The organism is Anoxybacillus ayderensis (genome assembly GCF_000833605.1).
Taxonomy (GTDB): Bacteria; Bacillota; Bacilli; order Bacillales; family Anoxybacillaceae; genus Anoxybacillus; species Anoxybacillus ayderensis.
Map to the genome: position 1 here is coordinate 56,081 of NZ_JXTG01000003.1, position 115,343 is coordinate 171,423.

Here is a 115,343-nt window from a genome sequence, read left to right on the forward strand (position 1 = left end):
CGATATCCGGCTTCGGCAAGCAAATAGCCGAAATGAAGATTATGTTCTTTTGCGCTTGTAAATCCATGAATAAAAATGACAAGTGGTCGCATATGATGTTTATCATCTTCTTTCACTACATGCAAGCACGGAACGTTTGCGATTGACTCACGAATAATGGATACCATGTTCTCATCTCCCATTTTATGTTTTAACATTATATTACCATATAGACAAATATTTTGGAAAAACGATACACTAATAATGAATCATTTTAACGAAAAGGGGAACAAACGATGGACCAACATTTAATTGCGATTGATTTAGACGGCACGTTATTAAAAGATAATAAAACGATTTCTGATCGTACATATGACGTCATTCAAAAAGCAAAACAAGCGGGACATATCGTCGTCATTGCGACAGGACGGCCGTATCGCGCAAGCAAAATGTATTATGAACAATTACAATTAACGACGCCAATCGTCAATTTTAACGGGGCGTTCGTTCATCATCCGAAAGACGACAGCTGGGGCATGTACCATACGCCGCTTCAGTTAGGGACGGTGAAAGAAATTGTTGAAGTAAGCCGAAAATACAACGTGCGCAACATTTTAGCCGAAGTGATGGACGATGTGTATTTTCACGAACATGACGAACAGTTGCTTGATTTGTTTAATTTAGGAAACCCAAATGTATATATCGGAAACTTGCGTGACATTTTACGCAAAGATCCGACGTGCATTTTAATTTTATCTGATGAACAAAACGTTGGACGCATTCGCACATATTTATCAGACGTGCATGCGAACGTCATCGACCATCGCAGTTGGACAGCCCCATGGCACGTCATTGAAATCGTCCGAACCGGCATTCATAAAGCAGTCGGTCTTGAAAAAATTGCTTCTTTTTACGGCATTCCACGCGAGCGCGTCATCGCTTTCGGCGATGAAGATAACGATATTGAGATGTTAAAATGGGCTGGGGTAGGCATCGCGATGGGCAATGCGATTGAACCGTTAAAAGCAATCGCAGACGATGTAACAAAAACAAATGAAGAAGATGGCATCGCCGTTTATTTGCAATCGTTATTAAAGTTATAAAAAATTCCCTCACGTATTGTGGCGCAAACATGAACAAACTATCATCGACGCCATATGCGTCACAAGCGGCGAACAAGGGGGAATGTCGTGTGGGCAAACGAAATAAATCAAAACGTTTCATTCAGCAAGGTGCCGATGCTGTTTATAAACATGATGAGCGCATTCCGTATCATATGACGTATGAAGAAGCGGAACGACGCAAAGCAGAGAAAGCAGACCATACGAACCTCGGGGGATTTTAATATGGGCAATCCGTTATTTCAACAAGCGAAAAAAGCAGTCGCCAGAGCGAAAGAAGAAAAAACAGAACGCGCCATCGCTGTGGCAAAAAATACGCTCTCATCCGCTTTCGCCAACGCCAACGATGCCGAACGAAAACAGTTGCACGACTTGCGAGACGAACTCGATGCATTGTAAAAAGCTGCGCCTCGTGCGCAGCTTCTACTCTTTTCGGAAAAAGCCGACCACTTCTGTCGTTTGCATAATGTTCGTAAACGCCTTTGGATCGACTTCTTTAATAATTCGTTTTAAATCAAACAATTCATAGCGCGTAATAACGATCATTAACATATCTTTATCTTCATTTAAAAATGCACCTTTGGCTGGAATGACGGTAATGCCGCGAACCATTTGCGATTTAATCGCCTGCTTCATCTCTTCCCCTTTTGTCGTAATAATGAGCGCCGTAAGCTTTTGATGGCGCGTATGAATGGCGTCAATGACGCGCGTCGTGACATACAACGTCACAAGCGTATAGAGCGCCTTTTCCCAACCGTACATATATCCAGCCGTTAAAATAATAATCGAGTTAAGCGCAAAAATGTACGTCCCAACGGAACGATCGTTCACGCGCGACAACACGAGCGCAATAATATCTAAACCGCCGGTTGACGCCCCCCACTTTAACGTCCAGCCCGTTCCGATGGCCGCAATCACCCCACCAAATACCGCATTTAATAAAATATCTTCCGAAAGCGAACGAATCGGAATGAGCTCGAGAAATAACGACATGAACACAACGCTTAAAAAGCTGTAAAACGTAAATGACTTCCCTACTTTTTTCCACCCTAAAATAGCTACCGGAATGTTAAATAAAAAAAGCAACAAACCGGTTGAAATCGCATAAGGTGTATAGTCCCCAACGACTTTTGAAATGAGCTGAGCTGCTCCAGCAAATCCGCTCGTATATACGTTTGCTGGAATTAAAAATAAATTCATGCCGATCGCATTTAATAATCCGCCAATCACGACGACAAACAATTTTTTTACATCCACAGAACATCCTCCTACAAAACGATAAGATTGTTTTTTTTTATAAGAATCGCTACACTTAAAATAAGTACATACATAGGGGTGATTGAAATGAATATTAAAATTATAGCGGATAGCGGGTGCGATTTGCCACTTTCTTTTATACAAGAAAAACAAATTGCCTTTTTGCCGTTAGTTGTTCATATTAACGACCACGATTACGATGACCAACTGACGATTCAACCAAAACAAGTATACGAAGCGATGCGTAAAGGCGATGTGCCGAAAACGTCGCAAGCGAAACCTTCCGAAATGAAAGAGCTATTTACGACACTTGCGCAAGAAAACATCCCTGCCATTTACATTGCTTTTTCTTCTGCTTTGTCAGGTACATATCAAACAGCCGTCATGATGAAAAACGAAGTGCTTGAACAATATCCTCATGCAAAATTGACGGTCATCGACTCGAAATGCGCATCGCTCGGCCTTGGACTTGTCGTAAAAAAAGCGGTTGAGCTAGCTGAAAGCGGCATGCCGTATGAACATGTCGTCACGACAATCGAAACGTATTGTCGCCATATGGAACATATTTTCACCGTCGATGACTTGCAATATTTAGCGCGCGGCGGACGCGTCAGCAAAACCGCTGCGTTCGTCGGTGGAGTGTTAAACATTAAACCGCTTCTTCACGTCGAGGACGGAAAGTTAATTCCGATTGAAAAAGTGCGCGGACGGAAAAAAGTGTTGAAGCGCATGATTGAGCTGATGCAACAGCGCGGAGCAAACGTTGAACACCAACTCATCGGCATTAGTCACGGCGACGATGAACAAACGGCGCTCGAACTAAAAGCGATGATTGAAGAAACGTTCGGATGCAAACAATTTTTCATTTCTGAAATCGGCGGCGCCATCGGAGCGCATGCCGGACCGGGAACGATTGCCCTCTTTTTCTTGAATAAACAGGTTGAGCAATGATTACACTACCGATAAAGGAGGGCGAGATGATGACAAGCGATAACGACAAAAAAGCAAAAGACAATAATGCCAAACGACATGAAAAAAATATGGAGCGCGAAAAAAACCGCCAAGCTGGCAAACGCGCCTATTCAAAAGAAACGAATCATTTGTAAAAACAAGAGGATCGCAGTATCTCTTTTCATTGTTCCCTTTTCGCGTTATAATGAAAGGTGAAAATGAATTGACATAAGAAAAGCGCAAAGCGCCCGCCTATCGGCGAAGAGCGCACAAGCCCCACCGAGGAGAGCTCGAACCAAGCGGTCGCTTGGTTCTGCGTGGGCAACAACACCGAAGTATCTCAATGTGTCGCCGCCGCAGTGTGGGGCGGAGCGACTCGAGCCGATGGCGCTTGGAGCTAGACATCAATTCGAACTTTTATACTTTCTTATCTTTTAAAAATAGGGCATTGGCTGCCACCAATGCCCTACGATACACGGCTTACTGCAAGACGTGCAGTGGCCCGAGACATGTTAGGAAGTAACCTACCCTCACTTGGGCCTAGCAGGGTGGGTTACTTTTTATCTTTAGCAACCGCAATTACTGCGACAATTAAAGATGCAAAGGCAATCATTAACGTTAGTGCATCTTCAACTGCAATCATCAGTAGCCCCCCTTTCTATAAGGGAGTAGCCACTGCCCACCCTGCATATCACCGTGCCATTCACATTATATCACTGCAACATACGACTGAAAACGAAAAAGTTGAACAATACTTAGTAAAAAAGATGCTCGCGCGGAGCATCTTTTTTACTTCATTTGAAACTTTGCCATCGTTTGTTGTAAGTCGTCTGTTAGTTGACGCAACGTCGTCACTTTTTCGCTCATTTTTTTGAACGCTTCTAACTGTTCGACCATGGAAGCGGCAATTTGTTCGCTTCCTGCGGCTGACTGTTCGACAACCGCACTAATGCTTTCAACGTTTTGTAAAACGTTTTTGCCGAGCTCTTTTGATTCGTTCATGCCGACGACAAGCGCTTGAATATCTGTCGTAATATGATGCACTTTATTTTCAATTTGTGCAAACGCCTCCGTCGTCGTTTCAATCGCTTTCGCCTGCGCTTCGGCAATGTCAACCCCACGACGAACCGCTTCTGTCACATTCGTCAACCCCGATTGGATAAGCTGTACCATTTCGAAAATTTGGCTTGTCGCTTTTGACGATTCTTCCGCAAGCTTGCGCACTTCTTCGGCAACGACGGCAAATCCTTTGCCCGCTTCCCCTGCTCGCGCCGCTTCAATGGCCGCATTTAACGCAAGCAAGTTCGTCTGCGTTGCAATATCAGCAACCGCTTTTGCCATATCTTGAATTTTGCTTGCATACGTCGCAAACTGCGCAGTCGATTGTTCAATCGAAGCGGTCGCCTTCGTATTTTCATCAATAAATCCTTTTTGTTCTGCTAACGCGGCTTGACCATGCGTAATCGCTTCAACGGCTTCATCGCTATAACGGGCCGTTTGCTCCGTCCGACCGACGTTTTGCTGCACAGTTCCTTCCATTCGCTCAATGAGCTGTACGGCGCTTTGTAAGTCTTCAGAAATGCTTTGCGCCCCTGCAGATAATTCGTTCGTCGATACAGCGACTTGGTTATTAATTTCTGTTAACGTCTTCGTTTCTTCATCAATTTCTTTCGCAAACGCTTCGACTTGCTTGCTGACTGTATCAACTGACTGAAGCAACACATTCAATTGATCAGCCATCGCCGTAAACGCCGCATTTAAATCGGCCAATTCGTCTTTTCCACTATACTTCACAGGCTCAATGCGCAAATTGCCGTTCGCAATTTGTTTTGCGTTTTCAGCAATTTTTCGCAACGGCGTCGACATTTTTTGTGTTAAACGCACGCCGCTAAATCCTGCAAACAATAGCACAACCGCAATCGCAACAAGCGAAACGGTAATGACGCGATCAATTTGTTTTTGTAACGTGTTTTGCATGTGCGCATAATATTCGCTCACATACGTGTTGATGACGTACACATCGTTCAATACCCCTTCGGCACGCATCGACTGGCGGCGCACTTCCGCTACATCGTTTGCATCAAGCGCATCATTCGATTGTTTCGCAAGCTCAGCGAATTTTTTATTCGCTTGCTCAAGCGCAGAACGAAAATACGGCTCAGTTAATCCTTTATTTAATGCTTGAAGCAGCTTTTCCGATTCCGCTAAACGAACGATCACTTCTTGTTTATTTCCTTCTGTCGGACTGTAAGCATAGTTGCTTAAACTTTGTTTCGTCGCTTTTAGCTCCGCCTGCAAATGTTGCGCTTTCATCATGAGCGGCACAAAATCTTGATTCGACGATTGAATCGAAAGCATATTTATAATAATAAACACAATAATAGCCCCTGCAATGATGGGTGTAGCTAATGAGTGAAATAACAATCGTTGTTTAATCGTCATCATATTCCTCCTTTATTTTGCGATGCCGTTTGTCGCTTTTTCTTTCCATTTTTCAAGCGTCGCTTGTTGCTCTGGAGTGAACGTCACGACGCGAATCGGCGCCAAATCGACGCCGTTTTCTTTTAAGCCAAGTTGAACCGTCCCTTTTGGCACTTCTTTCGTTTCAACGTATTGTTTAATGACTGTATATAATGCGACATCGACATTTTTTAACATCGATGTGACAACCGCTTTTTCCGCATAAAAATATTGGTCGCTATCGACACCGATCGCATATTTTTTATTCATTTCCGCCTCGCGCAGCACGCCGACACCGGTAAATCCAGCCGCGGCATACAAGACGTCTGCCCCATTTGCGATCATTTGTTTTGCAATTTGTGCCCCAAGCTTATCATCACCGAAATTGCCGGCATACACTTCCTGCACGTTCGCTTCCGGTTTAACCGCTTTTACCCCTTGAATAAAACCGTTCGCAAATTTACGAATGAGCGGCACATCCGCTCCGCCAACAAAACCGACGTTGTTCGTTTTCGTCAACATGCCAGCCACTACGCCCGCTAAAAAGCTTCCTTCATCTTCTTTAAACGTAATCGATGTAATGTTCGGCAGATCAGATACCGCATCAATTAATACGAATTGCTGTTTCGGATATTTTTTCGCGACTTTTTCTAAATCTTGTTGCACCATAAATCCTAATCCGATGACGAGATCGTTCCCTGCTTCAACGAGCTCTGTTAACCCTTTTTCATACGTCTCGGTTTCTTTTAACTCACGGTAGTCAAAAAAGATGCCGAGCTCATCGCGCGCCTTCATTAATCCTTTAAACGCCGAATCGCTAAATGACTGATCACCGAGTCCGACGTCTGACAACATAATGCCCACTTTTATTCGCTCTTTCGGTTGAAAAGAACTCGTTTGCGAACATCCCGCGGCAAGCAACAAAACGAATGCCATCAAGAGTGAAATCATTTTTTTCATAAAATTTCCTCATCTCCTTATCTCGTGCTTCATTTATTATATCGACACATTCCGACATTTTATTTACTTTTTATAATATAAAGATTTTGTAAAGTTGTTCGTATGACAACAATCGACTATAATGGAAGCACAACGAATTTATGCTGAGGTGGTTCATATGTCAAAAGAAAGTTCATTTGATATTGTGTCAAAAGTCGATTTGTCGGAAGTGACGAACGCAGTCAACATCGCGTTAAAAGAAATTCAAAACCGCTACGACTTTAAAGGAAGCAAAAGCGACATTTCGCTTGAAAAAGATGAGCTCATTCTCATTTCTGACGATGAGTTTAAACTGGAGCAACTCAAAGATGTGCTCATCGGCAAACTCATTAAACGCGGCGTGCCGACAAAAAACATTCAATACGGAAAAGTGGAAGCAGCATCTGGCGGAACGGTGCGTCAACGTGCGAAACTCGTCCAAGGCATCGACAAAGACAATGCGAAAAAAATTAACACAATCATTAAAAATACAGGCTTAAAAGTAAAAAGTCAAATTCAAGAAGACCAAATTCGCGTCAGCGGCAAAAGTAAAGACGACCTGCAAAAAGTGATCGCCGCCATTCGCGAGGCAGATTTACCGATTGACGTTCAATTCGTCAACTACCGTTAAGAAGGCGCTTTGCCTTCTTTTTCTTTTTTGAAATAAAATAGTTGAATATTTCTAAAAAATCAGTTACATTTATGAATAACTTCATACAACATCTTATCGAGAGAAGGGGAGGGACTGGCCCGATGAACCTTCAGCAACCTGACGATCGTCAAGGTGCTAAGTCCAGACAAGCGATTCGCTTGGAAGATAAGAAGGAGCGCGTCAAGTCTTCTTCTTATGGGGAAGACTTTTTTACTTTAAACGAAGAAACGGAGGAATGGACGTGGGATTGTTAGATGATTTAAAAGAACGCATCGTCATCGCTGATGGAGCGATGGGGACATTATTATATGCGCACGGCATCGATCGTTGTTTTGAAGAATTAAACGTCACAAAACCTGAAGAAATTGTCCATATTCATGAAGCGTATATTGAATCAGGCGCAGAAATCATTCAAACGAACACATACGGCGCCAACTACGTGAAACTAGCACGTTACGGGCTGCAAGATGACGTAAAAAAAATAAACGAAGCCGCGGTCGAACTTGCCAAAAAAGCGGCAAAAGGGCGCGCCTACGTGCTCGGTACGATCGGAGGACTGCGTAGCACGAATAAAAGCACGATTTCTCTTGAAGAAGTGAAACGAACGTTTCGTGAACAGCTGTACGTGTTGTTAAACGAAGGTGTCGACGGACTTTTGCTTGAAACGTATTACGATTTCGAAGAATTGCAAACGGTGCTTTCCATCGCTCGCAAAGAAACGACGTTGCCGATCATCGCCCACGTCACGTTGCACGATATCGGCGTTCTGCAACACGGAATGCCGCTTGCCGAAGCGCTGACCGAGTTAGAACAACTCGGTGCCGATGTCGTCGGCTTAAATTGCCATCTCGGTCCATATCATATGTTGCGCTCGCTTGAAGAAGTGCCGATTCCAACACGCGCTTTTTTATCGGTATATCCGAACGCAAGCTTGCCGCAATATCGCGACGGTCGCTTTATTTACGAAACGAGCGAACAATATTTTGAAGAAACGGCGCGCGCCTTTCGTGAACAAGGGGTTCGGCTTATCGGCGGCTGTTGCGGTACGACGCCAAAACATATTGCCGCCATTGCTCGCGCCCTTTCCGATCGCACACCTGTATATAAAAAAGAAGTAAAACAGCGCCATCCGATCGTCGTCCAAGAAGAAAAACAAACGACAGCCCCTTCTCTTGCTGACATCGCTCGCACGCGCCGATCGATTATCGTCGAGCTCGATCCGCCGAAAAAACTCGGCTTAACGACATTTTTAGAAGGAGCAAAGGCGTTAAAAGAAGCGAACATTGATGCCTTAACGCTTGCCGACAATTCGCTTGCGACACCGCGCATTAGCAACGTCGCTGTCGGCACGATCGTCAAACAACAGCTCGGCATGCGCCCGCTCATTCATATTACATGTCGCGATCGAAACTTAATCGGCTTGCAGTCGCACTTAATGGGGCTTCATACGCTCGGCATGACCGACGTGCTCGCTTTAACAGGCGATCCATCAAAAGTAGGCGATTTTCCGGGCGCAACGTCCGTCTACGATTTATCATCGTTTGACCTCATTTCGTTAATTCGCCAATTTAACGAAGGGCTTTCGTACTCAGGCAAACCGCTCGGACAAAAAACGAACTTTTCGATCGCTGCCGCCTTTAACCCGAACGTACGCCATTTAGATAAAGCGGTGAAGCGGCTCGAGAAAAAAATTGAATGCGGGGCGCACTACTTTTTAACACAGCCGCTTTATAGCGAAAAACAAATCGAAGACGTGTATGAGGCGACGAAACATTTACCGACGCCCATTTACATCGGCATTATGCCGCTCACAAGCGCACGCAACGCTGACTTTTTACATCACGAAGTGCCGGGCATTACATTGTCTGACGACATTCGCAACCGCATGGCCATGTGCGCAAACGACCGTGTTCAATCAACGAAAGAAGGATTAGCGATCGCCAAAGCGCTCATCGATGCCGCGTTCGATTTATTCCAAGGCATTTATTTAATTACACCATTTTTACGTTACGATATGACGGTCGAACTCGTTCGCTACATTCATGAAAAAGAGCGGCTCGCAAAAGAAAGGACGGTTTATTATGGCTAGTTTATTTGAACAGCTTGAAAAGAAAATTTTAATTATTGATGGAGCGATGGGGACGATGATCCAAGCCGCCAACTTAACCGCAGACGATTTTGGTGGTGAAGCATATGAAGGATGCAACGAATATTTAACGATCACTGCCCCACACGTCATTTCTCACATTCATGAAGCGTATTTTGCCGCAGGAGCTGACATTGTCGAAACGAATACGTTCGGGGCAACGCGCATCGTACTAGATGAATATGACCTCGGTCATTTAGCGCTTGAGTTAAATATCGAAGCAGCTAAACTTGCGAAACGAGCAGCAGAAAAATATACGACAACCGATTGGCCGCGCTTCGTTGCCGGCTCGATGGGCCCGACGACAAAAACGCTTTCTGTCACAGGCGGAGCGACGTTTGCGGAGCTCGTTTCCGCATACGAAGAACAAGCGCGCGGGCTATTACTTGGCGGCGTCGATTTATTGTTGTTAGAAACGTGCCAAGATACATTAAACGTCAAAGCCGCCTTTCTCGGTATTACTGAAGCGTTTCAAGCGGTCGGAAAACGAGTGCCGCTGATGATTTCTGGAACGATTGAACCGATGGGAACGACGCTTGCCGGGCAAACGATCGAATCGTTTTTTATTTCCATTCAACATATGAAACCTTTTGCCGTCGGTTTAAACTGCGCCACAGGTCCGGAATTTATGACCGACCATTTGCGCTCGCTCGCTTCATTAGCGAACACGGCCGTCAGCTGTTATCCGAACGCTGGGCTTCCTGACGAAGAAGGACATTACCACGAAACGCCAGACATGCTTGCGAAAAAAATTCGCCAATTTGCTGAAAAAGGATGGTTAAACATTGTCGGCGGCTGTTGCGGCACGACGCCTCAACATATTCGCGCCATCGCGGAAGCTGTTCGCGACATTCCACCGCGCGTGATCCCAAAACAGTTTGCCATGCATGCTGTGTCTGGCATTGATGCGTTGATATATGATGAAACGATGCGTCCGCTTTTTGTCGGGGAACGAACGAACGTCATTGGCTCACGTAAATTTAAACGGCTCATCGCGGAAGGAAAATATGAAGAAGCGGCAGAAATTGCGCGCGCACAAGTGAAAAATGGAGCGCACGTCATCGACATTTGTTTAGCCGACCCTGACCGCGATGAAAAAGAAGATATGGAGCAATTTATTCAACAAGTCGTGAAAAAAGTGAAAGTGCCGCTCGTCATCGACTCGACCGATGAAGACGTCATCGCCTGTGCGTTATCGTATTCCCAAGGAAAAGCGATTATTAACTCCATTAACTTAGAAGACGGGGAAGAACGGTTTGAAAAAATTATTCCGCTTCTTCATCAATACGGTGCAGCAGTCGTCGTCGGCACAATTGACGAACAAGGAATGGCGATTGAAGCAAAACGAAAGCTTGACATCGCCCTTCGTTCATACGATTTACTCGTCAATAAATATGGCGTTTCACCGCACGACATTATTTTCGATCCGCTCGTCTTCCCGATTGGCACTGGAGATGAGCAATATATTGGCGCAGCAAAAGAAACGATCGAAGGCATTCGCCTCATTAAAAAACATTTGCCAAACTGCTTAACGATGCTCGGCATTAGCAACGTCTCATTTGGTTTGCCACCTGTCGGACGCGAAGTGTTAAACTCCGTCTTTTTATACCATTGCACGCAAGCAGGGCTCGATTACGCGATCGTCAATACGGAAAAATTAGAGCGCTTTGCGTCCATTCCTGAAGAAGAAGTGCGCTTAGCAGAGGCGTTGTTATTTCACACAAACGATGAAACGTTAAACGCATTTATTCAATTTTATCGCGATAAAACGAAACAACCGAAACAAACAAACGTCCATATGACGTTAGAAGAGCGGCTTGCCACATACGTCATTGAAGGAACGAAAGACGGGCTCATCGAAGACTTGACGCTCGCCTTACAAACGTACAGCCCGCTTGATATTATTAACGGTCCGCTGATGAACGGAATGGACGAAGTCGGTCGCCTATTTAACGATAATCAGCTCATCGTCGCGGAAGTGTTACAAAGCGCAGAAGTGATGAAAGCGGCCGTCGCCTTTTTAGAGCCGTATATGGAAAAAAACGAAACGAGCGTCAAAGGAAAAGTGCTGCTCGCAACAGTCAAAGGCGATGTGCACGACATCGGAAAAAATTTAGTCGATATTATTTTAAGTAACAACGGGTTTCACGTCGTCGATTTAGGCATTAAAGTCACGCCGCAACAGCTCATCGAAGCGGTGCGAAACGAACAGCCAGACATGATCGGCTTATCTGGGCTGCTTGTGAAATCAGCTCAACAAATGGTGCTCACCGCCCAAGACTTAAAACAAGCGGGCATCTCCTTGCCAATTTTAGTTGGCGGTGCCGCTCTTTCACGGAAATTTACCGATACGAAAATCGCGCCAGAATACGACGGCATTGTTTTATACGCGAAAGATGCGATGGAAGGATTGACGCTTGCCAACCGTATCGTCCAACAAGACATTTCTTATGAGAAAAAAGAAAAAACGAAACAAACAATCGAACAGCAAAGCGCAGTCGCTGTCATGACAAAATCAAATGTGAAGCGAGCACCGATTTACGTGCCGACCGATACAGAAAAACATATATTAAAAGACATTCCGCTTTCACATATTGAACCGTACGTCAATTGGCAAATGCTTCTCGGGCACCATCTCGGTTTAAAAGGAAATGTAAAAAAGCTGTTGGCGGAAAGAAACGAAAAAGCGATCATGTTAAAAGAGTTAATCGATGAGCTGCTCACTGAAGCAAAACAAACAAAGTCGCTTTCACCGAAAGCGGTATATCAATTTTTCCCAGCCAGAAGCGATGGCGATACGATCATTATTTATGACCCGCATGATCAACAAACGGTCATTGAAACGTTTACGTTTCCAAGACAAACGAAAGCACCATATTTATGCTTAGCAGATTATCTTTCGAATGAACAAATCGACTATGTCGGGCTATTTGCTGTGACAGCCGGGGCAGGTGTGCGCGATATGGCACAACGTCTAAAAGAAGAAGGACAATTTTTAAAAAGTCACGCCATTCAAGCGTTAGCGCTTGAACTAGCGGAAGGATTAGCAGAACGCGTCCATCAAATTATGCGCGACCGTTGGGGCTTTCCGGATTCTCCTGATTTTACGATGGAACAACGATTTGCGGCAAAATATCAAGGACAGCGTTTTTCTTTCGGCTACCCTGCTTGTCCGAATCTCGAAGACCAAGAAAAACTATTCCGCCTTTTACGCCCAGAAGAAATCGGCATTCATTTAACGGAAGGCTATATGATGGAACCAGAAGCGTCCGTTTCTGCCATCGTCTTCGCCCATCCGGAAGCAAGATATTTTAACGTGTTGTGAAAAAGCTGACTTTCATCAGCTTTTTCACACAATACGATCAGGCAAATAATATTCACATGCTAGTTTTTTAAAGTCCTTTTCATTCCATGTGATGACCGCTTGTACAGTATGGGAATGTTTCATAAGTGAACTAAGATAAGCATCCGCAAAGTCAACCCGATGCTTTCCGTAACTCGCTATCGCTTGCAGCACAATTTCTTTATCGATCGTTTTTATACAAGGAGCCTCAACGAGCTGTGTTAAGCGTTCAGCTATTTCTTCTTTCCGATAACCGTAACGTTTTGACTCGAGAACCCAACAACATTCTGCAATCACTAACGGATGTAGTACAAACGACAGTTCTCCGTTTACCGCCTTTTCGAATAATCGATAAGCAATTGGTGATTGGATTTTATCATCGTTAGTTAAAAAGCGAACAATTACATTTGCATCTAAAATGTACATCGTTCATCTTCTTTCTTCTGCTTGCTAGCAAGCCATTGTTCTCTAGCTTCTTTTCGAATGTCCTCCCAATTCATCTCTTCTTGTTCCCGCTTTGGTGGCATGCTTCCAAATAACGATAGTAACGAATCTTTCTTTCTTACTTTCAACGTTACTTCTTGATTTTCGCCATAAACAAACACAACTTGATCGCCCGGTTCTGCCCCGAGCAATTCTCTCACCTTCGTCGGAATCGTCACTTGATGTTTCGAAGAAAGCGTCGACGCATAAACATATGTGTTATTTTTCATCGTATCCCCCCACATATTCTTTACTTTTATTTTATCTTTACATTATTCAATGGTAAAGATGAAATAACGAATCATCTACAAATCAATTCCTTTGATCGCATGAACGCCTTTATGGTAATAATGTTTCACTTCTTTCATTTCCGTCACTAAATCGGCAAGTTGAATGATTTCTTCTTTTGCCCCTCTTCCTGTCACGACAACATGCGTATGCGCCGGCTTATTCGCCAACGTATGCACAACATCTTGAAGCGGTAAAACATCATCAATCGGAAACGACGAAATGGCTAAAGCAACATTTAATTCGTCTAAAACGACGACATCGTATAAACCAGATAACACATGCTGTTGTGCAAACGCCCACCCTTTTTGTAGCGCTTGGCGATGTTCTTCTGGCGTTTTCGTCCACGTGAAGCCAACCCCTGTTTGATGCACGTCAATACCAAGTTGCTGCAATATTTTCGCCTCGCCATATGGACGGTAGGGCGATTTAATAAATTGAATGACGATCACTTTTTTTCCATGTCCCGCAGCGCGAACGGCAAGGCCGACCGCTGCGGTTGTTTTTCCTTTTCCATCCCCCGTATAAACAATCACCATTTTTCTTCCACCCACTTTAATTGATCGTGTAAGCGGACGACATCTCCGACAACGATAATGGCAGGGGAAGAAAGTTGTTTTTCATGAACGATGTCAACGATTGTTTGTAACGTACCAACAACGGTTCGTTGCTCTGTCGTTGTTGCCCATTCGATGACTGCCACAGGCGTCTCGCCATCTTTACCATGACGTTGTAGTTGTTCACAAATATAAGCGATGTTTGCCATCCCCATATAAAATACGATCGTATCTGTTGCCTCGCTTAATGCGTCCCAGCGAATGCGATCACGTTCCCCGCTCTGATGTCCTGCAATAAACGTCACCCCTCCAGCATAATTGCGATGCGTCACAGGAATGCCAGCATATGCCGGAGCAGCGACGCCAGCTGTCACACCTGGGACGATTTCATACGGAATGCCGTATGCGCGTAAATGCTCCGCCTCTTCCCCGCCGCGACCGAACATAAACGGATCGCCGCCTTTTAAACGGACGACCGTCTTTCCTTGCAACGCATGTTCAACAAGCCATTGATGAATTTGTTGCTGAATGTTCCCATGCTTTCTCGGCTCTTTGCCGCAATATAAAAGCGTTGTTCCTTCTTTTGCGTAAGTCAACAGCTGTGAACTCACGAGCCGATCGTAAATAATGACATCCGCCTTTTCAATACATTCACGTCCGTATACAGTAATGAGCTTCGGATCCCCTGGACCTGCCCCAACAATATATACTTTTCCTTTATTCATCATGATCGCTCCCTGTCGCTACGTTTGCTGATGAAAATGTCGCCATATGAAGCATCGCCAGCGCCATATTGACAATCGGAAAGGCCACCGTCGCTCCACTTCCTTCTCCAAGACGCATACGTAAATCAAGAAGCGGCTCTTTATGTAACAACTCAAGAGCGATGCGATGACCCGGTTCTTGCGACCGATGCCCCGCAATCATATAATGAACGACCCGCTCATCCAGTCGTTCGGCGATTAACGCCGCGACGGTACAAATAAAGCCATCAAGCAAAATCGGAATGCGTCGCTCTGCGGCTGCGATCATCGCTCCTGCCATCGCCGCAATTTCAAACCCTCCGATTTTTGTCAATAAATCGATGGCATCAGACGCACTCGGCTTATGTTTTGCAAGGGCACGTTCAATCACGTCTCGCTTACGTTTCAATGCTTCATCACGAACACCGGTTCCTTTGCCGACAAGTTCAGCCACGTTGCGGCCGCTTATCGCTGCTAACAGAGCGCTAGCTGTCGTCGTATTGCCGATCCCCATTTCCCCAACGATCAAACAGCGGATGCCGTAATCAATCATAGCATTTGCTTGGCGATATCCTGCTTGCACTGCTCGCTCCGCCTCTTCTTTCGTCATCGCTTCCTCATCGGCAAAATTGTTCGTTCCATATGCTACCTTTTCGTCGATGACACGTTCTTCATGAATATCAGTTGCCACGCCAACATCGACAACTGAAAATATGGCGCCAATTTGTTTGCTAAATACGTTAATGGCAGCTCCGCCACGCACAAAATTGAGCACCATTTGTGCGGTAACTTCTTGCGGATACGCAGACACCCCTTCTTTCGCAATACCATGATCGGCCGCAAACACGAGCACGCCCGGCGGCGTCACGTTCGGAAAACGCTCCCCTGTCATTTTCGCAATGTCAATTGCTAGCTCTTCAAGTCGTCCAAGGCTTCCACGCGGTTTCGTTAGTTGATCAATATAGTTGCGTACTTCTTCCCCAATTTGTTCATAAAGCATGATTGTCTCCCCCTTGAAATTCCATCATTTTTCGTTCAATTGTTGTCACATTGACGCTCGCTTCGACGCAATTAGCTAGTTCATCAAATGCCTGCATGCGCAATTGTCGATAAAGAGCTCGTGTAGGAAGTGACGGAAGTTGTTTTTTTCTCCGCACGTCGTTTAATAAATGATGGCGAAACGCATCGTTATGAAATAGATCGTGCATATATGTTCCAATAATGCGTTCATCTTTCGTTTTACAGCCGTCTGTTTTTCCATTGAGCGAAATAAGCGGCGCACCGCTTTTTACGATCGAACGTCCCATATGAATTTCATACCCACTCACATGAAACGTTTCGCGTTGAAACGTCAATATCCCTTCACATAACACCGTCGTTTTTTCACAAGCGAGCGTCGTTTCAATCGGCAGCAAATTTAATCCCTCTATCTCATCGAGTGACGTTTCGACATGAAACGGATCTTTTATACGTTCTCCAAGCATTTGATAGCCACCGCAAATACCGATCATGATCGTATCGCTTCGTTCATATAAACGGCGGATCGCTACAAATAATCCTGTTTCTTTTAAAAACTGCACATCTTCAATCGTATTTTTACTGCCCGGCAAAATAAGTATATCTGGCTCACCTAACAACGACGCGTCCGTCACAAACCGCACCGAACAGTCCGGCTCGGCAAAAAACGGATCGATATCAGTAAAGTTAGACATGCGCGGATATTGAATGACCGCTACATCGATCGCTTTCGTATCATCTTTTTTTGTCGCATAACGAGAAAGTGTCACAGAATCTTCCGCATCGATGCGCAAATGCACATATGGAACGACGCCAAGCACCGGCACGCCTGTATATTGCTCGAACCAACGCAATCCCGGCTGAAGAAGCGCAACATCGCCACGAAATTTATTAATGATCACCCCGATGACACGTTTCCGATCACACTCATCTAACAACTGCAATGTGCCAACTAAACTCGCAAACACTCCTCCGCGCTCAATATCACCAATTAAGACAACGGGAGCATTCGCCATGCGTGCCACGCGCATATTTACAAGCTCACGATCGTTCAAATTTACTTCCGCAGGGCTTCCCGCTCCTTCAATGACTAGTCGATCGTATTGTTTCATTAATACATCGAGCGACTGTTGAATAATGTTCAGTCCCGTATGAAAAAACTCGGTTCGATAAGCACCCGCTTGCATGTTTTTGTACGGTTTTCCATGTACAACAATTTGCGCTTCTTGATCGCGGCTCGGCTTAATTAAAATTGGATTCATATACGTCGTCGCTAACACGCCTGCCGCTTCCGCCTGCACTCCTTGCGCGCGTCCGATTTCTTTTCCGTCAATCGTTACGTATGAATTAAGTGACATATTTTGCGACTTAAACGGTGCCGTTTTCCAACCTTTGCGGGCAAATATGCGACAAAAAGCTGTCGCGATCACACTTTTCCCCGCATCTGAATGCGTTCCTTGAAACATAATCGGCAGCGCTTTACGCATCGCCTTTCACCTCGCAGCACGCCTTCAACCACCGCTCAACAAGCAAAGGGTTCGACGGAAAATAAAAATGAATGTAACCAGCGACTAACCGCTGATCCATATATCCGTCTCGTTTACATCCGCGCAGCCCTTTCGCTTCATATGAAAATTTTTCTTCTTCGCGTCGAATAAACGTTGAATAATGAAATTCATGTCCTTTCGCTTCATCTTGTTCAAACAAAAAGTTTCCTTCCATTCCTGTCACTTCGCGATATCCGAGCGCCACAAGCTTTCGATGCATACACACGTGCCCCGGAATGACGCCGACCATCTCGTAATATTGCCCGTCAGTCGTTTCGATGCCTTCTGTTAAATACATAAATCCACCGCACTCGGCAAGCGTCGGTAAACCGCGCTGAATGGCTTCGGCAACCGATCGTTTCACTTTTTCGTGACGCGCAAGCTCCGCGGCAAATTCCTCTGGAAAACCTCCGCCAATGTACAATCCGTGCACATCGTTCGGCACACATTCACCGGCAAGCGGAGAAAAATAAACGAGCGTTGCCCCATACGCCTGAAGCATTTCTAAATTTTCTTCGTAATAAAAATGAAACGCTGCATCTTTTGCGACAGCCACGCGCACATCGTACGTTTGTTTTGGTGTAAAAAACGGCTCGCTATGAAGGACGGTCGTTTCCGCTAGTTTCCATATAGCATCTAAATCGACCGTTTGATCGATGCGCTCACCAAGCCGTTCAAAAAACGGTTGAAGCTCTCCACGTTCCACAGATGGAACAAGCCCTAAATGACGCTCTGGAATCGTCAAATCGCTTTCTTTTAACAAATAGCCAACGACAGGAATACCGCATTGTTGTTCAATCGCTTCTTTGACGAGGCGAAAATGCCCTTCGCTCCCAACGCGATTCGCAATAACTCCAACAATGCGAACTCGTTTATCAAACAGTTGAAATCCGCGCACAACTGCCGCAGCGCTACGCGCCATGCCTGAACAGTCGACAACTAACAAGACAGGGCTTTCGGTGATCATGCTAATTTCTGCAGTGGATCCTTCATTTGTCGTTGCTCGCTTCCCGTCAAATAACCCCATCACCCCTTCAATAATCGACAAATGCGCTCCTTCGCTCCCATGGCTACATACGTGGCGCACAATTTGTTCATTCCCCATCCAACTATCTAAGTTGCGCGAACGTCTTCCTGTTACCGCGGTATGATACGTCGGATCAATATAATCTGGCCCACATTTAAACCCTTGAACAACATATCCTTTTTGTTTAAACGCACTCATTAAACCGAGTGTGATCGTCGTCTTTCCAACACCGCTCCCCGTTCCTGCAACGACAATTCTCCTCATTTCCGTTCCTCCCAAAGTGCAACAGAAATCGTTACATTTCCGCTCTTTTTTTTCGTTAACACAAGCTTATTTTGTCCGCTATATCGCTTCGCTGCAGGTTCGCTCACCCCATATGCTCCCGTGTAGCGGAATACCGTTTCCGAAGGCTCATCGATCGGAACAGTGTTTAACTGCTCAGGCGTGTAAAAAATAAGCGGCCATTGATATTTATTTGCGACAGCTAACAACCCTTCTTCATCTTTTTTTAAATCGATCGTGCATAACGCTTTGACACTTTTCATTGAAAAACGAAGCTGTTGTAGCGTTTCATCAATGACGTGTTCAATTTCTTCTGCGCTCGTCCCACGATTACAGCCGATACCAATGACAATCACTTTTGGACGATATAACACCCCGTTTTGTAAAATCGCTTCTTCCTCTTTTTCGAGCAAGCGATGCGTGACAATAAGCGCCGCATCCGGCTTCGCTTCAAGCGCCTCAGCAATCGAATCATATTGCCGAATGTTTGATGGAATCGGCGTATCATACGTCCACCAATTTCGCTCTCCCGATTCTTGTACAATCGCGACATGTTGCTCATTGACAACCGCAGCGCTCACAGGCGTCAAATTGTTTTCATTTTCCCATTCCCATCCGAACGAGCGACCGAATAAGTCAACCGCAATCGTTTGCTGCACATCGGATGCTGTCGTAATGACCGGACGAGCGTCAAGCAAATTCGCCACTTTTTTTGTCAGCTCATTGGCTCCTCCTAAATGACCAGATAATACACTAATGACATGTTCTGCTTTATCATCAATCACAACAACAGCAGGATCTGTTTTTTTGTCTTTTAGCAACGGAGCAATCATTCGTACGACGGCACCGAGTGAAATGATGAGAATCAGCCCGCGATACGTTGAAAACAATTGCGGCAACAACAATCGAACATTTCCTGAAAATAAATGAATTCCTTTCTCGTGTTCGTCCCCTTTCGCAAATTTATCCGTATAATAAATGTGCGCATGCGGAAGTTGATCGTATAGCTTTCTCGCAATATGTACCCCGTGTTTTGTAATGGCGACAACAGCATACATCTCACTTCCCTCCCTTGCGATAGCCGTGAGTAAATGTTTCATCGTACAATTTCGAGCGATACGATTCATCTAGTTCATTCGAAAGCGCCCATCCCGCTAAAATAAGAGCGTGTTGGCGAATGCCGTGACGCTGCATATCTTCATGAAGCATACCAACCGTTGTGCGTACAATTTTTTCGTCTGGCCACGTCGCCTTATACACAACAACGACAGGCGTTCGATCGCTCCATCCCGCTTCAAGAAGAGCAGCAGTTATTTTTTTCGTTAACGTCGCGCTTAAAAATAGGGCAATCGTACAATGATGTTTAGCAAGAGAAGCGAGCTGTTCTTTTTCTGGTACAGGCGTTCTTCCTTCTGCACGCGTAAAAATAACCGTTTGCGTTAAGTTCGGCACCGTCAACTCCACTTGCGCCGCAGCGGCAGCAGCAAATGCTGAACTGACTCCTGGTACAATTTCTACGTCGATTCCCTCTTTTTTCAAAAGAGCAATTTGTTCCAACGTCGCTCCATAAATCGACGGATCGCCTGTATGAAGCCGCACGACAACGTGTCCTTTCTTTACTTCTTCACACATAAGCGAAACGATTTGTTGTAAATGCATGCCAGACGTACGAAAAATACGCGCTTCTCTTTTCGCATATGTAAGCAGCTCTTCATTGACGAGTGAATCAGTATAAAAAATCGCATCCGCTCGCTGCAACAACTTCATTCCTCTGACTGTAATTAAATCGCTCGCTCCCGGACCAGCTCCAACAATATATATTTTCACTTTCTCACCACCATCAACGTTAAATATGGCAACGACACATGTTCTAATTGCCCGATGTCCCATAGCACTTCTTCATGTGACGTCACTTTCGTCACAACTGCCGCTTTTTTTGTTAAGTTCATCTCTTTTAAAATCGATAAAAGAAGCGGCATCACTTTCGCGACTTTTAAAAAAATGACACAATCATGCGCTTCGATCGCTTTTTTCATTGCGTCGTAATCATCTCGTGCGGGAACGATCGCAATCGTCTCATCCCCATCAGCTAGCGGTAATTGCAACCGTGCTGCCGCCCCATTGATAGAAGAAACACCGGGAACGATTTCGATCGATACATCTGGATATTTCATTTGCATCGTGCGCATAAAATGAATACACGTGCTATACAAAAGCGGATCTCCTTCCGTCACGAATGCAACATGTTTTCCTTGGCGCAAATGTTCCCATACATCATTTACCGTTTCATCCCATTTTTCGCGCAGCACGTTTTCATCTTTTGTCATCGGAAAAACGAGGCCAAGCATATGCTTTTCGGATGGGGAAAAGTATGCCTCTACAATTTGTTGCGCATAACTTTTACTGCCGTTTGTCTTTTTCGGATAGGCAATGACATCTGCTTCTTTTAAACGCCGAAACGCTTTTACCGTCAATAGTTCAGGATCGCCCGGACCAACGCCTATGCCATATAACTTACCGATCATTTTTTTCATCCTTTCGTGCTGAAATAATATAAATTGGATTTAACGCATCAAAACGTGTCAATTGTAAAATCGGTTTGCTTCGTGAAAATTGGGCAAGCAAAATATCGGCATGATACCCATATTGCCGAAACGCTTCCATCGCTTCATATAGCGTTTCAATCGTCACCGCATTCACGACGATGCGTCCCCCTTGTTTTAACCGTGCGCAACAAACCGCAACAATATCCCGTAAACTTCCTGATGTCCCTCCAATAAAGACGGCATCTGGATCAGGAAACTGTTCTAAATGTTCTGGCGCTCGACCGTGAACAAGTGTAAAATCCGCACGAAACTTTTTCATATTTTTCTGACATATTTCTATGTCATGAGCGTTTTTCTCAATCGCAAATATGGCTCCTTCACGAGCCATTTTTGCTGCTTCAATCGCTACCGATCCTGTACACGTCCCGATATCCCACACGACGCTTTTTTCATGAAGGCAAAGCGCTTGCAAGCTTAAGACGCGAACTTCTTTTTTCGTAATAAGCCCTTTTTCTGGTTTCCGCTGAAAAAACTCTTCATCCTCTATACCAAACGTCCAACTCGGTCCTTTATGGACACGTCGTAAAACAACAATATTTAAGGAAGCGAACATACCATCTTTCATCTCTTCTAACGTCATAAATCGACAACGTTCGTTTTCTCCCCCAAGGTTCTCCCCAACAAACGCCTCATATTCTGTCATCCCATATTCTAAAAGATATGAAGCAATCGCACGTGGATCGTTCGTTTCATCTGTTAAAATGGCTACTTTTTCTTTTCCATCTATACGCTGAGCAAGCCCTTTCATCGAACGTCCATGCAAACTAACGACATATGCATCGTGCCAGCTTTCCCCCATTTTCGCAAACGCCCATTGGAGCGAACTAACAGAGGGGTATACTTCAATCGGAACTTTTTTCGCTAAATAGCTACCGATCCCGTAAAATAGCGGATCACCGGATGCTAAAATGACCGTTTTTTTCGGCTCGTTTACAAGTGTGGCTAAAAGCGATGATAAGTTGCTTCGAATGACGATTTTTTCCCCTTTGTAGTGCGGAAAAAAAGATAGGTGCCTTTCTCCGCCAACGAGCCGCTCGCTTTCATGAATCCATTGTTCATACAGCGAAGGAAGAGAATCTGTTCCATCAGCTCCAATTCCGATTAATTTCATTCGCTCCATCGTTTCGCACCGCCCTTCCTAACCGTTGTCCTTTTAATGTATAAAGTGTCGTTTCAACGATCATTCCTCCATTCACTTCCCGCAACGCATGTTGACAACAATAATCACATAACAAATCGAAAAACGATAAATATCCTGCTTCGTACATCATATCTCCAACTTGTGACGCGGTATTCGCTTGTTTCACCGCTTCAACGAGGGGTATCGGAGCACCTGCTTGCTTCGCAACATCTGCTAAAAACTGAAAGTCAACAGGCGCACTTTTGGAATGAACCATCATGATGCCTTGGGCGACTTTTGAAAATTTCCCCATCATCCCAACGAGCGACACCGTTTGAATCCCAAGCCTTTTGCATTGTTTCAACGTAAATCCAACAAAATCGCCCATTTCAATAAATGCTTCTTCTTTCAAATGAGGATATTGTTTCATCGCATACGTTTCGCTTCTTCCACCTGTCGTGACAACAACGTGATCACAGCCGCAAGCCACCGCCACTTCGAGCGCGCGTACAATACTTGCTCGATACGCGGACGTGGAAAACGGAACGACGATGCCACGAGTTCCTAAAATAGAAATGCCACCAACGATCCCAAGGCGCGCGTTTAACGTTTTTTTCGCTATTTCCTCTCCATTTGGAACAGAAATGATAATGCGTACTCCACATGTTAAACGATGCTCGGTCAGTAAATGACGGGCGACGTCCGTCATCATTTGACGCGGTACGGGATTGATCGCTGCTTCGCCAACTGGAATAGGCAATCCCGGTTTCGTTGCTCTTCCGACTCCTTCTCCTCCGTCAATATGAATTCCTTCTTCCGTCCAGCAAACCGTCGCAACAATAGAAGCACCGTGCGTCACATCAGGATCGTCTCCCCCGTCTTTCACCACGGTCGCGCTCGCTCGATCTTTCTCAATTTCACAAGAAACGATCGGAAAAGTGACTTCTCGCCCGATCGGCAACATAATTGTCGCTTCTGTTTGTTTCCTTCCAGTAATAAGCGCACATAACGCCGCTTTTGTCGCGGCCGTTGCACATGCGCCAGTTGTATATCCTTCGCGCAATTTTTCTTTCTCCATACTTATTCCCGCTCCGCTAAAATAGACAAGGCATTTAAAGCGGCAACCGTAACCGTGCTCCCCCCTTTTCGTCCAACGTTCGTAATAAACGGCACGTCAAGCTTTGCTAATTCCTCTTTCGATTCCGCTGCCGAAACAAAGCCGACCGGTAAACCGATAATGAGCCCTGGGCGCGCTTCACCTTCTTTCACAAGGCGAATAAGCTCAAGAAGCGCTGTCGGCGCATTCCCGATCGCAAATATCCCTCCATCCGCCTCCTTTACTGCTTTGCGCATCGCAACAATCGCGCGCGTCGTGTTTAATCGCTTCGCCTCTTTCATGACATCATCATCAGAAATATACACGTGCACACTCCCACCATATTTTTCAAGACGCGCTTTATTAATTCCAACTTGCACCATTTGTACATCAGCGACGACTTTTTTTCCTGCGCGAATCGCTGAAATGCCCGCTTCAATCGCACGTGGATGAAACAATAAACTTTTCCCTAATTCAAAATCGGCGCTCGCATGAATGACGCGCTGAACAACCGCATATTGTTCGTTTGAAAACGAGTGTTCTCCTATTTCTTCATCAATGATTTGGAAGCTCTTTTGTTCAATTTGTTCTGGTTGCACAGTTACCGGGCGAAACGTTGTTCGAAAATCCATTTATTTTTCTCCTTTCATTTTTATTTCCCCCAACGCGCGAATGACGTCAGAAAACTCATGATAAACGACAGGATAAGAAAGTTTCGGACGGCGAATAACGACCGTTTCAATGCCAAGTTCTTGGGCTGCAGCAATTTTTTCATCGACAAATCCCACTCGTCCACTTTCTTTCGTCACAAGAAGCGTCACACCGAAATGTTGCATCAAAGCGATATCTAATTGTTTCGTAAATGGACCTTGCATCGCGATAATGTTTTCTTGCGGAAAGCGCAATCGTTCACACAATTCCATGTTGTCTTTTCGCGGCAACATGCGGGCAATTAAACGAACATCAGGAAGCGGAAGCAACATATCAGCAAAAATCGGCAACGTTTTACTGCCCGTCGTCAACATCACTACCCCTTTTTTATTTGCAGCATACTGTGCTGCTGCTTCATAACTATCAACAAATGTGACGCGATCGTACGTAATGACGCTTTCTTTTCGTTCATACCGAATATACGGGACATTTGCTTCTTCTGCTGCTTTCATCGCTTGACGCGACGCTTCTTCTGCAAACGGATGGCTCGCATCAACAATCGCTGTCACTCTATGTTGCTGGATAAGCTGAACCATTTCACACGCTGTTAAACGCCCGACATGCGCATGCAATCCAACATGTGCCATTTGTTCTGCTGCATGCTCTGTCACAACTGTTGCAAACACATCGTATCCAGCATCGCGAATCGCTAAAGCCAATTGACGTGCATCACTCGTTCCAGATAACATCATAATCATTCGTTTCACCTCAATGGTCGTGATGATGGTGGTGATGATGATGTTCAGCGACATGAATGCGATATTGACACGTATCGCAATTCATTTGCACGGAATCACTCATTGCTTCTTGTAACCGATCGAGCACAATCGTCTGTAGCGACGGATGAAAACCGAAATAATGCCCAAGTATAAACGAAATGTGCGGATACGCGCTTTGAAACTCGGAAACTTTCTTTTCTAATCGCTTAATGAGCACGCCTGTAAATAAAAAGTAAGGTAAAACAACGATTTTTTTTGCACCGAGCTTGACACATCTTACGACTGCCTCATCTAATGACGGATTTGTGACGCCCATAAACGCAGGTTCAACGATCGCCTGTTTATTTCGCTCCCAAAATAAACGGGCAATTTTATATAAATCGCTATTGGCATCTGGATCGCTCCCGCCGCGCCCAAGCAAAATGATCGCTGTATGCTCATCTAAAACAACCTCTGCTTCTTTTAAACGATCTTGTAAAATCGTAAACGTTGCATCGTGAATGCCAAGCGGTCGTCCATACGTAAACGAAACATGCGGATAGCGTTGTTTCGCTTCGTCAATGGCTGCTGGAATATGTAATTTCGAATGACCAGCTGGTAACAAAATAATTGGAATGATGATGACATCTTTCGCTCCCTGTTCCACACAATGGGCAATGCCGTCAATGACCGATGGAACACCAAACTCTAAAAAACATGTATGCACATAAAACGTTTCATCGATTTGCGGACGGATCGTTTGTACAAACTGGCGAACTTGTTCGTTCCCTTCTTCATCACGGCTTCCGTGTCCAACAAATAAAACAGCTTTCATCTTTTTCACTCCCCACATGCAGCCGACTCTACTTTCATTGTTTGTCCGTAAACAAAGCCACCGACTTCCCTTTTTCGTTCAAAAAATTTATGAAAACGTTCGTTTGCATATCCTTCTTCTTTGTATTGCTCAATAATACGTGCAATCGTGGCAACAATGTCATCAGGGTGAATTCCTTCAGCAACAAGCTGACCCGGATGAGCGTTTCTTCCCACTGTTTTTCCTCCTAAAAATAAATCAAATGCCCCTTTTCGATAAACGACGCCAATATCTTCATTTACTGCACCGTAACACGCCATACCGCACCCATTAAATCCGAGACGTAACTCTTTCGGCAAAGACGTCCCACCAAATTGCTTGTACAACTGTTCAGCATAAGGAATAGCATCTTTTTTCTCCCCGTCGCAAAAATCGCACGCTTTCATCACAAGCACATCTCCCACTGGCGCAACCGTTAATCCTGCTGCTAAAAAAGATGCAATGACTTCATCCGGCCTCTCTGTTTCCATTGTCACCTTCAAATAATGATCAGGAGTATACACAATCGTCCCTCGTTCCCCAACGATGCGTGCAATGTTCGTCATTTGTTGTGGTGTCAACGTTTTGTTTGCCACTCCCGGACTAACCGCTACTTCTAACCGTTCCATCTTTTTTGGAGACGTCACTTTTTCATATGCTTCTTCCGCTAATGTGCGCACGTTCGCGAGCGCCCACGGTTCCGCTTCTGGCCGTAACCGTTCATGCGGCTTTAACGGTTGGACAGCGCTTGATAGCGTATATTTTCGCTCGTAACCGCGCGGGGTAATCATCAAACCATCATGAACGAATGTAGAAGAGTTTCCGATAATAACAGTCGTTAGCATACCAATCTCATGTTGTAACATATCTCCTAAATTTGTAATGACGACATGTTGCCGCTCGCGATACGCGCTTTTAACAAGTCCAACTGGCGTATTTGGCGAGCGATACGTTAATAAAATGCGCTGCGCCTCAACGATTTGTTGCGTACGGCGGCCACTTTTTGGATTGTATAGCGCAATGACAAAATCCGCTGCGGCAGCCGCTTCAATTCTTTTCGCAATCATATGCCACGGAGTTAAATGGTCGCTTAAGCTAATCGTACATGCATCGTGCATAATCGGCGCCCCTAACAAAGCAGCGCAAGAATGAATCGCTGAAATACCTGGAATAATTTCCACCCCTACTCCTGTTTCTTTTTTCCATCCTTTTTCAATTAACACTTCATAAACGAGTCCCGCCATCCCATAAAGTCCAGCATCTCCGCTTGAAATGACAGCTACCTTTTTGCCGCGCTCCGCTTGCTTGATCGCCTCTTGGGCTCTTCCTACTTCTTCCGTCATTCCGGTACAAATGACTTCTTTTCCATGAATGAGATCCTTCACTAAATCAACATACGTTTTGTAGCCGACAATGACATCGCTTTCCTCTATCGCTTCACGCGCCCGTTTTGTCATATGATCCACACTTCCCGGTCCAAAGCCAACAACAAACAATTTTCCCGCCATACATTTTCACCCCTTTTTCCATCGTTCAATCCATTGTGCGAATTGTTGTTCAGTATACGTTTTCTTTTCATGCTCCCATATGCGTAAAAGAAGCGGCAATGGGAAATGAAGTTCACGAAATATATTCGTTTGCGTAAATACAAAGGCGGGTGTTCCGTGCAAAACGATGCGCCCATCATGCATGACAAACACTTCGTCCGCCCACTGCCAAACAAAATCGAGATCATGTGTAATAACGACAAGCGTCGTACCTGCTTCGTGCAACTCATTTAATTTACTGATTAAGCGCTCGCTTTGCAAACCGTCTAAATAAGCAGAAGGCTCATCGACAATAAGTAAGCGAGGTTGCGGAGCCATAGCTACCGCAAGCGATAACCATTTTTTTTGTCCAAGACTTAAGTGGTGAATCGGTATATCTCTCCATCGATGAAGTGAAAACTGCTCCATCACTTCATCCATCCGCTCACGATTTGATTCCAAACTAATCGCCAGTTCTTCTTCAATGGTCGGAGCTAAAAATTGGTGTTCTGGGTTTTGAAAAACGACGCCGACATGTTGTCGTAACTCGCGCCTTAACCGCCGATCTTCTACCTTTTTTCCTTCCCAATACACGTCTCCTCTCGTCGGACGGTAAATGCCGTTTGCATGAAGGAGCCATGTCGTTTTTCCACAACCATTTTTCCCAATTAACGCATATTTTTTCCCACGCTCAATCGTAAGCGATACACCTTTTAGCACATATGCGCCGTTTTGGTACGTATAATGAACATCATGAAACGTTAACATATAAGCCCTCCATCATAAGTAAAACAACGAGCCACACACATGTTTCGATCACATATTTTCGCGGCAATTGTTCGTCCGCACAAATCGGAAAAACAAATGATGCGTTCCTCGCCTCTTGTGCAATGATCGTTGCTTCATAGTCGCGCATCGTTTGGCGAAACAGTTGTGCAACGGCAAGTGAGGCGAGGCGCCAACTTCGTTCGCCATTTTTTATTCGCACCGTCATAAACAAATGCATCGCTGCTTTTTCTAACACAAAAATGAAGCGATACGTCAACAACAATAGCTCAATAAATGCTTTCGGGACGTGCCATTTGCTTAATGCATGAGCAATGCGAAAAAACGGCGTTGTGATCGCGAGAAAAAAGAGAGTAAACGAACTTGCCAATGCCCTCAAGCAAATCGTCGCCACTTCCGCCATATTTTCACCGACAAAGTGAATCGTTCGATCAACGGTAAAAAGAAGTGGAACACAGCTTCCGATCATGATAAGAACTATAACAATAAAAAAGTGAACACAAACACGCCAAGGTAAGCGCGCATGATAAAGAAGCCAGACGAATAGCCAAACGATAATGATACAGCGAACGACATTCGTTCCACATAACGCCCATATGAGCAACATACACGTAAGCATCAATTTAAATGTGACATTTAATTTAGCAAGCTTGTTTCGATAAGCCCATTCGTCAAGCCAACTAACCATTTCGCTTTCGCCCTTTATATAGCCCGATAATATATCCAATCACTCCAGCACCGAGCGCTGCTTGTACCGAAAATAGCAACGTCTCTACCTCACCGCCTGGCGGCTCAAATAAAACATGAAACCACGGTTCATAATGCGGAGCGGTTTGTTGAATCATTTCTTCCGCAAGCGTATCAGTCCCAGCGAACTCCGTATTTTTCACAATAAATAGCGGCAACACGATCAACAATGCAGCAATGAACACCAATATACGATTGCTCATTTAAAAAACACTCCCCTTTCCTCTAACACGTCTAACTCTCGCTTCGAGTACGTATGCAAAAAGTTCCATATGACGACGGTAATAAGCCCCTCCGTGATCGCAAGCGGTACTTGTGTCACCGCAAAAATGGAAGCGAATTTTAAAAATGCGCCCCATACGCCGCTTGTCACATCTGGAAATGCTAGGGCGAGTTGAAACGACGTCATGACGTATGTCGCCAAATCAGTCATCATCGCCGCTAAAAAGACGGAAATGCGCAGCGATATTCCACACTTTTTACATAGAACGAACAAGCCATACGCAACAAGCGGACCAACGACAGCCATGGAAAAAGCATTCGCCCCAAGCGTCGTCAACCCCCCATGCGCAAGCAAAAGCGCTTGAAACAATAACACTGCTGTACCAATGACCGTCATAATAAACGGTCCAAATAAAAGCGCTCCAAATCCTGTCCCGGTCGGATGCGAGCTACTTCCCGTCACCGATGGAATTTTTAATGCCGAGAGAACAAATGTAAACGCCGTCGCAAGCGCAAGAAGTAGTTTCACCTCTGGCTTTTGTTTCATTAAATGTGAAACATGGCGTATGCCGACAAAGAAAAATGGCAAGAAGAGCAACCACCAAACGAGCGCCCAACGCCAAGGTAAAAATCCTTCCATAATATGCATCGCATATGCAGATGGAGAAAGGGCAAAAAGAATGTATATCGCGATACAAACCGTCATCCACCATGTTTTTTTTCTCACTTTTCTTTCCCCCTCGTCGCCTGACTATATTTCGGCATTTTAAAACTTTCATCATATGTGTACGTCACATAATCACATAACATGTCGCCATCACGTACGTGTTTTCGGACAATGTCCCGCGCAACGCGCTCATCGATCGTACGATACCAAACACCTTCTGGATACACGATGACAACACACGCATCTTCGCAGCGACCGTTGCACCTCGTCCTCGTCGTATGTACGTAAGCATGTATTTGAAGTTGATCAATTTCATCGCGAATCGCTTGCGTCACCTCCTCTCCCCCCTTTCGCATGCAGCTTGCTCCATTGCAAATAAGTATATGATGTTTCGTTCCTTGCAAATTCCAAGTCGCCATATATGTCGCTCCTTTTTTCAAAATAAAAAAAGCACCTCTAGGCAGAGGTGCAGAAAAAACGAAAGATTCAAAAAATAAGATATAATCTATCTAAGCATACATCATCGCTATAACATCCATCGTTCCCGCACGTCTACCTATATTCCCGTAGGCAGCCGACGTATCGCAAGCAGGCAGGTCTCCTGGCTTAGGTTCATCATTTCGTTGCGCCTTCCCAAAAAATCAGTGGCACGTTGCAACGAAACTCCCCATCACAGTGGCGGGTACCGCGACGGCTTTGCACCGTTCTTCCCTTTTCAGCATACGTTTGTATGCACCGTACTTGCTCATCGTATATACGTTTTCAAAGAACATGATGTTAATCATATGATACACCATTTTTTTCTTCCCGCCTAGCCTGTTTACAAAAAAACACCTTCTTATTCAGAAGGCGCTTTGTAGTAATCGCACGAAAATCGTTTTACGAGCGTATGTGGAATGATAATTCGTTTAATTGGCTCGTTCGGATTTTCGATTTGTTGTATTAAATTTCTTGCCGCTTCAAAGCCAAGTTGGAAAATGTTAATGTCTACTGACGTTAGCGGCGGACGAGAAATTTCCGATAAAAGCACGTTGTTAAAGCTGACGATCGATAAATCTGTTGGCACGCTTAAGCCCATTTCTGCAAGCGTATTTAATACACCGAGCGCCATTAAATCGTCGGCGACAACGAGCGCAGTTGGCGGCTCAGCAAGTGAAAGGAGCTCTTTCATCGCCTCTTGCCCGCCTTCTTTTAAAAATTCTTCATGTACAATGTAATCTTTTCGATACGTCAGCCCTGCCGATTTCAACGCTTTTTCATATCCGCGCAAACGATCCATCGTCACAATGAGATTGACGTTTCCGCCGACAAAAGCGATGCGCTCATGGCCAAGTTCAATTAAATATTCTGTCGCCTCGCGTGCCGCGCGCACGTTATCGTTATCGACATGTGTAATTTCCTCCGCTTTTTTATGCGGTTTCCCGATGACGACAAACGGCACGTCTTCTTTTTGCAAATACGCCATAATTTTATCGTTCGCACGCGAATACAGCAAAATGACCCCATCGACGCGCTTTCCTTGCACCATATGCACAACGCCATCGTAAATTTCCGCTTCCGTTTCCCCCGTCGATAACTGTAACGCATATTGACGATCGTGCACCGCTTTACTGATGCCGCGAATCACTTCTGGGAAAAACGGGTTTTGAAACGCCTTATCCGCTGAACTTGGCATAATTAAACCGATCACTTGCGTCGACTTATTCGCTAAGCTGCGCGCGATAAAATTCGGATGATAGCCAAGCTCTTTCATCGCCTCGCGCACTTTTTTCTTCGTTTTCTCGCTAATGCGCGGGCTATCTGCGATGACGCGCGAAACAGTCGATGGTGCGACATTCGCTCGCTTCGCTACATCTTTAATCGTTACTGTCATAAAAATCCCCCATCTCTTACAAAACAATTGACGCTTCCTCTATCGCCCGTTGTTCACCGTTGACAACGACCGTTGACGGTACGTCTCCAACGAACACGACACGCAACTGCCAAGTTGGTTCGTACGCCCCTTCTGTTTCTACTTCGAAATAAACGGTATCATCCAAAAACGTCGCACGAATATGCATGTGTACATACTCTCCTTTTTCATATGCAAACGTCGTACCGTCATCATCATAAAGCGTATATGTCGATGTCCCTTCCTTCATTGTATACACATATAATGTCAACTGTTCATCCTTAATGAACGTCGATAGCTTCGCTTTAGCGTGAGCAATCATTGCCCCTTCCTTCACATATATCGGTAAACGATCAAGCGGCGCTTCAACGATATACCTTCTTCCACCTTCAAATCGCTCTTTCGTCCAATAATCGATCCAGCGTCCTTCTGGAAAATAAACGATGCGATGTTTCGTATATGGGCGAACGATCGGTGCGACCATCACTTGTTCGCCGATCATAAACTGATCCGATATATTCCATGTTTCTTCATCGTTCGGATATTCCATCATGAGCGGACGCATCATCGGCACACCTGTTTGATTTGCTTCAAAACATAACGTATACAAATGAGGAAGCCATTCATAACGCAATTCAATATATCGTTTAATGATTTGTTCGTATGTTTCCCCAAATGCCCACGGTTCTTGCCGCGCAAAACCGATCGCACAATGGTTGCGAAAATATGGGAAAAAAGCGCCGACTTGCGTCCAGCGAACGAGCAGCTCCCCATTCGTATCATGCGCAAAGCCACCGACATCCGCCCCGCAAAACGCAACAGCGGACACGCCTAAGTTTAAACACATCGGCAACGAAAGCTCAACATGTTCCCAAAAACTGCGGTTATCGCCCGTCCATACCGCCGCATAGCGATGAATGCCGGAAAATCCCGCGCGCGTCAATACAAACGGACGTTTTCCTTTCAATTGCTTTTTCAATCCGTAATATGTCGCCTCTGTCATCATCATGCCATATACGTTATGCACTTGGCGATGCGTTTTCCAGCCATCATGAACAACTTGTTCATCGATCGTTTTCGTCTCGTTAAACACAGACGGCTCATTCATATCGTTCCAAATTCCTTCTATGCCGATGTTTGTATAAAACGAGTGTTGTTCACCCCACCACTTTCGCACTTTTTTCTTTAAAAAGTCTGGGAACACGCTCGTCCCTGGCCAAACGTCTCCTTTGTATAACGTTCCATCTGCATATTTACAAAAATAATCTTTTTGCACTCCATTGCGATACGTTTCGTATTCTGCATCGACTTTCACGCCCGGATCGACAATCGGAACGATATGAACCCCCTGTTCTTTTGCATATTGAACGAGCGATTGCGGATGTGGAAATCGTTTTTGATCAAATGTAAATACGCGATACTCATCCATATAATGAATATCTAAATATACCGCATCAAGTGGAATTTGTTTCGTGCGAAACGTATGAATTAATTCGCGCACTTCTTGTTCTGTTTCATAACTATAACGCGATTGATGATACCCAAGCGCCCATTTCGGCGGGAGCGGCATGCGACCAATGAGGTGCGTATATTGCATTAACACATCTTTCGGATGCGGTCCAGCAAACACATAATAATCGAGCGCTCCCCCATCTGATGTAAACGTATAAAACGATTCATGACGTAAATCAAACGTCGTTTTATACGTATGGTCAAAAAAGATGCCGTGCGCATGTCCGTTTTTTAACACCATCATGTACGGATGTGATTGATATAGCGGATCTGTTTCTAAATTGTGCGGCGCATATACGTCTGTATTCCACATCGTCCATACTGCCCCGCGCTTATTTAATACACCCGTTTTCTCCCCTAAACCGTATACGACATCTGTCGGAGCGAGCGCATGTGTACAACGCATGCGCCCTTTCGCTTCAAAACATACAGGTTGTACGTCGCGAACAAGAAGCGTCCCTTCCTGATCGTATATCGCTAAACGAAACGGACTTCGCTCGATGATGACCGTCAGCTGTTTCGTCTGTAGTGTCCAACCGTTTTCTTCTTCCCGAACGTGCACATCCACTTTTTCTGGCGTTGCGACGACCGCAGGACTGACAGAGACGTACTTTTGATCGAACGGATCGATCGTCACTCGAACGATATCATCACGATAAAAATGTATTTTACCCGATGCTCGCTCGCACGTAAATGCAAATATTTGCTTTTTTCCTTCAATTTTTTGTACATGTCCAATCGGTTGCCATCTTTCCGCTTCATCTGTCTGATCAATCGGCCGAATCGCAAAACTTGTATCTTCTAACATGCTCTCTCCCCCATCATCATTATGCTTTTCGTTTACGTGCGAAGTATAAAAACAGACCAAATGCCGTATATACCGCAAGAAGCGCCGCAATAAACGGAATGTTTAAGCCCGTTTTTGGCGCAAGCACGTAAATTTCCGCCGTTTCGCGATCTAAAATGATGTCGTACTTGCCGTCTTTGCTGCGCACTAAATCTCCCGCCAGCAACCCGCGCAATTCTTTTCCTTGTTCTAGCTCATCGTCGAGCGTCACTTTTTGCGTTTTTGATGTATTGTTAATCGCAATTACCGTCGTTTCCTTTTCATACGTCCGTTTAAACAGAGCCATGCCGTCTTTTTCATAAAGCAATTCAAAATCACCGCGACGAAGCGACGGAAGTTTTTCACGCAATTCCCCGAGCTTTGTCACATAGTCAACGAGCTCTTTATCGGTACGGAAATTCATTAAACGACGGTTATCTGGATCTTCCCCGCCATCAAGCGCAATTTCTGTTCCATAGTACATGATTGGCATGCCCGGCGCTGCAAACAAATACGTCAATCCGAGCTTTAAACGCGTCACCGGATTGATGCGATTTTGCAACGCTAAACGCGTAAACCGAACGGTATCGTGATTATCTAAAAACGTTCCGAGCAAATACGGTCGATCATAAAACGCCGCATTTCGCTTCCATACGTTGTAAAGCGGCTCGATCGATTGATCGACGTTTGAAAAAATGGTTGACGCCTCTTTGTAAAACGGAAAGTCAATTAACGCATCGATGCCATGCTTCCCATATTCCGCGACATAGCGCGGATCGTCATGCCATACTTCTCCAAGAAGGAAAAAGTCTTGTTTCACCGACTTCACTTCTTTTGAAAACTCGTCCCAAAACGATTTTGGTACATGCTTCACCGTATCTAAACGATATCCGTCAACGTCTGTTTCTTTAATCCACCATTTCGCGACATCGAATAAATACGCTTTCACTTCCGGATTTTCTTGCGCTAAATCTGGGAGACCGAACAACCAACCGTTCTCTACTTCTTGTTGATTCGCCCAATTAAAAATGTCTTTTTTCTCATGAAACCAATCTTTTTTCGCCGGATCATTTAGCCACGGATGATTGTAACCTGTATGGTTGACGACGAAATCTAAAATGACTTTCATATCGCGCTTATGCGCCTCTTTCACAAGCCGTTTGAAGTCATCAAGCGTTCCAAAATGCTCTTCTACTTTATAAAAGTCTTCAATCCAATAGCCGTGATATCCGCCTTTTTCGTTCGCAAAAATCGGCGTCAGCCAAATCGCTGTAAAACCCATTCCTTTTATGTAGTCGAGCTTGTCAATAATTCCTTGTAAATCGCCGCCATGGTATGCTTTCGGATCATGCACATTTACATCGTAATCGTTTTTCGGATTCCCGTTATTAAAACGGTCGACCATAATAAAATAAATGCGTTCATCTTGCCACGTTCGCTCCGTTTTCGCACTCGCTGGCGTCGTCACAGACAACAACAAAACAAAAATAAGTAGCGCACGAAATACACGTTTCATTTCATTTCACTCCCCATTCATTCCAAAGCTTCTTATGTTCTTATGTTAATATATCTCTAAATAGTAAGAAAGGAAAGAACCAAAACGATTCTTTCCTTTCGTTTCTCATCCTTTTGTTCCACCTGCCGTTAAGCCAGAGACGAAATACTTTTGGAATGAAAGGAAGAGAATAGCGATCGGCACAGCAATTAATACCGAACCTGCCGCAAACGTTGTAAATTCGCTACCGAACTGCTTCGCCACTAAATCGTACAATCCGACCGCTAGCGTATATTTTTCTTTGCTGCGCAGCAAAACGCTCGCTAAAATGAAATCGCCAAACGGTGCAATAAACGTAAAGAGCGCCACGACCGCAATAATTGGCTTCGCAAGCGGTAAAACGATTTGGAAGAAAATGCGCAAATGCCCGGCTCCGTCAATTTTCGCCGATTCATCAAGCTCTTTCGGAATCGTATCTAAATACCCTTTCATCAGCCACGTATTCATCGGAATGGCACCACCGACGTATACGAGAATTAACCCTAAATGCGTATCAACTAATCCCGTTAAAAGCGCTAAAATGAAAATCGCAATGAGCGCCGCAAAGTTTGGAATCATTTGCAAAATTAAAAACGTCATCAACCCATTTTGGCGTCCAATAAACCGATAACGCGAAAACGAATACGCTGTTAAACTGACTAAAATAACCGAAAAAATCATCGTCAACGTTGAAATTTTTAACGAGTTCCAATACCAAATGAGATAATCGCTTTGTGACGTATCAAATAACTTTTTATAATGAGCGAGCGTGGCGTTGTCTGGAATCATTTTCGAACCGGACAAACTTTGTCCCGGGTTAAACGACGAGCCAACGACCCAAAGAAGCGGATAGACGATAACGATCGTCATCGCCAAAATGACTGCATACGACAACGTCAGCCGAATGAGTTTTTGTCTTTTCATATCCATATTACATCATATCCTCTTCTTTAAATGATTTTGTTCTTCTAAATTGCCATAATGCAACGGATACGACAACGAGTGAAAGCAATAACGTAATTGCCGCTGCTTTCGAATATTGCGCAGATGTCATCGTTAAACGATAAATCCATGAAATTAAAATGTCAGTCGCACCAGCATTTTGCCCGGATACCGCAGGGCCGCCACCATTAAATAAGTAAATGATGTTAAAGTTGTTGAAGTTAAACGTATATTGCGTAATTAAAATTGGCGCTGTCGCATACAACACGAGCGGAAGGGTAATTTTCGTAAACTTTTGCCAGCTTGAAGCGCCATCGACTGTTGCCGCCTCGTACAATTCGTTCGGAATGGCTTGCAATACCCCTGTTGTCATCGCAAAGACGAATGGGAACCCGAGCCACGTTTGAATCAAAATGAGCGCAACTTTCGTCCAAAACGGATCCGTCATCCACTCGATCGGTCCGATGCCTAACGATGCTAAAATCGTTTTATTAATGACCCCGAACGATTCGTTAAACATGCCTGAAAAGACGAGAATTGTCACGAACGCCGGAACAGCCCAAGGTAAAATGAAAATCGTCCGAATGATCGCTTTTCCTTTTAAATCTTTTTGGTTTACGATAATCGCTAAGAAAATACCGAGCGCAATTTGTAACGTCGTTGCCCCAAACGTCCAAACGATCGTCCAAGCGAGGACGTTAATAAACGTTTTTCGCCAAAGATCGAGCTTCACTAAATCAATGAAGTTTTGAAACCCTACCCAGTCAACGAGTTTAGCTGGTGGGGAATGATATAAGTCATAGTTTGTAAACGCCAATAAGACGACGAAAATAATCGGGAAAATGACAACGAATACGAGCAAAATAAAACCTGGCGAAATCATTAAATATGGAAAGCCGTTGTCAACGAGCGCGCGATATTGCTCGCGCAACGAGCTAATTTTCAACCCTAAATCACGCTTTTGCCCATTTTTATAAGCATCGCGCAAGTTAAACGCATAAAAACCGAGCCCAAACACGGAAATAATAACGGCTAAAATTCCTTCAACAAGCAAGAAAATGGAATGGTCACGTCCGACGACTTCACCGAGCGTAAAGATGCCCCACCATCCCATATTTAATAAATCTTTAAAAACGATCAAAAACGAAGCAGCTAAAATGAAAAACGAAATGCCTTTGACGTATTGACGATTATATAGTTGTCCAAATCCCGGAATGAGCGATAAACCGAGGGCAATTTTCCGATGATTTGATTGATACATTGGTGTTTCCATTGATTTTGTCTCCTTTCTAAAACGATGGCGAGGAGCGCACTTGAATGTGAATAAGTAAACAAAAAAAAGAAAGTTGAAGCAGTACCTCTACAAGAGAGGTACCGCTCGTTACTTACTTGCTTGGATGGTTCGTTTCAATGTTCGTTTTAATTGTTTTTACAGCTTCATCAAGCGCTTGTTTTGGCTCTGCTTTTTGGTTTGCAACAAGTTGAAGCGCTGTCGCCATTGGTCCCCATACTTCTGCCATTTCAGGAATGTTTGGCATCGGAATCGCATATTGAGATTGGATCGCAACAGCTTTTGCTCCTTCATCTTCTGCGATTAACGGATCGTTAATGAGCGACTTCACTGGCGGAATTTCGCGCGTTAACTCAAAGCGTTTTTTCGCATTCTCTTCATTTGTAATAAATTCAATAAGTTTTGTTGCCCACTCCGGATGTTTCGAGAAGGCAGATACGTGCCAACCTTTTACACCCATAAACGTTTTTACAGGCTCACCGTTTGGCAATTTTGGCATTGGCGCTACACCGATATCGATGCCTGCATCACGCATACCTTGGAACGCCCACGGACCGTTCATGACAGACGCTGCTTTTCCTTCGTTAAATAAACCGTCCATCGCTGAACCGCCGTTTTCACCGATAATACCTTTCGGGAACAACTCTTTATACCATTTTTGGATATACTCTGTTCCTTTTACTGCCCCTTCGTTATTTAAGCCAATATCGTTGCGATCTAACGCACCGTTATTGTTTTTAAATACGTAACCGCCCATACCCGCGATAACGCCATGTGCGAAATAGAAGTTATCCCAAAGCGCTAAGAAACCGTATTGATCGCCTTTTGTGAACTCTTTTGAGAACTGATACAATTCGTCCATCGTTTCAGGCGCTTTGTCCATTAATTTTTTGTTGTAAATGAATACAGGAGTTTCTACTGCTTTTGGAAGTCCGTATAACTTTCCATCATACATTTGCGCCGCAATTGAAGATTCTGTAAACGTATCTAATACCGCTTGATCGACGTTAATTTCGCGAATTAATCCTTCCGTCACGAGCTGACCGATTTGGTCATGTGGAACAGTGATGACGTCAGGACCTGTGCCTGCTGGACCATCTAAACGAAGTTGATCGCGTTGTTTTGTCGCCATTTCAACTTCTTTGTACTCCACTTTAATGCCGTACTTTTCTTCGAACGCTTTAATCGCTGGCTCTAACGCCACCCCACGCTTGACGTCTTCCCAAACGACAAGCTTTTCTGGTTTTGGCGGCATGCCGTCTTCGGATACTTCTGTTTTTCCTTCATTTTCATTTTCTTTTGGCTTTGCCTCATCTTGTGGACCACAACCTGCCATCACACCTGCAAGCAACGCAAGCGATGAAAAAATGGATACCGTCTTTTTCATTTCGACCCCTCCTGTGTTTTAAGCAATACGTACAAACGCTTTCATTTTTTTGCGAAAACGATTGCACAACCTTTATCTTCATTATACAATCATTTTTCGTTTTGACAACTATTTTTTTCATCTTTTTTTGAATGAATGTTGACTTTTTACTGTCTTTCATTTTACGCTTGACATAGGCATTGTATGCGCTTCCTTAAACGGTCGCATCAAGAGCACCTCAATATGTGATAAAAAGCGCAATCGATTGCGCGTGAAATAGAGAGGAGAGAGTGAAACATGTTGAAAGAAGCGATTTACCATCGTCCAAAAGATGCGTTTGCTTATGCATACGATGAGCGAACGTTACATATTCGTTTACGGACAAAAAAAGATGATGTCGATGCCGTCTTTCTTCTTTTCGGCGACCCGTACGTATGGGAAGATGGCGCGTGGCAATTTGATAAGCAACCGATGCAAAAAAGCGGTTGTGACGCCCTATTTGATTATTGGTTTATCGCCATGCAACCACCGTATCGCCGCTTGCGCTACGGATTTGAATTGCACGATGAGGAAAACGTGCTCGTCTATACGGAAAAAGGCTTTTATGACAAAGCGCCAACAGACGATACCGCATACTATTTTTGTTTTCCATTTTTAAACCGCATCGACGTTTTTGACGCACCTAGCTGGGTGAAGGATACAGTATGGTATCAAATTTTCCCTGAACGGTTCGCCAACGGCAATCCGAAATTAAATCCGCCACATACGCTCCCGTGGGGAAGCGTCGATCCGACGACAACGAGCTTTTTTGGCGGCGATTTTGAAGGGATTATCGAACGGTTAGACTATCTTGTCGAGCTCGGCATTAACGGCATTTATTTTACGCCGATTTTTAAAGCCCCGTCGAACCATAAATACGATACGATCGACTATTTTGAAATCGACCCGCAATTTGGCGATAAACAAACGTTTAAACGGCTCGTTGAGGCGTGCCATGAAAAAGGCATTCGCGTCATGCTCGATGCGGTATTTAATCATAGCGGCTATTATTTCGCTCCGTTTCAAGATGTATTAAAAAACGGGGAGTCATCTCGCTATAAAGATTGGTTCCATATTCGTCACTTTCCGCTTCAAACCGAACCAATTCCAAATTACGATACGTTTGCGTTCGTGCCGGAAATGCCGAAGCTAAATACAGAAAACCCGGAAGTGAAGCAATATTTATTAGACGTCGCAACATATTGGATTCGCGAATTTGACATTGACGGATGGCGGTTAGATGTGGCGAATGAAGTCGATCATCAATTTTGGCGCGAGTTTCGCCAAGCGGTAAAAGCGATCAAACCGGACGTGTACATTCTCGGTGAAATTTGGCACGATGCGATGCCGTGGTTACGAGGAGATCAATTTGATGCGGTCATGAACTATCCGTTTACAAACGGGGCGCTGAACTATTTCGCGAAAGGACATGTGTGCGCGAGCGAATTTGCGAACACGATCGTTCACGTATGGCATAACTATCCGCAAAACGTAAACGAAGTTGCCTTTCATTTGCTCGGCAGCCACGACACGCCGCGCATTCTCACGCAATGCGACGAACAAAAAGAAAAAGTGAAACTTATGTTTACGTTCCAACTTTCTTTCAGCGGATCACCATGCATATATTACGGAGACGAAATCGGTCTAACTGGCGGTCAAGACCCGCTTTGCCGAAAATGTATGGTATGGGAAAAGGAAAAGCAAGACCGCGATTTATTTGCGCACGTGCAAACGCTCATTTCATTGCGCAAACAATATCGTGCCTTGCGCTTCGGAGAGTTTCATGTGTTAGAAACAAACGATGAAACGAATCATATCGCTTACGTGAAAACATATGACGACGAAACGATTGTTTGCGTATTAAACAACGGGGAAGCCCCATTGGAATGGACCGTTCCGTTTTCACTTGCTGACAAAACGGTCACAAACCTTTGGACAAACGAGCAAATGACGGAGCAAACGATGACAATCGAGCCGTACGGCTTTCGAATGCTGCTCGTACAAGCTACGTCCGCTGAATAAAGCGACGATATTCGCTTGGTGTCATCCCTTCCATTTTTTTAAATACGCGCGAAAAATACGCGCCATCTTCAAATCCGACTTGTTTTGCGATCGCCGCGACCGTCTCATTCGTCGCGGCTAATTTTTTCTTTGCCATCTTTAGCCGATAATCGTTTACATATTGCAACGCGCTCATGCCGATCGTTTTTTGCATGCAACGCGAAATGTAGTCTGGATGAAGGCGAAGCGCATGAGCGAGATGCCCCATGTCAAACGGCTCTCCGTAATGACGATGAATATACTCCATCGCCGCGGCACATACATGCTCGGCAGCAGACGGAATATGAAGCATTTGTTTTTGCAGTTGAACGATCCATTGAGCGAATAACAACTGTTGCGTTAACGAATGATCCGGCGTTTGTTGCTCGCGGACAATGTGTTGAAGCATCGCCTCCATCCCCGCTTGTTTCAACTTTCCATATTGGGGGATAAACAAGCGATATTGCGCATAATCGACATATGTAGCCTCTCTCTCAATAATATCACCCCATCCGTACGGCTGTTTTTCGACACGATCGTATTTTGGTATTGAAAAATGAATCCAAATAAAATGCGTATCTTCATCGCACGGCTCATGCCCATAATGTTCAAAGCCCGGGCATAAAATGACGTATTCCCCTTCACGGACAACGAACGTTTCATCTTGTTCGGTCATATATAGCGTCCCTTTTTGCACATACAAAAAATCGAATACAGAAAACGTGCGGCGAAAATGTTTCATTCCTTTTCGAAACATCGCCTCGCCCCCTTTAATAAAAACAGGAAACGGCGGAACGGAAAACGATATATACACAAGCCCCCTCCTTTCAGTCGGAAATGTACAAAAGTAATCGTCTTTTTCCCTTTTTTCCATTATAACAATCCATTAAACTAAAAACAGTTTGCAAGTCGGAAATCGTAAAGGAGTTGTCTTCTTTGGCAAAAAAGCTTTCTTTATTTGCGCTCACTTGGCCGATTTTTATTGAATTGACGCTTCATATGTTAACGGGCAACGCCGATACGTTTATGCTTAGCCAATATGCAGATGAAGCGGTTGCTGCGGTCGGGGTAGCGAATCAACTGTTGTTTATGGTCGTTGTCATGTTTGGCTTTATCGCAACAGGAACATCGATTTTAATTGCACAATATGCTGGGGCAAATGATGAAAAAACAGCTTCCTACATCGGAGCTGTTTCCATTTGGGCAAATATGCTATTTGGCGTCGTATTAAGTGTTGCCCTTTGGGCAGGAAGCGACACTCTTCTTCACCTTATGAACGTCCCGAATGAACTTATTGCTGATGCGCGCGCTTATTTGTGGATTGTCGGCGGCTTTTCGTTTGTGCAAGCGCTCATTATGACGCTCGGGGCGATATTGCGCAGCTACGGGTTTACGCGCGACATGATGAACATTACGATCGGGGTTAATATATTAAACATCATTGGAAACTATTTCGTTTTGTTTGGGCCGTTTGGCTTACCTGTATTAGGTGTCGAAGGGGTCGCTTGGTCAACGACGATCAGCCGTATCATCGGTCTTGTCATTGGATTTTTTCTCATCATGAAGCGTCTCCCACATCCGCTTCCGCTTTTGTCAAAAGAGGCGCTTTCATTTGCTTACGTGAAACAACTATTAAAAATCGGCATTCCATCTGCAGGTGAACATGTCGCTTACAATACGTCGCAGCTTGTCATCACCTATTTCATTACGATGCTTGGCACAGAGGCGTTAACGACAAGAGTATATACGCAAAACATCATGATGTTTATTTTTTTATTTAGCGTCGCTATCGGGCAAGGGACGCAAATTATCGTCGGGCATCTCGTTGGGGCGGAACGGTTTCATGAGGCGTATACCCGTTGCTTGCGGAGCTTACGGCTCGCTGTCATCATTTCGTTTGCTGTTGCGGCGTTGTTTTCCGTCTTTTCCGATCAACTGTTTTCCATTTTCACAAGCAACAAACGGATGATTGAAACAGGCGGGACGCTCATTTTGCTTACGATGCTTCTTGAGCCCGGGCGTTCTTTTAATCTCGTCATTATTAACTCTTTACGCGCGGCCGGCGATGTAAAATTTCCTGTCTACATCGGTATCGCATCGATGTGGGGAGTAAGCGTCCCGCTCGCCTATATTCTTGGCATTTCGTTCGATCTCGGTTTAGTCGGCGTCTGGCTTGCCTTTACAGCAGACGAATGGCTGCGCGGTTTGCTCGTCTATTGGCGCTGGAAATCAAACGTATGGCGCACAAAATCGTTCGTCAAAAAGGAAGCGACAGCTTAACGCCAAGCAAATGGTTAGCGACGTTTTGCCCGCTAATGACAACCATTGGCGATCCACCTCTCACGTGGATTGCCCCCAAATATAATGCTGAAATTTCCTTACATTCTTTCGACAGACGTAAATTGAACAAAAAAATACAGAAAAAAAGACAGCCGTTTTTTTAGCTGTCTGTTAACCGAATGTTATAATGCTCAAACCATTCGTGAAATTGAATGAAATACGCTAACAGCTGCGGACCAGACATGAGTTGACCGAACCATGGAATGCGAAACGATTGCCCTTTCGTTTCCACTAATTTCTTTAACTTCTTTCGATCAAACAATTCATATAAAACGGACGAGCGATTCGTTAAAATCGTCTCTAGCCGTTCAGCCACGATGTCCGTATAACGTGGATGATGTGTTTTCGGATACGGACTTTTTTTCCGATACAACACGTCATTTGGTAAAATGCCTTCAAACGCTTTGCGTAAAATTCCTTTTTCACGATTGTTGTACATTTTCATCTCCCACGGAATGTTCCATACATACTCAACGAGGCGATGGTCAGCAAACGGCACGCGCACTTCTAAACTTGCCGCCATACTCATTCGGTCTTTCCGGTCTAACAACGTCGTCATAAACCAAATCATATTTAAATAAAACAGTTCGCGACGGCGCGCTTCTTCCGCACTTTCTCCGTCTGCGTGAGGAACTTCACGAAGCGTTTCTTTATAACGCATATCGGCATACTCATGAAGCGGCAGTTTTTCGCGCCACGTTTCATTGAGAAGATCGAACCGCTCATCTAACGACCGCATCCACGGAAATCCATCTCGCTCAAAATCTTCTTTTCTATGGAACCACGGATACCCCCCAAAAATTTCGTCTGCACATTCACCTGACAAACTAACGACAAATTGTTGCTTGATTTGACGGCAAAACCAAAGAAGCGATGAATCAATATCCGCCATCCCCGGCAAATCACGGGCAACGACTGCCGCTTTTAAATCATCGGCTAATTGTTGTTGAGAAATGACGCACGTATGATGGACGGTTTGAAACGCATCCGACATTTGTTTAATCCATGGTCCGTCACTGTTCGGTTGAAATGCGTTCGCTGTAAAATATTGTTCGTTTTCTTCGTAATCAATGGAATACGTATGAAGTGATCCTTTTCCTTCACGTTCAAACGCCTTCGCAGCAATCGCGGTAATCGCACTCGAATCCACCCCACCCGATAAAAACGTACAAACAGGTACATCGGAAACGAGTTGTCGCGTAATCGCATCGATTAGCAACGTCCGAATATGTTCTACCGTTTCATCAAATGAATGCTCATGCGGTGCGCTTTTTACGTTCCAATATCGCCATTGACGCACGCCGCTTTGTTGAACGATCATCGCATGAGCCGGGCGCAATTCATAAATGGTTCGAAACACGCCATGCCCCGGTGTGCGCGACGGACCGAGCGCTAAAATTTCACATAAACTTTCGCGATCAATTTCAGTGCGAACGTTTGGATGAGCCAAAATCGCTTTTATTTCTGAAGCGAATAAAAACTCCCCTTGTTCATAGCGGTAAAATAACGGTTTGACTCCTAAACGATCGCGCGCTAAAAACAATTGCTTTCGCTCATCGTCCCATACCGCAAACGCAAAAATGCCGTTCAGATGATCGACACATTGTTCACGCCACTCCATGTAAGCAGTAAGCAACACTTCCGTATCCGAATGCCCTTGAAACGTATATCCTTTTTTCAATAACTCTGTTCGAATATCTTCTGTATTATATAGCTCCCCATTATAACAAATCGTATAACGATAGCCGTTTTTCATTCGCGTCATCGGCTGCACGCCACCTGCTGGATCAACAACAACAAGCCGCTTATGTCCGAATGCGACATGATCGTCAAGCCATACGTTCGTATCATCAGGTCCCCGCAGCGAAAGCGTATTGACCATCGCCAGCACCGTTTCTTTTTCTTGGCGTAAATGACGCCCAAAATGAACCCATCCGGTAATTCCGCACACGTCAATCATTCCCTTCTGTTGTGAACAAGTATGAAGCATGCTTTTATTTTATGCACCGTTTATATAAATGATGAGTTGTCTATAATGGCGTACGGAAGGAATTGACACGAAGGAGGAAATAATGATGGATCGTCTCTCATCATTGCGTACACAAAAACGGGCTTACGTGTACGGTGTTGTTGAACAAGTGAACGGCGAATGGGTGTTTTTTGACGAAGACGATGAAGCACATGAGTTTACAAGTTTGCCTGAGGAGGTTGAACTTTTTCGCTTCGGTCAATGGGTAAAAGGATGGCTTAGTGAAGATGGGGACATTTATGTGACAGAACGGTATACATTAAAAAACGGTGATCGTCTTCGCTACATCAAACCGTTGTCGCACGCATACGAACAATGGCTTTCCCAGCTACCCGACCACGCGTTTTTCCATTTTATTCATTTAATGAACGAATGGAACTTTTCCGTATACGATTGTTTGTATTGTTATAACTATATGTTATTTGCTGAAAAAGGGGTGAATTTTTTAATGTTTGATAATTCACTGGATATGTGCAACGTGCAACATTATTTTGACGACAAACAACATCGATTCGAGCTGACGTTGCAAACGGGAAAAAAAATCATTGGTGTCCAACTCGATCATTAAATGATAGATTTACTTCCTTGCAACACTTGTTTTTCAAATTGTTCCGCAGGAAGAGGTTTAAAAATGCCGTACCCTTGCGCATAATGACATTTTAATCGTTTCAACAATTTCATTTGTTCAGCCGTTTCCACACCTTCTGCGACAACATTTAAACGCAAACCATGACCCATCGTAATAATCGATTTGACGATCGCAATGTCCGAACGATCTTTATGAAGTTGATAAATGAACGATCGGTCAATTTTCAACGTACGAATCGGCAAATGCTTTAAATAGCTAAGCGATGAATAGCCTGTGCCAAAATCATCAATCGACACATGTACGCCAAGCTGTTGAAGCTGCTTCATGACGTGAATGCTGTAATACATGTTGCGCAGCATCGAACTTTCCGTTAATTCCAAATGCAAACAATGTGCAGGAAGTTTTGACTCGTTGAGCGCTTGTTGCACATCTTCAAAAAACGTCGGATGTTGAAATTGCGTCGCTGAAACATTGACAGAAACGATGAATGAATCGAAGCCGAGATCGTGCCATGTTTTCGTTTGCATGCATGCTTCAGTAAGCACCCATCGCCCAAGATCGTGGATGAAGCCAATTTCTTCTGCAATCGGAATGAACTCAAGCGGAGAAACAAGGCCGATTTTCGGATGTTTCCAGCGCAACAACGCTTCACTACCAATAACTTTTCCTGTCATTAAGTCCATAATCGGTTGATAGACGAGAAAACATTCGTTTTTTTCAAGTGCCTTTCGCAAATATCGCTCCAGCTCGACGCGATACATCACTTGCTCGTTCATTTTTGTGGCGTACAATTTTACGCCGTTGCCGCCTGTTTGTTTCGCGCGATTCACCGCTGTATCCGCATTTTTTAATAGCGATTGGGCATCCACACCGTCCGCTGGATAAAAACTAATCCCAACGCTTGCGGTTAAAAAAAACTCTTTTTCTTCATATACAATCGGCGCCGCAATATGTTGAAGCAGCTTTTTTGTCCATTCAACGACCGTGTCTACATTCGCTTGCTCAGTAAACAACAGGCTAAACTTATCCCCACCGAAGCGACCTAAATGAGCCCCTCGGGGCAATACGTTTTTTATTCGTTCGGCTATTTGTTTTAATATTTCATCCCCACCGTAATGCCCAATCGTATCGTTCACGATTTTAAAACGATCCATATCCACAAACAATACAGCAAGCGTATTACCTGTTTCTTTCGCTTGATCGATCGCTTGTTTTACGATGTTTGTAAATTTCAATCGGTTCGGTAGCCCCGTATCGACATCGTGATAGGCGATATATTTCATATGCTCTTCCGCGCGCTTTTGTTCAGTAATGTCGCGACCGATGCCATAAATGCCAACCTTTTTTCCGTCAACGATAATCGGAACGTTTTTAATTTGGAATAAATATACTTCTCCTGATTTCGATGGAATTTCTAAATTGTATTGTTGCACTTTCCCTTTTAACGCGCGATAAAAATAGCGGCGCACGCGCGGAATATCTTCTTTTTTAATGTAATGAAGCGAGTTTGTATGCAAAATTTCTTCTGCCCTATACCCGAACACTCGTTCAAACGCCGGATTGACGCTTGTAAAATTACCTTCTAAATCGGTGGAATATACAATATCTGGATTATGCTCGAATAAAGAGCGGTAATATTGTTCCGATAGCTTCATTTTTTGACGCATCTCGTCCATATCCGCTCGACAATCGTCAACAACGAGGGCACAAATGACTGCTTGTTCCGATGCATCCCCAATCATCGGAAAAAGCTGCGCTTGGGGCAAATGATGATGCACGTACTGTTCGACTTGCATCCGAAACGAAGGGGAAAGCGAAGAAACAAAAATCGTTAGCTGGTCGTACTCATATAAACGATAGTCGCTCACCCATCGTTCCCAATCCGCAAACGTGTGGCAAACCGTTTGAAATAATTTCATCCCCTTTTCCCACTCTTTCTTTCTCTTTATATTTTTAGAATTATCAATTAATTTCATTATAGCACATTTCCATATGGTAGAAAAAGATAAAAGTTGGCGAATATGCCAACTTTACGAAAAGAAAGAAAAGCCAAATGGTAGTTTAAATCCGAGATATAGCACGATCACAAACGCAACAATGAACTGAAGCCAAAGGACGTTCGTGTTTTTTCCTTTTGCCGTCCGAACGAGAATCATTTCCATCATTCCAATGACCCATAAACCGACAATCACTTTCACGATATAAAGGAACGGAAATGAAGACATGCTATGTAAAATCCATGCCCCTGTCGCGATGATCAAAATGTAAAATAAGCGCAACAACATGTGTACCATTTTTGTTTTTTCATGTCCTTTTGCTTGAAACGCAATCGCAACGACAAATAAAATAAGCGCGACAACCCACGTCGTAATATGTGCATGTGTCATACAGATGCTCCTTTCTTTTGATTTCATATATGCCCATCATAACACGTCCATATGACATTTGAAAAAGAAAACGCTCACCTTTTCTATTTACTTTCTATATTCACTTCAAGTATGTTATATATGTGACGATCGAAATAGGAGGGATTGACGTGAAAACAGCACAAATCATTGAACTAACAGAAAAATACGGCGCAAATAACTATCATCCACTTCCAGTCGTTTTATCAAAAGGCGAAGGTGTATGGGTAGAAGATCCAGAAGGGAATCGTTATATGGATATGTTAAGCGCTTACTCTGCGGTCAACCAAGGACATCGCCATCCGCGCATCGTACAAGCGCTCATTGAACAAGCAAATAAAATTACATTAACATCCCGAGCATTCCATAACGATCAGCTCGGTCCATGGTATGAAAAAGTCGCGAAATTAACAAAAAAAGAAATGGTTTTACCGATGAACACAGGAGCGGAAGCGGTAGAAACAGCCGTCAAAGCGGCGCGCCGCTGGGCGTATGACGTGAAAGGCGTTCCTGCCGATCAAGCGGAAATTATCGTTTGTGAAGATAACTTCCACGGTCGGACGATGACAGCTGTATCGATGTCATCAAACCCAGAGTACAAACGTGGATTCGGTCCAATGCTCCCAGGCATTAAAGTTATTCCGTTCGGCGATGTCGAAGCGCTCAAGCAAGCCATTACACCAAATACAGCAGCGTTTATTTTTGAACCGATTCAAGGGGAAGCGGGCATTAACATTCCGCCAGAAGGGTTTTTAAAAGCCGCATATGACGTATGTAAACAACATAACGTGTTATATATTGCTGACGAAATTCAATCCGGTCTTGGCCGTTCTGGTAAAATGTTTGCGTGCGATTGGGAAGAAGTAGAGCCAGATATGTACATTCTCGGTAAAGCGCTCGGTGGCGGCGTATTCCCAATTTCATGCGTTGCCGCAAACAAAGATATTCTCGGCGTATTTAATCCGGGATCGCACGGATCGACGTTCGGGGGCAACCCGCTTGCTTGTGCTGTTTCGATCGCTGCGCTTGATGTAATCGTTGAAGAAAAATTGCCAGAGCGCTCATTTGAGCTCGGTCAATATTTCCAAGAAAAATTGCGCGAAATTAATCATCCGCACATTAAAGAAGTGCGCGGCAGAGGACTATTTATCGGCGTTGAACTGCATGTTGCGGCACGCCCATATTGTGAAAAACTACAACAAGAAGGGCTATTATGTAAAGAGACGCATGATACAGTCATCCGCTTCGCTCCACCGCTCGTCATTACAAAAGAAGAGCTCGACTGGGCCATTGAAAAAGTGAAAAAAGTATTTGAACAGTAAAAAGCTGGGGCACCCCAGCTTTTTATTTGACTACATTCCGTAACGTCCCGATTTGATCAATCGTAATTTCAATCACATCCCCCGACTGTAAAAAGCGCGGCGGATTCATTCCTTTTCCAACACCGGCTGGCGTTCCTGTCGCAATGACATCCCCTGGCTCTAACGTCATCCCTTTCGACAACGTCGCAATGATCGTCGGAATGTCGAAAATAAATTGCGCTGTCGTTGCCGATTGTCTCACTTCGCCATTTACTTTCGTTTCAATATGTAACGCATGCGGATGAGCGATCGCTGACCGATGAACGATCCACGGTCCCATCGGACATGACGTATCTAAACTTTTGCCAAGCAAATATTGTTTATGTCTTTCTTGTAAATCGCGCGCAGTCACATCGTTTATAATCGTATAACCAAACACGTAATCGAGCGCCTGTTCTTTCGGAATCGCTTTTCCTTTTTTTCCAATCACAATCGCAAGCTCTCCTTCATAATCTAGCTGATCCGTCACATCCGCATGGCGTAAAATCGGTGCCTCATGTCCGATCACTGTCGTTGGCGCTTTCGAAAATACAATCATATTTTCGCGATCCGCTATACTTCCCATTTCTTGCGCATGATCGGCATAATTTTTTCCGATGCAAAAAATGTTTTTGGTCGGACGTGGAATCGGCGCAAGCAACTGCACATCGTGAAGTTCATACGTCCACTCTGGCTGTACGCGCTCAAGCACACGTTGCACTTTTTCAATGAACAATTCCCCAAGTTCGACGCATTCAATCATCGTATTCGGTATCGTTTCATCCGCTTTCGATAAATGAACGACCTTTTGCTCGTGTACAACCCCGACAAACACATCCGATCCCGCATATGCTGTCACAAATTTCATTTTCCATCCCCTCTTTCGTATGATCGAACATCACTATTTTCTCTTTTTCACGTGTAGACTCCTTTGTAAAAAAATTATTTTTCAGCATATTATACTATTTCCTTTTTCTTCAGAATATGTATAATAGTTTATACGTACAGTCATTTACAGACTGTTAACGAAAATGAAAAATGTTGGTGAATCTTATGTCTCTTTCCCTCATCGAAAAGAAAAGACGACAATTAATTGAATTGGCACAAACGTACGGTTTTTCTGCGAAAGAAACGATCCAATGCAGTCAAGAGCTCGATGAATTGTTAAACAAACATTTAAAAGAAGCCGTGCTTTTCCATAAAGAAAAAGAGGACAAGCCTTGTACGACATGATCTGTTCATGTCGTTTTCTTTTTTCCGTACGTCATCCATCGCCATACTCGCTCCATCGGTCCGATGCGATATGTTTTCAACCACCAATGGCTCCATACGACTTGAATGACATATACGATACATGCGACAGCGAGCGCTTGTTTCGGTGTTACTTTTCCATACCATCCGAAGCCATATGAATAAAACAACGTCGTACAAATGATCGATTGCGTCAAATAATTTGTTAACGCCATTTTGCCAACAGGAGCAAAAACATGAACGACTTGCGATGCCATAAGCGAAAACGCAGTAAAATAAAACAAAGCAAGCGCAGGTCCTCCAATCATATCTTGCGCATACGTTGTCACAATATTTTTTTCGACACAAGGCAACATTTTAAAAATGACGCCGACAACGAACGAACCGATGCACCACTTGTTTATCGTTGCGCGATTTATGTTCATGTCATGAAACCATTTTTCTTTTGCGATATATGCCCCAAATAAAAAAAACGGCAAAATCGTTAAAATAAAAATGAACGCTTGTGTAAACGAGTTGACGTACAACCAATCATACGCTCGCTGCATAAAAATTTGTTCCCATGTCCCTTGTTGGTAGTTCGCGACAGCTTGCTTCGCTAACGTCGGCTCTGAAAAATCGACATCGCCATATTGTTTCCACATCACCCACATCAAAATCGTTGAAACGCCAGCCCAACCGCCCCAAAGCGAAAGCGCAAAGCGCCGCAACGTCTTTGCCCTTGCCCGAAAAAACGGAAAAAGAAACAACCCAACGATCGCATAACCAATTAAAATATCGCCATGCCAAATGAAAAACGCATGAAACATCCCAAATAACAACAACGCAAACAAGCGGCGTAAAAAAGTGATCCGGAATTTCTCGCCCCCTTTGTCAAGCATGATCCATGCTCCCCAGCCGAACAACATCGAAAAAAGCGGATAAAAGCTCGCTTGCGCAAATATATCAACAAATGCGAGCAGGAAGCGATCAAGCCCATCTTTCGCAAACACCGTGGCATCGACATACAGCGTCGGAAGTGAAAAATCAAGAACGTTCACAAGCAAAATGCCAAACAACGCAAAACCACGCACCGCATCAATCATTGAAATACGCATAATCTCCCTCCTTTTCCATTTCAGCGTAAAGAAAAAAAAGACCGCTGTCAATCGACAACGGCTCTTCCTTATTAATTCACATATCTTCCTGTCTTTCCTATCGATTGCCAATATTCGTTACGCAAATGTACTTTTTGTATTTTTCCTGATGCGGTTTTTGGCAATTCTTGAACGAATGTGACGCCGGTGATGGCTTTAAAATGGGCAAGTTTTTCGCGTGAAAAGGCGATCAACTCTTGTTCGGTCACTTCTTTTCCTGGACGGACGACGACGAACGCATGCGGCGTTTCGCCCCATTTTTCATGCGGAACAGCAATGACTGCCGCCTCTAACACCGCTGGATGCTCGTACAACACCCCTTCAACTTCAATCGATGAAATGTTTTCCCCACCGCTAATAATAATATCTTTTTTCCGATCAACGATGTCGATGTTGCCATATGCATCGACAGTCGCCATATCTCCTGTATGAAGCCAGCCGTTACGAATCGTTTCCATTGTCGCTTCTGGATTTTTCCAATATCCTGCCATTACGCCGTTGCTGCGCACAATGACTTCTCCGATCGACTTTCCGTCGCGCGGCACTTCTTCCCCATGCTCATTGACGACTTTCACTTCACAGCCAATCATCGCATAACCTGCTTTCGCTTTCATGCGATATTGATCGCTAAGCGGCAAATGTTGCAAATGCGAACGGACGGTAGAAACCGTGCTTAATGGCGATGATTCCGTCATACCGTACACTTGATTGAACCTCTCATGGCTGAAGCCACGAGATTCCTGCGCTGTCCCTTCTACCGAAGGGAGAATGAGCAGGCTAGCCCCGCAGTTCCTGCGGTTAGAAGCCGTATGGCTTCGTTTTTCAAATTAATACTTGCGTTCACATCCCGATCGTGATGTGTGCCACATGAAGGGCATTCCCATTCACGAAGGTGAAGATGCTTCACGTCTTTGTTTTTGTATCCGCAATGAGAACACAATTGGCTAGATGGAAAGTTTTTCGCCACCACAACTACTTGTTTGCCGTACCATGTCGCTTTGTACATGAGCATGTCTGTAAATGTTGACCACGATACGTCGGCAATGGCTTTGGCTAAGTTGTGGTTTTTCATCATGTTTGACACTTGCAAATCCTCGATCCCGATGATGTCGTGGTTTTTGACAATCTCGGTGGAGAGTTTATGCAAGTAGTCGTTTCGGGAATTTGTCATTTTCTCGTGTAGGCGTGCGACCTTGATTCGCTGCTTATGCCAATTTGAACTCCCGATTTGTCGCCTAGAAAGAATACGTTGGGCTTTAGCTAATTTTTCTTCAAGTTTGCGAAGATATTTTGGATTGGCATACGTCGTACCGTCTGAAAGAATGGCAAAGTCCTTTATCCCCAAGTCAATCCCGACGGCACGATTCGTTTTAGGAAGTGGTTGCACCTCTGTTTCTACAAGAATAGACACAAAGTATTTTCCGCTTGCGTTTCGGCGAATGGTCGCAGACAAGATGCGTCCTTCGACTTCCCGACTTTTCGCAAAACGAACAAGACCAAGTTTCGGGAGTTTGATTCGATTACCGACAACGGCAATATTTCCGTTCGTGTACTTTGTTGTGTACGATTGCACCTTGTTCTTTTTTGACTTAAAACGTGGTTTATTGTTTTGTTTTTGAAAAAATCGGGTGTACGCATCAGATAAATGTTTCAGCGAAGTTTGGAGCGCAATGCTGTCCACTTCTTTTAGCCATACCAATTGTTTCTTTAGGCTTGTTAATTGAGAAGAACAAAGCTTGTATGTCAACCCTTTTCCTGTTGTTCGGTACGCACGTTCCCATTCGGCAAGGAAATGATTGAACACAAAACGAGCGCAACCGAATGTTTTGGCAATGAGGATTTCCTGTTCTCTGGTTGGGTAAATACGGAATTTGTATGCTTTATGGACGAACATCGCTTTCACCTCGCTTTCTGATTTTGGATATACTGTCGTATTTGCATTTCTGTGTGTTGGCTTACGGTTGCGACAAAGTAAGAAGGATTCCACAGATTCCCTCCCCACAACTTCTCTTTTAGTTGGGGGAACTCTTTAAACAGCAACCTTGCACTCACGCCTTTTAACGCTTTGATGATATTTGGAATAGAGTGCTGTGGAGTGCAATCAACACTCGTTTGCTGGGCGCTCCTAAGGCTTGACTTCCCCACTAACGTATGGGTACATGGTCGTGTCACAGGATATATTCGGCATATTGTTTCAAGTTGATGTTTGCATTCAAATCGCGATCGATTTCTATCCCACACACTTCACAAAGCAATTCAAGTTTCTTGATATTTTCCGTTCTCCTGTAGCGGTATTCACCTCCTTCAATTTGAATTTTGTTCATTTCATACTTTCGCTACAGCTTTCTTTGCAGTCGCTTCATTTGTTTTTCAAGCTTTTTCACTTTAGGCATATGATGGATGTTAGGAAACGTTATGCCATTGCTGATCGTTGCGAGAGATTTGATTCCTACATCCACCCCAATGCTTTCGTTTGTTTCAACTTCGTTAGCCTTTTTCTGGCTTCACCGTCTTTCAAAAACTTTCCGCCTTGTTTGTTATGCTTTTGTTGTTGTGCTAATGCAAAATTGTACGCCCATCTGGCAACACCCGCGCATTGAAAAAGCTTCATCTTTTGCTTATTGCTAGGCAGAGGCATGACTTTGTATGTTCGAATCATCTTCGCCCCATTCCTTTGTACTTTCATAAAATAATCATAAGATTTTTTCATACATATTTATAGGTTTATCACGAACAGTCAACCCCCTCCTTTTATCCGAAAATTATCATTTTTCAGAAATATTATAACATATCTTTCTTTTTGTGGAGCACATTTCTTTCGTTGTTTTCATATGATTGGATAAGGGAAAGAATGAGAGAAAGGACGATGGCCATGCCTTCCTATATCGCAGGTCCGATTAAAATTACGAACGTCAGTAGCGACGCGACCGTCAATTTCGGCGATACGTTACAAATCGCACCAAAAAGTTCATCTAAATCGCTCGCAGGTGCCGGCGGCGGAAATACAGGAGATTTTTTACAAACGAACACGTTCATCAGCTTTACAAATACAATCGATCCAGACATCGCCGATAGCAACGTAAAAAGCAAGGGATAGCCGATGCCTGCCATTGTTGGAGCAGTCCAAATTAACAGCATCGGAAGCGGCGGCGTGTTTCATATCGGCGATGTATTTGCCATCTCTCCATACAGCGTAGCGAAAACGTTTGCTGGCGCTGGTTCATTTAATACAGGAGACGGCTTGCATATTTATAACCAATATAGCAACACGAATACGAACGACCGTGATATTGCCGATAGCAATATTACCGGAAACGCCTAGCGAGGTGGGAACATGAACTTTTATATTCAACAAACGATTTCCATTCATCAATTAAAAATCGGCTCGCTCACGAACTCATCCGTCCTTCAAATCGGAACGACCGGAAAGGTACAACCGCTCGCCACATTAAGCAATACCGGACAATTTACCGAACCCGCTCCGGAAGCAAAAATCAATATTCAAGGGGAAGAAGGACCGTTCGTCCCGCTTCAATCCCCTGTATAAAACAGTGCTACTTCTTTTGGCTCGGCCATAAACTAGAAAATAAACGGGCCGAAAAAGAAGGAGGCAGCGCGCATGTGGCACGATTACTTTAAACAGCTCGAGGCATATTTAAAATGGCAACAACAAAAAATGCAATCGCTTGAACAAGCGATACATGATTTACAACAACAATATGAACAGTTAAAAAAAAAGCCGCGCACAACGATTGAAAAAATTGAATATCATTTTGATCAACTAAAAGTGGAAACGTTAGAAGGAACGTTAAATATCGGTCTAAATCCTGCAACGTTCGGGGAAGATACGATTGAAAATTTTGCGGTTCCAAAAACACAAACAATTATTCCACAACCGACACCGCAACCGACACCGCTCTTTCGCAACATTCAAACAGCCGTTCATTCATATTTAAAAGAAGAAGGAGAACACATCATCGCCCGCATCGAGCAAACGTATGAGCGGTCGCTTGATCCAACATATCGCCAATTTATATTGCAAGATATTGCTCGACAAATTGATGATCGCATTCATTTTTATTTGCGACAATATGGGGAAAGCGAAACAGAAAACGAACAATTACAACAAAACATTATCGCTTATTTAAAACGAGACATTGAACATTCGATCGAGACATTTTTAAAACATTTACCACGAGAGGAGACGAACGAATGAATATGACAGTTGTGAATCATCATTTATCGGTTGGTCATATCGCCATCGGGGGGGTGGCGAGCGCCTCGCTCGTTTTAATCGGCGATAGCGAAACGATCCAATTAGCTTCCGCATTCGACACACCGCCAGAATCGTTAATTATCGGTCCGTTTCCACAAAAACAAAACAATAAAAAAAATGAGGAAAAGCGATGAGCCGCCTTTCCGTCGTTCATTTACTAAAAGCAAATGCCGTCTCCTTTAGCTCTGTCGTGCAAGTTGGAGACAGCCAACACATTCGTCTTTCTGGGCGGGCGCTTGCCGTTCAAAGACAATTTGAATATGTCGACAGCAACGAATTTCCGCTCGCCTTTCCGATCTTTACAAAACTGATTCCGCTTCCACCTGTTGATCATGAACACGTTTGTCGTTATACGTTGCACGATTGCCCGCTCATCGCTGTTCATTCCATTCGCATCATCGGGGTTTCTTCTACATCTGTCGTGCATATCGGTTCCACGAAAAATGTAGAAGCGGAATCACGAGTCAAACATATTCGTCAGCTGACAGAAAGGAGAGAACGACATGCCCGCTCTCGTCGGTCCGATTAAAATTAACCTCGTCGCTAGCGGCGCCGTCATGCAAGTAGGGGATACGTTATATGTCTCACCGAAAATATCATCGAAAACATTCGCTGGCGCAGGCGCGTTTAATACAGGCAATTTTATTATCGCCAACAACGGCATTAGCTTAACAAATACGCTCGATTGCGACGCATTCGATCAAAACGTTGCCGACAATGCTTAACGCTTTTGCCGCTTCGCCTTTTTTATTTTCGGCAACCGATCAGCTGGTTGTTTTCGAATCCACCGAATAAATGACGCGATGCGTTCATCATGTTGTAACCGCTCGATCGTATATAGCCGACTCGCTAATTCCTCGTTCGTATATAACGCGTGAATTTGCTTATGGCAAGGAAAGCATAGTTTGGCCGTTTCTGTTCCGCCATACTCTTTCGGCGTTAAATGATGAGCGGTGAACACAACATCGTCTCTCCCGCACAGTTCACATATTCCTTTCATCGCCCGTCTCCTTTACATCACTTCAAGTTGGACTGTCGTTCCTTTTCCAGACGGTTCTGCTGGTTTTACAATGAGCCGTTTCGGCATGCGCGCATGCAACTCTTGAACGTGGCTAATGACCCCGATCGCCATATGTTCTCCTCGCAATCGTTCTAATGCGGTCATGACGACATCTAACAACTCCTGGTCAAGCGTGCCGAATCCTTCATCTAAAAAGAAAAATTGCAACGGATATTCCCCGCGCAGCTGAATTTGCGCCGATAGCGCTAACGCTAACGATAAAGATGTTAAAAACGTTTCGCCTCCCGATAATGTCGTCACCGGACGACGTACACCTCCGTTTGCATCGTCACGAATGACAAAACCTCCTTCGGAATCTAGCTCAATCGCATAACGCTGTCTCGTCAATTCCCCAAGTCGTTCCGATGCATAGCGCGTCACATGAACGAGCTGTTCTTCCGCAATAAATTCAACGAAGCTATTTCCGCGCAACACTTTTTGCAGCTCCTCGTACTGACCGACGAGCTTTTCTAGTTGCATTCTTTCTTGGTGCAATTGTTCAAAGCGCGCATGTTTCGCCTCTAAATCAGCGACGATCGCTTCAAGTGAACCGAGTTGCCGCATATGTTCGTCCACTTGTTGCTTCGCTTGTTCGTACGCGCACATCGTTTCTTCCCATTGTTGTTTCGTCATGACGACGCCATTCATCGCCTCATTTAATCGCTGCCATTCATTTTGTAGCTTCATGAGTATATCTTTATATTGTTGAATGTCATGAGCGATTTGTTGTTTCGTTTGTTCATCTAAGCGGGACGCAAGCACATCATCCACCGTTTTGAAAACAGTTTTTTGGAATTGTTCTGCCAACATTCGTTCCGCTTCTTGTTTTCGCTTCTCTCCTTCTTGTAAAGCGACATCTGCGGCTTGTTTGTCCGCTTGCAACGTGTGCAGTTGTTGTTGTAATGACATCCATCGGGCATACGCCTCTTCTTCTTCACGCTTGACACGTTGTAACGTTTCCTCTATACGAATGAGCTGTTGTTTTACAGACTCCTCATCCATTCCTTCTGGCAGCGTTTGTTTATATTGTTCATATTGTTGCTGTTGCATATTCCATTCAGTTGTCCATTCTGCTTTTTGTTTTATGACCTCTTGATACGTTTCTTTCCATTGCTCTAATTCCGCTCGTTTATTATCTAGTACGGTCACGCTTTTTTCAATGCGCTGTTGCAACTGCTGGGCTTCCTGTTCGCGCTTGCGAAGGTTGCGAACGATGTCATCGACTTGTTCAAACGATACATCTGGATACGCCTCATGCCACATCTTTTTTTCTTGTTCGATGCGCGTGCGTCGCTCTGCACATTTTTCCTCTAATTCAGCCATTTGTTGACGAACGGTTTCCATTTGATACGCATATTGTTGCTCCTTTTGTTTTTGCTCGTTCCATTTTTCGATATAGCGATACATCCGATCGCGGCATGCGATATAATCTTGTTGCAACGCCTTCCCTTCGATTTCGATTTCTTTTAAAGAAGAAAGCGGTGCTTCTTCCACTTCTCGTTTCACTTTTTCCACATCGACACGTTGTGGCAAAGGGTGGCGTACCATCATTTCAGACAACTGTTCGACTTGCATTTTTATTTGCTGTATTGCCGCAACGAGCTGTTCTCCGATTTGAATAGAACGGTCGATCCGTTCGAGCGCTTCTTCATCGAGCGCCACTTGTTGTCTTTTTGCTCGATTTGGATGATGCGTCGAACCACAAACCGGACAAGCTTCCCCATCGCGCAAGCGTTCAGCTAACGTCGCCGCTAAATCATGTAGACGTGCCGCCTCCATTTGCTTTTTTTCCTCTTTCCATTGATAGACGAGCACCATCGCTTGCTTTTCCCGCTCACAGACGCGATGATACAACCATTCTACATGACGAAACTCTTCCGCTAGACGCGCTTCAAGTTGTTTCATTTGTTTTATTTCTCGTTCATACGTTTGTTTCATCGCTTCATATGTTTTCAGTTTTTCTTCTTTTTCCTTTTCGATTTCTTCAAGCGCTTGCCGCTGCAATTGAATGTGTTTCTTTTTTTCATCCACTTGTTCCAAACGCTCTTTTACATGCACGTCAACTTTTTTCTCTTCCCATTGTTTTTTTAATTCCGCTTGTTTTGCACTCCATGTTGTATATTCTTGCGTGCATGTGTCAACGCGAAGGCGCGCTTCTTGTTCTTTTTCCTCTATCTCTTGCAAACTCGCGCGTAGCTTTGCTTGTTGTTGTTCAAGCGACCGCATAAGCGCCAACGTTTGTAGCGCTTGTTTCAGCTGCTCTTGTTTTTGCAACGATTTCGGTTCTTCTTCGTTCTTTTTCGCACGACATTGTTCATATTGTTTACTTGCTTGTTCATACATCGTGCGCACTTGCTGTAATTGGGCATCTCGTTCCTTTGCTTTTTGTTGCCAATGCGCAACTTCTTTTTCGCTTCGTTCCACTTGTTCAATATACGGAGCAAGACGTTCAGCTTCTTTGCTTCGTTCATACGTCTGCTCAAGCTGTTTCATCCGTTCTTCTTGCTTTCTCCACTCATCAAGCTGTTGTTCTACTTTTTCTTTTTCGCATTGCCATTGCCATAATTGTTTTTCTTTTTCGTATCGTTCGTGAATGTCGCGCAACTCGTTTTTCGCTCTCTCTAGCGCCTCTTTTCTTTCTGTCAACGCTTGCTTTTGCTTTTCGACTTGTTCTTTCGAAGCGTCGCCAAGCCCAGCTTGCTCCCCTTTGATCGCCTCTAACTTTGCGGACGCGTCTGCCAATTTATTTTTTAGTTTTTTATTTAATTCGTCGCCATATCGTTCAAGATGAAACAAGCGCTGAAGCATTTGACGGCGCTCCGATCCTTTTAACGACAAAAATTCAGCAAACTTTCCTTGCGGCAAAACGACAGCTCTTGTAAAATCTTTCATTTCTAAACCGAGCAACTGTTTTACTTGTTCATCAACAAGACGCGTCTTATCTGCGATGACGACGCGCTCGTTTCCTTCTTCGATGAAGCGGCTGACGACAGAACGAATGCGCAGCGCATCCGCGCGCTTAAACGAGCGCTCAACCGTATATCGCTTTACTCCTTCCGCATGTTGTAATTCAAATGTAAACGAAACGAATAGTTCATTTTCCGCATGGTTCATAATTCCGTTCGTCTGATTTGCCGCGCGTTCGACATTTCCGTATAACGCGAGCGTCATCGCATCTAAAATCGACGACTTTCCGCTTCCTGTCGGACCGAAAATGCCAAACAATCCCCCTTCGCATAGCCGTTCGAAATCAATCGTTTCCTTCTGGCGAAAACTATGCAACCCTGCAATCGTTAAACGAATCGGTTTCATCGTTCATCCTCCTCAGCAACGAGCTGCAAAAATAGTTGAACGAGCTCTTCAGACGGCTTTCCTCCGCCTGTTTGCCGTTCATAAAAACGCGTAAACAACGTTTCAATCGGAACATCGGTGCGCACTTCACGCACAACATCGTCCTTTTTTAAGTAATTCGGGCGAATATGAACAAATCCGTCATACAATTTACGCAACCGATGTGTTTCTTCTAACGTTAACGATTGCTCGACATCAATTTCTAAATCAATCCACGCCCCGCGATCGCGCCCTTCCTCAATCCAACGATACACTTGCGCTAACCCTTCTGTCGCTTTCCATTTGACAAGCGGACGCCCTTTGGAAAGCCAACATTCTGAAATGGCAGGAGCAGAGCGCGGCTGCACGTCAACGATCGTCACCGACTTGCTGTATCCTGCTTCGGAAAAACTGTAGGCGAGCGGTGAGCCGGAATAGCGCGCCGGCATCACCGCATGTTTCACATCTTGAGGACGGTGCAAATGACCGAGTGCGACATATTGCGCACGCTGAGGGAAGCTTGCTGGCGACACCGTATATGCTCCGCCGAGCTCAATCGGGCGCTCGGAATCGCACGTTGCCCCTCCAGCGACATATAAATGACTCATTGCAATATTGACGGCATCTTCTTGAAATGATGCATTCATTTTTGCAAAAATGGCGCGAATGCGTTCATCATATCGTGCGCGCAACAACGTTTCATCGCATTCGTCGGAAAGCAATTCGTTCAAGCGCGACTCTGACGGATACGGAAGCGCCGCAACGATTAATATTTCATCAGCTGATGGAACATACAAGCGCTGCACAACATCCGTTGGAAATCCTAACAACGTAATCGCATGTTTTGCGGCAATCGGAGCGGCCGCACTTAAACGACCCGGGTGATCGTGGTTTCCCGCAATGACAACAACGTGACGTTTTCCGTGATCGCTCAAACGTGAAAGCGATTCATAAAAAAGCTTTTCCGCATCAGCAGGCGGATTGACTGTATCAAACGCATCGCCAGCAAGCAATACGACATCGATGTTTTCCTTCTGTACGATTTCTACTATTTCATCGATCACCGCTTCTTGCTCGCTCAAGCGGCTTCGCCCTTCAAGCGTTTTCCCTAAATGCCAATCAGCCGTATGCAAAATACGCAAATTAATCCCCTCCCATCGCTACAAGTAGCGCACCGTCAAAAGCGTACACGTAAGTTTCGGTTACTTTCTTTTTCCAAATCGCTTCGATCGCCTCACGATATAACGCTAATTGCCCTTCATATCGTCGCTTTAGTTGTTCCTGTGGGTCATTCATCCACGATACGCGATCTGTTTTATAGTCAATTAAAACGAGCCCGTATTCATCTTCAAATACGCAGTCAATGACTCCTTGAACGATCACCGTTTCCCCCTCCATCTCGTGCGCCAAATAAAACGGCACTTCCCGTTCAAGTCGCTTCGCACGTTGCATTCGCTTGCCGATCGGAGTGTGGAAAAAGGCAACGATGCTTTCTATATCAACCGCTTTCGCCTGCTCTTCGGTGAGCCATTCTCCGTTTATCATGCGCGCGATTTGCTCCTGCACCTCATGAGCAGTCACTTCTTTTGTTACGTCAATATGTTGCATCACAAGATGCATAATCGTTCCTCGTTCGGCTGGCGTCATCGTTTTCGCTTGCAAAAAGCGCGGCCGTTCAACGATCTCTTTTCGAAACGGCTGTTCGGCATGTCCACCGTATATGTCGCGTTGTCGTTTTAATTCCGATACACTTTGTTTCGCCCTTAACGTCGTTGCGCTCGCATACGTATACGTCCAAGAAAGGCGGCGCTTGACTTCTTCTTCATATTCGCTTTTAATCGCCACAGGTTGCAGTTGTTGAATCGCTTCAACGATGTCACGATGCTCATTTGCTTGCTCATCTTCTTGCTCAAGCGCATGCGCCGACACAACGTGCATCTCCCATAGCGATGCATCGTGAAGCACCGTTTTCGACGGACAAACGCTTTGTGGATGACGGATGAGGGCATAACCGAGCCAATCCGCATAGCTTTTTGCCTTTTCAATGACATACGCAGGAAGTTCCCACGTGGATGTATAAGTGACTTCTTGCCATTTTTTCTTTTCCGCTTCGATATCCTTTACCGTCGATACGATATATAACTTTTCTTTTGCACGCGTCAGCGCGACGTATAAAATGCGCATTTCTTCCGCAAGCATGTGCAGTTTCATTTTTTTCTTGATCGCTAGCTGCGCGATCGTCGGATAGCTTGCCCGCCACGTCGGATGAACATAGCGCATCCCTAACCCGAAATCTTTATCTAATATGTAGTCGCCGCGCAAATCTTTCGTGTTAAATCGTTTTGCAGCACCTGCTAAAAAGACGATCGGGAACTCAAGCCCTTTACTTTTATGAATCGTCATCATGCGCACAACATCTTCTTGTTCTGTGAGCGAACGCGCCGCTCCAAAATCGTCCTCGCGCTCTTTTAGCCGTTCAATAAAACGTAAAAAGCGAAAAATGCCACGAAACGACGTTTTTTCATATTGTTTTGCGCGATCATACAACGCGCGTAAATTCGCTTGCCGCTGTTTTCCTCCCGGCATTCCGCCGACGTAGTCGTAAAAGTTTGTATCACGATACAATTGCCAAATGAAGTCAGCAAGCGGCTTTTGTCTTGCGGCTGTACGCCACTCCGATAAATACGAAAGCCAACGTTTCACTTTTTCATAAAGCTCATCATCTTGTGATTGCTCGACAAAAGCAAGCAACGCCTCATAAAATGCCCCGTCTTTTTTCGCCAAACGAATGCGCGCCAACTCATTTTCGTCCAATCCAACAATCGGTGAGCGAAGCACCGCTGCAAGCGGAATGTCTTGATACGGATTGTCAATCACTTTCAAAAGCGATAACATAATTGACACTTCGGTCGCTGAAAAGTAACCTGTCGACAACTCGGCATATACCGGAACGTTTTGCTTCCGAAATTCTTCTAACATCGCTGAAGCAGACGACATCGAGCGACATAAAATGACGATGTCGCGATACATGAGACGCCGTTCTCCTTTTAAGCGACGGTCGTAAACGAAAAACGGCTCGGCAAGCAGTTGTTTGATTTTTTTCGCGATCCATCTCGCTTCAAGCTGAACGGCTGTCACATCTTCTTGTTCTTCTTCGTCGCTTTCTTCTTTTGCTTCATTAATCCACACACATTCGACTGGCACTTGTTTTTCCGGATAATCGCGCGCGCCAAAGCGAAGAGCCGCGTCATCGTCATAACGCATGTCCCCGACCGTTTCCGTCATGAGTTGTCGGAAAATAAAGTTCGTTCCATCTAATATTTCTTTTCGGCTGCGAAAGTTTTTCGCTAAATCAATGCGCAATCCGCCCTCGCCGTCTTTCGTAAACCGATCATATTTTTGTAAAAAAAGCGACGGTTCCGCAAGACGAAAGCCGTAAATCGATTGCTTCACATCGCCGACCATAAACAAATTGCCTGTCGCTTCATCGTCGTTACATACGAGCCGTAAAATAGACTCTTGCACCATATTTGTATCTTGGTATTCGTCGACGAGCACTTCGGCAAATTGCGCTCGATAATAAAGAGCCGCTTCCGACGGCTTGAACTCATGTTCCGCAGAACGATCGCGTAAAATGTGTAAACAATAATGTTCTAAGTCTGAAAAATCAACGATCCCTTTTTCGTCTTTTTTCGCTTGCAATAGATCGGCAAACCGTTGCACCATTTGTATGATCGTAGCAACCATCGGCTTCATCTCGCGCAAATGGCGCACGTATGTCGCGGGTTGAAACGAAAACAGTTCTTCTGTTACACTGTTTATTTCTTTTTTCACTTGCTCGCGCAGTTTTTTTACCTCATCAATCAATTGTTCATCATATGTCCCGTCTTTCGGCTTTCTTTTTGCCGTCGCAAACGATACGTTTTTCATCGTTTCATGTAGCTTTTGCCACGATTCAGCACGCGCCTCTTTGAGCTTGGCAATAACTTGTTGATCGCTAACGAGCGTTGCATGCAAATAATCCGGTCCACCTGGCTCTTTCGTTTTTTGCAACGCTTGCGCCAATCGTTGTTCCGCTGTCTCTAGCGCCAAATCAACCGCTTGAAAAAGGTAATGTGCATACGGTAAATCGTCGACGCGTGCACCTTCTTCGACATCGTACATATGAACGATTTGTTGTAACCATTCGTTCGGGTTTGGATGCGAACGAGAAAATTCATATAGCCGTAAAATAAGCGTTTGCAAATCCGCATCTGTCCGATCGCTCGTATATTTGTCAACAACAGCTAAAAACGCTTCATCGTTTTCCGCATAATATTGTTCAAATAACGTTTCTAACACTTCTTCTTTTAATAGCGCCATCTCCCCTTCATCCGCGATGCGAAACACCGGATCAATGCCGATCATGTAATAATATTTGCGAATGACATCTAAACAAAACGAGTGAATCGTGGAAATAGACGCTTTTTGCAAAAGACTGAGTTGCCTGCGCAAATGAAGCGAGTGCGGTTCGTTTTCGAGCGCTCTCTCTAACGCTTCTCCGATACGCTGGCGCATTTCTGCTGCTGCCGCATTCGTAAACGTCACAACAAGCAACCGATCGACATCGATCGGCCGCTCTTTATGCAATATTTTTTGAATAATGCGCTCGACAAGCACCGCTGTTTTTCCTGAACCTGCGGCGGCGGCAACGAGCGTATGTTGACCTGTGGCATAAATCGCTTTCCATTGTTCATCCGTCCATTGACTTTCTCGTGGTTTTCGCGGAATCACACGATCACCCCTTTAACCATTCGTCTATATTATTTTTCGGTTTGAACACGCGATATTGTTCCGCATCGACCCCTTCGTCAAATTGGCACACATCGCGAAACTCACAATATTGACAAGCTGTTTTATTTTTCTGTTTGTACGGTGCAATATGCGTCACGCCGTCGATCATTTGTTCACCTACATCGACGATTAGACGGCGCACATGTTGCCTTAACATCGTAAATTGTTGCTCTGTTAACACTTTTGAATGTTGCGCAAACGTTCCATTTTTATTGAAACGAACAGGAATAACGAGAGAACTCGTTCCCGGCTCTACTTGTTCATCCATCAGCCGCACCGTTTGTTCGTCGGCTAATACGTAGCCACCCATTTTAAACTGTTCTAAAAACTTTTTCTCTAGCTCGTGTTCTTCAAGCCATTCATTCAGTTTCATCGTCGGGTTATGAATCGGAAAGTACAACACCCCTGCTGGAAACGCCGATGTGCCAACGAGCTTTTCCGCATACTCAAGCACGACATCTAAATACGCTAACATTTGTAACGCTAAACCGTAATATACTTCCGTTAAATCAAGCGTCTTTTGTTTCGATTTATAGTCAATAATGCGAAGAAGTACACCTTGTTCGCTCGTTGCTTGGTCGACGCGGTCGATGCGCCCGACAAACTGCAACATCGTCCCGTCCGATAATGTAAACGAAAGCGGCGGGAGCAACTCCCCTTCCCCGAACCCTAATTCAACGCCAATCGGTACAAATCCGCTTCTTTTCGCATGTTCGCTTAATACGGTCGTCGCTTTCGCCATAATCGTCTGTAACTTTTTCTTCATATATCGATAACGGTGCGTGCTTAACAACACTTCTTGTTGAATGTATGGAGCAATTTGCTCGACCGCTTCATATGACAACTGTTCGCATTGCTGTTTTGATAATTCACTCCACGGTAGCCGTTCTTCTCGCAAGCGATTCGCGATCACTTTTAACGCTTCATGAAACAGCTGACCCATATCTGGCGCCTTCAATTGAAAGACAGTCCGTTCTTTTAACTTTAAACCGTGCGCGGCAAAATGAGCGAACGGACAACGGTTAAACGTCTCCATACGCGAAATGCTCGCTTTCACTTTTTTTCCATATAGCTCTTTCGCCAACTGTTTACGTAACTGTTTTGCGCGATTTTCGTAAAATAACGCCCGCACAACGACCGCGATTCGTTCTTTCCATTGCTCATGTTGCACGTAGGCGTTGTATACATCCCACCACATCGGAGCGATAGTGTATTGTCGCTTCCACGCTTCAAGTTGCTGCACTAACGGGCCGAGCGTGGCGATATCGTTTGTCATATATGACAATTGTTCGTGAGGCGGAAGGAAAAACGGATCGGCTCCCCATTGCATTTTTTTCACATGCGGGAACATATCCGTTAACCGTTTGATAAACATCGATGGCAACAACGTTTTTTCTTGCTCATCAGCTAGCGCATACGTAACATATAAACGTTCAGACGGGCTAACGAGCGCTAAATAAAGTAAAAACGGCTCATCAAGCAATCGATCGCGGCTCGCTGGGGCAACGCGTACGGAATAATGATGCAACAATTCGCGATCCACTTCCGACAACATCCCATCATCGTTTTTGCGCATCGGAATAATGCCTTCGTTCACCCCGACAAGAAACGTACAGCGAATGTTGGAAAGGCGGGAACGATCAAAATGAGCAATTAACACTTGGTCGGTTGCCGGTGGCACGAGAGAAAACTGCAAACTTTCTAATCCCGTTTCAATAATGGTAAAAAACGTTTCGAGTGAAAGAGATTCATCGCCTAATATTTCCACATATTCATCAAGCAAATGAATAAACGCTTGCCATACTTGCTCATGGTGACGCATAGCGGACAAGTCGCCTCTCTCTTCCGCTTCATCGCGCCATCGCTGCAGCTTTTGTGGAATGTGAAGTTGTTCTGCGTATGCATATAGCGCTTCACATCGTTCACGTCCTGTCTTTGCTTGTTTTAACCGTTTTTGTAAAAACAACAACGGAGAAATAACAAGCTTGCGCCATTCATTTAATTGTTGCTCATACCGCTTTTCTTCATCTGTTTGTGGCGCATGGATCCCTTCGAGCCCTTTATACTTGCGATACGTCCAATGTTCTGTCCATTTGTCTCCTTGTACGCCCGAAGCGAGCACATAGTTTTCCAGTTGATCGATCGCCATGCGCATCTCATGTATCGGCTCATCAAACGAAAAAAACAAGTCAGTTTTCACAGAACGAAATACCGCTTCGTAACGAAAGTTCGTCCGTACTGCTTCGATGCTTGCGCGCAAACATTCAACGAACGGATGATCAAGCATCGGTTCTTTTTCATCAATGAAATACGGAATGCGATAATCTGCAAATACCGTTTTTAACACGTCGCGATAGTCTGAAACGTTGCGAATGAGCAAAGCGATGTCACGATAGCGATATCCTTCATCGCGCACAAGCCGAATGATTTCACGAGCAATGCCTTCCATTTCTGCTCGGCGAGTGGTCGCTTCTCCGATGACAATCGCTTCCGTTTGTTTTGGCCATACACGTACAGGACGATCATCGTAATGTGCTTCAAGATGGCGAAGCTCTTCATGTTTATGGCGGACGTTTTCATGAAGTTGTTCTACTTTTTCAATCGCCACCCCATTTTGTAGCGCCATTTCGCGCAGTTGGGCATACGTTCGCCACGTGCTGCGAAATACGTGCAAATCGTTTGGTAGTTGTTCATACGGAGCGTCTAACGTAAGCGCAACCGTCACATGTGGGCAATGAATAAACAACTGTTCAATCACCATATATTCTTGCGGGGTAAATTCATAAAAGCCATCCATGTAAATGCGCGCACGTTTCATATAGGAAGAATGGCGAATTTTTTCCGCAAGCAGGCGCAAATAATCTTCTGAATCGACATAATGATGCGCCATCTGTTGTTCAAATTGCTCAAAAATCATCGCTGTATCTTTTAATTTATCAGCAAGTACCATCTCGTTTGCAGTCGCATGACGGCGCAACTCTTCTTCCGTTTGTTTTAATGCTGCTGGCGTCACACAATATCGTTTATATTCCGTCAACATTTGTTCCAGTTGTTCAATAAAGCCGCGTTTGTCGGCTGCTTTTCGAAACAGCTTTAACTGTTCTTTTTGTTGTTCAACAATTTTCCTTAGCAACATATGTACGCCTGTTTGCGTTAAATGATGGCGGCTCATGCCGCCTGTCTCTTGCAAGACGCGCCAAGCGAGGCGCGTGAAACTAAACACTTGTGCGCGAATCATTCCTTTGACGTTTGCGTTCATAAGAGCATATTCCGATTGAAACGTCATTTGTTCAGGAACGAGATAAATAATCGGATCGCCATCGGGTTCATGCGCAAGTTGTTCAATCATTTCTGTTAAACACATCGTCGTTTTTCCGCTTCCCGACCGCCCGATGATAAAACGTACAGACATATTGTTCATCCTTTCTTATTTTCCATCGTGCAATGCGAAACGTTGCTCAACTTTTTTTCCGACGTACCAGAGAAGAAAAATAGCGGCTGCGACAAATACGGTGCGCATCGGTTGACGAATTAAAGCGACAACGTCATAGCCGATAAAACTAATCGTAAACACCATCACCATTTTTCCGAACAACACAGCAAGCATATATTGCTGCATCGCAATGCCTGATAATCCTGCCACGACATTCACTGCCGCAGATGGTGTAAACGGAAAACAAAGCAGTAAAAAGAGTGGCCCAAAGCCGCGACGCTCAATCCAATGCATCATGCGGCGAATGGTCGGATGGCGATGTAAAAAAGAGAAAAATCGTTGTCTCCCGATTTTTCGAACGAGAAAAAAGACGAGCAGTGAGCCTGCGCTCGTTCCAATCCATGAGATGAAAAACCCTTTCCAAAGACCGAATGCCGCCGCGTTTGCCATGACAAAAACGAAAAGCGGCAAAAACGGTAAAAACGCCTCGGCCATCGGCAAGACGATGCCCGGAATAACGCCAAATGAACGATATTCCGCTAACATGTCAAGCATATGTTTGATCGTAAACCATTGTTTTAATTCCTCTAAACTCATACAGTAACCCCTTTGCTACGTGCTCATATTTATATTGTACAAGTTTAGAGGAAAAGAGAAAACTACTACGACAATTCCCTTTCCCGCAAATATAACAAATACATCATTTTTCGTTCGCGCGCTTCGATTCGTTCGCTCATCTTTGTCCGCAACTGAGCTGTGCGATGTAACTGGTTCACAAATGAATGATGGGAAATACATAGCTCGACGCTCGTCCCGTTTGAAAAAGTAATGCGTGTTTTTCCACCTTGAACATGCTCATGATGACGAATATGTAAATGCGATAGCCATATACATTGAGGATTCGTTGGGGAGATCGTTGGAAAAAAGAAAATTTCGTTCGTTGGTTCGACTGCAATGGGTGCTTTATGCGAAGTGCCAATAATATGTTTTGATCCATCTTTCCTTCCTCTTAAACTAGCGCCATAGTACAAACAACTTTGTTCAATAATGTCCATCGGACTTTGTTTCACAACAATTTCTCCATCTTCCTCTAACGCTTTCGTCCATAAATGCTTGTCATAAAAAAACGGAAAAAGACCCATCGTATAGCGTGTTAAATGTAGATGCTCGACGATGAGCATATCGCTCCCTCCCTTATATACACATTTCGACAATATTATACCATAAATAGACGAAAAAATCCCCTCGTTTTTTCGAGGGGAGTCATTTTACGCATTTGTAAACTGTTCTTCTTCTGTGGAGCCTTTTAAAGCGACCGTTGATGCTTGACCGCCTGTAATGACAAGCGATACTTCATCAAAGTAGCCTGTTCCAACTTCACGTTGATGGCGTGTTGCTGTGTAGCCGTATTTTTCTGCCTCAAACTCTGCTTGTTGCAATTCGGAGTAAGCAGCCATGCCGCGATCGCGATAGCCATGTGCTAACATAAACATGCTGTAGTTGAGGGCATGGAAGCCAGCTAATGTAACGAACTGGAACTTGTAACCCATTTTTCCGAGCTCCACTTGGAAGTTTGCAATCGTTTCGTCATCCAATTTTTTCTTCCAGTTGAATGAAGGTGAGCAGTTGTACGCAAGCAATTTACCTGGGAATTTTTCATGAATCGCTTCCGCAAAACGACGCGCTTCTTCTAAGTTCGGTTCGCTCGTCTCGCACCAAATTAAATCAGCATACGGTGCATACGCCAATCCGCGCGCAATCGCTTGGTCTAAGCCGGCACGCGTACGGAAAAACCCTTCTGGTGTCCGCTCGCCTGTAATAAACTCTTGGTCGCGCGGATCGATGTCGCTCGTAATTAAATCCGCTGCGTTTGCATCTGTGCGCGCAATCAATACTGTCGGCACACCCATGACGTCTGCCGCAAGTCGCGCCGCAATTAAGTTGCGAATCGCTGTTTGCGTCGGAAGCAACACTTTTCCACCTAAATGGCCGCACTTTTTCTCAGAAGACAATTGGTCTTCAAAGTGTACGCCCGCTGCTCCTGCTTCAATCATCGCTTTCATTAATTCAAATACGTTCAACTGACCGCCAAACCCAGCTTCCGCATCGGCTACGATCGGCAAGAAATAATCGATCTCTTCTTTTCCTTCAACATATTGAATTTGATCGGCGCGTTGAAGCGCTTGGTTAATGCGTTTCACAACGTGCGGTACGCTATTTGCCGGATATAAGCTTTGGTCTGGATACATATGCCCAGCTAAGTTCGCATCCGCCGCAACTTGCCATCCGCTTAAATAAATCGCTTTTAAGCCTGCTTTCGCTTGTTGTACCGCTTGGTTTCCTGTTAATGCTCCGAGCGCATGAACGTAATCTTCTGTATTTAATAAATGCCAAAGCTTCTCTGCCCCACGGCGCGCAAGCGTATATTCAATATCGAGCGAACCGCGCAATTTAATGACATCTGCTGCGCTATATGGGCGCGTAATCCCTTTCCACCGTTCATCTAATTGCCAACTTTCTTCTAATTGTTTCACACGTTCTTCGAATGTTGCCATTTCCTTCTCCCCCTTAATTTTTTTATCGTAACCCCTCTGTTTCCGTACAAAAGACCCCCAAATGATTGTGATGCTCTTTTCTCTATGTACGAGCTGTGATTTGTTTCCCACCCCTTTTGTTATAATACACATTTTCCTTTTGACATCTTTATTATATAACACAATTTTCAGAAAAGAAAGTATTTTTATGAATTTTTTTCAAAAAAATATGTTTACTGCTGTTCTAAAAAAATAATTCGTTCTAAAATCGTTGGATGGCTGTAACGAAATAGTTTGACGACATACGGTGGATGTACTTGACTTAAACTTGAACGCGTCAATTGTTGAAACGTCGAGATCGCCGCTTCTTTATTTTTCGTTAACTCAATTGCATATTTGTCTGCCGCGTGTTCTTCATAGCGGGAAATCGCATTCATCGCAGGGCTCGCTGCAAAACTTAATAGGGAAATAAGAAGTAAAAAAACAGGTAAGGAAGAAAGGTCGTTCCATTTTTTTATTCGGAAAAGTGTGCCAAACCGTTCAACTGCCCGCTTCATCCATCGATTTGTCAACAACAGTCCGATAAACGTGACAACAATATATAGTCCTATCCCCCAATACATATGCTTCATGACGTAATGCGCCATCTCATGCGCCATAATAAATAAAATTTCATCTTCGCTTAACCGCTCCAATGTCGTATCCCATAACACAATGCGTGAATTGCTGCCGATGCCTGTGACATACGCGTTAAGCGCGTTCGTTTTTTCCGACATATTTACTTCAAATACGTGTTCAGCAGGGATGTTAGCCTTTTCTGCTAACGCTAAAATTTTTGCTTCTAACTGTTTGTCTTTTAAAGGATAAAAATCGTTATAAAGCGGATCGATAAAAACAGGTTGAATAAACGTTAAAAAAAGCGTAAACGGAATAGAACAAAGCCATGCGTACACCCACCATCGTTTTTCGAATTTTTTCATAAGCACATATAACACGTAAACGATGACAACCATGATGGCGTAATTTACCCAAAAATCAATGAGTTCATCGCGCATCCAACTTGAAAACGTTTGTGTAGAAATGTGATACATTTTCGTCACGTAATAGCTTATATAGCTAAGCGGAAACGTGACGACTTGTACAAGAAGCGATAGCCAAAATACGTAAATGGCCGTTTGCATAAACTGACGCTTCGTCGTCGCTTCCGCCCATTGTTGAAATCGTGCCGACAAGCCAAACAGCAGCACAAATATATAAATGACCCACTCATACGGAATAGATAAAAAGAATAAAAAGTTTTTTACTTCGGAAAACTGTTCAGTCAACATCAGTTCTTTTTTCGTTAAAAACGTCGCCGGATCTGCGCTCGTTCCTTTATATTGTGGTGGAATGGAAGAGTCTGTCCATTGAAATAAGTAAAATGCAAAAAACAGCGCATATATCGCATACAAAAACAACGTCCAAAAAGCAATTTTTCTCATTTTCCTTCCCCCTTGTCCATCGTTACTACTAGTTTAGTTTTTCATTCGCCATTTAGAACAACGAAAAAATTCAAATAATTGTCACGTCCCATTCTCCTCATTGGCACGTTGATTATGTATGATGAAAGTGGGAGGGATCACATTGAAAAAACTATACATTGGCTTTTTTAGCTTACTTGCCATTTGTATCGGCATTGGAATGTTTTATTTTTCTTTTTACCGACAAGATAAAATGGAGTTTCCAAAAGACGTGACGATGGAAACCGCATGGGGAAAACCGTATTCATTTCGTAACATGGAACCGAAAGTGCGCCTATTAGAGTTCGTGTACACAAACTGTCCAGACATTTGTCCAAGTACGTCATTTCAAATGAAACAGTTAAAAGAACGGTTGGAAAAAGACGGTTTGTTTAAAAACAAAGTTGAATTTATTACGATCACCATTGATCCAACACGCGACACACAACAAGTGATGCAAACGTATGCGAACATGTTCGGCGTGGAAAGCGATGACGAAGGATGGATTTTTTTGAGAGGTAGCGAAGAAGATACGAAAAAAGTAGCTGACGCTTTCGACTTCTTATATCGCGATCCTGGAAACGGCATGCTGATTCATACGACGCTCACTTACTTTTTAGACGAAAACAATCGCGTCATCGCCACATTCGGCATGGGCGAAAAAGGTTTCGATAAAGAAAAAGTATATAAAGAAATTGTAAAAGAGGCGAAGTAGCCTCTTTTTCTCTTGTCGGACTATCGGACTACCATTTATCATAATAAAGTAGGACTCCAAGACTATATAAGGGGGATAAACATGAAAAGGTGGAAAGATCGTAGCCTTATTTTCCGAACGACTTTTTTATTATCAACGATTGTTGCAATTGTATCCATTACCACTGTAGGCACAATGCTATACCAAGTTTCAAAAGAAGAAAAAGAGCTTATAGAGGAAGTTTCTGTAGAAAAAACGGCTTCATACGCCCATGAAGTTGAAGGAATATTTAATGGCGCACAAAAAGTCGCCCAATCGTTTGGGGAATATATGTTTTTTGCAAAAAGACATGGTCTCACCCGCGAACAAATATTGGAACATATGCACGATTTACTTGAGCGTAACGAGCAATTACTCGGCATTTATACGTTATGGGAACCGAACGCGTTAGATGGAAAAGATCGAGAATACGCCAATAAAGAAGCTCACGATGCCACTGGTCGCTTTATTCCATATGTTGTTCGCAGCGATGGAAAAATTATTGTCGAAGCAAGTATTGATTATGATAAAGAAGGAACAGGAGACTATTATTTAGTTCCTAAAAAAACAAAGAAGCCTCTATTACTCGAGCCATATACGTACACCGTCAACGGAAAAGATATATTGCTTACATCGTTAATTTTACCGCTTCTCGACCCGACAACGAACGAGTTTTTAGGTATTGTCGGTGTCGATTTTGAAGTATCGTTTTTGCAACAACTCGTAAGCAAAGAAAAACCGCTCGGCGGGTTTTTAAACTTGATTACTGGTGATGGCACGATTATTGCGAGCGGCGCAGGAGAACAGTTCATCGGAAAAACCATTACACTTGATAAAGAAAAAACAGTGCTAAAGCGCATCGCAAATGGGGAGCATTTTACTGACGAAATTTACTCACAACTTCTTCAAGATAATATGTTGCGCGCTTTCGCACCTATTGAATTTCCTCTGTTTGAAAAGAATTGGGCGCTCGTTTTATCTGTTCCATCTAGCACTGCATTTGAACGCATTGAAAAACTAGTCGTTAATGGGACAATCGGAATTTTATTTTTAATTTTACTACTCGCACTTTTTATCATTTTCACACTCCGACGTATTTTGCTTCCTGTCCGTCATGCAGCACATGTTGCTGAGCAAATTGCGCACGGTCAGTTGAACGTTCATATTGAAGCATTACCGTATAACGATGAAATCGGCAGATTAACAAAAGCGATGAAAACGATGGCAGAAAATCTTCGTGAACAAATCGGAACATTAGCCGATGAAAGCAAGCTGCTAACAGACGAAGCAGAGCGCATCGCAACAAACGCAGAACAAAACAGCGAAGCAAGTGCTTACGTCCATGAAGTGATGAGTGAAATGACGGAACGAACAACTTCACAAACAGAAGCGTTGCTAGAAAGTATGAAAGCAATGGAGGAAATGGCGATTGGCGTTCAAAAACTAGCGGAGTCGACATCAGAAGTAGCCGACTCTGCAAAAGAAATGTCGGATGAAGAAAAACGAGGAAAAGAGCACCTAGAACAAACAGTGAAACAGATGAACCAAATTCGACAATCGTTTTCTCTTATTTCTAAACAAGTAAATGATCTCACATCTTACTCCGAACAAATCGGACATATTGTTGCAACAATTAGCACGATTTCATCGCAAACGAATTTGCTTGCTTTAAATGCCGCCATCGAAGCTGCCCGTGCGGGAGAATCAGGAAGAGGATTCGCCGTTGTTGCAGAAGAAGTACGAAAACTAGCCGAACAAGCGGACGATGCAGCAAAACAAGTGAGTGAACTCATTGGACGCGTTCAACATCAAGTAAAAGAAGTAGAAGAAGTAACAAAACAAGGAGCGGACGACATTCAGCAAGGCAGTACGGTGATCACGAATACTGCTCAAACATTTGAACGAATTGTTCAAAAAACAGATGTCGTATCGGAAGAAATTCAAGAAATATCTGCCGCAACCGAACAAATGTCGGCTGGTGTTGAACAAGTGACAGCATCGATTGAAAATATTGTTGAAAACGCAAAAGATGTTCAGTACGACATCCAACAAGCAACAAATTCAGTGGATGAACAAGCGAACATTTCAAAACAGCTAGATGAATCATCGAAACAGCTGGCTAGCATCTCATCTAAATTACAGCAACTTATTCAACGATTCAGTTTGTAGATCAGCCATTGGCTGATCTACTTTTTTTTCTCTTCAAGTACCTTTAAAATATAAGAAACGATGAAATAAATGTGCACCCGTTTCTTTTCATCTACTTGACGTAAAGCCTTTATGATCTCCTCTTCTATTTTGTGATGTCTGTTTTCGTATTCATTCGCTACTAGCCAATCTATCGAAACATCTAGCGCCCTACTAATTGGAATAAGCAAATCAACTCTTGGTGTTACCGTTCCATTCACTATTTTATTGATCGTACTTTTCGGTTGACCTGTTTGTTCGGCTAAATCTTTTTGCTTTAAATTCAACTGCTTAAGTCGCTGCTTAATTCTTTCACTGATGACCACTTTTACATCATCCACATTTACCATTCCCTTCATTTTTTGTTTCTTTTTTTGGATTTTTTTATTGAAAAATTCCTAAAAAGAAACTATAATATTACACAAATAAACCTTTCTTCATCTTTTGCTATCATAACAAGGCGGTGAATTCATGGACGTTTATGCTCATGCAAAACGGACCATTATGATCGGAGTAGTATGTTGTTACACATTTATCGCATGCGTGCTGGCATGCATAAATATTTCTAAATTTTTTTACATCGCAAGTGTATGGTTCATTACTATTATTCTCTTCCTTGGATTTTTTTTAAAAAAAGAACAAGAGTTGCAGTCTTTGAAAAATAAAGAAAATGATAGTCATATTTATCAATATGTTTACTCTTTAAGACGATTCCCGACAAAAATCATACATATTGTTTTTTTCTGTTTTATGTGTTTTTTCGTTCTACTATTTTTCATTCAATTACCTAGCATGCATTTGCTTTTATCAGCGTGTTTATACGGCATGTTTCACAGCATTCTTTTTTATGTCATCAATCGCTCATTACTGAAGGTAATTGAATATGATGTAGATTATTTTTTTCATCTAGGATACCGAAGTGCTATCATAGCGTCAGATTTTCCACACACGTCAACTTTCAAAAGATTCATCCATTATGGAGTGGGTGGCGTTTCTTTATCAATTATGTATGTGTTGACGATTCATCGTATGTTTATTCAAAGCAATCCGAACGAGCATGTTGTTTTTTTCATCATATCAATCGCCTTTTTAGCTTTTTTCGTGATATTTTATTTAGCAGTAAGTTACGCCGTATCCGAACATATAAAAACAACCATCTACACCTTAAGAGAACGGGCGATGCGTGAAGAAATTCCAAATGTGTATACCGATGAATTTTCCATTCTCACCCACACTTTAAATATATACAACGATCCGACAAAAAAAGCTTTACGTCTGCTAGCGAAAATTGAAAATAAAAGCGATGAACATAAATATATTGCTGATCATTCACGACGTGTTGCTTATTATTGTCTACAAATTGGACAGCTAGTTGGCTTGCAAGATCGCCAATTAAACAGTTTATACCAGGCTGCCCTTCTTCACGACATTGGTAAAATAGGTATACCTGACTATATTTTATTAAAAAAAGGGGCGTTATCTAAAGATGAATTTTCATTCATTCAGCAATACCCGAATATAAGCCACTTTCTTGCTGAAACAGTTTTTCAAATCGAGGATAAAGATATTCTTACAGCTATTCTTTTCCATAAAGAATGTTTGGATGGAACAGGCTACCCTAATCAATTAATAGATAAGCATATTCCAATTATGGCGAAGATTATTTCAATAGCAGATGCTTTTGATGCGTTAATGTCAACAAGACCTTATCGACAAAAGAAGAGCAGAGATGAAGCGATTCACATATTAAAGAGTGGAAGTGGTATCAAATGGGATGAACATATATTAAATAAATTTATAAATTTATTTACAAAAAAAGAAATAAATATAATAAATTAGCGATAAGAAGGTGTATCTTCATATCGCTTTTTTCTTGCACGGAAAGGGGATTTTTTCGTTGAACTGTATACATTTATTAAAAACTACACTTTCTTGTTTTGAACATTCTATCGCTCAGCCAACAGTCCTTATTGTTGATGGAGAAATTATTTTTTCATACGATTCATCGGAGGATATAAAATATTTTTTTTATAAAAATGAATCTTATTTGAAACAACAGACAGCCGACATTTCACGACCAATGTTATTGCAATACGGATTAACTAATTGGATGGTTTTCCCTATAGAAACAAAAATAAAGAATTGTGAAGCATTATTGTTTGTTTCATATCCATATCACAATGATACCCATCATTACATCACATGCTTAATTGAGACACTCGCACTTATTATTCAAAAAAAATATAGAGACGAATTGCTCGCATTAGAAATCAAACAGTTATCAGAAAGAGAGAAACAAATCTTCTTCCTCATATTGAAAGGATACAGTAACAAAGAAATTGCGCGAGAGCTTGTTTTAAGTCAACATACAATCAAAAACCACGTGAATAACGTATTTCAAAAGCTTGACGTCAAGCGTCGTTCTCAGCTTATCGCAAAATTTAACCATTTTTTATAAACTGGGGGATTCGTATGGACATTTATGTTGGAAGACAACCGATCTTAAATAGAAAAGATGAAGTGATTGGATATGAACTGTTGTATCGAAGCGGGGAGCAAAACGTCTACAATGCTATCGATGGAGACCGTGCGACGATCGATGTACTAGTCAATAGTTTTATGAATATAGGTATAGAAAGATTAACAAATGGGGCTAGATGTTTTATCAATTTTACTGAAACATTGTTAAAGCGCGGTTTACCTTTTTATTTTCCAAAACATTTGATTGTTGTTGAAATTTTAGAATCTATTCCTTACTCCGATGAGTTGCTAAACATATGCAGAAAGTTAAAAAAAGAAGGATATATGATTGCACTTGATGATTTTGTATGTTCAAATCAATATATCCCCCTTCTCCCATATGTAGATATTATAAAAATTGATCTTTCTAATCAAACAAACGATCATGATTTCAAATATTATATTGAACAATATAACATTAAGCTGCTCGCTGAAAAAGTGGAAACGAAGGAACAACTAGAACAGGCGAAAAAAGAAGGATTTTGTTATTTCCAAGGATATTTTTTCAGTAAACCAATTGTCATTAAAGAAAAGGCATTGCCGAAAATGTCACACGCTTCACACCTCACTTTAATTCAGCAAATGAATAAAAATGAATTAGAATTCGAGGAAGTTGTTCAAACAATTGAAAGTGATCCAACATTAACATATCGTTTACTAAAAGCTGTGAATGCTTCTTTTATTTCATATTCACCAAAAATTAAATCGATTCGTCACGCAGCTATTTTACTCGGAACAAACCAATTAAAAAGCTGGCTAACTGTGTTAGCATTACAAGAACCAAACGAACCGTTTAAAAACGAAATCATTGTAAATAGTTTAATACGTGCGAAAACGCTCGAACAGTTAGCAGATCTCATTCACTTGCGCGATGAAAAAGACGTTTTATTTTTTATGGGAATTTGTTCATCGCTTGATTTATTGCTTCAACGCCCACTGCAAGAAATATTGCAAGAATTACATGTCGATGAAGCGATTCAACATGGTCTAAACGGACAAAAGAGTATGTATTCCATTTTGTATCATCTTGTCATTGCACTAGAAACAAACGATACAAACAAATTGAAAGAGATAACAACTACTTTAAACATTGATTTATCAAAAGCATTTGCGATTTATCAACAAAGTATTGAATGGGTTGTTGAATTACAAAAAGATATACAAGTAAAATAAAAAGGCTTTTCACAAGCCTTTTTATTTTACCTTAAACTTATTCATCATCTCTGTCAGTTCATCAGCTAACTGTTCAACTTGCTTTGCTTGTTCAAAAACTTGTTGAGCTGCTGCTGCTTGCTGTTCAGTTGCCGCGCTCACTTCTTCAATGCTAGCCGATGCTTCCTCTGTTACTGCTGCGACATCTTGCATATGCTCTGCAATTGTTTTCGTATCACTTTGCACAGTATGAATGCGAGAGATCACTTGATCACTTCGTTCGCTTGCGCTCGTCAAGTTGTGTGCAATATGTTGGAACGCTTGTTTCGCTTCACTCACTCGTTCAAAAGCAAGATTCGCCACTTTACTGCCTTCTGTCACAATCACGATCGCTTGTTCTGTATCGCTATATGTTTGCTGGATCATTTGCGCAATTTTATCTGTTGCTTTTTCTGTTTCTTCTGCTAGTTTTCTCACTTCTCCCGCTACAACAGCAAAACCTCTCCCTGCTTCTCCCGCTCTTGCTGCCTCAATCGAAGCATTCAATGCTAATAAATTCGTTTGCGATGTAATATGACTAATCACATTAACAATTTCTCTCACTTCTTTTGAACGTTCACCTAATCGTTTCATCGCCTCAACTGCATCTCTTGAATGTTTAGTTGCCGACATCATCGCTTCGCTCATCGTATGAAGAATCGTTTCTCCTTGTATCGACACTTGCTTTGCTTCTGCCATCGCTTTTTCCATCTTCTCAGCTTCTTCAATTAATCGCTGTAATTCGTTCATCATGCGATTGACTCGTTCTGTTACATCTTGAACAGAATGTGCGATTGCTGTGGAACCGTGAGCCATTTCGCTCATCGTCACTGCCACTTGGTTTGTTGTTTGCTTCGTTTCGTCACTTGCCACAACAAACGTTTGAGCATATTGACGAAGCTGCTCAGCTGAATCGTGCAACTGTTGTAGCATATGGCGCATATGATGAACCATTTGTTGAAAATATTGTCCGAGCTGTCCTACTTCATCTTCGCTTCGATGGTCGATCGTTACCGTTAAGTCACCGCTCGCTACTTCTTTCGTTAATTGGCTTAATTTTTGCAACGGACGGACAAGTCGTGAAGCAAATAAAACGATTATAACAACCGCAAATAACACAACAACTCCCGCCGTAACAAACGATAAAATCGCTAAATAATATAACTTTTCTGTCGCTTCATCGACAGGCACAGTAAGCACAAGCCCCCATCCTGTCGACTCAATCGGTGCATAGAAGGCGTATTTTTTTATCCCTTCAAATTCATATATCCCCATTCCTTTTTTGCCATCTAACGCCCGTCTTAACAATGAAACGAGCTGATCATTTTTTTCCTTCAATAAGTTTTTCTCTAATACGTATTCTTTTTTCGGATGCGCAATGAGCACTCCGTCTTGCTGAATTAAATACCCATATCCCGTTTTCCCAACATCCACGTGAATGACTAAGTTTGTTATTTCTTCTGTTTTTACTGTCCCTAATAGTACGCCAATAATTTCTCCTTTTTCACGAATAGGAGAAGCAATGACAATGACTTTTTCCCCAGTCGCACGTGAAACGATCACATCAGAAATGGACGTTTTCCCTTTTAAAGCCTCTTGAAAGTATAGGCGATCACCAATGGATAATTCTTTTCCATTCGCGTACGCTTTTCCATTCCGATCAGCAACGGCAATCAGCTCAAATGTTGACCACGTTTTTTGGATATGAGCAAGTCTTGTCTCATTTTTTTGTAGCTCAACAACATCCCATCCACCTTCACTGCTCAATCCTTCAATTAATTTTTTATGATCGGTAATCCACTGATTGACCGCTGTTTGCAGTCGTCCAAGCTCTACTTGAGCCGTCTGTTCAAATTGATCCTCTAAAAACTGCTTTGCTTTTTGATGGTTCAAATATGCCACTAAAAATAAAGAAATAATGACAAGAGGCATAATGACTAACAGTAGCTTCCCCCTAATACTTTTCATAATCTTCCCCCTAACAAACAAATGTTTTATATATGTATTATCATAAATAAAATAAGTATGTAATAAAAGTAGGTAATTTTGACGATTATGATACATTTTAAATAAAATATTTATCTCTATTTTATATATTGAAAAATCAACATCTTTCGACAATAATAGACATATACTCTAATGTAAAAGGAGGGACGAAAGAGGTGGAAGAAAAAATACGCTTGCCACACGCTCTTTTCTCAAGTGAACAATTGCTATTTCATATGATGGATCAATTGTTCGATATCGTTTTTTTAATGAAAGTCGAAAAAGGACCGCGGTTTCGTTACGTGCGCGTTAGTCCGACAGCCCTCCATTTAGCGAATTTACGCGAAGAAGATATAGGAAAATATATTGAAGATGTGTATGATGAACATGTCGCAAATCATTTAAACTTTCAATATATAAGAGCATGCAAAACAAAGTCGCTCGTCACTTTTCGCGATCGAATGAACGTAAAAGATGACATCCGTTTTGCGGAATCTACGTTAATTCCTCTTTTGAACGAAAAAAACGAAGTATCATATATCGTCGCATGTACGCGTGAAATTACCGATATGCTAAAAAAAGAAGAACAGCTAGAAGAAGCACAACAACTAATTGACTCTTTATTTACCCACTCGCAAGAAGCTTTTATTTTATTTGATTTATTCGGGCATATTATTCGCGTCAACGAAAAAACAGAACGTTTATTTGGACTGCAACAAAAAGACATTGTCGGGAAAACACTTTTCGACATTATTCCTGTATATAAAGAAAATATCAATCAAACGTTACAACGATTAAGCGAAGGAAAACCGTTACATGCCATTCGCCTAACGATGAAAACGAAAAACGGTGAGATGATATACGTTTCTGTAAACGCATCTCCTTTATTTAACAAAGACGGAAACATTATCGCAGGCTTTGCTAGCCTTTTAAATATTACGGATCTCATCCAAACGCAAAAACAATTAAAGCAAAGCGAAAAATTACATCGTCATGTCGTGGAAACATTTCCTAAGGCGATCATCATTTGTACCGATCAACAAATCACGTATGCGAATACAGTCGCTCTCCATATGTTCAAAGCATCAACGATCGAAGACGTCCGAAACAAGCCAGTCCAACAATGGATTCATACCGTCCCAGAGCCAACCATCACAACAATCGACGGCGAAACAATCCCTGTACAAATCGACATCCTCCCGTTCCCGTACGAAACAAACAGGACTGAACTGATGATCATTAAACCGAGCGAACCGATCGTTGTACATGAAAATAAAAACGTATATATAAGTCGGACAGAATTTATGGAAAGGCTAACCGATCTTCTTCTTGCGCACGAAGGTGTCGCTATTCTTTTAGTTGATGTACATCAATTTAAATTTATCAATAGCTTTCTCGGCTATGAAAACGGCGACGAAATATTAAGACAAATAAGCATGCGCCTTCATAACACGATACATCCAAAAGCGATTTGGACGCGGATGAATGGCGATCAATTCGCAATTGCTCTTTCGTACGAAAGCCAGGAAGAAGTAAAGCAGTTCGCCAACGTGATAAAAGAGGTGCTCATCGAGCCATATCCGATCGCTCAACAACAAATTCGCATCGGCATTCATATTGGAATAAGCTACGCATACGATGCAAAGTTATGTGCGGAAACGCTACTTAACAATGCCGAAAAAGCGTTATATTTTGCGAAATTGGAAGGAACAAGCGGGATTAAACCATACAAAGCGCATATGTCGGACGCTTTTACCCGCAAGATTCAGCTTGAAAACGCCCTTTCGTCAGCAGTGAAAAACGGAGAACTTTTTTTGCTTTATCAGCCAAAAATCAATTTCTACGCACGTTCGTTTAGTGTCGAAGCGCTCGTTCGTTGGAAACATCCTCAGTTTGGCTTTGTGAGCCCCGCCGAATTTATTCCAATGGCGGAAGAAACGAACGTCATTCACGACATCGGAAAATGGGTGTTGCGTCAAGCGTGTCGCGATCTTTCGCTTTTGCGCCAACATACGACGGACTGTATGAAAATCGCTGTCAACTTATCTGCCAAACAATTGCTAGACGAACAACTATATACATCCAAATTGACATTTTAACCTCTGGTTCATGCAGCACACCCGATGCGGCGTAACACCTCATCTGGGTGCTGTAAGACATGTTGTTCAAACCGAGTAATCGACTGGGCGATGTCCTTTTGATCTTTATGCAGGACGTTGGCGATGACTTCGTCTTTCAGCCACTTCCACAACCGTTCAATCGGATTCAAATGAGGCGAATACGGTGGGAGAAAAATAAAATGAAACGCACCGCCTTCTTCGCTTTGAAGGAAAGCTTGCACCATGTTGGCATGATGAATACGCGCATTGTCCAACACAAGCACGATGAATCGATCGGAATATTTCTCTTTCAACAGGCGCAAGAAGTCGAGGAACGTTTCGGCATTGGCGGATGATGCGCGATGAAACACGACATCGCCTTGTTGCACGTCGACGGCACCAAAAATGGACACGTGGGCGTGGTGACCGTAGCTTGGCACTTGTTTTTGATTCCCTACTTCTGCCCATGTCGTACGAAGCGCTTGATATGCGCGAACATGCGTCTCATCCACATGAAGAAGAACGATTTCTTCCGTGATTAGTTTTTTTTTATAAACTCGAGTTCTTTTTCAAAGGCTGCTTGAAGCACTGGATCACCTTTGACGAGCTTATAGGTCGGGCGTGTCCATGACAAGCGAAGACGATGCAATAACTTCCGAATACCTTCCCGTGACATCGAAACACCATATGTCTGTTGAATGTAAGATTGTAATATACGTGTGTTCCATGACGAAGAAATGCCCCATCCGACATCCACAGGGGTGGTGGTTAACACGAGTTGTCTAATTTCTTGTTGTTGTTCTTCTGTAAGAAATGGCACACGACCAGGTGGCAAGCGACGATCGAGTAAATGATCGAGCCCACCTTCATTAAACCGTTCGACGTAGAGGGAAACCGATTGGCGGCATAGATTAACCATTTTTGCGACATCTTTTCCAAGAAACCCTTCCATGACTAGGCGAACGGCAGTCACTCGAACACGAAGCGAAGCATCTTTGATTTTCCGTTCTTGTTTCCGAAGTTTTCGAGGTGTCCAACCGTGATCATTTGTGATTTTCAGACGTTTCATATCATTTCCGCTCCTTTTGTATAGAAATATTTAGGAGCAGTATAGCCAAGAAAAAAGGTGTTCATACAGAAGTCATCATCTTAAAGTGCATGTATATATTTGAAGATATTCAACATATTTTACAAGAAGAAGGTTGCGACGCCTCTTGTTTTATATTTGAAATTACCGAAACAACAATGATTAAAAATCCCGAACATGTCGTAAAAACGTTAGAACGTTTAAAACAGCTCGGCTTTTCGATTGCCGTAGACGACTTTGGCGTCAGCTACTCGTCGCTTGAATATTTAAATCGCTTCCCGATCGATGAAGTGAAAATCGATCGCTCGTTTATTCAAAACATAATAAACAATGAAAAAAGCAAAGAAATTGTGAGCGCCATTATTTCGCTTGCGCACAAATTACGGCTAACAGTGACTGCCGAAGGAGTCGAAACAGAACAACAAGCGCAGTTTTTAATTGAAAAACAGTGCGAACAATTACAAGGGTTTTATTTTAGCCGCCCGGTCTCGCTTGAACAGCTCCCAAGCACGATCGCATCATTACAAAACATGATAAAATCCCCGATGTAACTCGGGGATTTTTTTATACAAGCACAGCGCGATCGCTGGCAAATTGGCTGCCACGAATACGTTGAAACTCTTGAAGAAGAGAGGCAACAGTTAACTTTTTCTTCTCTTCTCCACTTGCTTCGAAAATAATTTGCCCACCGTCCATCATAATGAGACGATTACCTAATTGAACAGCTTGCTCCATATTGTGCGTCACCATTAACGTCGTCAAGCGATTCGTTTCAACAATTTGTTTCGTTAAATCTGTAATTAACTTCGCGCGCGCAGGGTCTAACGCCGCGGTATGTTCATCGAGAAGGAGCACATGCGGCTTCGTAAACGTCGCCATTAAAAGCGACAACGCTTGCCGCTCCCCGCCAGATAACAAGCCGACTTTCGCATGGAGACGGTTTTCTAATCCGAGCTGAAGCGTGGCGAGCGTTTCTTTAAAAAATTCGCGCCGCTTTTTCGTTACGCCGAAACGAAGCGTTCGCTTGACTGTTCGGTTATAAGCGATCGCTAAATTTTCTTCAATCGTCATATTTGGTGCTGTCCCTGCCATCGGATCTTGAAAGACGCGACCGATATAACGCGCTCGATCGTGTTCACTCATCGTCGTCACATCTTTCCCGTCAATCACCACTTCTCCTGTATCTGGAGCCAGTCTCCCTGAAATAATGTTCATTAACGTCGATTTTCCCGCTCCGTTGCTGCCGATAATCGTTACAAAATCGCCCGGCTGAAGCGAAAGTTCGATATGTTTTAACGCCACTTTTTCATCGAGCGTTCCTTCGTTAAACACTTTCGTAATCTGCTTGAGTTGAAGCAACGGCTGCACCTCGCTTTCTCGCTTTCCGCTGTTTTTCGGCACGCGCCGCTACCATTTGCGGAACGACGAGCGCTAAAATGACAATCATCGCTGTAATGAGCTTCACATCGCCCGTCTCTAAAAATTGGACGCGCAACGCAAGCGTAATGACGATGCGATATACAATGGCTCCGAAAATCACCGCAAGCGTCGCCCGCACAATCGTTTTCGCCCCAAATAACGCTTCACCGATAATGACCGACGCTAAACCGATGACGATCATGCCGATCCCCATGCCGATATCGCTAAAGCCGCTATATTGCGCAATAAGCGCACCTGAAAACGCGACGAGTGCGTTTGACAAGCCGAGACCAATCATCGTTAAACGGTCCGTGTTGCCTGAAAAACTAGCAATCATTTTTTTATTATCCCCGACGGCACGAAGCGCCAAGCCGACTTCCGTTTTTAAAAATACGTCAATGACTACTTTCACTACAGCGACTAAAAACATCCCAAAAACGATAATCGCCCACGTTTTCGGAACGAAAGGAAATATCGTTGCCAACGCTTGATCGAAACGTTGAAACGCTTTTGTGATGATCGTCATGACCGTTTCTTGTTGTAAAAGCGGGACGTTCGGTTTATCCATAATGCGCAAGTTAATCGAATATAAAGCGATCATCATTAAAATCCCTGATAATAACGGATTAATTTTCCCCTTCGTATGCAAAAGGCCTGTCGCACATCCTGCGAAAAAGCCAGCACCAAGCGCCGCAAGCGAAGCAATAAACGGATTGACGCCACCGACGATGAGAACGGAAGCGACTGCCGCTCCCGTCACAAAACTTCCGTCCACCGTCAAATCAGGAAAATCTAAAACGCGAAACGATATATACACCCCAAGCGCCATAAGCGCATATAACAATCCTGCTTCAACTGAGCTAAACAATGCTGTAATCATACGGATCCATCCTTTGTTTTATTCAATAAATTCCGCCATGCTATCCCATTCACTACGCCATTCGACACCCATCTCTTTTGCTGCTTTTTTATTGATGACGAGCTTCAATTTTTGCGGATATTGTACAGGAAGTTCAGACGGCTTTTTCTTCCCTTCTAAAATGTCTGCTGCCATGACGCCTGCTTCATAGCCAATATCGTAGTAGTCAAAACCGTACGCCGCAAAACCGCCACGTTTCACGGAATCTAACTCGCCGACAAAAAGCGGTAAATCTTGATCGTTCGCGACTTGAATGACCGACTCAAGCGCTGAAACGACCGTATTGTCCGTAATGACGTAAAAACAATCGACTTTGCCAACTAACGATTCCGCCGCTTGTTTTACTTCCGCCGATGTCGACACCGAAACAGGTACGATCGTTAAGTCGGTCCCTTCCATCGCTTTTTTCACCGCATCAATTTGCGCCACAGAGTTTTGCTCGCCCGCGTTGTAAATCATGCCGACGCGATTTCCATTCACAAATTGATCAATAAATTGCACCGTTTTCGGAATGGCATCTGGATGTGTATCTGTTGTCCCTGTCACATTTCCACCCGGATTTTCCATCGATTGTACAAGCTTCGCTCCAACCGGATCTGTCACAGACGTAAAGACGATCGGAATATCTTTCGTCGCATTTAATGCACCAAGCGCGCTCGGTGTAGAATTGGCGAAGATTAAATCGACGCCATCCGCAACAAAGTTGTTGGCAATCGTTTGGTTATTGTTCATATCCCCTTGCGCGATTTGCACATCGTATTCGACTTTTAACCCTTTTTCTTCAAGCGCCTTTTTAAATCCGTTAAACGCTGCATCAAGCGACGGATGTTCAACAATTTGCGTCACACCAACTTTATATGTTTTCTCCTCGCTTTTTTCTGTTGTTGTTTTTTCTTCAGCGCATCCTGCTAGCACACTTCCTGCAAGCAACAACGCGCCACACGTCTTTAACCACTTCATTCGTATCCCCCTCACTTTTTCGCTGTTTCGCTTTTATGCGTTAAATTATACAAATATATTTTCTAAATATCAAGTCAATTCTAAAAAAAATAAGAAAAGCGCAAAGCGCCCGCCTATCGGCGAAGAGCGCACAAGCCCCACCGAGGAGGCTGTCGCCGCCGCAGTGTGGGGCGGAGCGACTCGAGCCGATGGCGCTTGGAGCTAGACATGAAACCGAAATTTTATACTTTCTCATCTTGAAAAAAAACGGTGCTCACATCGCACCGCTTTGAGAGATGACTTGTTCTTTTAATGCACGTCTTAAAATTTTTCCTGTCGTATTTTTTGGCAATTCCTCTAAAAATTCAATCGAACTTGGCACTTTATATTTCGCTAAATGCTCGCTACAATAAGCGATTAGCTGTTGTTCTGTCAACTGTTTATTTTTACTTACCACATAACATTTTACCGCCTCTCCAAAATTCGGGTCTGGCACGCCGATGACTGCCGCTTCCACGACATCCGGATGGCTGTAAAGCACTTCTTCCACTTCACGCGGATATACGTTATATCCTCCAACAATAATCATATCTTTTTTTCGATCAACGATGTAAAAATATCTTTCTTCATCCATTTTCGCTAAGTCACCTGTATATAACCAACCGTCTCGAATCGTATGCGCGGTTTCTTCTGGCATTTTATAATATCCTTTCATCACATTCGGACCGCGCACGATCAGTTCTCCGACTTCACCAACAGGCACTTCTTCTCCTAATTCATTGACGATTTTATTTTCAACGTTTATAATGCTCGTCCCGATCGAGCCCGGTTTACGCGGACGATCAAGCGGATTAAAACATGTAACTGGCGAAGCTTCTGACAGTCCGTACCCTTCGGAAACGATAACTTGAAACTTTTTCTCGAAGTTTTTCAATAACGCAACAGGCATCGATGCTCCGCCTGAAATACATAGGCGCATATGCGCAAAATCTTCCGCCTTTCCGTCTGGATATTGATATAAAAAGTTATACATCGTCGGCACACCCGCAAAAACAGTCGCCTTTTGTTCACGTGCCACTTTAAATACTTCCCCTGGGCTAAATTTCGGGAGAATAAGCACCGTTCCACCGTTCATGAGCGGGGCATTGAGCGCCACCGTCAAACAAAAGACATGAAACATCGGCAACGTCGCAATGACGCGATCATCTTCGTTTATTTTTAAGTAATCTGCGACATCTTGGGCGTTGCTGTATAAATTTTTATGCGTCAACATCGCTCCTTTTGGCTTTCCAGTCGTTCCTGATGTATATAAAATGACCGCCACATCATCATCGTGAAGCTCTGGCCCGAAGAACGGCACATCACCTGTCGCTAGCACATTTGTAAACGATTTCATTTTTTCCGGCACGACGATGCCATGTTCTTTCCCTTGCGGTGTTTCACAAATGATGATATGCTCGACATTCGGTAAACGTCCGTCAAGCTTCATAAGCGTCGGCATGACAACATCAAGCGCAATGACAACTTTCACATCGCCGTTTGTTAAAATGTAATGAATTTCATCTGCCGTATAAATGGGATTAATCGGAATCACCGTCGCCCCCGCACGCATCGCACCATATAAACTGACGATAAAATAAGGTGAATTGCCTAACAATAGCGCCACATGATCCCCTTTGTTTACCCCTAGCTTCTCAAGTCCGCTCGCAAATTTCATTATCGCGCCGTTCAGTTCACCGTACGTTGCTGACGTTTGGTCAAACATATACGCCTGCTTATCTGGCTTTTGCGTAGCTATTTGTTGTAACCGTGAAACTAAATTCATTTTCCCCACCCCTTTAGTGAATGAATGATCATTCATTTTAAAATTAAAAAAATTCTAAATGTATTATATTTTAAAATAAAAAAACAGGCAAGCGAGACATATTGAATTAAAAAAACGAGGCTTTGTCGCCCCGTATTAAAAAGATATGGATCGCATTTGGCTATCTGTGGCGCGCAGCAATTCTCCCCACGTTCGATAGCCGCGCATGCGAAATTGTTCCAACAGCTCAACGAATAAATACGCTGTCGTGAGCGCATCGCCAATGGCGGAATGTCGTTCATACATGCGTGTACCGAACGCCTGGGCATATCGCTCTAAATCGCGCATATCATATGACGGTGCAATAAAGCCAATTAAATCGAGCGTATCGATAAACGTCGGTTTGCGAAATTTCATTTTTTCGCGGCGCAATTCGTGTTTCATCACAAATAAGTCAAACGAAATGTAATGTCCGACAAAGCAAACGCTTTGTTTTTGTTCAACAAATTGAAAAAAATGTTGCAATGCTTCAATTGCCGTCGGCGCATGTTTCACCTTTTCTTCCGTAATGTTCGTCAATTCAACAATAACCGGTGGGATATCGCGATTCGGATTCACATACGTATGAAACGTTTCGTCTTCTATCACCGTCGTTCCCCTCACTTGCACCGCGCCGATCTCAATTAACCGATCCGTTGTTGCTACATCAAAACCGGTCGTTTCTGTATCAAATACGGTAAAAACAATATCATCAATCGGCGTCGATAACGGGATGTTATCATTTAACTTATAGTCAATCGCCTTTCGTAAAAAAAACACCCCTATCCCCCCTAAAAATGAGAAAATAATTGCGCCTGAAGTTGCTTTAACGTTTTTAAACTTAATATGAGTTCATCTTTTTCTCTTGTCGTCATCGTCGTAAACGATAAGACGGACGACGATTGTTTATTCGCTTTGTAATGATTCCATTTATGGCGAATGTAAATAGCTAGCACGTTTTCGGCCGCTTTTTGCACATCTTTCGCAAACGCAGGAGATAACACTTGTTTTTCCTTTAGCTTCTCAATTCGCTCAAACGGTGTGCCAGATACGATTCCATGAATGAGCCCTAAAATTTGTATGCTATGATGGTACGGAAATAACACTTCTTTTTTCATATCGATTGTTTTTCGCTCAAGCCCGAAAATCGAGCGAATCGGACGATCGAGCGTCGGAATTTCATTTTGCCTTTCCATCTCAACAAGCCGAAAAAAGAAAATTTTTGCGCGGCTTAACTGCTCACGAATTTGTTGTTCAAACGCACGATGCAAGTCGATATCGCCATATACAAATCGATACGAGAAAAAGTTTTGTGCCAACAACAAATTGTCATTTGTCGCATGAATCATCCACTCGCGCAATCGGTCTTTCCACGTTTCAAGCGAACCGCGCCATGCGTTTTCGCTCGCCATCATCTTCCCTTTGCATCGCTCATATCCCGCTTTCTCCATGACGCGCACAATCGCTTCGCCAAGCGTTGCAAAATATGAAGCGTGCTCCTCGCTTTCATACACAAGAAAATGATCTTGGTCGGTTAATAAAAACTGCTCCCTCCGTCCGCTTGATCCCATCTGGTAAAAAGCGAAACGGCACGGAGGATCTCCGACTTGTTCGATCGCTAACGATAAACAACGAAAGACGAGTCGATCGTACAGTTTCGTAATCGTATTTAAACATTGAGCAATCGGCACTTGATCGCGCAACATTGTCGCCAACAACTCGTAAATCGCTATTTTCATTTTTGATAGCGTATGTTCATCCGCATGATCAATTTGTTGAATCGTGCGCATCATGCTTTCATTTTTCTTTCGCATTAAATCTGAAAACGTCACAATCCCTTCTACTTTTCCGTCGTCGACAACAGGTAAATGTTTCACCCCACGCTCAATCATCATGGCAAGCGCATCGTAATAATACGCAAATCGTGAAATCGTCGCGACATGTTTTGTCATCACTCGTTCAACAGCCGTGTCATATGGAAGCGACTGTCCAAGCACTCGTTCAACAAGATCCGTTTCCGTTAAAATACCACATAACTGTTGGTCATTCGTCACAACGATCGAACTAATATGAGTCGCCGCCATTTTTTTTGCTGCTTCTTGTACCGTTGCCGTTGGCGGTAAAGTGACGACATCACGAACCATTAAATCTTGCACAGGAACGACAAATGATGTAGAATCGCCAAATTTCCGCGCTTGTTTGACTTGTTCAGCAAGCGACACATATACGTCTTTTAAACGGATGCACGCCTGCGCAAGCAAATAGTCATGGACGTTCGGATCATCCCATAACCGCGTTAACACAGAAAACGGCATGACAAGCACTTCGCATCGTTCCGCCGCCCGTACAGCAACGAGCTCTTCTTTTCCTTCGCTTTTCGATACACCTAAAAAATGAGCTAAGCTTGAAAATCCGATAATTCCACCTTTTTGTACGACTTCAAGCACTTCGTCATATCCTTCGTGCTCAACGTATACTTCCGCCACCCCATCAAGCAACAAAACAAGCCCTTTGCGCCGCTCATTTTTCCCTAAAATAAGATCGTCTTTTTCAAACGTCTTTCGTTCACATGCAGCGATAAGCTGTTCGATTTCACGTTGTGGCAACCCCCGAAATAATGGATGCACCGATATCCCCTCCCTTATAAAAACGGCATCTGTATACACAGATGCCTTGACATTATCTCATCCACACTTGACCGTCTTTATATGTCATTTGTTCTGGATAACGGAGGTCATATACTTCTTCTTGTACAGATTGCGAAGGCTCTTTCGTCATCAATGACACGACGACGTTTGCTGCGATCGCAGCGATTGCTCCAAAAATTCCTGCCCCTGTATCAACAATTCCTGCAACGGAAAAGCCACCGTATTTCGCCGCTAAAATGTAGCCTAACGAAACGACTAATCCGACAAGCATGCCTGCAATCGCACCTGCCGCATTTGAACGTTTCCACCATACCCCGAGCACGAGCGCTGGGAAGAACGTACTTGCCGCAATCGCAAACGCCCACGCAACAATTTGCGTAATAACACCCGGTGGATTTAATGCGACTAAACCAGCCAACACCGTTGCTGCAACGATCGAAATGCGCGCAACGAGCAAGCGATTTTGCTCTGATGCGTTCGGACGTAAAATGCGATAGTAAATGTCATGGGCAAACGATGACGAAATGGCAATCATTAAGCCACCTGCTGTCGATAACGCTGCCGCCATCGCTCCAGCTGCGACTAGACCGATAACGAACATACCAAGGTTTGCAATTTCTGGCGTCGCCATCACGACGATGTCGTTGCTAATGACCATCTCTTGCCATTGTAAAATACCGTCGCCATTTGCATCTGCAATTTGTAATTTTCCTGTGTTAATCCACTTTTCTGTCCATGCTGGCAATTCGGTAATTTTTTGACCGACGACATTTTTAATTAGGATGAAGCGTGAAAATGCTGCATACGCAGGTGCTGATAAATAAAGCAACCCGATAAATAAAAGCGCCCATGCCCCCGACCAACGTGCCGCTTTCATCGTTGATACCGTATAAAAGCGAACGATGACGTGTGGAAGACCTGCCGTTCCAGCCATTAACGTAAACATAAGAGCAAGGAACTGCCATTTGCTACCTTTTAAAAATGGATCCGTATATTGTGAAATGCCTAATTGCTGATCTAACTCTTGAAATTGACCAACAATTTTTCCGTAAGAAAGCCACGGAATTGGGTTTCCTGTCAATTGAAGCGACATGAAAACGACCGGAATTAAGTAAGCGATAATTAAAATGATGTATTGCGCTACTTGCGTCCATGTAATTCCTTTCATTCCGCCAAACGCGGCATAAAACGCAATTAATACAACACCAATCATCGTACCGACTTTCGCGTCCACTTCAAGCAAACGCCCGATAACAACACCGGAACCAGAAAGCTGCCCGATCGAATAAACGAACGAAATAATAATTGTACAAAGAGCAGCAATCATGCGAGCCGTATGGCTTTCATAACGGTCGCCGATAAACTCTGGCACCGTATAACGTCCATATTTCCGAAGCTGTGGAGCGAGTAAAAACGTAAGCAACAAATAACCGCCCGTCCAGCCCATAATATATGCAAGACCGTCGTATCCTAACAACATAATCGTACCGGCCATACCGATAAAGGATGCCGCGCTCATCCAGTCTGCTGCGATCGCCATTCCGTTTGAAAACGGAGAAATACCGCGACCTGCTACGTAGAAATCAGACGTTTCTTTCGCTTTATTGTAAATCGCAATCCCGATATATAACGCAAATGATGCAATAATAATGGATAAAGACACGAGAAATTGTGTATCCATCTTGCTCCCCCTTCCCCTTTGTTCTCTTAATGATCAAGCGCTTTTCCTGCGCTTAATTGTTCGTTTTTCTCTTCGCTAATGCCGTACTTTTTATCAATATTGTCGCTTACTTTTGCGTTAATAAACAGCAACACAATAAACGTCACAACCGCCCCTTGCGCCCCCATAAAATAATGGAACGGGAAGCCGTTAAACGTCATATTTTTAAACGACTCGGCAAACATGACGACGCCAAATGAAACAATAAACCAAATAATAAAGAAAATAACAATTAACCGCACACGCTCACGGAAATATGCATCCGCCACTTTTTTATCAATTTGTTTCAAACAAACACACCCCCAAGTTAAAAATAAATTTGACCGTTTCTAAAAATGGTGCTGGGAACGTTATGACTTCAAACAAAAAGTAAGCGAAGACTGACAAGAATGGAATGAGTAAAAAGAAAGGCTTTTGCTTACGAAAAGCAACGTACAAACTTATGACTGTAATCGCTAAGATGAGGTAAAACGCAACCAAACAAATACCCCCTTTAACTTGTAAGCGTTATCATTTTCTTTTAGCACTCACCTCCTAGTATGTGTTACTAAATTTTAAGAAAATTCTAACACAACCATATTATCTCTACTTTTTCATTCATCGTCAAGCATCTGTTCAAAAAATTTTCAAATTTTTTATTCTGTATTATAACAAAAGGGCAGCGATTCGCTACCCTTCCCATGTCCATCTTGTTTTCGCTAATTGCACATCGCCATGGAAAATCGTTTTTGCTTCAGCGACAAGTTGTTCGACGTTGCCGAAATGAGGCAAGTGCGTAAGCAACAACGTTTCAACGCCTGCATCGCGGGCGATCGTTGCCGCTTCTTCACTCGTCATATGTCCAGCTTGTTTCGCATGTTGCCCCGCGTAAAAATTGCATTCGCAAATGAGTAAATTCGCCTGGTTGGAAAAAGGAACGAACTGCGGCAAATAACTTGAATCAGCTGTGTACACGACCGTTTTTTCCCCTGCCGTGATTCGCATCGCATAACAAATGGCTGGATGCTCCGTTTCCATAAACGAAATCGTAAACGGACCGATATGAAGCGTCTCATTCGGATCGTACGCCACCGCTTTTGTCACCCCTTTATGAGCGAGGCGCGCAAATCCATCGCGATCGAGCGAATGGCCATAAATCGCCAACTCCGGCAAAGCGCCGCCTAAATTTTTCTTAATCAGTCGGGCATATTGAAGCGGGCCGATATCTGCCACGTGATCGTGATGATAATGCGATACGATGACCGCATCAATTTGTTCAATGTCAATGACGTTTTGCAGCTGCGCTAACGCTCCGCTTCCGCAGTCGACTAACAGACGAAACCCATCATGTTCGAACAAATAACACGATGTCGCTTCATTTTTTTTCGGAAATGCTCCCCAATAACCGATCACTGTCACTTTCATATGTATTCACCTTCCTATTGAAATTGTGTACACCTACACAATACCAAATTTTCGTCTTCATTTCACATATACAAATGTTATAAAACAACTATTGACAAATGTATATCTGTTATAATACAATGAGATTAACAAAAACGAAGGGGATGGGGAGTTATGTTAGAAAAAATGTCTGAATTTTATAAAAAGTTACCTCCAAAAACATGTTGTGAGTGCGGGAAAGAAATGGAAGAGCAACATGAATGTTATGGCAATGTTTGCGTCCAATGCTTAAACGTTTCTTGCTAAAGTAAAAAGCAGCCACGCTGGCTGCTTTTTACTTTAACTTATATACACGTGCTTCATACGGCTTTAGCACAACGGTTTCAATCGGTTCATGTTCATCAACCGCATAGTTGCTAATGAGCAATTGTTTTTCCGTAAACGTCACGTGTGACGGCAATGTAAATGTCGGCTGGTCGCTGCTAAAGTTTGTAATGACAAGCAGCTGTTCATCGTTGAGTTTGCGCACATATGCGTAAATTTGTTCATCGTCTTCAAGCAATAGCTCATATGATCCGTACACGATAATCGGATGTTCTTTTCTGAGACGAATCAGCTTTTTATAATAATGGAATACCGAGTTTTCATCTTTTAACGCTTGTTCAACGTTAATGTCACGATAATTCGGGTTGACATCAATCCACGGCGTGCCTGTCGTAAATCCGGCATGTTCTGTTGCATCCCATTGCATCGGCGTACGTGCATTGTCACGACCACGATAATGAATCGCTTTTAATATTTGATCCGGATCGTATCCTTTGTTCACAACGACATCGTTCCATAAATTTATCGTTTCAACGTCGCGATAATATTCGATTGACGGAAACGCAACATTCGTCATGCCGATTTCTTGTCCTTGATAAATGTATGGCGTCCCTTGCATCATATGTAGCCATGTCGCCAACATTTTTGCACTTTCGACCCGATACGTTTTATCATCGCCAAAACGAGATACGGAACGCGGTTGATCATGATTCTCTAAATAAAGCGAATTCCATCCTTTTCCGTGAAGCTCGACTTGCCACTTGCTCATAATTTTTTTCAAATCCGTCAGTTTCCACGGTTGAATATCCCATTTACCGAGATGGCTCCCCGGCTTCGAATCGACGTCCATATGCTCAAATTGAAATAGCATATTCATGACGCCGTCTTGCTCGTTTGTAAATTGAATCGCATCGTCCGTCGTCACCATCGGCGTCTCTCCAACCGTCATAATGTCGTATTTACTTAACACTTTTTCTTTCATTTCACGCAAATAGTCCATTAACTTCGATCCATTGACAAAATATTGTCCGCCCCATTGATAACGGTCATTCGGATTCGTCACCGGCGCATCTGGCAAACCTTCGACTTTTGACAACAAGTTAATGACGTCCATGCGAAATCCATCAATGCCACGGTCTAACCACCACGTCATCATGTTGAAAATTTCTTCGCGCACCTTTTCGTTTTCCCAGTTTAAATCCGGCTGTTTTTTCGAAAATAAATGTAAATAATATTCCCCTGTCGCCTCATCGTATTGCCATGCCGAACCGCTGAAAAATGATTGCCAATTGTTCGGTTCTTTTCCGTCTTTCCCCGGACGCCAAATGTAATAGTCGCGGTACGGATTATCTTTTGACTTGCGCGATTCAATAAACCAATGATGTTCATCAGACGTATGGTTCACAACTAAATCCATCACTAACTTCATGCCACGCGCATGCATTTCACGAAGCAGTTCGTCCCAATCAGATAGCGTCCCAAATTCGTCCATAATGTCTTGATAGTCGCTAATGTCATAGCCGTTATCATCGTTTGGCGACTGATAAACAGGTGACAACCAAACGACATCGACACCGAGCTCTTGTAAATAATCTAGCTTTTCAATAATCCCGCGCAAATCACCGATCCCATCCCCGTTTGAATCTTTAAAACTGCGCGGATAAATTTGATACACGACCGCTTCTTTCCACCATTGTTTCGTTTTTGGAATCGATTCCATTTCCTTTTCCCCTCTCCATTATTCTTTCACTGAACCAGACGTTAAACCTGAAACAATACGACGTTGGAATAATAATACCATAATGACGAGCGGAATCGTTACAATAACTGTCGCTGCTGAAATTTCGCCCCAAGGAATTGTATATTGCCCTTGAAACATCGCGATACCGACTGGCACCGTTTTATAGTCTTCTGCTGTGTTAATCGTTAACGCAAATAAAAATTCATTCCACGCCGCAATAAAAACGAGAATCGACGTTGTAAAAATGCCTGGTACAGCGAGCGGCAAAATCACTTTAAAATACGTTTGTAGCGGTGTTGCCCCGTCCATTTTCGCTGCTTCTTCTAAATCAAACGGAATTTTACGGAAAAACGTCACTAATAGCCAAATGGAAAGCGGCAACGCAAACGTCGTGTACGGAATAATTAATCCTAAATAACTATTCGTCAACTCAAACTTTTTCACAAACATGTAAATCGGCGAAATGGTCGCAATTTGCGGGAACATCGATACCGATAACACGATACCTAAAATGATCGACTTCCCTTTAAAATCTAGGCGCGCAATCGCATACGCGGCAAACGCAGCGACAAAGACGGTGTATACAGTCGTAATCGTCGCAATGACTGTGCTGTTCCATAAATATTTTACAAACGGATAATTGACGAAAACAGAGACGTAACTTTTTAACGTCGGATGGCTCGTAAACCAGTTAAACGCTTCTTCACCAAACAATTCGCTTAACGGCTTAATCGAACTTAATAAAATCCATAAAAATGGAAACATGACTAAAAAAACGAAAACAAATAAAAACACATAAAACAATGGACCGGCTTTCTTTTGCATCGTTGCACCTCCTATTTTCGATCAGAAATGAGGTCAGCACCTAAAAATTTAATGTAAATCGTCGAAATGATCGCTACGCAAATGAACACGATCACCGCTAACGCTGAACCGCCACCGAAGTTTGTTTGCGAGAACATCACTTTATACGCTAAAATCGAAATCGTTTCTGTCGAGTTCGCTGGTCCGCCACCTGTTAATACGAAAATTAAGTCAAATACACGGAACGCATCAAGCGTACGGAACAAAAGCGCAACGAGAATGCTTGATTTCAAAAGCGGTAACGTAATTTTGACAAACTGTTGCCACTTTGTCGCTCCGTCAATCGATGCTGCTTCGTATAAGGAGCTCGGAATCGTTTGCAATCCGGCAAGCAGCAATAATGCCATGTACGGTGTTGTTTTCCATACGTCAGAAAAAATGACGGCAAACATCGCTCCCGCACCTGTCGTTAATAGTTCACTCATATTATTGATGATGCCGATATCCGCAAAATATTTTGCGACAATCCCATTTTGTCCGTCATATAAAAACTTCCACATTAATGCAGACACCGCTGTCGGAATCGCCCACGGAATTAAAATCGTTGCCCGGACAAGTCCGCGGCCGAAAAACGCTTTATTAATAAGCAACGCAATCGCTAAACCGAGCACTAATTCAATCGAAACAGAAATGACGGTAAATACCGTTGTATTCCAAAGCGCTTTCCATAAACGAGCATCGCTTAAATAGTTTTTATAATGAGCGAGACCGACAAAGTTCGGTTCAATGACCGCTCCGCTTAGCCCGTTTGCAAGCCCTGTCAATTTGTCCCCTTGCTTCAATTGTCCGTTTTCGTTTAACGTTTTTAACGTTTGTTTCGTTTCGTTAATCGTTTTTGTTAAATGTTGTGCCGCTTGTTCATCAATAGAAACGATTTTTATGTCTTCGCTTGGCACTTCAAAATTGTTTAAAATTTCATCTATTTGCTCATATCGTTTCGCTACTTCTTCATCCGCCCGAATTTCTTCATCTACTTTTTGCAGTTTTTGTTGTATTGATGTTAACTGCTCTTTTTCATCACCCGTCGCTTGCGTTATTTCTTGTTTTAATGCGCTCATTAAAAACGGATAACTTTCTAAATATCGTTCTAAGTTTAAACTGTAATCAAGATGGAGAGAAGATTTCGCTGGGTTGTTCAGACGATAGTCAAATAAGCTGAAATAAAACGACTGAATAACCGGCCAAATGGCGACAGCTAAAATAAGCAAAAGCGATGGAGCGACAAGAATATACGCTAAACGGCGCTCCGATTTTTTTTCGTTTTTCACTCGTTGTTCCCCCTTTATGCAAAGGATTTAGCCTTCAGCGCTCATATGAGGCTGAAGGCTAACGTGTAACTACTGCATCACTGCTTTAATTTCTTTTTCCATATTCGCAACAGCTTCTTCTACTGTAATTTGTCCTGCAATTGCTTTTGATACGTTAATTTGAATAATTTCAGATACTTCTGGATAGTTTGGTACAACTGGACGCGGTACCGCTGCATTTAATCCGTTAACAAATCCTTCTTCTGCAAAGAATGGGTTCGCTTTTAACACTTCTTCGTCTTTAAATAGTTCTGGAAGCGTTGGCGCTAAACCGCCGTAAATCGCAGAAATTTTTTGACCTTCTGGACCAGTCATAAACTTCACAAATTCCCAAGCTGCTTCTTTATTTTTTGAATATGCGTTAATCGCTGTCATCCATCCACCTAATGCAGCAGCTGAACCTTTATCACCAGCAGGTAGTGGCGCAACGCCAACTTTATCAACGATTTTTGATTGCTCTGGATCGTTTGCTAATGCGTATTGGTATGGCCAGTTGCGAATAAATGGCGATTGACCTTCAATAAACGCTGTATGAGATTCTGGTTCTGTAAATGTTGTAATGTTGCTTGGCACAACGTCAGACGTTGCAATTTCAACCATTTTCTTTAACCCTTTAATTGTTTCAGGGCTGTTGACGACAACGTTGTTGTTTTCATCGACGATTTTTCCACCGTATGCCGCAATAAATTCAATCGCGTTACATACTAATCCTTCGTATTGTTTCGCTTGCATTAAGTATCCGAATTGTGTGCCGCCTTGTCCTTTAAACTCGCGAGCAGCTGCTAACAATTCATCCCATGTTTTTGGCACTTTATCTTCTGGTACAATGTCTTTACGATAAAATAATAGTCCTGTGTCAATAAATTTTGGCATCGCCCATTGTTTTCCGTCAAAGTTTCCAGCTGCAAGTGCACCTTGGTTGTATGCACTTAAATCAATGCCGTCTTTTTCGATGAAACGATCGAGTGGAAGAACATATCCAGCTTGCGCAAACTCCGCTGGCCAAATAACGTCTAAGTCCATGACGTCAATTTCCGATGATTTCGCGTTTAACATCGTAACGTACGCATCGTGCTGTGCTCCTGTGTCGGAAGGCATTTCACGAAATTCGACGTCAATGTTTGGATATTTTGCTTCAAACGCTTTTACGATTTCTTCTGTCGCTTTTGTCGCATCTTTCCCGCGAGCATACACGATTTTTACAACTTCTTCAGATTTTTTTGCATCGTCTTTTTTATCCGTTGTTTCCTTCTTGTCTGTGTCTTGACCGCCAGAACAAGCAGTTAAGCCGAGTGTAAGCGCTAACAATGCAGAAGAAAATTTCGTTGCTTTCTTCATGAAAAAATCCCCCTTATTTTTAAAATAAAATGTATGTCAAGCTTCACTTTGGTGAAGCTCGCTACCAACTGTCGATGCGCGAACAATCAGTTGAAGTGGAAATTCGTAAATTTCTTGCACATCATATTTTTTTGTTTGAATTTTTTCTATCATCACATCAACCGCTTTTTGTGCCATTTGTTTCACAGGTTGATGCACCGTTGTAATTGTCGGATTCGTTAACTCCGTAATCGCTTGATTATCAAAGCCAACGACCGCTAAATGTTCAGGGATGCGATAGCCGCACGCCAACGCTTCAGATATAATGCCAGCCGCCACTTCATCGCTTCCGGTAAATACGGCAGTCGGACGATTGGAAAGCGCCATCATTTGTCGGAATACACGCTTTCCGTCCGCAATGTGAAACGCATCGCGAAAAGCGTATCGTTCATCAAACGTAAGCTTATATTCCGCTAACGCTTTTTTAAAGCCAATCTCACGCGATTTGGCTACATTGCTTCGATAGCCACCGGAACAATACGCAATTTTCGTATGGCCTTGTTCAAGCAAATGTTTCGTCGCTATGTATCCCCCGTACACTTGATCGAGCCGAACGGTTGGAACGTTTGCACAATCGTCAAACTCGTTGCAAAGAACGATCGGTCCATACTGTAAAAAAGGCTTCAACTGTTTCCACTCATTTTGGATAGAAGCTAAAATGACTCCGTCTACTTGCTTTGTTTTTAATAAATTCATATAGTTTAATTCTTTTTCCGGCGAGTAGCGCGTTTGACAAATAATGAGCTGATAGCCATGCTCCGCTGCTGCTATTTCTGTCGCTTCTACGAGCTCACTAAAAAATGGGTTTGTAATACGAGGAATAAATAATGCTAAAATGCTCGTTTTTTGATTCCGCAAACTTCTCGCCGAAGAATTAGGCACATATCCTAGCTTCTCCATCGCTTCAAGCACGAGCTTTCGTTTCTCTTCTGACACGTACGGGTGATTGTTTATGACGCGCGAAATGGTCGTCCGTGAAAGCCCCGTTAGCTTGGCGACATCTTCAATCGTCGCCATCCTCCCATTCCCCCTTATTTCAATCGAAAAGAAACGAATGAAATCGTTTTCATGTTTATATTATACTCACATCATCTTGTATATGCAAGTTAATTTTTTTAAAATTTTTTTCATTACAAAAAAACTTCTGAAGCGTCTTACGCCTCAGAAGCTTGTTCAACAATCGTTGTAAACTGTCGACGATGTTGAATTGTAAAATACGTCATTGTTCCAGCCATCATGACGACGATAAACATAAGCAGTTTACCGACGTTTTCCCACATAAATGAGAAATCACCGCTTGAAATGACAGCTTTTAATCCGAAAACAGAATATGTCATTGGCAACCATGCATTAAATAGTTGCAACGAACGTGGAATTAACTCAAGCGGGAACGTTCCAGCGCTTGTCGTTAATTGTAAAATTAATACAACAATCCCGATAAATCGTCCAGGATCCCCAAAAACTGTAACGAGAAATTGAATGACCGATAAAAAGGCAATGCTTGTCACAATGCTAAAGATGATAAATAACGGAACGCTTTTCACTTGTAAATCGAGCCCGAACAGCAATACGCTATCAGCAAGGAGCGCTTGTAAAATACCTACGCCGATGAGTACGCCAAATTTTGCAAAAAACCAACTAAATGGTGAGCGCGGTGCTGCAGCTGGCTCGCGAAGTGGAAAGACGATTGAAAGTAAAAGAGCGCCAACAAACAATCCTAATGATAAGAAATATGGCGTAAATCCCGTTCCGTAGTTTGGCACTTTATTCATTTTTTCATTTTTTACTTTCACCGGTTCAGCAAACATGTTGTATACATCTTCATTTGCCTTCACATCGCTTGCTTTCTCCGCACCTTCTTTTAATTTACTTGCTAGTTCTTCTGAACCGTCTGTTAATTGATTCATACCATCTTGCAATTTTCCTGTCCCGGTTGTTAACTCATTCATCCCATCGGCCAATTGTTGCGAACCGTCAGCCAATCGATGCGCACCATCTTGAAGTTGATCGGCACCGTCCGCAAGAACTTGCAATCCAGAAGCGAGCGTTTTGCCACCGTGAGCGAGCTTCGCTGTTCCTTGCTCCGCTTCTTTCATTTTTTCATGTAACGTAGTCATGCCTACAACAAGCTTTTCTTGACCGCTCGCAAGCGCATTCGCACCATCTGCCAACTGTTGTTGTCCCGCAAGCAGTTGATTCACGCCACCTTCGAGAGCGATATGCCCTTCATGCAACTGCTTTGCTCCATGACTTAACGATGTTGCTCCTGCTTGCAACGCCTTGGCGCCATCGTTTAACTGTGCCACTCCGTTTTCCACTTGCTTGCTTCCTAACGACAATTGCACAACGTTTTGTTTTAGTTGCTCATATACTGCTTTTTGCGCTGGATCTGACGTTTGCGCAATGAGGGCATCAAGTTGAACAGCTAACTTCTCTAACCCTCCTGCCACTTGAGTAGCACCTGTTTGAACTTGCGTAGCTCCTTGTTGCCACCCGGAAAGCGATGTCGCTAATTTTTCTGCTCCCCCGCTTAATTGCTCCGAACCTTGCAACAGCTGCGGCATACGTTCATCAAGTGCTTTCACTCCTTCAAGCACACGATTGGCCCCAGAAGCAAGCTTTGCCGTCCCTTCTTTTGCTTGTTGCGCTCCAACAACTAGCTGTCCTTGCCCATCAACCATGCGCTTCATTCCGTCATGAAGCGTTTGAACACCTGTTTCCACTTGCATCGAACCGTCAGCTGCTTGATGCAATCCGTCGGTAAATGCGATCGATTTCTCCGCAAGTGTCGCTAAATGGCGATACAATTCATTTGAACCATCTTGCGCTTGTTTCATGCCATCGTACAGTTTATTCGTTCCTTCGCTTGCATCAACGAGTCCATCATGCAACTTTTCTGCTCCATCGCTCGCTTTTGTTAGTCCATCTGCCAACGTTTTTACTTTGTCAAACATGTTTTCTGCGTACGTTTCAGTTAATGTTTTTGCGACTTCCGTTTTTATTTTTTCAACCGCCGTTGCGCCAATTTGGGCAGATAAAAAGTTAAATCCTTCATTTGGTTTGTAAATGAGTTGCAGTTTTTTCGGATGATCGTCTTGTAACGTTGTGGCATGTTGTGAAAAATGTTCAGGAATTTCAATGAGCATATAATATCGTTGTTCTTTTAACCCTTTTTCTCCTTCTTGTTCACTTACAAAATGCCAATCAAACTTCTTCTTTTCTCTCAACTTGTCAACAAGATCGTCACCAATACGAAGCTCTTCTCCTTCAAACGTTGTTCCTTTGTCTTTGTTTACAACGGCGACAGGTAAATCATCTAAATGATCGTACGGATCCCAAAACGCCCATAAAAACATGCCGCTATATAAAAGCGGAATAAACAACACAGCGATAATCGGAATGAGCACTTTCCGATTGGACGTGACCGCTTTTATTTCTTTCATCAACAATTGAAATGTATGCATATGCTCAACCCCCTTTTTTAAAATATTGACCAATTTGTTCATTTAGTCATTTCTTACAAAAAAGAGAAGGATCATCACCGAGATAATCCTTTTAACAAATACAAATGAAACAGTTCGGCAATTTTTTGTTGTGATAACGGCTCGTGCTCCTTCTCCCAATCAACGTTTAAAGCGATATACATTTTAAACATTAAAAACGCCGTTAACTCCGCATCGCACGAACGAATTTCCCCTTTTGTCATCGCCTCTTCAATCTTTTCACGAACGTAAGCGATCATTTCACGATCAAGCCGCTTCATGACGTCTCGTACAGCTGGCGTGCCAATATCACGAACTTCTTGTAAAAGTTTTATCGTCAGCTCATGCTCTTTGCGAAACGTAAAAATACGTTGCAAAGCGCGTTGTACGTTTTCGTTAAACGATAAGCGCTGATCAATCGCTACATCTGCTTCACGCTTAATTTCAGAAATGATGGAAGAGACGATTTCTTCAAGTAGCTCTTCTTTACTTTTGAAAAACGTATAAATCGTTCCTTTCCCAACGTTCGCCATTTTCGCTACTTGATCCATCGTTGTCGCCTTATAACCGAACAGCGAAAACGACTTCGCTGCCGCTTCAATAATTTGTTTTCTTTTTTCTGACATAGGCGTTCATCCTTTATTTTGACTAAATGAACATTTTGGTCATTTCGTTTTAAATCATAACATACATCACATGCACTTGCAATAGAAAAGGTGCCTTATTTAAGAAGACACCTTTTCCTTCGCGTAACATAAATAGTGCAACACTTTTTTTACCGCTTCTTCCCCTTGATCGATACAATCTGGAAGACCGAGACCTTCATACGAACTTCCTGCTAAAAAGATGCCAGGAAGCTGTTGTTGCATATTTTGTTTGACGCGCTCGATTCGTTCGCGATGGCCGACAATATATTGCGGCATCGATTGTTTCCAACGCGTCACGATCGAAAACATCGGTTTCGTCGTTATGTTCATTACTTTATTTAAATCGTCCATCACCACTTGAACAATATCATCGTCTGTTTGGTCGACAATCGCTTCATCTCCAGGGCGCCCGACATAACAGCGCAACAACACGTAGCCTTCCGGTGTCGTATGCGGCCATTTTTTATGCGTCCACGTACATGCAGTAATCGTATAGTCGCTATCCCGCGAGACGACAAATCCCGTTCCGTTCATATCTTTTGCTACCGCCTCTTTCGGAAAGGCTAATGCGACCGTGGCCACAGATGTAGATGGCATCGTTTCAAAAGAAGAAAACATCGTTTCATTTGGAAAAAGCGATGACAACGATTGATGCGGAACCGCAACGATGACGCTATCCGCTTCTTTTTTCTCCCCATTGCTTAACGTTAACACGTATCGGTCATCTACCTTTTCAATCCGCTCGACACGTATCCCTTTATGCACGGTTCCTTTTTCGAGCTTTTGCTCTATGGCATCAACGAGCGATGACAACCCTGTTTTTAACGTTTGGAAAATGCCTTTTTCGCTCTTTTGCTTCGTTTTTTGCTTTGGCATTGATCGTTTCATACCTAGCACGAGGCTTCCGTGCTTTTGTTCTAAATGGAAATATTGAGGAAATGTCGCCATTAAGCTTAACTGATCGATATCCCCAGCATAAATACCCGATAATAAAGGCTCAATTAATCGATCGACAACTTCATTGCCGAGACGCCGACGGAAAAACTGACCGAGCGACACGTCTCCTTCCGCTTTTAACGGTGGCAACACAAAGTCAGCAGCGGCACGAAGCTTGCCAACCGGAGAAAAAAGACGCGTCACGACAAACGGGGCAAGCTTTGTCGGGATCCCCATCACCGCTCCGCCCGGAATCGGATGTAGCGTTCGATTCACTAAAATGTACGATTGCCCGGCCGTGTTATGCACAAGCTCTTTTTCAAGCCCGACTTCATGAATGAGACGAGAAGCGCTCATTTTTCGTGCTAAAAAAGAGTCTGGACCGCGTTCAATAACAAACCCGTCGCGATACACCGTTTGCACTTTTCCGCCAAGTCGATGGCTCGCTTCAATTAATTCACACGAAATCGGTATATTATTTTCTCGCGCTTCTTTTTGCAAGTAATACGCAGCCGTTAATCCCGTTATTCCACCGCCAATAATGACGACTTTCTTTTTCATAACGACCAGCCTTCTTTACGTAAATGGTTTAAAACAACGGTTGCAAGGGCGTCAATAAACTGTGGATGCGCATTCGGCATCGGTGGACGATAGTAACTTACCCCTAATTCGTCCGTTACTTGCTTGCATTCAATGTCGTTATCGTATAACACTTCTAAATGATCTGCGACAAATCCCGCTGGAACATATACAAACGCCTCGTATTTCTTTTCTTCGTATAATTGCCGTGTTAAATCTTGCACATCAGGGCCTAGCCACGGCTCTGGCGTATTCCCTGCACTTTGCCATCCGATCACATAGTCAGAAACGCCTGCTTCTCTCGCAATCAAGTCCGCCGTTTCTTGTAGCTGTTGCGGATACGGATCGCCCATAGCAATAATTTTTTCAGGCAAGCTATGCGCTGACACGATTAACATCGCTTTGTTGCGCTCTCGTTCAGACATCGCCGCATACGTTTCTTTCACTCGGTCGGCCCAATATTGAATAAATTTTGGCTCAGTATACCAACTTTCCACACACGTCAATGTCGGTCCACCTAAACGCGCCGCTTCTTCTTTCGCTCGTCCGTTGTACGATTTGATGCTAAACGTCGAAAAATGTGGGGCTAATACGATCGAAACCGCTTCTTCAATGCCGTCTTCATGCATTTGCCGAACAGCATCTTCAACGAACGGTTCAATATGCTTCAACCCTAAGTATACGCGAAATTTAACGTCATCTTGCACTTCATTCAGCCGTTCAGCAAGCTTTTCCGCCTGTTGTTTCGTAATGGCCGCAAGCGGAGAAATCCCCCCGATCGCTTCATAGCGTTCGCGAAGATCGGCCAACATTTCTTCCGACGGTTTACGACCGTGTCGAATATGCGTATAATATCGCTCTAAATCTTCCTCTTTGTATGGCGTACCGTACGCCATGACAAGTAGTCCCATGACTTTTTTTGACATCGTTCATTCATCCTTTTCTTTTTGCTGAATATTCATGGATAAACGCTGTGAGCCGTTTTAACGTCTCTGGCTGAATTTGCGGGAAAATGCCATGCCCTAAATTAAATACGTACCCACCTTCATGCGCCATTCCTTCATCTAAAATTTGTTTCACGCGCGCTTCAATGACTTCCCATGGCGCAAGCAATACGGCTGGATCTAAGTTGCCTTGTAGCGCTTTCGTTAGTCCCATCTCTTTCGCTTCACGAATTGGCAAACGCCAATCTAAACCGACGACGTCAAGCGGCAAGTCATGCCATTCTTTCGCTAAATGGCTTGCACCGACACCGAACATAATGAGCGGCACGTTTTCATCGCGAAGCGCTGTAAAAATGCGCTCCATCGTCGGCTTAATAAATTGTCGATAATCGGCAACGTTTACCGCTCCAACCCATGAATCGAAAATTTGAATCGCACTTGCCCCAGCGCGAATTTGTGCTTTGACGTAACGAATCGTCATATCCGCTAGTTTATCCATAAGCGCAAACCATGCTTTCGGTTCTGCGTACATAAACGCTTTCGTCTTATTATAGTTTTTCGAAGGACCACCTTCAATCATGTAGCTCGCTAATGTAAACGGCGCACCGGCAAAACCGATCAGCGGCACAGTCAGTTGCTCTTTCGTTAATATTCGAATCGTTTCAAGGACGTACGGTACATCATGTTCTGGGTCGATTTCACCGAGACGTTCGACATCGGCAAGAGAGCGAATCGGATTCGCAATGACCGGACCAATTCCCGCTTTAATATCGACGTCAACCCCGATGGCTGGAAGCGGTGACATAATATCTTTGTAAAGAATCGCCGCATCGACGTTATATTGTTCGACAGGCAAACGTGTCACGTACGCACATAGCTCTGGTCGATGAGTAATTTCAAAAAGGGAGTACTTCTCTTTTAAAGCCCGATATTCTGGTTGTGAACGTCCTGCTTGTCTCATATACCAAACTGGAACGTATTCTGTCGCTTCTCCGCGACAAGCGCGTAAAAATGTATCGTTTTTAATCATCATGTCCATCCTTTCACATTATGTAATCGCTTATATTATAGTGTAGCGAAATAACTCATTTGTTTCCACTAACACAACTATACCGATTTTTTCACCGTCTGGGTAGTAATAATACGCAACGTTCATGAAATCGCCAAGAAGAAAAGAAAGTGGTAAAATATGAGCAACGAATGAAAGGAGAGGATGTTCGTGTACGTATTTATGACAAATGGTACGATCGACTATTTACAACGATTGCGCAGTCAATATCCGAGTGAACAAATGTTGCTCGTATGCGATGAGGAAAACGGAATGCTCATTCATGAGACGGAAGGAAAAAGCGTCTTTCATGAGCCGCGTCCGTATGAAGTGCTTGATGCTGTTGGATCATTCGGAGGGACGTTTGTCGTGTGTAATAACATTCCGGTCACTGACGAAGGAAGACCGCTATTTGAACATCGGTTTCAACAGCGGGCGCGCTTAATTGAACAAGAACCAGGATTTGTCGCCATTCGTGTCTTACGTCCGTTAAAAAGCGATACGTACGTCATTATGACGATGTGGGAAAACGAAAGTGCCTTTCGCCGTTGGCAACAATCAAAAGCGTATGAAAAAGCGCATCAAAAACGCAGCACAGAAGAAGGAATAGATCAACAACGATCCATTTTCCCGCGTCCATCCTATGTGACAACATATACGGTTGTAAAAGAAGGCTGACATGTCGTCAGCCTTTAGTCGTTCCAAGCGTTCATGCCGCCGCGCACATTGAAAACGCGCTTAAAACCATTTTTCACTAATATTTTTGCCGCTTGATTGCTGCGCATGCCGCTTTGGCAAATAACAATCGTTTCTTTTTCCCGATCAAGTTCGTTCAATTTGGCAGATAGCTCATGAAGGGGAATGTTTTTAAACTGACGAATGTTGCGCGCTCGATATTCTGCTGGTGTGCGCACATCGATGAATTGACGATTTTTCGTTTCTTTTAGTTTGCTTTTTAACTCATCGGGCGTGATATGTTCGACACCTTTTGTCGGCAACATTTTCGTCGCAACAAAGTAAATGAGTAAAATAATGAAAACAGCATTGATCCATGTGCCCATATGTTCTCCTCCTAAATACGTATATGGGTATATTACATTGTTTTCGGACGTTTGTCAACGATGGTATAATGGAAAAAACAGAAAGGACGGTGCATATGAAAACGTTGTTATTTACTAAACTTCACGAATATTACGACGACATGGTAGCGATTCGTCGCCATTTCCATCAACATCCTGAGCTATCGTTTCAAGAGTATAAAACAGCCGCGTATATTGCGAATTACTATAAACAACTCGGCATTCCTGTTCGAACAAACGTCGGAGGAAATGGAGTAGTCGCCACCATTCATGGCCAACAAGGCGGAAAAACGGTGGCACTTCGAGCGGACTTCGATGCTCTCCCTATTCAAGATGAAAAAGATGTCCCTTACAAATCGACCGTTCCGGGTGTCATGCACGCATGTGGACATGATGGGCATACGGCGACGTTACTTGTTCTTGCTAAGGCGCTTTATGAATTGCGCGAGCATTGGAGCGGCACGATCGTGTGCATTCATCAACATGCAGAAGAATACGCACCAGGCGGGGCAAAAGCGATGATTGAAGACGGTTGTTTAGAAGGAGTAGACGCCATTTTTGGCACACATTTATGGGCAACAGAGCCAACAGGAGTCATTCAATATCGTACAGGACCGATCATGGCAGCTGCCGACCGTTTTCAAATCGTTATTCAAGGTTCTGGCGGTCACGGCGCGGAACCTCACAAAACGAAAGATGCGATCGTTACCGCATCACAGCTTGTCCTACATTTACAGCAAATCGTCAGCCGACGCGTCGATCCACTTGAACCTGCTGTTGTTTCGATCGGCTCTTTCGTTTCCGACAACGCATTTAACGTGATCGCTGATCGCGCGACATTAGTCGGGACGGTGCGCACATTTTCTGAACAAGTGCGCAATGACATTGAAAGAGAAATTGAACAAATTGTCAAAGGAACTTGCATCGCCAACGGTTGTACGTACGAATACACGTATATGCGCGGCTATCCGCCCGTTGTAAACCATGAAGAAGAAACGAAATTTCTCATCGCTACCGCTCGTGAAATAGAAGATGTGACCGATGTCGTTGAAATTCAGCCACATATGGGCGGGGAAGACTTCGCTTATTATTTACAACATGTAAAAGGAACGTTTTTCTTTACAGGCGCAAAAGCCGAAACAACAACGATCGCCTATCCGCACCATCATCCGAAATTTGATTTCGATGAACGCGCCATGCTTATTGCAGCAAAAACGCTTGGTCTTACAGCGATCAGTTATATGAAAAAAGACGAGAAGCAGTTTTAATCCGCTTCTCGTTTTTTTCCCACATAAAACATCACCGCGACATAACAGACGAAAACAATAAAAAACGTCCATAACATAACAAAAACGCCGTGAGCGATATATGCAACCATCGCAAAAATAAGCGCTTGGCTCATCCCAATAGAAAGTAACACGCGCATGAACGACCGATGCGCCTCAGCAGGCGACAACGGATAAAGAAACAAAATCGGATGGCCTCGGTGATACGAACGGATCGAAAGCAGTTGAAGCGCTGTGGCATAAGCACACAAAAGAGCGAACCACTCCACACCGCGAGGCAACGTAAAAATAAAGACGCTACCGATCGCTGTTAGGCGAACGAACAAGCCGAAATAGTCGCCTGCACGGAAAAAGGTGCGTGCATACAAATACGTATACGGTCGCATATGGAAACGATCAAGTAAACGGAAAAAGAACCGAAGCCACGTTCGTTTTTTGACTGTATGTTTGATGTATGGAACATCGACAAACGCATGTGCGAGCCGATAAAATGCTTGCATTCGCTTTCGTTCATCCGCAAGCAACTGCTCCCATTGGATTGCGTTTTCTTTTCCTTTTCGCTCCACATAAAGCGAAATGATAACCATAAACAATAAAGGGACAAGCATCCATACATATTGTTTCAATAATAAAAAATAAAACAACGTCACATTTACTAAAAAGCGAACGAATGTGTGAAAACGATCTCGCCCGATTCGCGACTCCTCTTGCCATTGAACGAACGTATTCCACCCTGTTAATAATACAATTGCCATCACGACAACTGAAAGTGGCTGCGTTGAAAACTTCACGTGAAGGGGCAAAAGAACGACGAAGACGATGAGCGAAACATACAAATGAAGAAAAAAACTATATCCTGCCGCGCGCCAAAAATAAGGACGAAGCCGTCTTTCCACCGGAAGAAGAAACACCGCATCCGCTTCTTTGACAAGCGTCCGCACCCCGCCTTGCGTCACCGCAAAAGCGATCAGAAGCGAGGCAACGATCGCGTAAGGAAACAACGTCAGTTCATCGACTGCTCGCTTATAAAATACAGCGCCCACCCCGATACTAATAAATAAGACGAGCAATAAATGGTCGTTAAACATATATCGACCGTATCGTCTCACTTCCGCCATATGAGCGATCATTCGCTGTTTCCATAACTGTTTTCCATCAATCATCGTTCGTCTCTTCCTTCGTTAATTCGATATATATATCATCTAACGTCGCATGAGGCATATGTAGCTGTTCTTGAAGCGTTGGCAATGATCCTGTTGCTTTTACTTGTCCGTTATGCAAAATGACGAATGAATCACAATATCGCTCTGCCGTCGCTAAAATGTGCGTCGACATAAGAATCCCCGCTCCTTCTTGTTTTCTTTCCTCAATAAGCTGAAGCAACGCTTGAATGGCGAGCGGATCTAACCCAACAAACGGTTCATCAATGATATAAAGCGGCACGTCCACTAAAAAAGCGCACATAATCATCACTTTTTGCTTCATCCCTTTTGAAAAAAACGCAGGGAACGCACTTAATTTTTTTTCAAGCCGAAACGCCTTCAGCAATTTTGGCACGCGCTGTTTATACGCTTGATCCGATACACCATAAGCCATAGCAGTGAGACGTAAATGTTCTTCTAACGTTAATTCTTCGTATAAAGCAGGCATTTCGGGAATGTATGTAAATTGTGCCCGATATCGTTCCGGGTCGTCTTGAAACGTCATGTCGTTGATCGTAATCGTTCCTTTACGCGGTTGCATCAATCCGATGATATGTTTAATCGTCGTGCTTTTTCCTGCCCCATTTAACCCGATTAACGCAACGACTTCTCCTTTTTGTACAGTAAACGATACGTCATCTAAAATGTTTTGTTTCGTATAGCCCCCGAATATGTGTTGAACTTGTAATAGCACCATCGTCGCTTTCCTTTCTTCATATCATTATTTTTTATTTTAACAAATGAATAACGAAAAGAAAAACGGGTTATGATAAGTAGCGAAGAGGGACAAACAAGTAGCAAGTCGCAGTGAGCAACAAAGCAAGTTCAAGAACACGATGAAATGAGGTGTCTACGGGCCGCACATTAAGCTAGCCTGTAACAACGAAAGCACTCCCTTAAAAAGGGGATGGTCATCTTGAACAACGTCGTACTCACAAACGCGTAACGGACTCTACTCGTAAATGAGGTGTTCCCAAAAGACACGTAATCATGAAGCTCCCTCTTCAATGGGCAGGATGCGATGCGCATCCTGCTCTTTCCGTTTTCGAAACGACAATCTTGTGGTAAAATAAAGACAAAATGGAAAGAAAGGTGGCGTGATGATGAGCGACTGTATTTTTTGTAAAATTATAAACGGAGACATTCCTGCTGCAAAAGTATTTGAAAATGAGCATGTCATCGCCTTTTTAGACATTAGTCAAGTGACGAAAGGACATACGCTCGTCGTACCGAAAGTACATAAAGAAAATATTTATGAATTAACTTCAGACATCGCCCAACGTGTCTTTGAGGTCGTTCCGACAATCGCCAATGCGATTCGTGAACAATTTTCCCCAGAAGGCATCAACATTTTAAGCAACAACGGAGAAATTGCGGGACAAACCGTTTTCCATTATCATATGCACATCATTCCGCGATACGGTAAAGGGGATGGATTTGGGGCTGTGTGGAAATCACATCAGAGCGACTACACGTTTGATGAATTACAACACATCGCTGCGCAAATTAAACAAGCTCTATAAAAAAGAAGGTGTCCTCGTGGGCACCTTCTTCCGTTCGAAGATAAGAAAGTATAAAATTTGGAGTTGATGTCTAGCTCCAAGCGCCATCGGCTCGAGTCGCTTCGCCCCACACTGCGGCGGCAACAGCCTCCTCGGTGGGGCTTGTGCGCTCTTCGCCGATAGGCGGGCGCTTTGCGCTTTTCTTATAAACGTTTTATTCGCTTTTTAATGCGTCTTTTAACGATTTGTCTTTAATGTCGACATTCGCTTCTTTCATAAGCTTATCGAGTTTCGATTGCACTTTCGATGCATCGAGTTTGCTCTTTTTCACTTCATATTCCATTTCTTCTTTCATTTCATCAAACGACTTTTTCTCTTCTTTATCTGTCACTTTAATGATATGGTAGCCAAATTGCGTTTTCACTGGGTCGCTTACTTCACCGACTTTTAACGCATACGCTGCTTTTTCAAATTCTTCAACCATTTTTCCAGGCCCAAACCAACCTAAATCGCCACCGTTTTGAGCAGAACCTGTATCTTTCGAATATTCTTTTGCTAATTTTGCAAAGTCTTCGCCTTTTTCTAATTTCGCTTTCATTTCTTTTGCTGTTTTTTCATCATCTACTAAAATGTGGCTCGCTTTCACTTTCGGCTTATATTCATTGTAATATTTTTTCAATTCTTCATCTGACACTTTTATATCTTCCATCGCCGCTTTTTGTCGCAACAAATCAAGTTTTACCATGTTGCGAATCGCTTCTTCTCCATTTTGTTGCACCGCTAAATCATATTGAACGCCATACATCTCTTTTAAATTTTCGATTTCCTTATCGATTTCTTTATCCGTTACTTTAAATTTTTTGCTTAACACTTTCTCATGCACAAGGTCGCGCAACACATCTTTCCCGAAACGCTCTTTCATTTCGTTATATAGCTCGTCTTTTGTAATGTTACCTGCCTTCGTTTCGACGACAACGTCTGATCCGTTATTA

108 protein-coding genes, 2 pseudogenes and 2 riboswitches (2 of these 112 running past the window's edge) are annotated in these 115,343 nt (G+C 43.4%); of the genes and pseudogenes, 31 read left to right on the forward strand and 79 right to left on the reverse strand.

Annotated elements, in window-relative coordinates; genetic code table 11:
- Positions 1-167 carry the 5' portion of an alpha/beta fold hydrolase gene (locus tag JV16_RS04625; RefSeq protein WP_021094764.1) on the reverse strand. The gene continues 601 nt to the left of window position 1, outside the view, so 167 of the gene's 768 nt are visible here — the first part of the coding sequence; it begins with the start codon at positions 165-167; its stop codon lies beyond the left edge, outside the window.
- A 108-nt stretch (positions 168-275) separates the two neighbouring features.
- Between JV16_RS04625 and JV16_RS04630 the strand changes: the two genes are divergently transcribed.
- The 3 genes from JV16_RS04630 to JV16_RS15105 all read left to right on the forward strand — a co-directional run bounded on the left by JV16_RS04630 (position 276) and on the right by JV16_RS15105 (position 1,499).
- On the forward strand, positions 276-1,082 hold the full coding sequence (locus JV16_RS04630; RefSeq protein ID WP_021094765.1) for a Cof-type HAD-IIB family hydrolase: 807 nt from the start codon (positions 276-278) through the stop codon (positions 1,080-1,082).
- 89 nt (positions 1,083-1,171) lie between these two features.
- Positions 1,172-1,324 carry a hypothetical protein gene (locus tag JV16_RS15755; protein WP_009361918.1) on the forward strand — a complete coding sequence of 51 codons (153 nt, stop codon included), beginning with the start codon at positions 1,172-1,174 and terminating at the stop codon, positions 1,322-1,324.
- Between the two features lies 1 nt (position 1,325).
- Complete coding sequence (locus JV16_RS15105; protein ID WP_021094766.1) at positions 1,326-1,499, forward strand: DUF3813 domain-containing protein; 174 nt, start codon at positions 1,326-1,328, stop codon at positions 1,497-1,499.
- A 24-nt stretch (positions 1,500-1,523) separates the two neighbouring features.
- On the opposite strand, the gene JV16_RS04635 is transcribed toward JV16_RS15105, so the two are convergent.
- Positions 1,524-2,357: a YitT family protein gene (locus tag JV16_RS04635; protein WP_021094767.1), complete on the reverse strand. Its 834-nt coding sequence runs from the start codon at positions 2,355-2,357 to the stop codon at positions 1,524-1,526.
- Positions 2,358-2,444: 87 nt separating this feature from the next.
- Here JV16_RS04635 and JV16_RS04640 point away from each other — a divergent pair, with 87 nt between their 5' ends.
- Together JV16_RS04640 and JV16_RS15110 are read left to right on the forward strand one after the other, a co-directional pair.
- Positions 2,445-3,308, forward strand: coding sequence for a DegV family protein (locus JV16_RS04640; RefSeq protein WP_021094768.1), 864 nt, complete (start codon positions 2,445-2,447; stop codon positions 3,306-3,308).
- A gap of 29 nt (positions 3,309-3,337) precedes the next feature.
- Positions 3,338-3,463, forward strand: coding sequence for a DUF3941 domain-containing protein (locus JV16_RS15110; protein ID WP_003395443.1), 126 nt, complete (start codon positions 3,338-3,340; stop codon positions 3,461-3,463).
- Between the two features lie 398 nt (positions 3,464-3,861).
- On the opposite strand, the gene JV16_RS15915 is transcribed toward JV16_RS15110, so the two are convergent.
- The 3 genes from JV16_RS15915 to JV16_RS04650 form a co-directional block, all read right to left on the reverse strand.
- On the reverse strand, positions 3,862-3,951 hold the full coding sequence (locus JV16_RS15915; RefSeq protein ID WP_003395444.1) for a putative holin-like toxin: 90 nt from the start codon (positions 3,949-3,951) through the stop codon (positions 3,862-3,864).
- A 146-nt stretch (positions 3,952-4,097) separates the two neighbouring features.
- Positions 4,098-5,750 (reverse strand): methyl-accepting chemotaxis protein, encoded by a 1,653-nt coding sequence (locus tag JV16_RS04645; RefSeq protein WP_021094043.1) that lies wholly within the window; start codon positions 5,748-5,750, stop codon positions 4,098-4,100.
- 12 nt (positions 5,751-5,762) lie between these two features.
- Positions 5,763-6,728, reverse strand: a complete 966-nt coding sequence (locus JV16_RS04650) for a BMP family lipoprotein (protein WP_021094042.1) — start codon at positions 6,726-6,728, stop codon at positions 5,763-5,765.
- A gap of 157 nt (positions 6,729-6,885) precedes the next feature.
- On the opposite strand from JV16_RS04650, the gene JV16_RS04655 reads away from it, so the two are divergent.
- The 3 genes from JV16_RS04655 to metH all read left to right on the forward strand — a co-directional run bounded on the left by JV16_RS04655 (position 6,886) and on the right by metH (position 12,869).
- Positions 6,886-7,377, forward strand: coding sequence for a YajQ family cyclic di-GMP-binding protein (locus JV16_RS04655; RefSeq protein ID WP_021094041.1), 492 nt, complete (start codon positions 6,886-6,888; stop codon positions 7,375-7,377).
- 90 nt (positions 7,378-7,467) lie between these two features.
- A riboswitch (SAM riboswitch) is annotated at positions 7,468-7,570 on the forward strand.
- Positions 7,571-7,639: 69 nt separating this feature from the next.
- Entirely contained in the window at positions 7,640-9,487 is a 1,848-nt protein-coding gene (locus JV16_RS04660) for a bifunctional homocysteine S-methyltransferase/methylenetetrahydrofolate reductase (RefSeq protein ID WP_042534494.1), read from the forward strand.
- Positions 9,480-12,869 carry a methionine synthase gene (gene metH, locus JV16_RS04665; protein ID WP_042534496.1) on the forward strand — a complete coding sequence of 1,130 codons (3,390 nt, stop codon included), beginning with the start codon at positions 9,480-9,482 and terminating at the stop codon, positions 12,867-12,869. Before JV16_RS04660 ends, metH begins: the two co-directional genes overlap by 8 nt.
- 24 nt (positions 12,870-12,893) lie before the next feature.
- Here metH and JV16_RS04670 read toward each other — a convergent pair whose 3' ends face one another.
- From JV16_RS04670 to JV16_RS04800, 27 genes are all read right to left on the reverse strand, one after another.
- Complete coding sequence (locus tag JV16_RS04670) at positions 12,894-13,313, reverse strand: PIN domain-containing protein (protein ID WP_021094037.1); 420 nt, start codon at positions 13,311-13,313, stop codon at positions 12,894-12,896.
- Positions 13,301-13,600, reverse strand: coding sequence for an AbrB/MazE/SpoVT family DNA-binding domain-containing protein (locus JV16_RS04675; RefSeq protein ID WP_042534498.1), 300 nt, complete (start codon positions 13,598-13,600; stop codon positions 13,301-13,303). The genes JV16_RS04670 and JV16_RS04675 overlap by 13 nt, the downstream gene beginning before the upstream one ends.
- Positions 13,601-13,675: 75 nt before the next feature.
- Positions 13,676-14,197 (reverse strand): cob(I)yrinic acid a,c-diamide adenosyltransferase, encoded by a 522-nt coding sequence (cobO, locus tag JV16_RS04680; protein ID WP_021094035.1) that lies wholly within the window; start codon positions 14,195-14,197, stop codon positions 13,676-13,678.
- On the reverse strand, positions 14,191-14,940 hold the full coding sequence (gene cobA, locus JV16_RS04685; protein WP_035062932.1) for a uroporphyrinogen-III C-methyltransferase: 750 nt from the start codon (positions 14,938-14,940) through the stop codon (positions 14,191-14,193). The genes cobO and cobA overlap by 7 nt, the downstream gene beginning before the upstream one ends.
- The gene (gene cobT, locus JV16_RS04690; RefSeq protein WP_042534501.1) at positions 14,933-15,958 is read right to left on the reverse strand and encodes a nicotinate-nucleotide--dimethylbenzimidazole phosphoribosyltransferase; all 1,026 of its coding nucleotides are present in this window, start codon (positions 15,956-15,958) and stop codon (positions 14,933-14,935) included. Before cobT ends, cobA begins: the two co-directional genes overlap by 8 nt.
- Positions 15,948-17,462 (reverse strand): cobyric acid synthase, encoded by a 1,515-nt coding sequence (locus JV16_RS04695; protein WP_021094032.1) that lies wholly within the window; start codon positions 17,460-17,462, stop codon positions 15,948-15,950. The genes cobT and JV16_RS04695 overlap by 11 nt, the downstream gene beginning before the upstream one ends.
- Positions 17,455-18,813: a cobyrinic acid a,c-diamide synthase CobB gene (locus JV16_RS04700; RefSeq protein WP_021094031.1), complete on the reverse strand. Its 1,359-nt coding sequence runs from the start codon at positions 18,811-18,813 to the stop codon at positions 17,455-17,457. The genes JV16_RS04695 and JV16_RS04700 overlap by 8 nt, the downstream gene beginning before the upstream one ends.
- Positions 18,810-19,889 (reverse strand): cobalt-precorrin 5A hydrolase, encoded by a 1,080-nt coding sequence (locus tag JV16_RS04705; protein ID WP_021094030.1) that lies wholly within the window; start codon positions 19,887-19,889, stop codon positions 18,810-18,812. The genes JV16_RS04700 and JV16_RS04705 overlap by 4 nt, the downstream gene beginning before the upstream one ends.
- Position 19,890: 1 nt before the next feature.
- Positions 19,891-20,658, reverse strand: a complete 768-nt coding sequence (gene cobM / locus JV16_RS04710) for a precorrin-4 C(11)-methyltransferase (RefSeq protein WP_021094029.1) — start codon at positions 20,656-20,658, stop codon at positions 19,891-19,893.
- Positions 20,655-21,356 (reverse strand): precorrin-2 C(20)-methyltransferase, encoded by a 702-nt coding sequence (cobI, locus tag JV16_RS04715; protein WP_021094028.1) that lies wholly within the window; start codon positions 21,354-21,356, stop codon positions 20,655-20,657. Before cobI ends, cobM begins: the two co-directional genes overlap by 4 nt.
- Positions 21,346-22,557, reverse strand: a complete 1,212-nt coding sequence (locus tag JV16_RS04720) for a bifunctional cobalt-precorrin-7 (C(5))-methyltransferase/cobalt-precorrin-6B (C(15))-methyltransferase (RefSeq protein ID WP_021094027.1) — start codon at positions 22,555-22,557, stop codon at positions 21,346-21,348. Before JV16_RS04720 ends, cobI begins: the two co-directional genes overlap by 11 nt.
- Positions 22,523-23,635 carry a cobalt-precorrin-5B (C(1))-methyltransferase gene (locus JV16_RS04725; RefSeq protein WP_042534504.1) on the reverse strand — a complete coding sequence of 371 codons (1,113 nt, stop codon included), beginning with the start codon at positions 23,633-23,635 and terminating at the stop codon, positions 22,523-22,525. The genes JV16_RS04720 and JV16_RS04725 overlap by 35 nt, the downstream gene beginning before the upstream one ends.
- Positions 23,636-23,637: 2 nt before the next feature.
- On the reverse strand, positions 23,638-24,285 hold the full coding sequence (locus JV16_RS04730) for a precorrin-8X methylmutase (RefSeq protein WP_021094025.1): 648 nt from the start codon (positions 24,283-24,285) through the stop codon (positions 23,638-23,640).
- A complete protein-coding gene (gene cobK / locus JV16_RS04735; protein ID WP_042534506.1) occupies positions 24,286-25,062 on the reverse strand; it encodes a precorrin-6A reductase in 777 nt (258 codons plus the stop codon).
- Positions 25,063-25,072: 10 nt separating this feature from the next.
- Complete coding sequence (locus tag JV16_RS04740; protein WP_035062928.1) at positions 25,073-25,897, reverse strand: sirohydrochlorin chelatase; 825 nt, start codon at positions 25,895-25,897, stop codon at positions 25,073-25,075.
- Positions 25,898-25,902: 5 nt separating this feature from the next.
- The gene (gene cobJ, locus JV16_RS04745) at positions 25,903-27,423 is read right to left on the reverse strand and encodes a precorrin-3B C(17)-methyltransferase (protein ID WP_035062924.1); all 1,521 of its coding nucleotides are present in this window, start codon (positions 27,421-27,423) and stop codon (positions 25,903-25,905) included.
- A 6-nt stretch (positions 27,424-27,429) separates the two neighbouring features.
- Entirely contained in the window at positions 27,430-28,209 is a 780-nt protein-coding gene (locus JV16_RS04750) for an energy-coupling factor ABC transporter ATP-binding protein (RefSeq protein WP_021094021.1), read from the reverse strand.
- Positions 28,193-28,915, reverse strand: coding sequence for a CbiQ family ECF transporter T component (locus tag JV16_RS04755; RefSeq protein WP_021094020.1), 723 nt, complete (start codon positions 28,913-28,915; stop codon positions 28,193-28,195). The genes JV16_RS04750 and JV16_RS04755 overlap by 17 nt, the downstream gene beginning before the upstream one ends.
- A complete protein-coding gene (locus JV16_RS04760) occupies positions 28,908-29,177 on the reverse strand; it encodes an energy-coupling factor ABC transporter substrate-binding protein (protein ID WP_021094019.1) in 270 nt (89 codons plus the stop codon). Before JV16_RS04760 ends, JV16_RS04755 begins: the two co-directional genes overlap by 8 nt.
- Positions 29,174-29,902, reverse strand: coding sequence for an energy-coupling factor ABC transporter permease (locus JV16_RS04765; protein ID WP_035062933.1), 729 nt, complete (start codon positions 29,900-29,902; stop codon positions 29,174-29,176). Before JV16_RS04765 ends, JV16_RS04760 begins: the two co-directional genes overlap by 4 nt.
- A 17-nt stretch (positions 29,903-29,919) precedes the next feature.
- Positions 29,920-30,282 (reverse strand): (2Fe-2S) ferredoxin domain-containing protein, encoded by a 363-nt coding sequence (locus JV16_RS04770; RefSeq protein WP_021094017.1) that lies wholly within the window; start codon positions 30,280-30,282, stop codon positions 29,920-29,922.
- Between the two features lie 155 nt (positions 30,283-30,437).
- A riboswitch (cobalamin riboswitch) is annotated at positions 30,438-30,619 on the reverse strand.
- A gap of 82 nt (positions 30,620-30,701) precedes the next feature.
- Complete coding sequence (locus JV16_RS04775; RefSeq protein WP_019417910.1) at positions 30,702-31,736, reverse strand: LacI family DNA-binding transcriptional regulator; 1,035 nt, start codon at positions 31,734-31,736, stop codon at positions 30,702-30,704.
- Between the two features lie 16 nt (positions 31,737-31,752).
- Positions 31,753-34,074, reverse strand: coding sequence for a glycoside hydrolase family 31 protein (locus tag JV16_RS04780; RefSeq protein ID WP_042534509.1), 2,322 nt, complete (start codon positions 34,072-34,074; stop codon positions 31,753-31,755).
- 19 nt (positions 34,075-34,093) lie between these two features.
- A complete protein-coding gene (locus JV16_RS04785) occupies positions 34,094-35,608 on the reverse strand; it encodes an alpha-amylase family glycosyl hydrolase (protein WP_042534511.1) in 1,515 nt (504 codons plus the stop codon).
- A gap of 105 nt (positions 35,609-35,713) precedes the next feature.
- Entirely contained in the window at positions 35,714-36,556 is an 843-nt protein-coding gene (locus tag JV16_RS04790; protein ID WP_042534513.1) for a sugar ABC transporter permease, read from the reverse strand.
- Between the two features lies 1 nt (position 36,557).
- The gene (locus JV16_RS04795) at positions 36,558-37,841 is read right to left on the reverse strand and encodes a carbohydrate ABC transporter permease (RefSeq protein WP_042534515.1); all 1,284 of its coding nucleotides are present in this window, start codon (positions 37,839-37,841) and stop codon (positions 36,558-36,560) included.
- Between the two features lie 112 nt (positions 37,842-37,953).
- Complete coding sequence (locus tag JV16_RS04800; RefSeq protein ID WP_042534517.1) at positions 37,954-39,246, reverse strand: extracellular solute-binding protein; 1,293 nt, start codon at positions 39,244-39,246, stop codon at positions 37,954-37,956.
- A 276-nt stretch (positions 39,247-39,522) separates the two neighbouring features.
- On the opposite strand from JV16_RS04800, the gene JV16_RS04805 reads away from it, so the two are divergent.
- A complete protein-coding gene (locus JV16_RS04805) occupies positions 39,523-41,286 on the forward strand; it encodes an alpha-glycosidase (RefSeq protein ID WP_042534519.1) in 1,764 nt (587 codons plus the stop codon).
- Here the strand turns inward: JV16_RS04805 and JV16_RS04810 are convergent.
- Positions 41,270-42,118 carry a helix-turn-helix domain-containing protein gene (locus JV16_RS04810; RefSeq protein WP_042534521.1) on the reverse strand — a complete coding sequence of 283 codons (849 nt, stop codon included), beginning with the start codon at positions 42,116-42,118 and terminating at the stop codon, positions 41,270-41,272. The genes JV16_RS04805 and JV16_RS04810 overlap by 17 nt on opposite strands.
- Positions 42,119-42,240: 122 nt before the next feature.
- Between JV16_RS04810 and JV16_RS04815 the strand changes: the two genes are divergently transcribed.
- Positions 42,241-43,584: an MATE family efflux transporter gene (locus JV16_RS04815; protein WP_084220262.1), complete on the forward strand. Its 1,344-nt coding sequence runs from the start codon at positions 42,241-42,243 to the stop codon at positions 43,582-43,584.
- 160 nt (positions 43,585-43,744) lie between these two features.
- Here the strand turns inward: JV16_RS04815 and asnB are convergent, their stop codons facing one another.
- Positions 43,745-45,595, reverse strand: coding sequence for an asparagine synthase (glutamine-hydrolyzing) (asnB, locus tag JV16_RS04820; protein WP_042534659.1), 1,851 nt, complete (start codon positions 45,593-45,595; stop codon positions 43,745-43,747).
- Positions 45,596-45,716: 121 nt separating this feature from the next.
- Here asnB and JV16_RS04825 point away from each other — a divergent pair, with 121 nt between their 5' ends.
- On the forward strand, positions 45,717-46,241 hold the full coding sequence (locus JV16_RS04825; RefSeq protein ID WP_420864982.1) for a DUF2777 family protein: 525 nt from the start codon (positions 45,717-45,719) through the stop codon (positions 46,239-46,241).
- On the opposite strand, the gene JV16_RS04830 is transcribed toward JV16_RS04825, so the two are convergent.
- Both JV16_RS04830 and JV16_RS04835 read right to left on the reverse strand, forming a co-directional pair.
- Positions 46,238-48,181, reverse strand: a complete 1,944-nt coding sequence (locus tag JV16_RS04830) for a putative bifunctional diguanylate cyclase/phosphodiesterase (RefSeq protein ID WP_042534527.1) — start codon at positions 48,179-48,181, stop codon at positions 46,238-46,240. The genes JV16_RS04825 and JV16_RS04830 overlap by 4 nt on opposite strands.
- Before the next feature lie 111 nt (positions 48,182-48,292).
- Complete coding sequence (locus JV16_RS04835; protein WP_042534529.1) at positions 48,293-48,649, reverse strand: YisL family protein; 357 nt, start codon at positions 48,647-48,649, stop codon at positions 48,293-48,295.
- A 149-nt stretch (positions 48,650-48,798) separates the two neighbouring features.
- Here JV16_RS04835 and JV16_RS04840 point away from each other — a divergent pair, with 149 nt between their 5' ends.
- Complete coding sequence (locus tag JV16_RS04840; RefSeq protein ID WP_021094004.1) at positions 48,799-49,989, forward strand: ornithine--oxo-acid transaminase; 1,191 nt, start codon at positions 48,799-48,801, stop codon at positions 49,987-49,989.
- 22 nt (positions 49,990-50,011) lie between these two features.
- On the opposite strand, the gene JV16_RS04845 is transcribed toward JV16_RS04840, so the two are convergent.
- A complete protein-coding gene (locus JV16_RS04845) occupies positions 50,012-50,875 on the reverse strand; it encodes a fumarylacetoacetate hydrolase family protein (RefSeq protein WP_021094003.1) in 864 nt (287 codons plus the stop codon).
- 185 nt (positions 50,876-51,060) lie between these two features.
- On the opposite strand from JV16_RS04845, the gene JV16_RS04850 reads away from it, so the two are divergent.
- The gene (locus JV16_RS04850; RefSeq protein ID WP_020424565.1) at positions 51,061-51,240 is read left to right on the forward strand and encodes an aspartyl-phosphate phosphatase Spo0E family protein; all 180 of its coding nucleotides are present in this window, start codon (positions 51,061-51,063) and stop codon (positions 51,238-51,240) included.
- A 5-nt stretch (positions 51,241-51,245) separates the two neighbouring features.
- Here JV16_RS04850 and JV16_RS04855 read toward each other — a convergent pair whose 3' ends face one another.
- From JV16_RS04855 to JV16_RS15920, 5 genes and pseudogenes are all read right to left on the reverse strand, one after another.
- Positions 51,246-52,355 carry a DUF418 domain-containing protein gene (locus tag JV16_RS04855; RefSeq protein ID WP_042534531.1) on the reverse strand — a complete coding sequence of 370 codons (1,110 nt, stop codon included), beginning with the start codon at positions 52,353-52,355 and terminating at the stop codon, positions 51,246-51,248.
- A gap of 71 nt (positions 52,356-52,426) precedes the next feature.
- Positions 52,427-53,107 (reverse strand): annotated as a pseudogene (locus JV16_RS04860) (AMP-binding enzyme); the annotation flags it as partial.
- A gap of 41 nt (positions 53,108-53,148) precedes the next feature.
- Positions 53,149-54,288: an IS200/IS605 family element RNA-guided endonuclease TnpB gene (gene tnpB, locus JV16_RS04865; RefSeq protein ID WP_042534663.1), complete on the reverse strand. Its 1,140-nt coding sequence runs from the start codon at positions 54,286-54,288 to the stop codon at positions 53,149-53,151.
- Between the two features lie 5 nt (positions 54,289-54,293).
- Positions 54,294-54,500 (reverse strand): annotated as a pseudogene (gene tnpA / locus JV16_RS15115) (IS200/IS605 family transposase); the annotation flags it as partial.
- 343 nt (positions 54,501-54,843) lie between these two features.
- On the reverse strand, positions 54,844-55,053 hold the full coding sequence (locus JV16_RS15920; protein ID WP_244463789.1) for a helix-turn-helix domain-containing protein: 210 nt from the start codon (positions 55,051-55,053) through the stop codon (positions 54,844-54,846).
- Between the two features lie 213 nt (positions 55,054-55,266).
- Between JV16_RS15920 and JV16_RS04875 the strand changes: the two genes are divergently transcribed.
- The 7 genes from JV16_RS04875 to JV16_RS04905 all read left to right on the forward strand — a co-directional run bounded on the left by JV16_RS04875 (position 55,267) and on the right by JV16_RS04905 (position 57,395).
- Complete coding sequence (locus JV16_RS04875; RefSeq protein WP_042534536.1) at positions 55,267-55,491, forward strand: spore germination protein; 225 nt, start codon at positions 55,267-55,269, stop codon at positions 55,489-55,491.
- A gap of 3 nt (positions 55,492-55,494) precedes the next feature.
- Positions 55,495-55,716: a spore germination protein gene (locus tag JV16_RS04880; protein WP_009361957.1), complete on the forward strand. Its 222-nt coding sequence runs from the start codon at positions 55,495-55,497 to the stop codon at positions 55,714-55,716.
- Positions 55,717-55,728: 12 nt separating this feature from the next.
- Positions 55,729-55,941 carry a spore germination protein GerPB gene (locus tag JV16_RS04885; RefSeq protein ID WP_035064814.1) on the forward strand — a complete coding sequence of 71 codons (213 nt, stop codon included), beginning with the start codon at positions 55,729-55,731 and terminating at the stop codon, positions 55,939-55,941.
- A gap of 72 nt (positions 55,942-56,013) precedes the next feature.
- Positions 56,014-56,610: a spore germination protein GerPC gene (gene gerPC, locus JV16_RS04890; protein ID WP_042534540.1), complete on the forward strand. Its 597-nt coding sequence runs from the start codon at positions 56,014-56,016 to the stop codon at positions 56,608-56,610.
- The gene (locus JV16_RS04895) at positions 56,607-56,804 is read left to right on the forward strand and encodes a hypothetical protein (protein ID WP_009361960.1); all 198 of its coding nucleotides are present in this window, start codon (positions 56,607-56,609) and stop codon (positions 56,802-56,804) included. Before gerPC ends, JV16_RS04895 begins: the two co-directional genes overlap by 4 nt.
- Positions 56,801-57,199 (forward strand): spore germination protein GerPE, encoded by a 399-nt coding sequence (locus JV16_RS04900; RefSeq protein WP_042534542.1) that lies wholly within the window; start codon positions 56,801-56,803, stop codon positions 57,197-57,199. The genes JV16_RS04895 and JV16_RS04900 overlap by 4 nt, the downstream gene beginning before the upstream one ends.
- Positions 57,174-57,395, forward strand: a complete 222-nt coding sequence (locus JV16_RS04905; protein ID WP_042534544.1) for a spore germination protein — start codon at positions 57,174-57,176, stop codon at positions 57,393-57,395. The genes JV16_RS04900 and JV16_RS04905 overlap by 26 nt, the downstream gene beginning before the upstream one ends.
- Here JV16_RS04905 and JV16_RS04910 read toward each other — a convergent pair.
- From JV16_RS04910 to JV16_RS04950, 9 genes are all read right to left on the reverse strand, one after another.
- A complete protein-coding gene (locus JV16_RS04910) occupies positions 57,392-57,670 on the reverse strand; it encodes an HNH endonuclease family protein (RefSeq protein WP_042534546.1) in 279 nt (92 codons plus the stop codon). The two genes, JV16_RS04905 and JV16_RS04910, sit on opposite strands and share 4 nt — an antisense overlap.
- A gap of 12 nt (positions 57,671-57,682) precedes the next feature.
- Complete coding sequence (locus JV16_RS04915; RefSeq protein ID WP_042534549.1) at positions 57,683-61,042, reverse strand: AAA family ATPase; 3,360 nt, start codon at positions 61,040-61,042, stop codon at positions 57,683-57,685.
- A complete protein-coding gene (locus JV16_RS04920; protein WP_042534551.1) occupies positions 61,039-62,202 on the reverse strand; it encodes an exonuclease SbcCD subunit D in 1,164 nt (387 codons plus the stop codon). The genes JV16_RS04915 and JV16_RS04920 overlap by 4 nt, the downstream gene beginning before the upstream one ends.
- Before the next feature lies 1 nt (position 62,203).
- Entirely contained in the window at positions 62,204-65,833 is a 3,630-nt protein-coding gene (addA, locus tag JV16_RS04925) for a helicase-exonuclease AddAB subunit AddA (protein WP_042534553.1), read from the reverse strand.
- A gap of 4 nt (positions 65,834-65,837) precedes the next feature.
- Complete coding sequence (gene addB, locus JV16_RS04930; protein WP_084220263.1) at positions 65,838-69,305, reverse strand: helicase-exonuclease AddAB subunit AddB; 3,468 nt, start codon at positions 69,303-69,305, stop codon at positions 65,838-65,840.
- A gap of 15 nt (positions 69,306-69,320) precedes the next feature.
- Positions 69,321-69,923 carry a TVP38/TMEM64 family protein gene (locus JV16_RS04935; RefSeq protein ID WP_042534558.1) on the reverse strand — a complete coding sequence of 201 codons (603 nt, stop codon included), beginning with the start codon at positions 69,921-69,923 and terminating at the stop codon, positions 69,321-69,323.
- Between the two features lie 65 nt (positions 69,924-69,988).
- Positions 69,989-70,507, reverse strand: a complete 519-nt coding sequence (locus JV16_RS04940; RefSeq protein WP_042534560.1) for a competence protein ComK — start codon at positions 70,505-70,507, stop codon at positions 69,989-69,991.
- A gap of 87 nt (positions 70,508-70,594) precedes the next feature.
- Positions 70,595-71,881 (reverse strand): isocitrate lyase, encoded by a 1,287-nt coding sequence (gene aceA, locus JV16_RS04945; RefSeq protein ID WP_042534562.1) that lies wholly within the window; start codon positions 71,879-71,881, stop codon positions 70,595-70,597.
- Between the two features lie 212 nt (positions 71,882-72,093).
- Positions 72,094-73,341 carry a M48 family metallopeptidase gene (locus JV16_RS04950; protein WP_042534564.1) on the reverse strand — a complete coding sequence of 416 codons (1,248 nt, stop codon included), beginning with the start codon at positions 73,339-73,341 and terminating at the stop codon, positions 72,094-72,096.
- Positions 73,342-73,483: 142 nt separating this feature from the next.
- Between JV16_RS04950 and JV16_RS04955 the strand changes: the two genes are divergently transcribed.
- Both JV16_RS04955 and JV16_RS04960 read left to right on the forward strand, forming a co-directional pair.
- A complete protein-coding gene (locus JV16_RS04955; protein WP_042534566.1) occupies positions 73,484-74,074 on the forward strand; it encodes an SCO family protein in 591 nt (196 codons plus the stop codon).
- Between the two features lie 81 nt (positions 74,075-74,155).
- A complete protein-coding gene (locus JV16_RS04960) occupies positions 74,156-76,261 on the forward strand; it encodes a methyl-accepting chemotaxis protein (protein ID WP_042534568.1) in 2,106 nt (701 codons plus the stop codon).
- A 17-nt stretch (positions 76,262-76,278) separates the two neighbouring features.
- Here the strand turns inward: JV16_RS04960 and JV16_RS04965 are convergent, their stop codons facing one another.
- On the reverse strand, positions 76,279-76,629 hold the full coding sequence (locus tag JV16_RS04965; protein ID WP_244463792.1) for a helix-turn-helix domain-containing protein: 351 nt from the start codon (positions 76,627-76,629) through the stop codon (positions 76,279-76,281).
- Positions 76,630-76,750: 121 nt separating this feature from the next.
- On the opposite strand from JV16_RS04965, the gene JV16_RS04970 reads away from it, so the two are divergent.
- The 3 genes from JV16_RS04970 to JV16_RS04980 are packed head-to-tail and all read left to right on the forward strand — an operon-like array spanning position 76,751 to position 79,972.
- A complete protein-coding gene (locus tag JV16_RS04970; protein ID WP_042534571.1) occupies positions 76,751-78,118 on the forward strand; it encodes an HD-GYP domain-containing protein in 1,368 nt (455 codons plus the stop codon).
- Positions 78,119-78,176: 58 nt separating this feature from the next.
- Positions 78,177-78,737: a response regulator transcription factor gene (locus JV16_RS04975; protein ID WP_042534573.1), complete on the forward strand. Its 561-nt coding sequence runs from the start codon at positions 78,177-78,179 to the stop codon at positions 78,735-78,737.
- 14 nt (positions 78,738-78,751) lie between these two features.
- A complete protein-coding gene (locus tag JV16_RS04980; protein WP_042534575.1) occupies positions 78,752-79,972 on the forward strand; it encodes an EAL and HDOD domain-containing protein in 1,221 nt (406 codons plus the stop codon).
- A 21-nt stretch (positions 79,973-79,993) separates the two neighbouring features.
- On the opposite strand, the gene JV16_RS04985 is transcribed toward JV16_RS04980, so the two are convergent.
- Positions 79,994-81,958, reverse strand: coding sequence for a methyl-accepting chemotaxis protein (locus tag JV16_RS04985; RefSeq protein ID WP_042534577.1), 1,965 nt, complete (start codon positions 81,956-81,958; stop codon positions 79,994-79,996).
- A 194-nt stretch (positions 81,959-82,152) separates the two neighbouring features.
- Here JV16_RS04985 and JV16_RS04990 point away from each other — a divergent pair, with 194 nt between their 5' ends.
- Complete coding sequence (locus JV16_RS04990; RefSeq protein WP_244463790.1) at positions 82,153-84,075, forward strand: PAS domain S-box protein; 1,923 nt, start codon at positions 82,153-82,155, stop codon at positions 84,073-84,075.
- An 8-nt stretch (positions 84,076-84,083) separates the two neighbouring features.
- Here the strand turns inward: JV16_RS04990 and JV16_RS04995 are convergent, their stop codons facing one another.
- Together JV16_RS04995 and JV16_RS05000 are read right to left on the reverse strand one after the other, a co-directional pair.
- The gene (locus JV16_RS04995) at positions 84,084-84,587 is read right to left on the reverse strand and encodes an IS630 family transposase (RefSeq protein WP_021096083.1); all 504 of its coding nucleotides are present in this window, start codon (positions 84,585-84,587) and stop codon (positions 84,084-84,086) included.
- A 26-nt stretch (positions 84,588-84,613) separates the two neighbouring features.
- Positions 84,614-85,144, reverse strand: coding sequence for a helix-turn-helix domain-containing protein (locus JV16_RS05000; RefSeq protein WP_021096082.1), 531 nt, complete (start codon positions 85,142-85,144; stop codon positions 84,614-84,616).
- 89 nt (positions 85,145-85,233) lie between these two features.
- Between JV16_RS05000 and JV16_RS05005 the strand changes: the two genes are divergently transcribed.
- On the forward strand, positions 85,234-85,713 hold the full coding sequence (locus JV16_RS05005) for an EAL domain-containing protein (protein WP_042534579.1): 480 nt from the start codon (positions 85,234-85,236) through the stop codon (positions 85,711-85,713).
- Between the two features lie 13 nt (positions 85,714-85,726).
- Here the strand turns inward: JV16_RS05005 and JV16_RS05010 are convergent, their stop codons facing one another.
- From JV16_RS05010 to JV16_RS05055, 10 genes are all read right to left on the reverse strand, one after another.
- A complete protein-coding gene (locus JV16_RS05010) occupies positions 85,727-86,521 on the reverse strand; it encodes an ABC transporter ATP-binding protein (RefSeq protein ID WP_042534581.1) in 795 nt (264 codons plus the stop codon).
- Positions 86,487-87,461, reverse strand: a complete 975-nt coding sequence (locus tag JV16_RS05015) for an ABC transporter permease (protein WP_021093967.1) — start codon at positions 87,459-87,461, stop codon at positions 86,487-86,489. Before JV16_RS05015 ends, JV16_RS05010 begins: the two co-directional genes overlap by 35 nt.
- 18 nt (positions 87,462-87,479) lie before the next feature.
- Positions 87,480-88,460: an ABC transporter substrate-binding protein gene (locus JV16_RS05020; RefSeq protein ID WP_021093966.1), complete on the reverse strand. Its 981-nt coding sequence runs from the start codon at positions 88,458-88,460 to the stop codon at positions 87,480-87,482.
- 253 nt (positions 88,461-88,713) lie between these two features.
- The gene (locus JV16_RS05025) at positions 88,714-90,264 is read right to left on the reverse strand and encodes a fatty acid--CoA ligase family protein (RefSeq protein WP_021095290.1); all 1,551 of its coding nucleotides are present in this window, start codon (positions 90,262-90,264) and stop codon (positions 88,714-88,716) included.
- Between the two features lie 135 nt (positions 90,265-90,399).
- Positions 90,400-91,062: a 3'-5' exonuclease gene (locus JV16_RS05030; protein ID WP_021095291.1), complete on the reverse strand. Its 663-nt coding sequence runs from the start codon at positions 91,060-91,062 to the stop codon at positions 90,400-90,402.
- Between the two features lie 11 nt (positions 91,063-91,073).
- Positions 91,074-92,909: a DUF294 nucleotidyltransferase-like domain-containing protein gene (locus JV16_RS05035; RefSeq protein WP_021095292.1), complete on the reverse strand. Its 1,836-nt coding sequence runs from the start codon at positions 92,907-92,909 to the stop codon at positions 91,074-91,076.
- Between the two features lie 52 nt (positions 92,910-92,961).
- The gene (locus tag JV16_RS05040; RefSeq protein WP_021095293.1) at positions 92,962-94,611 is read right to left on the reverse strand and encodes a sodium:solute symporter family protein; all 1,650 of its coding nucleotides are present in this window, start codon (positions 94,609-94,611) and stop codon (positions 92,962-92,964) included.
- Between the two features lie 26 nt (positions 94,612-94,637).
- Positions 94,638-94,940: a DUF4212 domain-containing protein gene (locus JV16_RS05045; protein WP_021095294.1), complete on the reverse strand. Its 303-nt coding sequence runs from the start codon at positions 94,938-94,940 to the stop codon at positions 94,638-94,640.
- Entirely contained in the window at positions 94,927-95,130 is a 204-nt protein-coding gene (locus JV16_RS05050) for a hypothetical protein (protein WP_021095295.1), read from the reverse strand. Before JV16_RS05050 ends, JV16_RS05045 begins: the two co-directional genes overlap by 14 nt.
- A gap of 189 nt (positions 95,131-95,319) precedes the next feature.
- A complete protein-coding gene (locus tag JV16_RS05055; RefSeq protein ID WP_021095296.1) occupies positions 95,320-96,054 on the reverse strand; it encodes an MBL fold metallo-hydrolase in 735 nt (244 codons plus the stop codon).
- A gap of 153 nt (positions 96,055-96,207) precedes the next feature.
- On the opposite strand from JV16_RS05055, the gene yhfH reads away from it, so the two are divergent.
- Positions 96,208-96,339 carry a protein YhfH gene (gene yhfH, locus JV16_RS15125; protein WP_021095297.1) on the forward strand — a complete coding sequence of 44 codons (132 nt, stop codon included), beginning with the start codon at positions 96,208-96,210 and terminating at the stop codon, positions 96,337-96,339.
- A gap of 28 nt (positions 96,340-96,367) precedes the next feature.
- Here the strand turns inward: yhfH and JV16_RS05060 are convergent, their stop codons facing one another.
- From JV16_RS05060 to hemE, 10 genes are all read right to left on the reverse strand, one after another.
- Positions 96,368-98,077 (reverse strand): glycoside hydrolase family 13 protein, encoded by a 1,710-nt coding sequence (locus JV16_RS05060; protein WP_021095298.1) that lies wholly within the window; start codon positions 98,075-98,077, stop codon positions 96,368-96,370.
- An 18-nt stretch (positions 98,078-98,095) separates the two neighbouring features.
- Complete coding sequence (locus tag JV16_RS05065) at positions 98,096-98,923, reverse strand: carbohydrate ABC transporter permease (RefSeq protein ID WP_021095299.1); 828 nt, start codon at positions 98,921-98,923, stop codon at positions 98,096-98,098.
- Positions 98,924-98,934: 11 nt separating this feature from the next.
- A complete protein-coding gene (locus tag JV16_RS05070; RefSeq protein WP_021095300.1) occupies positions 98,935-100,230 on the reverse strand; it encodes an ABC transporter permease subunit in 1,296 nt (431 codons plus the stop codon).
- Positions 100,231-100,299: 69 nt separating this feature from the next.
- Positions 100,300-101,607, reverse strand: coding sequence for an ABC transporter substrate-binding protein (locus tag JV16_RS05075; protein ID WP_021095301.1), 1,308 nt, complete (start codon positions 101,605-101,607; stop codon positions 100,300-100,302).
- A gap of 36 nt (positions 101,608-101,643) precedes the next feature.
- Positions 101,644-102,663 (reverse strand): LacI family DNA-binding transcriptional regulator, encoded by a 1,020-nt coding sequence (locus JV16_RS05080; RefSeq protein WP_021095302.1) that lies wholly within the window; start codon positions 102,661-102,663, stop codon positions 101,644-101,646.
- A gap of 137 nt (positions 102,664-102,800) precedes the next feature.
- On the reverse strand, positions 102,801-105,110 hold the full coding sequence (locus JV16_RS05085; protein ID WP_021095303.1) for a YhgE/Pip family protein: 2,310 nt from the start codon (positions 105,108-105,110) through the stop codon (positions 102,801-102,803).
- A 74-nt stretch (positions 105,111-105,184) separates the two neighbouring features.
- Entirely contained in the window at positions 105,185-105,754 is a 570-nt protein-coding gene (locus tag JV16_RS05090) for a TetR/AcrR family transcriptional regulator (RefSeq protein ID WP_021095304.1), read from the reverse strand.
- Between the two features lie 99 nt (positions 105,755-105,853).
- Positions 105,854-107,272 (reverse strand): protoporphyrinogen oxidase, encoded by a 1,419-nt coding sequence (hemY, locus tag JV16_RS05095; RefSeq protein ID WP_021095305.1) that lies wholly within the window; start codon positions 107,270-107,272, stop codon positions 105,854-105,856.
- The gene (gene hemH / locus JV16_RS05100) at positions 107,269-108,216 is read right to left on the reverse strand and encodes a ferrochelatase (RefSeq protein ID WP_021095306.1); all 948 of its coding nucleotides are present in this window, start codon (positions 108,214-108,216) and stop codon (positions 107,269-107,271) included. The genes hemY and hemH overlap by 4 nt, the downstream gene beginning before the upstream one ends.
- Before the next feature lie 7 nt (positions 108,217-108,223).
- Positions 108,224-109,273: a uroporphyrinogen decarboxylase gene (gene hemE / locus JV16_RS05105; RefSeq protein WP_108912088.1), complete on the reverse strand. Its 1,050-nt coding sequence runs from the start codon at positions 109,271-109,273 to the stop codon at positions 108,224-108,226.
- A 180-nt stretch (positions 109,274-109,453) separates the two neighbouring features.
- On the opposite strand from hemE, the gene JV16_RS05110 reads away from it, so the two are divergent.
- Positions 109,454-109,960 carry an antibiotic biosynthesis monooxygenase family protein gene (locus tag JV16_RS05110; RefSeq protein WP_021095308.1) on the forward strand — a complete coding sequence of 169 codons (507 nt, stop codon included), beginning with the start codon at positions 109,454-109,456 and terminating at the stop codon, positions 109,958-109,960.
- A 14-nt stretch (positions 109,961-109,974) separates the two neighbouring features.
- On the opposite strand, the gene JV16_RS05115 is transcribed toward JV16_RS05110, so the two are convergent.
- A complete protein-coding gene (locus tag JV16_RS05115) occupies positions 109,975-110,343 on the reverse strand; it encodes a rhodanese-like domain-containing protein (RefSeq protein WP_021095309.1) in 369 nt (122 codons plus the stop codon).
- 95 nt (positions 110,344-110,438) lie between these two features.
- Here JV16_RS05115 and JV16_RS05120 point away from each other — a divergent pair, with 95 nt between their 5' ends.
- Positions 110,439-111,629 carry a M20 family metallopeptidase gene (locus JV16_RS05120; RefSeq protein ID WP_021095310.1) on the forward strand — a complete coding sequence of 397 codons (1,191 nt, stop codon included), beginning with the start codon at positions 110,439-110,441 and terminating at the stop codon, positions 111,627-111,629.
- On the opposite strand, the gene JV16_RS05125 is transcribed toward JV16_RS05120, so the two are convergent.
- Together JV16_RS05125 and JV16_RS05130 are read right to left on the reverse strand one after the other, a co-directional pair.
- Positions 111,626-112,810, reverse strand: coding sequence for an ABC transporter permease (locus tag JV16_RS05125; protein WP_021095311.1), 1,185 nt, complete (start codon positions 112,808-112,810; stop codon positions 111,626-111,628). The genes JV16_RS05120 and JV16_RS05125 overlap by 4 nt on opposite strands.
- Entirely contained in the window at positions 112,803-113,546 is a 744-nt protein-coding gene (locus tag JV16_RS05130; RefSeq protein WP_021095312.1) for an ABC transporter ATP-binding protein, read from the reverse strand. The genes JV16_RS05125 and JV16_RS05130 overlap by 8 nt, the downstream gene beginning before the upstream one ends.
- Before the next feature lie 406 nt (positions 113,547-113,952).
- Between JV16_RS05130 and JV16_RS05135 the strand changes: the two genes are divergently transcribed.
- Complete coding sequence (locus tag JV16_RS05135) at positions 113,953-114,372, forward strand: HIT family protein (RefSeq protein ID WP_021095313.1); 420 nt, start codon at positions 113,953-113,955, stop codon at positions 114,370-114,372.
- A gap of 193 nt (positions 114,373-114,565) precedes the next feature.
- Here the strand turns inward: JV16_RS05135 and JV16_RS05140 are convergent, their stop codons facing one another.
- Positions 114,566-115,343 carry the 3' portion of a peptidylprolyl isomerase gene (locus tag JV16_RS05140; RefSeq protein WP_021095520.1) on the reverse strand. The gene runs 56 nt beyond the window's last position, so 778 of the gene's 834 nt are visible here — the last part of the coding sequence; the start codon falls outside the window, past its right edge; the stop codon is at positions 114,566-114,568.

Bases quoted from the DNA above. Each gene is read 5' to 3' on its own strand.
- JV16_RS05125 (WP_021095311.1), bottom strand. From the start codon at position 112,810: ATGATTGATGGAAAACAGTTATGGAAACAGCGAATGATCGCTCATATG.
- JV16_RS04880 (WP_009361957.1), top strand. From the start codon at position 55,495: ATGCCTGCCATTGTTGGAGCAGTCCAAATTAACAGCATCGGAAGCGGC.
- JV16_RS04805 (WP_042534519.1), top strand. From the start codon at position 39,523: ATGTTGAAAGAAGCGATTTACCATCGTCCAAAAGATGCGTTTGCTTAT.
- JV16_RS04755 (WP_021094020.1), bottom strand. From the start codon at position 28,915: ATGGTTAGTTGGCTTGACGAATGGGCTTATCGAAACAAGCTTGCTAAA.
- JV16_RS05055 (WP_021095296.1), bottom strand. From the start codon at position 96,054: ATGAAAGTGACAGTGATCGGTTATTGGGGAGCATTTCCGAAAAAAAAT.
- cobI (WP_021094028.1), bottom strand. From the start codon at position 21,356: ATGATCGGTAAGTTATATGGCATAGGCGTTGGTCCGGGCGATCCTGAA.
- hemE (WP_108912088.1), bottom strand. From the start codon at position 109,273: ATGGACATGATGATTAAAAACGATACATTTTTACGCGCTTGTCGCGGA.
- metH (WP_042534496.1), top strand. From the start codon at position 9,480: ATGGCTAGTTTATTTGAACAGCTTGAAAAGAAAATTTTAATTATTGAT.
- JV16_RS04825 (WP_420864982.1), top strand. From the start codon at position 45,717: ATGATGGATCGTCTCTCATCATTGCGTACACAAAAACGGGCTTACGTG.
- JV16_RS04760 (WP_021094019.1), bottom strand. From the start codon at position 29,177: ATGAGCAATCGTATATTGGTGTTCATTGCTGCATTGTTGATCGTGTTG.
- JV16_RS04935 (WP_042534558.1), bottom strand. From the start codon at position 69,923: ATGAGTTTAGAGGAATTAAAACAATGGTTTACGATCAAACATATGCTT.
- yhfH (WP_021095297.1), top strand. From the start codon at position 96,208: ATGTTAGAAAAAATGTCTGAATTTTATAAAAAGTTACCTCCAAAAACA.
- cobJ (WP_035062924.1), bottom strand. From the start codon at position 27,423: ATGGCGGGAAAATTGTTTGTTGTTGGCTTTGGACCGGGAAGTGTGGAT.
- JV16_RS04970 (WP_042534571.1), top strand. From the start codon at position 76,751: ATGGACGTTTATGCTCATGCAAAACGGACCATTATGATCGGAGTAGTA.
- JV16_RS04675 (WP_042534498.1), bottom strand. From the start codon at position 13,600: ATGAAAAATAACACATATGTTTATGCGTCGACGCTTTCTTCGAAACAT.
- JV16_RS04645 (WP_021094043.1), bottom strand. From the start codon at position 5,750: ATGACGATTAAACAACGATTGTTATTTCACTCATTAGCTACACCCATC.
- JV16_RS05120 (WP_021095310.1), top strand. From the start codon at position 110,439: ATGAAAACGTTGTTATTTACTAAACTTCACGAATATTACGACGACATG.
- JV16_RS05135 (WP_021095313.1), top strand. From the start codon at position 113,953: ATGAGCGACTGTATTTTTTGTAAAATTATAAACGGAGACATTCCTGCT.
- JV16_RS15110 (WP_003395443.1), top strand. From the start codon at position 3,338: ATGACAAGCGATAACGACAAAAAAGCAAAAGACAATAATGCCAAACGA.
- JV16_RS05115 (WP_021095309.1), bottom strand. From the start codon at position 110,343: ATGGGCACATGGATCAATGCTGTTTTCATTATTTTACTCATTTACTTT.
- JV16_RS15920 (WP_244463789.1), bottom strand. From the start codon at position 55,053: ATGATTCGAACATACAAAGTCATGCCTCTGCCTAGCAATAAGCAAAAG.
- JV16_RS05025 (WP_021095290.1), bottom strand. From the start codon at position 90,264: ATGAATTTAGTTTCACGGTTACAACAAATAGCTACGCAAAAGCCAGAT.
- hemH (WP_021095306.1), bottom strand. From the start codon at position 108,216: ATGTCAAAAAAAGTCATGGGACTACTTGTCATGGCGTACGGTACGCCA.
- JV16_RS04960 (WP_042534568.1), top strand. From the start codon at position 74,156: ATGAAAAGGTGGAAAGATCGTAGCCTTATTTTCCGAACGACTTTTTTA.
- JV16_RS04740 (WP_035062928.1), bottom strand. From the start codon at position 25,897: ATGAAAGCTGTTTTATTTGTTGGACACGGAAGCCGTGATGAAGAAGGG.
- JV16_RS05060 (WP_021095298.1), bottom strand. From the start codon at position 98,077: ATGGAATCGATTCCAAAAACGAAACAATGGTGGAAAGAAGCGGTCGTG.
- JV16_RS04770 (WP_021094017.1), bottom strand. From the start codon at position 30,282: ATGGCGACTTGGAATTTGCAAGGAACGAAACATCATATACTTATTTGC.
- JV16_RS04705 (WP_021094030.1), bottom strand. From the start codon at position 19,889: ATGTATGCTGTTGTCGCCATTACAAAACACGGGGTACATATTGCGAGA.
- JV16_RS04910 (WP_042534546.1), bottom strand. From the start codon at position 57,670: ATGAAAGGAATATGTGAACTGTGCGGGAGAGACGATGTTGTGTTCACC.
- JV16_RS04950 (WP_042534564.1), bottom strand. From the start codon at position 73,341: ATGAGAAAAATTGCTTTTTGGACGTTGTTTTTGTATGCGATATATGCG.
- JV16_RS04795 (WP_042534515.1), bottom strand. From the start codon at position 37,841: ATGGAAACACCAATGTATCAATCAAATCATCGGAAAATTGCCCTCGGT.
- JV16_RS04655 (WP_021094041.1), top strand. From the start codon at position 6,886: ATGTCAAAAGAAAGTTCATTTGATATTGTGTCAAAAGTCGATTTGTCG.
- JV16_RS05080 (WP_021095302.1), bottom strand. From the start codon at position 102,663: ATGGCGACGATTGAAGATGTCGCCAAGCTAACGGGGCTTTCACGGACG.
- addB (WP_084220263.1), bottom strand. From the start codon at position 69,305: ATGTCTGTACGTTTTATCATCGGGCGGTCGGGAAGCGGAAAAACGACG.
- JV16_RS04695 (WP_021094032.1), bottom strand. From the start codon at position 17,462: ATGCGTAAAGCGCTGCCGATTATGTTTCAAGGAACGCATTCAGATGCG.
- cobA (WP_035062932.1), bottom strand. From the start codon at position 14,940: ATGAATAAAGGAAAAGTATATATTGTTGGGGCAGGTCCAGGGGATCCG.
- cobO (WP_021094035.1), bottom strand. From the start codon at position 14,197: ATGGTGATTGTTTATACGGGGGATGGAAAAGGAAAAACAACCGCAGCG.
- JV16_RS05015 (WP_021093967.1), bottom strand. From the start codon at position 87,461: ATGATTACAGCATTGTTTAGCTCAGTTGAAGCAGGATTGTTATATGCG.
- JV16_RS04650 (WP_021094042.1), bottom strand. From the start codon at position 6,728: ATGAAAAAAATGATTTCACTCTTGATGGCATTCGTTTTGTTGCTTGCC.
- JV16_RS04895 (WP_009361960.1), top strand. From the start codon at position 56,607: ATGAATATGACAGTTGTGAATCATCATTTATCGGTTGGTCATATCGCC.
- JV16_RS04830 (WP_042534527.1), bottom strand. From the start codon at position 48,181: ATGAAATTATTTCAAACGGTTTGCCACACGTTTGCGGATTGGGAACGA.
- gerPC (WP_042534540.1), top strand. From the start codon at position 56,014: ATGTGGCACGATTACTTTAAACAGCTCGAGGCATATTTAAAATGGCAA.
- JV16_RS04640 (WP_021094768.1), top strand. From the start codon at position 2,445: ATGAATATTAAAATTATAGCGGATAGCGGGTGCGATTTGCCACTTTCT.
- JV16_RS04800 (WP_042534517.1), bottom strand. From the start codon at position 39,246: ATGAAAAAGACGGTATCCATTTTTTCATCGCTTGCGTTGCTTGCAGGT.
- JV16_RS04720 (WP_021094027.1), bottom strand. From the start codon at position 22,557: ATGGAGCGAATGAAATTAATCGGAATTGGAGCTGATGGAACAGATTCT.
- JV16_RS05075 (WP_021095301.1), bottom strand. From the start codon at position 101,607: ATGAAGAAAGCAACGAAATTTTCTTCTGCATTGTTAGCGCTTACACTC.
- JV16_RS04965 (WP_244463792.1), bottom strand. From the start codon at position 76,629: ATGGTAAATGTGGATGATGTAAAAGTGGTCATCAGTGAAAGAATTAAG.
- JV16_RS04980 (WP_042534575.1), top strand. From the start codon at position 78,752: ATGGACATTTATGTTGGAAGACAACCGATCTTAAATAGAAAAGATGAA.
- JV16_RS04915 (WP_042534549.1), bottom strand. From the start codon at position 61,042: ATGAAACCGATTCGTTTAACGATTGCAGGGTTGCATAGTTTTCGCCAG.
- aceA (WP_042534562.1), bottom strand. From the start codon at position 71,881: ATGGCAACATTCGAAGAACGTGTGAAACAATTAGAAGAAAGTTGGCAA.
- JV16_RS05040 (WP_021095293.1), bottom strand. From the start codon at position 94,611: ATGGATACACAATTTCTCGTGTCTTTATCCATTATTATTGCATCATTT.
- JV16_RS05085 (WP_021095303.1), bottom strand. From the start codon at position 105,110: ATGCATACATTTCAATTGTTGATGAAAGAAATAAAAGCGGTCACGTCC.
- JV16_RS04855 (WP_042534531.1), bottom strand. From the start codon at position 52,355: ATGCGTATTTCAATGATTGATGCGGTGCGTGGTTTTGCGTTGTTTGGC.
- cobK (WP_042534506.1), bottom strand. From the start codon at position 25,062: ATGATTATGATGTTATCTGGAACGAGTGATGCACGTCAATTGGCTTTA.
- JV16_RS04885 (WP_035064814.1), top strand. From the start codon at position 55,729: ATGAACTTTTATATTCAACAAACGATTTCCATTCATCAATTAAAAATC.
- JV16_RS05020 (WP_021093966.1), bottom strand. From the start codon at position 88,460: ATGAAGTGGTTAAAGACGTGTGGCGCGTTGTTGCTTGCAGGAAGTGTG.
- cobT (WP_042534501.1), bottom strand. From the start codon at position 15,958: ATGCTTTATGAACAAATTGGGGAAGAAGTACGCAACTATATTGATCAA.
- JV16_RS15105 (WP_021094766.1), top strand. From the start codon at position 1,326: ATGGGCAATCCGTTATTTCAACAAGCGAAAAAAGCAGTCGCCAGAGCG.
- JV16_RS04780 (WP_042534509.1), bottom strand. From the start codon at position 34,074: ATGTTAGAAGATACAAGTTTTGCGATTCGGCCGATTGATCAGACAGAT.
- JV16_RS04670 (WP_021094037.1), bottom strand. From the start codon at position 13,313: ATGTACATTTTAGATGCAAATGTAATTGTTCGCTTTTTAACTAACGAT.
- JV16_RS04790 (WP_042534513.1), bottom strand. From the start codon at position 36,556: ATGGATATGAAAAGACAAAAACTCATTCGGCTGACGTTGTCGTATGCA.
- JV16_RS15915 (WP_003395444.1), bottom strand. From the start codon at position 3,951: ATGATTGCAGTTGAAGATGCACTAACGTTAATGATTGCCTTTGCATCT.
- JV16_RS04785 (WP_042534511.1), bottom strand. From the start codon at position 35,608: ATGAAACGTGTATTTCGTGCGCTACTTATTTTTGTTTTGTTGTTGTCT.
- JV16_RS04765 (WP_035062933.1), bottom strand. From the start codon at position 29,902: ATGACGGTTTGTATCGCGATATACATTCTTTTTGCCCTTTCTCCATCT.
- hemY (WP_021095305.1), bottom strand. From the start codon at position 107,272: ATGAAAAAGAAAGTCGTCATTATTGGCGGTGGAATAACGGGATTAACG.
- JV16_RS04730 (WP_021094025.1), bottom strand. From the start codon at position 24,285: ATGGATTTTCGAACAACGTTTCGCCCGGTAACTGTGCAACCAGAACAA.
- JV16_RS04900 (WP_042534542.1), top strand. From the start codon at position 56,801: ATGAGCCGCCTTTCCGTCGTTCATTTACTAAAAGCAAATGCCGTCTCC.
- JV16_RS04835 (WP_042534529.1), bottom strand. From the start codon at position 48,649: ATGACACATGCACATATTACGACGTGGGTTGTCGCGCTTATTTTATTT.
- JV16_RS04630 (WP_021094765.1), top strand. From the start codon at position 276: ATGGACCAACATTTAATTGCGATTGATTTAGACGGCACGTTATTAAAA.
- JV16_RS05065 (WP_021095299.1), bottom strand. From the start codon at position 98,923: ATGCAAAAGAAAGCCGGTCCATTGTTTTATGTGTTTTTATTTGTTTTC.
- JV16_RS04845 (WP_021094003.1), bottom strand. From the start codon at position 50,875: ATGAAATTTGTGACAGCATATGCGGGATCGGATGTGTTTGTCGGGGTT.
- JV16_RS05130 (WP_021095312.1), bottom strand. From the start codon at position 113,546: ATGGTGCTATTACAAGTTCAACACATATTCGGGGGCTATACGAAACAA.
- JV16_RS04725 (WP_042534504.1), bottom strand. From the start codon at position 23,635: ATGGAGAAAGAAAAATTGCGCGAAGGATATACAACTGGCGCATGTGCA.
- JV16_RS05090 (WP_021095304.1), bottom strand. From the start codon at position 105,754: ATGTCAGAAAAAAGAAAACAAATTATTGAAGCGGCAGCGAAGTCGTTT.
- JV16_RS04750 (WP_021094021.1), bottom strand. From the start codon at position 28,209: ATGTTAACGTTTCATGATGTTCATTATACGTACCAAAACGGCGCATAT.
- JV16_RS05005 (WP_042534579.1), top strand. From the start codon at position 85,234: ATGTATATATTTGAAGATATTCAACATATTTTACAAGAAGAAGGTTGC.
- JV16_RS04875 (WP_042534536.1), top strand. From the start codon at position 55,267: ATGCCTTCCTATATCGCAGGTCCGATTAAAATTACGAACGTCAGTAGC.
- JV16_RS04700 (WP_021094031.1), bottom strand. From the start codon at position 18,813: ATGAGGAGAATTGTCGTTGCAGGAACGGGGAGCGGTGTTGGAAAGACG.
- JV16_RS04940 (WP_042534560.1), bottom strand. From the start codon at position 70,507: ATGCTCATCGTCGAGCATCTACATTTAACACGCTATACGATGGGTCTT.
- JV16_RS04985 (WP_042534577.1), bottom strand. From the start codon at position 81,958: ATGAAAAGTATTAGGGGGAAGCTACTGTTAGTCATTATGCCTCTTGTC.
- tnpB (WP_042534663.1), bottom strand. From the start codon at position 54,288: ATGTTCGTCCATAAAGCATACAAATTCCGTATTTACCCAACCAGAGAA.
- JV16_RS04775 (WP_019417910.1), bottom strand. From the start codon at position 31,736: ATGACAGTAACGATTAAAGATGTAGCGAAGCGAGCGAATGTCGCACCA.
- JV16_RS04905 (WP_042534544.1), top strand. From the start codon at position 57,174: ATGCCCGCTCTCGTCGGTCCGATTAAAATTAACCTCGTCGCTAGCGGC.
- JV16_RS04850 (WP_020424565.1), top strand. From the start codon at position 51,061: ATGTCTCTTTCCCTCATCGAAAAGAAAAGACGACAATTAATTGAATTG.
- JV16_RS05000 (WP_021096082.1), bottom strand. From the start codon at position 85,144: ATGAAACGTCTGAAAATCACAAATGATCACGGTTGGACACCTCGAAAA.